We start from the raw sequence: 112,528 nt of genomic DNA on the forward strand, positions 1-112,528 counted from the left end.
GCTGGTCGGCGCCACCGTGGGCCGGTCGCTGGCCTTCGCCTGGAACGTGCCGGCGATTCCGGTACACCATATGGAAGGGCACCTGCTGGCGCCGATGCTGGAAGATAACCCGCCAGCGTTCCCGTTCGTCGCGCTGCTGGTCTCCGGCGGTCATACTCAGCTGATCAGCGTCACCGGCATCGGCCAGTACGAGCTGCTGGGCGAGTCGATTGACGATGCGGCGGGCGAAGCCTTTGATAAAACCGCGAAACTGCTGGGGCTGGATTATCCCGGCGGGCCGATGCTGTCGAAAATGGCGTCCCAGGGTACTGAAGGCCGCTTCGTCTTCCCGCGTCCGATGACCGACCGTCCGGGGCTGGACTTCAGCTTCTCCGGTCTGAAAACCTTCGCCGCCAATACCATTCGCAGCAACGGCGACGATGAGCAAACCCGCGCCGACATCGCCCGCGCGTTTGAGGATGCGGTCGTCGATACGCTAATGATTAAATGTCGCCGCGCGCTGGAGCAAACCGGCTTTAAGCGTCTGGTGATGGCGGGAGGCGTGAGCGCCAACCGCACCCTGCGGGCGAAGCTGGCGGAGATGATGCAAAAACGCGGCGGCGAGGTGTTCTACGCCCGCCCTGAGTTCTGTACCGATAACGGCGCGATGATCGCCTACGCCGGCATGGTGCGTCTGCAAACCGGCGCCAAAGCCGAGCTCGGCGTGACGGTCCGCCCGCGCTGGCCGCTGGCCGAGCTGCCTGCCGCCTAAAGCGTCCTGACACAGGCCGACGTCACGTCGGCCTGCCTTCCTGACTACTCCATACTTTTACACAGCGAGCAGATGGCGCCCTGATGCTTATGCGAGAGCATCACGTCCGGGCGCTCGTACTCTTCCTCACAGCTAACGCATTGATATACGGTGGTCGAGGCGTTCCCCGCCGCGTCATAGCGAGGTTCGGCGATCCCGTCATCTCTCTGCTTAATGTAGTAGCGCCCGCGGGTGAGGATCCCCATCAGCGGGGTCATGACAAAGGCGACGACCAGCGCAATCAGCGGCGAGAACGGCGCCAGCGTCGTCCCCAGCAGGCCGAAGAAGGCGCAGATCGACAGCCCGGCGGCCAGGCCAAAGGAGACTACGCCCACCGGGTTCACATTGTAGATCATGCCGCGACGATACTCCGGCTGCGCCGGCGCCAGCTTGAGCAAGCCTTTATTAAAGGTGATGTCGGTCGCCACCACCACGACCCAGGCGATGGCGAAGTTGGAGTAAAAGCCGAGGATCCACGACAGGGCGCTGAACATATCGCCTTCCATCAGCGCCAGGGCAATCGCCAGGTTGACCACCACAAAAATAATCCGCCCCGGATAGCGTTTGGTGGTGCGGGTCCAGGCGCTGGTCCACGCCAGCGAGCCGGAATAGGCATTGGTGACGTTAATTTTGATCTGCGAGATCACCACCAGCACCACCGCCAGCGTCAGAGCCAGCCAGCCGGGCACCAGGTTATCGAAGACGCTGACGAACTGCTGCACCGGTTCGGTATTGTGTACCGCCGGGAAACGGGTCAACAGATAGAAGCCGAGGAAAGCGCCGATAATCTGTTTGATCGCGCCTAGCACCACCCAGCCCGGGCCGGCGGAAAAGACCGCCAGCCACCAGGCTTTACGGTTCTCAGCGGTTTTAGGCGGCATAAAGCGCAGGTAATCAATTTGCTCGCCAATCTGCATGATCAGCGACAGGCATACCCCGGCGCCGAGCATGATGGCGGTGATATCCACCGTCGACGCGCTGTTTTTACCGGCGAAATGCAGGAAGCCGTCCACCAGCTGCGGATCCTTGACAATCAGCCACACCACCGGCACCACCATCAGCACCAGCCACAGCGGAGTGGTCCACACCTGCAGGCGGGTCAGGGCCTTCATGCCATAGACCACCAGCGGGAGCACCATCAGGGTGGCGATCAGATACCCCATCCACAGCGGGATCCCGAGGCCCACCAGCAGCCCCTGGGCCATGATCGAGCCTTCGAGGGCGAAGAAGATAAAGGTGAAGCCGGCAAAAATAATGCTGGTGATCACCGAGCCGAAATAGCCGAAGCCGGCGCTGCGGGTGATCAGGTCAAGGTCAATGTTGTAGCGCGCGGCGGTGATCGCCAACGGAATGCCGGTGAGGAAGATCACCAGCGCCGCCACCAGGATCGAATAGATGGCGTTGCTGGTGCCCCAGGCCATACCGATGCTGGCGCCGATGGAAAAGTCCGCCAGATAGGCGATGCCGCCCAGCGCCGTGACCGCGACGACGCCCGGTCCCCAGCGGCGGAAGCTCAGCGGGGCGTAACGTAAGGTGTAATCTTCTAAGGTTTCCCGGGAGCCGGAAGTCCGCGCGGTCGCGGGTAATTCAGGGTTGAGATCCAGTGATGACATAGTCATTCCTTAATGGTTAGGCATGACTTGAATTAGCAAACCTTATGCCATATTGCAGGGCAGGCGTGGCGGGGAGGGTGGTGCAGGGTGACAGAAGAGAGGGCATGAGCTGCACCATCCGGACGCGCTTGCGCCCGGCTGGTGCAAAAGGCCTATTTGCCGAGCATGCCTTTGTCTTCGAGGAAGGCAATAATGGTGCTCAGGCCGTCGCCACGCTTCAGGTTGGTGAAGGTCCATGGGCGATCGCCGCGCATACGCTGGGTATCGCTCGCCATCACCTCCAGTGAAGCGCCCACATAGGGGGCAAGGTCGGTTTTATTGATCACCAGAAAATCGGATTTGGTGATCCCCGGCCCGCCTTTGCGCGGGATCTTCTCCCCTTCGGCCACGTCGATAACATAGATGGTCAGATCCGCCAGCTCCGGGCTGAAGGTGGCGCTCAGGTTATCGCCGCCGCTTTCCACGAAGATAAGGTCGAGGTTACCGAACTTTTCACTCAGCGCTTCCACCGCGGCGAGGTTCATCGAGGCATCTTCACGGATCGCCGTGTGCGGGCAGCCGCCGGTTTCCACCCCGACAATGCGTTCAGGCGCCAGCGCGCCCGCTTCAGTGAGGATGCGCTGATCTTCTTTGGTGTAGATGTCGTTGGTGACCACCGCCAGCTGCCAGGTATCGCGCATCGCTTTGCACAGCGCTTCCAGCAGGGCGGTTTTACCGGAGCCGACCGGGCCGCCAACGCCGACGCGCAGCGGGTGTTTATAAGAATTCATGGCTTCTCCTAGGAACGGAATAATCGGGAGTATTGGGTTTCATGCCGGGCAGAGGCGATGGCGGCGAGCGGCGTGGCCGATCCGATATCGCCGTCCGGCGCGGCCAGCGCGCGGGGCATCGCCGCCGCGTAGTGGTCGCAAAGACGTAAAATCAGCTGTTGAGCGGCCTGCTGGCCGAAGGGCACCAGCTTAACGCCGGCCATCACGGCGCTCTCAATCCAGCTGTAGCCCAGGCTTAGGGCCATCTCGGGCAGCGCGATGCGCCAGCGCACGCCGAGCCAGGCCATCCCGGCGAGCTGGCTTTGCTGGCACAGCGTGCGCCACGGCGGTGGACAGTCCGGCTGCCAGTCGCCAAGCAGGCGGGCAAACGCCGCGCCGCGGTTGCGCTCTTCCTCCCGCAGTTCACGGGTCTCCCGGCAGGCCAGCAGATAAGCCGTCCAGCGCCGGGCCGCGGCGATATCGCCTTGTTCGCAGGCGCGGTACAGTCGGGCGAACAGCGGCAGGTCGACGGTAAAAAAGCCTTCCGTCATCTGCCGTCGCTGCCAGCGCTCAAAGGCCGCGACGTCCGGCACCCATCCGGCTTCCACAGCCCACTCCAGCCCCTGGGACCAGCTGTAACCCCCTACCGGCAGGTTGCTGCTGGCCAGCTGCATCAGCCGCAGGCGTTGTTCCGCTGTCGACATGCTAGTGGCTGTGAGCGTGGTGGTCATGATGAGCATGATGATGACCGTGGCTTTCGCTGGCGTAAGCGCCGGCTTCCGGCTCGAACGGCAGCTGGCCAAAGGTCACCGTCAGGCCGAACTGGCGCAGCATATCGTCCAGCACATGATCGTGATGGTAGCGCAGCTCGCCCGGCATGATCTGCAGCGGTACGTGACGATTGCCGAGGTGGTAGCAGGCCTTCGCCAGCATAAACGGATCGTCGCAGCGCACCACCGACACCCCTTCATCAGCGGCAATCACCTGCACAAATTCGGTGCCGTCTTCGTTGCTGAGCACATCGCCGCCGCGCAGCAGCAGCCCGCGGGGCAGCAGCAGGCCGGCTTCCCGGCCATCGTTGAGGGTGACTTTTACCCGGCTTTTGACGCGAACATCAATCGGCAGCGTAACGCTGGCGGTCGCGGCGGCGGGGGTCTCCAGACGTTGAGTTAAATAAAGCATCCGCTCTCCTTAAAACAGAAAATAACGTTGCGCCATCGGCAGAACCTCTGCCGGCTCGCTGGTGATGAGTTCGCCATCCACCCGCACCTCATAAGTCTGCGCGTCGACGGTGATGTTAGGCTGCAGGCTGTTGTGCACCATGTCGGCTTTCTGCACCGTACGGCAGCCTTTCACCACGGCGATCGCGCTGCGCAGGTTCAGCCGCTCGGCAACGCCGTTGTCCGCCGCCGCCTGCGACAGGAAGGTGAGGCGGCAGTGATGGCGGGCGCTGCCCAGCGCGCCAAACATCGGACGGTAGTGCACCGGCTGCGGGGTTGGAATTGAGGCATTGATATCGCCCATCGGCGCGATGGCGATCATGCCGCCTTTGATCACGGTGGCCGGTTTCACGCCGAAGAAGGCAGGCGACCAGACCACAAGGTCCGCCAGCTTACCCACCTCAATGGAGCCGACTTCGTGTGCGATGCCGTGGGTCAGCGCCGGGTTGATGGTGTATTTGGCGATGTAGCGCTTCACGCGGAAGTTGTCGTTATCCCCGGTCTCCTCCGCCAGCGCTCCGCGCTGCACCTTCATGCGGTGCGCCACCTGCCAGGTGCGGAGAACCACTTCCCCGACGCGGCCCATGGCCTGCGAATCCGAGGAGGTGAGCGAGAAGGCGCCAAGGTCGTGCAGCACGTCTTCCGCAGCGATGGTTTCCCGGCGAATGCGCGACTCGGCAAAGGCCACGTCCTCGGCGATGTCCGGGTCCAGATGGTGGCAGACCATCAGCATATCGAGATGTTCATCGATGGTGTTAAGGGTGTAGGGCAGCGTTGGGTTGGTGGAGGACGGCAAAATGTTCGGGTGGGCGCAGGCGGTGATGATATCCGGCGCATGGCCGCCGCCGGCCCCTTCGGTATGGAAGGTGTGAATGGTGCGCCCGCCGATGGCGGCGAGGGTATCTTCCACAAAACCGGACTCATTGAGCGTGTCGCTGTGCAGCGCAACCTGAATATCCATCTCATCGGCGACGGTTAACGCGCAGTCGATCGCCGCCGGGGTGGCGCCCCAGTCCTCATGGATCTTCAGGCCAATAACGCCCGCCGCCACCTGCTCGCGCAGAGCGTCCGGCTGAGAAACGTTGCCCTTGCCCAGCAGGCCGATATTGACCGGCAGGCTGTCGGCCGCCTGCAGCATGCGTGAGATATACCATGGCCCCGGGGTGCAGGTGGTGGCATGGGTACCCGCCGCCGGGCCGGTGCCGCCGCCGACCATGGTGGTCACGCCGGAGACCAGCGCCTCTTCCGCCTGCTGCGGACAGATCCAGTGAATATGGGTATCGATCCCGCCGGCGGTGACGATTTTTCCTTCGGCGGCAATCACTTCCGTCGCGGCGCCGATGGGGATGGTGACGTTGGGCTGAATGTCGGGGTTGCCGGCTTTGCCGATGGCGAAGATCCGACCGTCCTTCACGCCGATATCGGCCTTAACGATCCCCCAGTGATCGACGATCAGCGCATTGGTGAGCACCAGGTCGACACAGTCGGCGGCCAGCATCTGTCCCTGACCCATCCCGTCGCGGATCACTTTGCCGCCGCCGAATTTGACCTCTTCCCCGTAGGTGGTCAAATCGTCCTCCACCTCTATCCACAGCTCGGTATCGGCCAGGCGCACCTTGTCGCCGATGGTGGGGCCGAACATGTCGGCATAGGCCTGGCGTGAAATATTACTCATCGTTTGCCTCCAGAGGGCCCATGACCTCGCCGCGGAAGCCGAAAACGGCGCGGTGACCGGCGAAGGCCACCAGCTCAACCTCGCGTTTCTGGCCAGGTTCAAAGCGTACCGCCGTGCCGGCCGGGATATTCAGGCGATAGCCGGTGGCCTGCTGACGGTTGAACTTCAGCGCCGGGTTGACCTCGGCGAAATGGTAGTGCGAACCGACCTGAATCGGCCGATCGCCGTGGTTTTCAACGACCACGCGACAGGTCGCCCGGCCGGTGTTGAGGGCTATCTGGCCGGGCTTAACGTGATATTCACCGGGGATCATGGCGCTACCTCAGATAATCGGGTTGTGAACGGTGACCAGCTTCGAGCCGTCCGGGAAGGTGGCTTCGACCTGGATATCCGGGATCATTTCCGGGACGCCCTCCATCACCTGCTCGCGGGTCAGGACGTGACGGCCTTCCTCCATCAGCGAGGCCACGCTTTTGCCGTCGCGGGCGCCTTCCATAATAAAGGCGCTGATCAGGGCCACGGACTCCGGATAGTTGAGCTTCAGGCCGCGGGCCAGGCGGCGTTCCGCCACCAGCGCGGCGGTAAACAGCAACAGCTTGTCTTTTTCTCGGGGGGTCAGTTCCATAACGTTCTCTTAAGTCAGCCAGATTCGGGGAAGTACGGGGGATTTGCCGGTGAGATGAGGGCGCAGAAACTGCCAGACGTCGCGCATCACCTGCTGGCAAACCAGATTATCGTCACTGAGGAAGCGCACCGTCAGCAGGCGGTCGGTCAGGCTGGCGCCGGCGTAGAGGCCGAGCGGCGCCAGCGCGTCGCGCACCCCGTCGAGCAGGGCATCGGTTGCCGGATAGCACAGCAGCGTGCCGACCCAGGGGCGTCCGGCGACGCTGGACAGCTCTCCCTCCTGCAGGTGCAGGCGCTCGACCAGCAGCGGCTCATCGTCCACCCATACTTCCAGCCGGTTGCTGAGGGTGCCGTGGCTGAAGGTTTCGCCGATCACCGGGCGGCCAAGGCAGAGCAGATCCCAGGCCAGCAGCGTGCTGGAGACACAAAGGTGAAAGGTGGTGGACAGCCGGGCGTTCGCCCCGGGAAAGAAGATGGCATCCTGTGGGAGCCACTCCAGGGTCGCCTGCGGGGCGAGGGTCAACCGCTGGCGCAAAAGCGCTTGCGCGCCGCTGCTGCGGTAAAACTTGCTGGCGCCAGGCATGGTTATCAGGGTATGGCAGCCGGGATCAAGGTGGGCGCTAATCGTCAGCTCATCACCGCCGACGATGCCGCCGGGGGGATGAAGCAGATAGAGATGACAGGTCTCTTCTTCCGGGTAAAACGGGCGCTGGACGGTCAGCGGGCCGACGTGTTGGGCGCTGGCGAGAACGGTCTTGCCGCCGGCCTGCTGAAAGCGCAGATCCAGCGTGGCCTGCCAGCCTTTTTTGAGTGGTGGTAACACGGTGCCGTGCAATGTTGCGCCCCTGCAAAATCAAGATAAAACAGCAGCAATGAGTATTGATCGGCGGGAGATTATCCCGGTCATACGAAACGCTTATGTCATCTGTTACCCGGAGCGTCGCATCGGGCGCGAGGGGAAAGCGGCATAACCGCTCCGGATTATTCACCCGGATAATCATTGCCGTCAATATCCTGAACCGTTGCCTGGCCGCGGCGGAAAAGGCGTCAGCGCGGTTCACGCCGCGCCGCCGGTCGCTGGCGGGAATTTTGCTGTGGGTCGCCACTAACGCATTGTTACAAAAGGGGGATGTGGCGATGATCGCCAATCATGATGACGTAAGGCGAAAGAGCGGGTGAGACCGCTAAATAGAATCGGGGATCCCTCCGGCTGGGGTGGCCGGGAGGGGAGATTACTTCTCTTCTGGCGTTTTTTTCTTCTTCACCCGCGTCCAGATTTTGCTCTCCTGGCGGCGCCACAGACGCTGAATGTTGTCGTGATGGCGCAGCAGGATCAGGCAGGAGAGCATCGACACCGGGAAGGTGTACTGTGGTTTGAACCACCAGACGTAGAACGGAGCGATCAGCGCGCTGACGATAGCGCCAAGGGAAGAGTAACCGCTGAGCAGGATGGTCAGCAGCCATGTCCCGGCCATCACGCCGGTCAGGTCGAGGCCGATGGGGGCGATAGCGCCGAAGGCCGTGGCGACGCCTTTACCGCCGCGGAAATGAAAGAAGACTGGCCAGATGTGGCCCACGCAGGCGGCAATCGCCACTAAACCCAGCCAGAACGGCGTCAGGCCCAGCGCCCAGGCGCCCCATACCGGCAACATGCCCTTCAGCACATCAAAAATAAGTACCGCTACGGCCGCCCCTTTTCCGCCGATTCGTAGTACGTTAGTGGCCCCGGGGTTGCCTGAGCCGCTGTCGCGTGGGTCGGGCAGGCCAGCAAGGCGACATACCAGAATGGCGCTGGAAATGGAGCCGCAGAGGTAGGCGAGGAGTACCAGTCCAGGCGCGATTGCACTCATAACGCTGTTCCGTTTTGAAAATGTCGTTGTATTCTCTGCATCTGTGGATAATACGCATAATTCGCCGGAAGTGGTATCCGGTTTAGCTAAAAAGCAGGCAGGGCGTGATGGATATTGTATTTATAGAGCAACTTTCGGTAATCACCACCATTGGTGTTTATGACTGGGAACAAACCATTGAACAGAAGCTGGTGTTCGATATCGAAATTGCATGGGATAACCGCAAGGCGGCCGCCAGCGATGATGTCAGCGATTGCCTTAGCTATGCTGATATCAGCGAGCGCGTCATCGCGCATGTTGAGGGGGGAAAATTCGCGTTAGTGGAGCGGGTGGCGGAAGAGGTGGCCGACCTGCTGCTGGAGACATTCCAGTCGCCATGGGTGCGCATTAAAGTCAGCAAACCTGGCGCCGTGGCTCGCGCGGCAAACGTCGGGGTGATTATTGAACGTGGCCTTAATCTGAAACAAAACTTTTCAGGTCATACTTGTTAAACAAATTGCGTTTATACCGGTCATAGCATCCGGTCATCAGGCAATTTTACTGGCGATCTCCTACCAGAACGGCAGGTGAATCCTTGTGTACGCCGTGTACGCTGCGGATTGCGCGCCCTCTGGCAGCCGGGTTATGCCTGTTGAACGATACCGTGTTCCTGGTTTTTTTCATTTTACTTTTTTAAAGGGTTTAATTGGATGAGCGATATACACTCGCTGCTGGTGGCGGCAATATTGGGTGTGGTTGAGGGGTTAACAGAATTTTTACCTGTTTCCAGTACCGGTCATATGATTATTGTTGGTCACCTGCTGGGGTTTGAAGGTGATACGGCAAATACCTTTGAAGTGGTTATTCAGCTAGGCTCGATACTCGCCGTGGTGGTGATGTTCTGGCGTCGCCTGTTCGGCCTGATCGGCATCCATTTCGGCAAGCCGCCGGCGCATGAAGGCAAGGGCAGCGGTCGCTTATCGCTTATCCATATCCTTCTCGGCATGATCCCCGCGGTGGTGATGGGGCTTATTTTCCACGACACCATTAAGTCCTTGTTTAACCCGGTAAACGTGATGTACGCCCTGATTGTCGGCGGTGTGCTGTTAATTGCGGCGGAAGTGCTGAAGCCGAAACAGCCGCGCGCGGTCGGGATTGACGATATGACCTATCGTCAGGCATTCGTTATCGGCTGCTTCCAGTGCCTGGCGCTGTGGCCGGGCTTCTCCCGCTCAGGGGCGACCATCTCCGGCGGCATGCTGATGGGCGTCAGCCGCTACGCGGCGTCGGAGTTCTCATTCCTGCTGGCGGTACCGATGATGATGGGCGCCACGGTGCTGGACGTCTACAAGAGCATCGGCTTCCTCAACATGGGCGATGTTCCGATGTTTGCCGTCGGCTTCGTGATGGCGTTTATCGTGGCGCTGATTGCGATTAAAACCTTCCTGCAGCTGATCAAACGGATCTCGTTCATTCCGTTCGCTATCTACCGCTTTATCGTCGCGGCAGCGGTGTACGTGGTCTTTTTCTAAGGCCATCGCCCTCAGCCTTGCGGCTGGGGGCAACGCTGTTCCTTCCACTGCGCCACCGCCGCAATTCTCCGCCGCGTCAGCTCTTCGCGAATTTCCGCCCCTTTAAAGCCCGCTGCTACCACCTCTTTGGTGGAGACCGACTGCGCCACTTCCCAGGCTTCCAGCAGCAGGCGCCCCTGCGGATAATCGCTGGCCTCAAAGCCGGTGCGCCCGCGGACGTCGGCTTCGCTGGTGAGGGCGATCTGTTGCACGCGCTGCGGTTTACGCCAGGCGTCAATGCTGTCGAAAAGTTTGACGAGGGTTTTTGGCTGCAGGATCGGCAGGGTGTGGATCAGATCATGGTACTCCGCCACCAGTTTCGCGAGATCGCGGATATCGTTCGGCACCCGCAGACGCGCGCAGAGCTGCTCCACCAGCTTGACTCCCGCCGGGCCATGGCCGTGGTGACGCGGCCAGAGCGCTTTCGGCGTCAGCCCTTTGCCGAGGTCATGGCACAGGGTGGCGAAGCGCACCTCGACGTCCGGCGATAGCATCGCGGCCATCGTGACGGTCATCAGGGTGTGCAGGCCGGTATCGATTTCCGGGTGCCATTTGGCCGGGGCCGGCACGCCGTACAGGGCGTCAATCTCCGGGAACAGCACCTTGAGGGCCTGGCAGTCGCGCAGCGTCTGGAAAAAGACCTGCGGGTTGCGGGTGGTCAACGCGCTTTCCGTCTCTTTCCACACCCGCTCCGGCGTTAAATGGGCCAGTTCGCCAGCCTCAACCATGGCGGCCATCAGGGTCTGGGTCTCTTCGGCGATGCGAAAACCGAGATGGGCATAGCGGGCGGCAAAGCGCGCCACGCGCAGCACGCGCAGCGGGTCTTCGCTAAAGGCGGGAGAGACATGGCGCAGCAGGCGCTGGCGGAGATCGTTTTGTCCGCCGTAGGGGTCGATAATCGTGCCGTCGGCATCCTGGGCGAGGGCGTTGACCGTCAGGTCGCGGCGCAGCAGATCCGCCTCAAGAGTGACGTCCGGGGCGGCATAGCAGGTAAAACCGGTATAGCCTGCGCCGGATTTGCGCTCGGTGCGGGCCAGGGCATACTCTTCCCGGCTTTGCGGATGAAGGAACACGGGAAAGTCGCGGCCTACCTGCTGATAGCCCGCGTCAAGCATCTGTTGCGGGGTGGCGCCCACCACCACCCAGTCTCGGTCTTTGACCGGCAGTCCTAACAGCGCGTCGCGCACCGCACCACCGACCAGATAACTCTTCACGCCTGATTCTCCCGTATCTGTTTTTCGCAAGATGATACGTAAGTCTGGCAGAGAAGACGAATTAGTTCATCCACCGGTCTTTACGTTTGCGGCTTGGCACCAGATGCGGCAGCACCAGACCCAGCAGCAAACCGACGCCCAGCACGCCGCCGCCGTACATAAACCACTGCATGATAATGGTGCGCTGTTTATCATCAAGCTGCAGATTCGCCGCATTCACCTTCTTCTGCGCGACAACCAGCTCGTTTTTCAACTTTTGGTTCTCGTCTTTCAACGCGTTGATCACGCTGTCGCTGCCGGCGACTTTCTTCTGCATATCCGCCGTGCGCTGGTTCCAGGTGGCGTCGATATTATTCAGCTTATCGGTCAGCGTTTTGACCTGGTTTTCCAGATCCGGGACGCGGGTGCGCAGGCTGGGCTCGTTGCTCAGCTCTTTCAGCGGGATCCAGGCGGTACGCCCATTCGCGTCGCGGATCTGCGCGTAACTGGTGCTGTCGTTGGTTTGCAGCACCGACACTTCTTCCCCGGCGTTGATGGTGCCGACCAGACGATAATTATCGCCCGGGCCGCTGCGAACCCAGGTGTTCAGCTCATCGGAAACGTAGCGCTTTTCTTCTGCGTGAACCGCCGTGGCGGCGCTAAGCGCGAGCAAAGTAAAAGTAATCAGGCGTAATTTTGGCATCAGGTCATCGTTTGGTCATAAAAAGTGGAACGATAGTAGAGGCATCGCCAGAGCGACGCAAAGTTTTCCACCACAATCGGAATCATCCAGGAGGTGGCCCGGCAAAAAGCGCGTTGCATGGCGATTCGCCGCAAAATACTATCTACTGACAAAAAATATCGTCGTAAGTTCGCCGCAATTTGTCGGCGCAGCACAGAAGCGGAAGAATTCAGTCATGGCTCAAGAAATCGAACTTAAGTTTATCGTCGCTCAGGATGGGGTAGAGACGCTGCGCGAGCAGCTCAATGCGCTCGAGGCGAAACATACGCCCGCGGGCCAGTTGCTGAACATTTACTATGAAACCGCCGATAACTGGCTGCGTCGTCACGACATGGGGCTGCGCATCCGCGGCGACCAGGGGCGTTATGAGATGACGCTGAAAATCGCCGGTCGGGTGGTGGGCGGCCTGCACCAGCGCCCGGAATACAATATTCCACTGGATAAAGCGGAGCTGGCGCTTGAGCGCCTGCCGGCGGAGGTCTGGCCGCAAGGGGAACTTCCAGCCGCGCTGGCGGAGCATGTGCAACCGCTGTTCAGCACCGACTTTGCCCGTGAGCGCTGGGTGATCCAGGAAGGAAAGAGTGAAATTGAGATTGCCCTCGATCGCGGCGAAGTGAAGGCGGGCGAGCATCAGGAGCCGATCTGCGAGCTGGAGCTGGAGCTGCTCGCCGGGGAGACCGCCGATCTGCTGCGCCTCGCGCAGCGTTTGCTGGAGAGCGGCGTCCTGCGTCAGGGGAGCCTGAGCAAAGCCGCGCGCGGGTATCATCTGGCGCAAGGCAACGACGAGCGCCCGGTAACCCGGCTGGCGGTGCTGCCGGTGGCGGCGAAGGCCAGCGTGGAGCAGGGGCTGGAGGCGGCGCTGGAGAGCGCCCTGGCGCACTGGCTGTATCACGATGAGGTCTGGCTGCGCGGCAACGCGAAAGCCAAAGCGGAAATCCTGCTGGCGATAGCCCGCGTGCGCCATGCGCTGGTGCTGTTCGGCGGCATCGTGCCGCGGAAGGCGACCACCCACCTCCGCGCGTTGCTGAACGACGCCGAAGCGGCGCTGCTGGCCGCGGACACCGCCGATGAGGCGTTATTCCGCACCGAGGTCGTCGCCGCCAAACTGGCGCTGACCGAATGGCTGGTCCAGCGCGGCTGGCGTCCGTTCCTCAACGAGGCGGGAGAGAAAAAAATAGCCGGATCGTTCAAACGGTTTGCCGATATTCACCTTTCCCGGGCGGCGGCTGAGCTGCGCGGCGCCGTGCAGCACCTGGCGGTGGAGGATGCCGCCGACCAGCTGCCGAAGCTGGCGCGCGACATCGACAGCGTCCAGTTGCTGGCGGGCGCCTATGGCGACGCCGTCGCGCCGTGGCTGGAGAACTGGCAGGAACTACAGCGTGCGATAGAGCATGACGACCGCAGCGTCTTTGAATATTTCCGTCGCCAGGCGCTGGCTGCCGAGCCGTTCTGGCTGCATAGTGGAAAACGATAATTACAGGCCAGGGAGCCCCTATGATGCCGCTTTCTTCGCAGTTACAGCAGCACTGGCAGACGGTCGCTGACCGCCTGCCAGCGGATTTCCCCGTCGCCGAACTGAGCCCGCAGGCCAGGTCGGTGATGGCGTTCAGTGATTTTGTCGAACAGAGTGTGATCGCCCAGCCAGGCTGGCTAAACGAGCTTGCCCAGTCTTCACCGGAGGCGGAAGAGTGGCGGCATTATGAGACCTGGCTGCAGGAACGCCTGCAGGCGGTGGCTGACGAAGCGGGGTTGATGCGAGAGCTGCGTCTTTTCCGCCGTCATATGATGGTCCGCATCGCCTGGGCGCAGGCGCTGTCGCTGGTAAGCGAAGAAGAGACGCTGCAGCAGTTGAGCGTCCTGGCGGAGACCCTGATTGTCGCCGCCCGCGACTGGCTGTACGCCGCCTGCTGTAAAGAGTGGGGAACGCCCTGCAATGCCGAGGGCCAGCCGCAGCCGCTGCTGATCCTCGGGATGGGAAAGCTGGGCGGCGGCGAGCTGAACTTCTCTTCCGATATCGATCTGATTTTTGCCTGGCCTGAGCATGGCGCCACCCGCGGCGGCCGCCGCGAGCTGGATAACGCCCAGTTCTTTACCCGCCTGGGGCAGCGGCTTATCAAGGCGCTCGACCAGCCGACGCAGGACGGCTTTGTTTATCGGGTGGACATGCGCCTGCGGCCGTTTGGCGACAGCGGGCCGCTGGTGCTCAGCTTTGCGGCGCTGGAGGATTATTACCAGGAGCAGGGCCGGGACTGGGAACGCTACGCGATGGTGAAAGCGCGGATCATGGGCGATAACGACGACGTCTACGCCAGCGAGCTGCGCGCGATGCTTCGCCCCTTCGTCTTCCGCCGCTATATCGACTTCAGCGTGATCCAGTCGCTGCGTAACATGAAAGGCATGATCGCTCGCGAAGTGCGGCGTCGCGGGCTGAAAGACAACATCAAGCTCGGCGCCGGCGGGATCCGTGAAATTGAGTTTATCGTGCAGGTCTTTCAGCTGATCCGCGGCGGTCGCGAACCTGCGCTGCAGCAGCGGGCGCTGCTGCCGACGCTGGCGGCGATTGATGAGCTGCATCTGCTGCCGGAAGGCGACGCGACGCTGCTGCGCGCGGCCTATCTGTTCCTGCGCCGGCTGGAAAATCTGCTGCAGAGCATCAACGATGAGCAGACTCAGACTCTGCCGCAGGATGAACTGAACCGCGCCAGGCTGGCGTGGGGGATGCATACCGACGACTGGGAGACGCTGAGCGCGCAGCTGGCGAGCCATATGGCCAGCGTGCGGCGGGTGTTTAATGAGCTGATCGGTGATGATGAGGCCCAGTCGCCGGATGAGCAGCTGGCGGAGTACTGGCGCGAACTGTGGCAGGATGCGCTGGAAGAAGATGACGCCAGCCCGGCGCTGGCGCATTTAAACGACGCCGACCGCCGCAGCGTGCTGGCGCTGATTGCTGATTTCCGTAAAGAGCTGGATCGGCGCACCATCGGCCCGCGAGGCCGCCAGGTGCTGGATCAACTGATGCCGCATCTGCTGAGCGAAATCTGCTCGCGCGCCGATGCGCCTCTGCCTCTGGCGCGGATCACGCCGCTGTTGACCGGGATCGTCACTCGCACCACCTATCTTGAGCTACTGAGCGAATTCCCCGGCGCGCTGAAGCACCTGATTAGGCTCTGCGCGGCGTCGCCGATGGTCGCCAGCCAGCTGGCGCGCCACCCGCTGCTGCTTGATGAACTGCTGGATCCCAACACCCTCTATCAGCCGACGGCGACCGATGCCTATCGCGACGAGCTGCGCCAGTATCTGCTGCGCGTGCCGGAAGAGGATGAAGAGCAGCAGCTGGAGGCATTGCGCCAGTTCAAGCAGGCGCAGCAGCTGCATATCGCCGCGGCGGATATCGCCGGCACGCTGCCGGTGATGAAGGTCAGCGATCACTTAACCTGGCTTGCCGAAGCGATCCTCGACGCGGTGGTGCAGCAGGCATGGGGACAGATGGTGGCCCGCTACGGCCAGCCGACCCACCTGCACGATCGCCAGGGGCGCGGCTTCGCCGTCGTCGGCTACGGCAAGCTCGGCGGCTGGGAGCTGGGCTACAGTTCCGATCTCGACCTGGTGTTCCTCCATGATTGCCCGGCGGAGGTGATGACCGACGGCGAGCGGGAGATCGACGGCCGTCAGTTCTACCTGCGGCTGGCTCAGCGGATCATGCATCTGTTCAGCACCCGCACCTCGTCCGGTATTCTCTACGAAGTTGACGCCCGGCTGCGCCCTTCCGGCGCGGCGGGGATGCTGGTCACCACCGCCGACGCGTTTGCCGACTATCAGCAGAACGAAGCCTGGACATGGGAGCATCAGGCGCTGGTGCGCGCTCGCGTGGTCTATGGCGACCCGGCGCTGCAGGCGCGATTTGACGCCATTCGTCGCGATATCCTGACCACCGAGCGGGATGGCGCGACCCTGCAGACCGAAGTTCGCGAGATGCGTGAGAAGATGCGCGCCCACCTCGGCAACAAACATGCCGATCGTTTTGATATCAAAGCCGATGCCGGTGGGATCACGGATATTGAATTTATTACCCAGTATCTGGTCCTACGCTATGCCAGCGACAAGCCGAAGTTGACCCGCTGGTCTGATAACGTGCGTATTCTCGAGCTGCTGGCGCAGAACGACATCATGGACGAGGAGGAAGCGCGAGCCTTAACGCACGCGTACACCACCTTGCGTGATGCGCTCCATCACCTGGCCCTGCAGGAGCTGCCGGGACACGTGGCGCCAGAGGCATTCAGCCGGGAGCGTGAGCAGGTCAGCGCCAGCTGGCAGAAGTGGCTGATGGCTTAACTATAAAATCGGGTGTGCTATTATCGCGCGCAAAGTTTGCGTCTCGCAGGAGAGAGTCATGAAAGTAACGCTGCCGGAGTTTGAACGTGCAGGAGTGTTGGTGGTGGGTGATGTGATGCTGGACCGCTACTGGTACGGCCCCACCAGTCGTATTTCCCCGGAAGCCCCGGTGCCGGTGGTGAAGGTGGAAAATATCGAAGAACGTCCCGGCGGCGCGGCAAACGTAGCGATGAACATCGCCTCCCTGGGGGCGACGTCGCGCCTGGTGGGATTGACCGGGATTGATGACGCCGCCCGCGCGCTGAGCCAGGCGCTGGCCAACGTCAATGTGAAGTGCGACTTTGTCTCCGTCCCGACACACCCGACCATCACCAAGCTGCGGGTGCTGTCGCGCAATCAGCAGCTGATCCGCCTCGACTTTGAAGAGGGCTTTTCCGGCGTTGATCCGCAGCCGATGCACGAGCGCATTCAACAGGCGCTGGGCTCGATTGGCGCGCTGGTTCTCTCGGACTACGCTAAAGGGGCGCTGACCAGCGTCCAGACGATGATCAAGCTCGCCCGAGAAGCAGGCGTGCCGGTGCTGATCGATCCGAAAGGTACCGATTTCGAACGCTATCGCGGCGCAACGCTGCTCACGCCGAACCTCTCTGAGTTTGAAGCGGTGGTGGGCAAGTGCCAGAATGAAGCGGAGATCGTTGAGCGCGGCATGAAGCTCATCGCCGAATTCGAACTGTCAGCGCTGCTGGTGACGCGCTCTGAGCAGGGGATGACGCTGCTACAGCCGGGGCGTCCGCCGCTGCATATGCCGACCCAGGCCCAGGAAGTGTACGATGTCACCGGCGCCGGCGACACGGTGATTGGCGTGCTGGCGGCGACCCTGGCCTCCGGCAATACCCTGGAAGAGGCCTGCTATTTCGCCAACGCCGCGGCGGGTGTGGTGGTTGGCAAGCTGGGGACCTCCACCGTTTCTCCTGTCGAGCTGGAAAATGCGGTTCGCGGCCGGGCTGAGACTGGCTTCGGCGTGATGAGCGAAGAGGAACTCAAACAGGCGGTTGCGGCAGCGCGCAAGCGCGGCGAGAAAGTGGTTATGACCAACGGCGTCTTCGATATTCTGCACGCCGGCCATGTCTCCTATCTGGCGAATGCGCGCAAACTGGGCGACCGTCTGATCGTGGCGGTCAACAGCGATGCCTCCACCAAACGTCTGAAAGGCGAAACCCGCCCGGTTAACCCGCTGGAGCAGCGGATGATCGTGCTGGGGGCGCTGGAGGCGGTCGACTGGGTGGTCTCCTTCGAAGAAGATACACCGCAGCGCCTGATTGCCGGGATCCTGCCGGATCTGCTGGTCAAAGGCGGCGACTACAAACCGGAACAGATCGCCGGCAGTGAAGAGGTCTGGGCGAACGGTGGCGAAGTGCTGGTGCTCAACTTTGAAGATGGGTGCTCAACCACCAACATTATTAAGAAAATACAGAAAGATAGCGAAAAATAACCGTTTCGCTATTCACCCACCAGAACGGTGCGGCATCACGGCCTGCGATAGCGATATCGCGGGCCGTTTTTATTTAATGATGTGGAAAATGATTTGGCGCAATAAATAATCACATTAAGCGCATTTTTCGTACAAATGGCGTTAAGGTAAGCGTAAATACTGAAGTGAGTAAAAGGCATATGACTGATCAGAACATCCACCGCTGAAGGAGTATGCGCATGAACCATAACGATATGTATTCAATGAAGAATTTTGATTTTTTGGCGCGGAGTTTCGCCAGAATGCACGCCCAGGGCCAGCCAGTTGATCTTCAGGCCATCGTCGGCAATATGGATGAAGAACATCGTGAATGGTTTTGCCAGCGCTATGAACTGTACTGTCGTCAGGTGAACAGCCCGGCGGAAGCCGCACACTAAGCCAACGCAAACGGGCCCCTGAGGGCCCGTTTTTTTACTGCTGCTCTTCGCTGCCAGGCGTCGTCGCCGGGCGGTTTTCAAGGTCATTCAGGCGCTGTTCCAGCAGCGCCAGTTTTTCGCGGGTCCGCAGCAGAACCTGAGTCTGCACGTCAAACTCTTCGCGGCTAACCAGATCCAGGCGGGTCAGCTGCGACTGCAGCGCCTGGCGGATTTTCTTCTCAACATCCTCACCCAGATCGCGAAGTCCTTTTGGCATCGACTCATGGACCTGGCGGGCGATTTGTTCAATTTTTTTCGGGTCAATCATGGTGGTTTCCTGCTCGGGTCGGATGATTGATCATTGTAGTGCGAACCAGGCCGCCTATAAACCAGAAATGTTTGAAGCTTATGCATTGCCGAGGATAGTCAATAGCGTTATAGTTATCTCGCTTATTCTCAGGGCGGGGCGAAATTCCCCACCGGCGGTAAATCAACCATGGCGTTGAAAGCCCGCGAGCGCTTCCCGTGACTACGGGAAGGTCAGCAGATCCGGTGTAATTCCGGGGCCGACGGTTAAAGTCCGGATGGGAGAGAGTAACGGCACAGTCGGGCCCAGGCCCGCTCGCGTTGACTTTTGCCGCTAAACCGGCGCTCCTAAGACTGCCCTGATTCTGGTAACCATAATTTTAATGAGGTTTTTTTACCATGAATCAGACGCTCCTTTCTTCTTTTGGTACCGCTTTTGAACGTGTGCAACACGCTTTAAACGCCCTGCGCGAAGGCCGCGGCGTGATGGTGCTTGACGATGAAGACCGTGAAAACGAAGGCGATATGATTTTCGCCGCCGAAACCATGACCGTAGAGCAGATGGCGCTGACCATTCGTCACGGCAGCGGCATTGTGTGCCTGTGCCTGACCGAAGATCGCCGTAAACAGCTGGATCTGCCGATGATGGTGGAGAACAACACCAGCGCCTACGGCACCGGCTTTACCGTCACCATCGAAGCGGCCGAAGGCGTGACCACCGGCGTTTCCGCTGCCGACCGCGTGACCACCGTCCGCGCGGCGATTGCCGACGGCGCGAAACCTTCCGATCTCAACCGTCCTGGCCACGTTTTCCCGCTGCGGGCGCAGCCGGGCGGCGTACTGACCCGCGGCGGCCACACCGAAGCCACTATCGACCTCGTGACCCTCGCCGGCTTCAAACCGGCAGGCGTGCTGTGCGAGCTGACCAATGACGATGGCACTATGGCCCGCGCGCCGGAGTGCATCAAGTTCGCTCAGCAGCACAATATGGCAGTGGTCACGATTGAAGATCTGGTGGCCTATCGTCGCGAACATGAGCGTAAAGCCAGCTAATCAGCGGCTGACAACGCCAGTGAAAACAGCCCACTTTTTAGTGGGCTGTATTGTTTCTGTGCCTTAACCGATGCCCATCGTCTGGAGCACCACCAGGCTCAGCCCCATCACCGACATCCCGCACAGGACGCCATAGCTCGGGTTGCTTTGCGGATCGATCTCTTTTGCCAGCGGCATCAGTTCATCGACCGACAGCGCCACCATAATCCCGGCGACGGCGGCCATGATCGCGCCCATGACCAGCGGCGAGACCAGGCTGCCCAGAATCAGCCACGCCAGCACGCCGCCTAAAATCTCCGCCATGCCGGAAAGACCGGCCCAGAGCACCGCCTTGCTGCGCGATCCGGTAGCGGCATATACCGGCCCGGCAACCGCCAGACCTTCAGGAATATTGTGCAGGGCGACGGCAAGCGCCACTCCCATGCCAAGCTCGAGGTTGTTGCTGGCCGTGACATAGGTGGCGATGCCTTCCGGAAAATTATGCAGGCTGATACCCAGCGTCAGCAAAATGGCGGTGCGGCGTAAATTGCGCGGCCGCGGCGCGGCGGGGGTCATCAGATCCTGCGGATGGGCGTGCGGCAGCAGGCGATCGAGACCAAAGTAGCCCAGCAGGCCGACAACAAACATTCCGTAGCCGAGCAGCGGCGACATGCCCTCGGCGGCCAGCGCGGCAGGCAGCATTTCCATCAACGAAATCAACAGCATGATCCCGGCGGCAAAGCCGAGGGAGAAGCCAAGCAGGCGGTTAGAGGGTTTCTGGCCAATCACGCCGAATATGGCGCCAATAAAGGTTGCGCTACCGGCTAACAGCGTCAATATTAAGGGTGATGACATCGCTTCTCTCCCTGCGAAAATAAGTGCATACGAGTATATTGCCTGAGGATGCGCGTACGGGACAGCTCCCTTTACCGCGAATTACATTCAAATTTTCTGACGATCATCATCATGGTTATCTGAGTTTATCCTGGCGCAAAAGCGCGTAATGTGAGTACATCAGATTGACACCCTAAGGATATCATCATGTCCCGTACCCGAATGCCCGCGTTGTTCCTCGGCCATGGCAGCCCAATGAACGTGCTGGAAGACAATCGCTATACCCGCGCCTGGGCTCACCTGGGCGAAACCCTGCCGCGTCCGAAAGCGATCGTGGTGGTCTCTGCGCACTGGTTCACGCGCGGTACGGGCGTGACGGCGATGGAGGCCCCGAAGACCATTCACGACTTCGGCGGCTTCCCGCAGGCGCTGTATGACACTCATTACCCGGCTCCGGGTTCCCCGGCGCTGGCGCAACGACTGGTGGAGTTGCTCTCGCCGGTGCCGGTTACCCTCGATAAAGAAGCCTGGGGATTTGACCATGGTTCATGGGGCGTGCTGATTAAGATGTATCCGCAGGCGGATATCCCGATGGTTCAGCTGAGCATCGACAGCACCAAACCGCCGGCCTGGCATCTCGAAATGGGGCGGAAGCTGGCCTCGCTGCGTGATGAAGGCATTATGCTGGTGGCCAGCGGCAACGTGGTGCATAACCTGCGTACCGCCCGCTGGCATGGCGAGAACACGCCGTATCCGTGGGCGGAGTCCTTCAACAACTACGTGAAGGCGAATCTGCAGTGGCAGGGCCCGGACGATCAGCACCCGCTGGTTAACTACCTGGCACATGAAGGGGGTTCGCTCTCCAACCCAACGGCGGAGCATTTCCTGCCGCTGTTATACGTCCTGGGGGCGTGGGATGGCGTTGAGGCGATTTCGACCCCGGTCGATGGCATCGAGATGGGCTCGTTGAGTATGCTGTCGGTGGTGGTTGGCGCCTGATAGATTGTGCTCCGGCGGCGGTATCGTCGCCGGAGCGCGACATTATTCGACGAAAATGTGCGGATAGAAGCGCGACAGATCCTGGGTAATCAGCGCCCGGTCTTCACGAATGCCGATCCCGGCGGGCTGATCGTTGATGAGCCAGCTGCCAATCAGCGTGTAGCTGTCACCAAACTTCGGCAGCGGGTAAAATTCCTGCACGATTGTGCCTTCTTCTCCGTACGGGCCTTCCACGGCTTCCAAAACTTTGCCATTCTCAACGATCGACACGTTGGCGCCTTCGCGGGAGAAGATTGGCTTAATGACGTACTTCTCCATCTCCGGATGGGCATCTTCGCTGAAGTAAGCCGCCAGCAGATTCGGATGATTAGGGAACATTTCCCACAGCATCGGCAGCAGCGCTTTGTTGGAGATGATGCTCTTCCACGCAGGCTCCAGCCAGCGGACGCCGGCGTCTTCCAGCTTGGTGGAAAACATCTCCCGCAGCATAAACTCCCACGGATAGAGCTTGAACAGGTTGCCAATCACCTGATCCTGGAGATCGGTAAACTGGCCTTTTTCACCCAGACCAATATCTTCGATGTAGAGGAATTCCGTCGCCAGCCCCGCCTCGGCGGCGCAGTCCTGCAGATATTGCACGGTGCCGCGATCTTCAACGGTATCGCGGCAGCAGGCCATATGCAGCAGCTGGAAGCCAAACTGCTCGCGCAGCTCACCGAAGCGATCGATTAGCTTTTCCTGCAGGCTGTTGAACTGATCGCTGCCCGCCGGCAGCTTGCCGGCGTTGAGCTGGTCTTCCAGCCAGATCCACTGGAAAAATGCCGCTTCATACAGCGAGGTCGGCGTGTCGGCATTGTTCTCCAGCAGCTTCGGCTCGCCGACGCCATCCCAGGCCAGGTCGAGACGCGAGTAGAGCGACGGCTGGTTGGTTTTCCACGACTGGCGCACAAAGCCCCAGGTGTGTTTAGGGATGCGGAATTTGGCCATCAGCTCATCGCTGGCGATCACTTTTTCCACCACCTGAAGACACATCTGATGCAGCTCGGCGGTGACCTCCTCCAGCTTTTCCACCTGGGCGAGGGTCAGCTTGTAATAAGCCTCTTCGCTCCAGTAGGGCTCGCCGTACATGGTGTGGAAGTTGAAGCCGTATTCGGTCGCTTTCTCGCGCCAGTCCGGGCGCTCGGTAATGCTGACTCTTTCCATGTTGCTTAGCCGCCCATTGAGCGAGAAGAGGAGGTGGAGCCTGCGGCGCTACGCTGCATGGTCGACTGCTTCGCCACCGACTCGCCGAAGCCCCCGCGGGTGACGGTGGTGGTGGTCGCTGGCTTCGGCGCCATCGCGGTTTTCGGCACGTTCATGGTGCGGCCCGGCTGGGCGGCGCCATAGCTCTTGCCGCTGGCGTCAGTGTACTGACCGTAGGCCGGGCTGGCCGGGTTTTTGGAGCTGAACAGCGGCTGCTGTTGCGCCATGCCGCCGCCCATCAGGCGGCCCATCATGTAGCCGGCCATCAGCGGCATCCAGAAGCTGCCGCTGCTTTGCGCCTGCGCCTGGTTTTCCGGGGCGACGCCCGCCTGGGCAGGCGTTTGCTGGCACTGGCCTTCGCCAAACTCGGCGACGCAGTCTTCGCGGGTGGCATATTTCGGCGCGGTGCGCTCTGCCTCTTTTACCGCGTTGGTGTAGGCCGTGGTGCATTCGGCTGCTTTGCCCGGGTTGGCGGCGGAGCAGTCATCGGCGTTCTGGTACAGCGAGACCGTTTCGTCGCTTTTTTCACAACCGGCAAGCATAAAGACCGCGGTGACGGCCAGGGCGACCGGCGTCAGGTGGCGTGCGCTCCAGCTTTTGCGGAACGACGAATGATTAATATTTTTTGTCCGTTTCATATTTGTCTTCCAGGACCCAGTGGTATGGCGTGTGTTAACGCTCAGGATAGAGGATGAGTGGTGGAAAATGAAGCGAAGAGGGGCGCTAAGCGGGGGATCTTTACGTTGCCTTACGTTTAACGCATCGCCTGTCCGGCGGACAGGCGATGCGCGTCACAGTATGAGAATTACTGACGGAACGGATTGCTGCCGCTGCTTTGGGTCGTCGTCCGTGCAGACGCCGGCTTCACGGCCGCGGTCGTGTTGCCGTAACCGTCGGCAGTGGCATCCTGCTGCGGATTTTCCGGCGCGACGCTGTCCGCGGAGGTGGAGATCGGTTTGCCCAGGGTGTTGTTCAGGGCGACCAGATCCTGCTCGTTCAGCGTACCTAACGCCGACTTGATGTTCAGCTCGTTGATCAGGTAGTTGTAGCGCGCATTCGAGAGCTGCTGTTTGGCGTTGTACAGCGTGGTGGTGGCGTCGAGGACGTCAACGATAGTACGGGTACCCACCGAGTAGCCAGCTTCCATCGCATCCAGGGAACTTTGCGCAGAGACCACCGCCTGTTTGTAGGCGTTGATGCTGCTGATAGAGGCATTCACGTTGTTAAACGAAGAACGCACGGTCTGGACCACGCTGCGGTGAGCGCTTTCCAGCTGCTCGCTGGCGCCGACGAAGTTGTACTGCGCCTGTTTAACCTGCGAGTTAACCATCCCGCCCTGATACAGCGGCATGGAGAAGCTCAGGCCGATTTTGTTCTGACCGATATCAGCATCTTGCGCGATGCTGTTTGAGCCGCTGTAGCGGTTGTTGGAAACGCCCGACGAGGCGTTCAAATCCAGGGTCGGCAAATGGCCGTCCTGCGCCTGGCGAATCTGCTCGCGGGCCAGATCCTGGCTCAGACGCGCCTGCAGCAGCGACAGGTTGCGGTTCTCCGCTTCCTTCAGCAGGGCGTTCACCGCCTGCGGTTTGCTGGTTTTGAAGCCGTCTACGTTCAGGGAGGCCAGCTCCGGGTAGTAGTTGCCGGTAACCTGGCGCAGCTCTTCCACGGCGTTGTCGAGATCGTTACGCGCGGTCACTTCGTTCGCCAGCACGGCGTCGTATTGTGAACGGGCGTTCTGCACGTCGGTGATCGCCACCAGACCGACGTTAAAGCGCTGGGTGGTTTGATCCAACTGGCGGTAAATTGCCTGTTTCTGCGCTTCGGTATAAGAGAGCGTGTCGATGGCGGCCAGCACTTTGAAGTAGGCCGTCGCGGTATTCAGAATCAGCGTTTGCTGATCGGTCTGATACGTGACATCCTGAATGCCTGCCGTTTTTTCCTGCAGCGTCAGGGCGCGCCATTTCGACATATCAAACAGAACCTGCGTTAACTGCAGCGAGCCGCTGGTGACGTTAGAATTCTGGTCTTTATAATCACGGAAGCCGCTGGTATAGGTATAATCCGCTCCCAGCCCGAGCTGAGGCAGTAATGGACTGCGCGCTTCGTTGATCTTTTCGAACGCGGCGTCACGATCGGCTGCCGATTTACGCAGATCGGGGTTGCTGATGCGCGCCTGCTGGTAAACCTGAAGCAGGTTTTCCGCCTGGCTCATGGCGCTGAACCCGGTCAGGCTCAGGCCGATAAGAATGGGGAGCAATTTCTTCATTTGCATTCCTTGTTGTGAAGCATTTAGCGCTGGTCTAATTCTAAGAAAAATTCCGCTGATTGTATCGATTCTGCCGCCGTAAAAAGTTGGCGTTACGTGCCATCCGGCGGTAATTTGCACCAATCTAACATACGGACCGTAAAACGGTAGCCAAACGGTCTGGAAATCCCTCATTTCGGATTAGCAGGACATGACAATGAGCAAACCCATTCACCAGGGAATTACCTTCTCCAAAAATGATGTAGAAATTATTGCACGCGAAACGCTGTATCGTGGTTTTTTTTCGCTCGATTTATACCGTTTTCGCCACCGTCTGTTTAACGGCGGCATGAGCGGCGAAGTCACCCGTGAAATTTTTGAGCGCGGGCATGCCGCCGTCTTGCTACCCTTTGACCCGGTGCGGGACGAAGTGGTGCTGGTCGAACAAATCCGTATCGCCGCCTATGATACCAGCGAGAGCCCTTGGCTGCTGGAAATGGTCGCCGGCATGATCGAGGCGGGTGAGACGGTAGAAGATGTCGCCCGTCGGGAAGCGCTGGAGGAGGCCGGCCTTGAAGTTGGGCGGACGAAACCAATATTAAGCTATCTGGCCAGTCCTGGCGGCACCAGCGAACGGTTATCGATCCTGGTGGGCGAAGTTGATGCATCGACGGCAAAAGGCATTCACGGCCTGGCCGAGGAGAATGAGGATATTCGGGTGCATGTGGTGAGCCGGGAGCAGGCTTACCAGTGGGTAGAAGAGGGGAAAATCGACAACGCAGCCTCTGTCATCGCCTTGCAATGGCTGCAATTGCATTATCACAATTTACGAAACGAGTGGACAAAATGAAGCGTTATACACCTGACTTCCCTGAGATGATGCGCCTGTGCGAGACCAATTTCGCCCAGTTGCGCCGCCTGTTGCCGCGAACGGATGCAGCGGGTGAGAAGGTGAGCTATCAGGTGGGAAGCGCGCAATATCGGTTAACGATAACGGAATCAACCCGCTACACTACTCTGGTGGCGATAGAGCAGACTCTGCCAGCGGTGAGCTACTGGAGTCTGCCGTCGATGACCGTTCGCCTCTACCATGACGCCATGGTGGCCGAAGTGTGTTCGAGTCAGCAGATCTTTCGCTTCAAAGCGCGATATGATTATCCTAATAAAAAGTTGCATCAACGCGACGAAAAGCATCAAATTAACCAGTTTCTGGCCGACTGGCTGCGTTACTGTTTAGCACATGGAGCGATGGCGATTCCGGTTTGTTAGCGTCGTTAAACCTAAGGACACCATTTGGAAAGCCTGTTAAACCTACCTCTGGCTGGTGAGGCCAGAGTCAGGATCTTACAAATTACTGATACTCACCTGTTTGCTGAAAAACATGAAACGTTGTTAGGCATCAATACCTGGGAAAGCTATCAGGCCGTACTGTCGGCCATTCATGCCTCACAGCGTCCATGCGATTTGATTGTCGCAACAGGCGATTTGGCGCAGGATCACTCCTCCGCGGCCTACCAGCATTTTGCTGAGGGCATCGCGAGTTTCGCTGCACCCTGCGTCTGGCTACCGGGCAACCATGATTTCCAGCCGGCGATGTACAGCACCCTGCAGGAGTCGGGCATTTCCCCCGCCAAGCGCGTGTTTCTCGGCGACCACTGGCAGATCCTGCTGCTGGACAGCCAGGTGTTTGGCGTTCCCCATGGCGAGCTGAGCGACTTCCAGCTGGAATGGCTCGAACATAAGCTGGCGGAGGCGCCGGAGCGTTATACCTTACTCCTGCTGCATCATCATCCGCTGCCGGCCGGCTGCAGCTGGCTGGATCAACACAGTCTGCGCAACGCCGGCGCGCTGGACAGCGCGCTGAGCGCCTGGCCGCGGGTGAAGCATCTGCTGTGCGGCCATATTCATCAGGAGCTGGATCTCGACTGGAATGGCCGACGTATGATGGCGACGCCGTCGACCTGCGTTCAGTTCAAACCGCACTGCGCCAATTTCACCCTAGATACGGTGTCGCCGGGCTGGCGCTGGCTGGAGCTTCACCCTGACGGAACACTGACCACCGAAGTGTGCCGCCTGGAAGGCGCGGCGTTTCATCCGGATATTGCTTCAGAAGGCTACTGATGGCGACGCTCCTTTATCTGCACGGCTTTAACAGTTCTCCGCGCTCGGCGAAGGCGACGGCGTTAAAGACCTGGCTGGCGCAGCACTATCCTGAGATCGCCATGGTGGTGCCGGAGCTGCCGCCTTACCCGGCGGAAACGGCGGAGCTGCTGGAGTCCATCGTGCTGGAGCACGGCGGCGAGCCGCTGGGGGTCGTAGGGTCGTCGCTGGGCGGCTACTACGCGACCTGGCTGTCGCAGTGCTTTATGCTGCCAGCGGTAGTGGTTAACCCGGCGGTGCGGCCGTTTGAGCTGCTGAACAATTTTCTCGGCCACAATGAGAATCCATACACCGGGCAGCAATATGTGCTAGAGTCTCGCCATATTTACGATCTCAAAGTCATGCAAATCGACCCGCTCGAAGCGCCGGATTTACTCTGGCTGCTGCAGCAGACCGGGGATGAAGTGCTTGATTACCGCCAGGCCGTTCATTACTACGCCTCCTGCCGGCAGACGGTGGAGGAGGGCGGTAATCACGCATTTGTCGGCTTTGACGATCATTTCACTCAGATTATCGAATTTCTCGGCCTGCGCTAAACGGCCCTGAACGACCTACGAATACACACCATGACGCAATCTTCATATAACGCTGATGCCATTGAGGTACTCACCGGGCTAGAGCCGGTGCGCCGCCGTCCGGGCATGTATACCGACACCACCCGTCCTAACCATCTTGGTCAGGAAGTGATTGATAACAGTGTGGACGAAGCGCTGGCAGGCCATGCCAAACGCGTGGAAGTGATCCTGCACGCCGACCAGTCCCTTGAGGTGATTGACGACGGGCGCGGGATGCCGGTCGACATTCACCCGGAAGAGGGGGTGCCGGCGGTTGAACTGATCCTCTGCCGGCTGCACGCGGGCGGTAAGTTTTCCAACAAAAATTACCAGTTTTCCGGCGGTCTGCACGGGGTGGGGATTTCGGTGGTCAACGCCCTGTCAAAACGCGTGGAGGTCAACGTGCGTCGCGACGGTCAGGTCTACAGCATCGCCTTTGAGAATGGTGAGAAAGTAGAGGACCTGCACGTCACCGGCACCTGCGGTAAACGCAACACCGGGACCAGCGTCCATTTCTGGCCGGACGAAAGCTTCTTCGATAGCCCGCGCTTCTCCGTTTCGCGTTTGACCCACTTGTTAAAAGCGAAAGCGGTGCTGTGCCCGGGCGTGGAAATTGTTTTCCGCGACCAGGTCAACAACAGCGAGCAGAGCTGGTGCTATGCCGATGGCCTTAACGACTACCTGAGCGAAGCGGTGAACGGCCTGCCGCTGCTGCCGGAAAAACCCTTCGTCGGCACCTTCTCCGGCGAGACGGAGGCGGTGGACTGGGCGCTGCTGTGGCTGCCGGAAGGCGGCGAGCTGCTGACCGAGAGCTACGTCAACCTGATCCCGACCATGCAGGGCGGGACGCACGTCAACGGCCTGCGTCAGGGGCTGCTGGACGCGATGCGTGAGTTCTGCGAGTACCGTAATATCCTGCCGCGCGGGGTGAAACTGTCGGCGGAAGATATCTGGGATCGCTGCGCCTACGTGCTGTCGGTGAAGATGCAGGATCCGCAGTTCGCCGGGCAAACCAAAGAGCGCCTGTCGTCGCGCCAGTGCGCGGCGTTCGTCTCCGGCGTGGTGAAAGACGCCTTCAGCCTGTGGCTGAACCAGAACGTGCAGGCCGCGGAGCTGCTGGCGGAGATGGCCATTTCCAGCGCCCAGCGCCGTCTGCGCGCCGCCAAGAAAGTGGTGCGCAAAAAGCTGACCAGCGGTCCGGCGCTGCCGGGTAAGCTGGCCGACTGCACCGCCCAGGATCTGAACCGTACCGAGCTGTTCCTCGTCGAAGGGGATTCGGCGGGCGGTTCAGCCAAGCAGGCGCGCGATCGTGAATATCAGGCGATCATGCCGCTGAAAGGCAAGATCCTGAATACCTGGGAAGTCTCTTCCGATGAAGTGTTAGCTTCGCAAGAAGTACACGACATTTCGGTGGCGATTGGGATTGACCCGGATAGCGATGATTTAAGCCAGCTGCGCTACGGCAAAATTTGTATTCTGGCGGATGCGGACTCCGATGGTCTGCACATCGCCACGCTGCTGTGCGCGCTGTTTGTGAGACATTTCCGTACTCTGGTGAAAGAGGGGCACGTCTACGTGGCGCTGCCGCCGCTGTACCGTATCGACCTCGGCAAAGAGGTCTACTACGCGCTGACGGAAGAAGAAAAAACCGGCGTGCTGGAGCAGCTGAAGCGTAAGAAGGGCAAGCCAAACGTCCAGCGCTTTAAAGGTCTCGGCGAGATGAACCCGATGCAGTTGCGGGAAACCACCCTCGACCCGAATACCCGCCGCCTGGTGCAGCTGGTGATCAGCGATGAGGATGAGCAGCAGACCACGGCGATGATGGATATGCTGCTGGCCAAGAAGCGTTCCGAAGATCGTCGCAACTGGCTGCAGGAGAAGGGCGATATGGCGGACCTGGAAGTGTAAGACCGCGCGCTGCGCCAGACGTAAAAGGGAGCCTCAGGCTCCCTTTTCTTATTTCGTTTCTGCGTCAGCGGGCTTAGACGCCGGCCTGCAGGATACGGATGTTGGTCTCCAGCACATCGCCTTTGACCGCTTCCGACCAGGCTTTCATGTGCGGGGTCTGCAGGTGCGCTTCAAGATGCGCGACGCTTTCCCACTGCTCCACCATGACGATAGAGTCAGGAGCGGTGGTCTGGAAGCTGACGCCAGCGGCATGATCCACCATGGGCGCATAGCCGTGGCAGCCGGCTTCCTGCAAAACGGTCGGAATAATTTTCGCGAACTGATCGAGAACCGCCTGGCGGTGGTGCTGGCCCGGGCGGGTACGGATTTCTGCAATCACTGTTAACATGGTTAACTCAACTCCTTCTGTGTGGATCTTGTCATACTCCAGGTTCGAATAACTCGAAATATGTAGAGCATAGACCCCTAGTTAACCAAAAATTTCCGCCAGATGCTTGCGATATTCTGCGATACACCGTGGGACATCAGGCATTTTAATCACGTCGTTGGCGATAAAGGTTGGCAGCGCCTCCATACCCAGGAACTGGTTGGCTTTATGGAACGGCAGGTAAACGCCGTCCACGCCGACGCCGTGGAAGAACTGTTCTTCGTCGGTGAAGGCTTCCATCGGCGCGTTCCAGGTCAGGGAGAGCATATATTTTTTCCCTTGCACCAGGCCGCCGGAGCCATATTTTTTGCTGGCGTCGGAGCGGGTACGGCCGTCGCTGGCGTACAGTGAGCCGTGGCCTTCGGTAAAGACGTCATCCATATATTTTTTCACCGTCCACGGGGCGCCCATCCACCAGCCCGGCATCTGCCAGATCACCACATCGGCCCAGAGGAAATTCTGCACTTCGGCTTTTACGTCGTACTCGCTGTCGGCGCGAACGCTTTTAACATCGTGTCCGGCGTCGCGCAGATAACTCTCCGCGACCTCGGTCAGGGTGTCGTTCAGCTGGCCATTCGAGTGCGCGAATTTTTTTGCGCCATTGATAATCAGGATGTTGCTCATCATTTGTCCTCAATCTTGAAAATTTGCCGACGATCTTACCCCGCGAAGCGGGGCAGTAAAATGAGCAAAATGTGCAAAGTCTTTTGCTAAATGAGCAATAATATCGCTACCAGTCAACGCGGGCTTCGAAGCCGCCGTCGCGGGCATTGGCAAACTCGACGCGCATGCCGTGCAGCGAGGCGATGCGCCGGACGATCGACAAGCCCAGGCCGCTGCCCGTAGCATCCTGACCCGGCGGGCGGTAGAAACGCTCGCCGATGCGCGCCAGCGCCTGCGGGCTGATGCCGGGGCCGTTATCGCGTACCCGAAACTCGCGGGCGTTGAGGGTGATATCGACCTGGCTGCCGCGCGGGCTGTAGCGCACCGCGTTATCCAGCAGATTGCGCACCAGCAGGCTAAGGAGCAGCGGCTGGCCGGTGCGGGAGATGCCAGAGACATTAAGATGCAGGCGCAGCTCAATCCCGGCCTGCTGCGCCGGGTGGTACATCTCCATTACCGCCGACTGCAGCAGATCGTCGATGGCGACCGGCTGCACGTCGTCCAGCTGAGCGAGCGAGTCCAGCCGCGACAGCGTCAGCAGCTGATCCACCAGACGGGTGGCGCGATCGATCCCCTGATGGAGCTGAGCCAGGGCTTTCTCACGCCCTTGTGGATCGTCCAGAGAGAGCTGGGCGACTTCAGTCTGCACCTTCAGCGCCGCCAGCGGGCTGCGCAGCTCGTGGGCGGCATCAGAGGTAAACCGACGCTCGCGCAGCATGACGTCGTGGGTGCGCTGGAACAGCTGATTCAGCGACTCGACCAGTGGGCGGACTTCAGTGGGGATCTTCTCCACGCTGAGCGATTCCGCCGAGTCCGGCGCGCGCAGGCGCAGCATGCGCGCCAGATGTTTCAACGGCGCCAGTTCGCGGCTTAACAGCACGATGAGCAGCACGAACATCAGCGGCAGGGCGATCATCCACGGCGTTAGCTGCGAGGTAACAATGTCCATCGCCATTTCGCGGCGATAATCCCACTCCTGGCCGACGGCGATACGGTGGCGGCCATCGGCGGTGGTTAACCACAGGAAGCGCCACTCGTCATCATCGCCGCGCAGGTAGCCATCACTGAAGCCCTCGCGCTGCGAGTGCCATTGAATATCCTCCCCGTTTTCGCCGTCGTTAAGCACCATTTTGCCGTCGCGGGTGAAGATGGCGAACGCCAGCGCATCGTCGTCGATATGCCCGTGGCGCACCTTTTTCTTTTCCCCGAGCGATGTCGGCGGGGCGCGGAGCTCTTCGAAATTCATGACGCTCAGGCGGCGGGCGAACAGCAGCTGCTGGGTATCAAACAGCTTATCCAGCTTTTTACTGGTCTGCTGCCAGGCGATCACGCTGGCCACCCCCCAGGCGGCGGCGGTCAGCACGGCAAACAGCAGCGTCAGACGCAGGCGCAGGCTCAGGCGGGCAAGTCGTTTCATGCGTCACCCAGGGTATAGCCGATGCCGTGGACGGTGCGGATAAATTCACTGCCGAGTTTGCGGCGCAAATGATGGACGTGAACTTCCACGGCGTTGCTGGAGACCTCGTCGTCCCAGGTGTAGAGCTTTTCTTCAATAAGCTTACGCGGCAGTACGCGCCCGGCGTTACGCAGCAGCAGTTCCAGCAGGGCGAACTCCTTCGGCTTCAGCGTCAGGCTTTCGCCGTCGAGGCTGGCGGTTAAGCGGTTCGGGTCAAGGCTCACCTTGCCGTGGCGCAGCTCGCTGCTGCTCTGGCCGTGGGCGCGGCGGATCAATGCTTCGAGGCGGGCCGCTACCTCAATCAGGGCGAAAGGTTTGCACAGATAATCATCGGCGCCCAGGCGCAGTCCCTCCACCCGCTGGCTGAGCGCATCGCGGGCGGTGAGGATCAGCACCGGCTCATGGCGGCCTTTGCCGCGCCACTCGCGCAGAATATCGAGGCCATCGATGCCGGGAAGGGTGAGATCAAGAATTGCCGCGTCGTAGGGGGCGCTGTATAAGGCGTTTTTGCCCTCCAGCCCGGCGGTAAACCAGTCGATGCTGAAGCCCATTTTGCTCAGCCCGGCCTTGACGCCATCGCCGATTAACTTGTCATCTTCCACCAATAATATGCGCATTTTCCCTCCTGCCAACCCGGCTGCTCTGCGCAGTAAACCGCGTTGCGACCGGGGTTGTACAGCATTAAAATTTCTTTTTTCCCCTTAAGAAGTCGTTAAGTTTTGTCGGGCGTAATAGGAGCCATATCAACACGAAGGGAGAACACATCATGAAGAAAATTGCTGCGATGACCGCGATCGTTGCCCTGGTTTCCATGCCGGTGCTGGCTGCCGGACAGGGCGGGTATACCGGTCCTTCTGCGACCTCGCCGGCAAGTTCGACCACCCAGGGCGGCGGATTTACCGGCCCGAGCGGCGCGGTCACCACCGTCACCAATGTCAAATCGCTGCGGGACGATACCTGGGTGACCCTGCGGGGCAAAATTACCGAGCGCGTGTCCGACGATCTGTATAAGTTCCAGGATGCTACCGGGGTGATCAATGTCGATATCGACCACAAACGCTGGAACGGCGTCACCGTCGGCCCGCAGGACACGGTAGAAATTCAGGGGGAAGTCGATAAGGACTGGAACTCGGTGGAGATCGACGTTAAACAGATCCGTAAAATCACGCCATAAGTCTCCGGCGGATAAGCGCAAGATCGGTCAGGAATCGCTATCCTCGCTCTGTCAGAGTATGTCGCGAGGAGGAGACGATGAACGATATTAAGGCCAGCCCGGCGTATGCCGGGCGCTTCCAGCGCGTCTGTAGATACATTGCGCGTCATCTTGATGAGCCGCTGTCGCTGGAGGCGCTGAGCGCGATAGCGCACAGTTCGCCTTACCATTTTCACCGGCAATTTAGCGCGTATACCGGCATTCCCTTGTACCGGTATATTCAGTGGTTACGTCTGCGACGCGCCTGTTGGCGCCTGGCGTTCAACCCCCGCGATAAAATCATCGACATTGCCCTTGATGCCGGATTTCAGAATGCGGAGTCGTTCAGCCGTGCCTTCCGTACCGCGTTTGACCAAAGCCCGACCCAGTTCCGTCAGCAACCGGACTGGGCCGAGTGGCATCGACGCGTACCGAAACATACGCTACAGGAGCAAACGTCGATGGACGTCAATATCATTTCGTTCCCCACCACCCGGGTAGCCGTCCTGCAACATCGTGGCAGCCCGGACCTTGTCAACGCCACCGCCGCGCGTTTTATCACCTGGCGTAAGACGAGCGGATTATCGCCCGTTGCCACCAGCGAAACCTGGGGGATCGCCTGGGACGATCCGCAGACTACCCCGCAGGAGGCGTTTCGTTTTGATCTCTGCGGTACGGTCGAACGGCCGGTTGGTGAAAACCCCTTTGGCGTGATTAACGGCGAAATCCCCGGCGGACGCTGCGCCGTCGTGCGCCATCACGGCTCGCTGGACACCCTGGCGAACAGCGTTTGGTATCTCTATCGCGACTGGTTACCCGCTTCAGGCGAGACGTTACGGGATTTTCCGGTCTACTTCCGTTACCACAATTTTGTCCACCAGGTGGCTGAGCATGAGCTGCAAACCGATATTTATCTGCCGCTGGCCTGATTAAGGTGACGGAATCCTCAACCGATCTCACGGCCTGTGACTCAGGGCGTGAGATCGGGTATTATCGCGGGTAGTTTTGCCGTCCGAACGGTCGGTACCCAGATTGAGGATCCACGATTAATGAGCGATATGGCAGAGCGCCTTGCGCTGCATGAATTTACGGAAAATGCTTACCTGAACTACTCCATGTACGTGATCATGGACAGAGCATTACCGTTTATTGGCGATGGCTTAAAACCGGTCCAGCGTCGCATCGTCTATGCGATGTCCGAACTGGGGCTGAACGCCAGCGCCAAATTCAAAAAGTCCGCCCGCACCGTCGGCGACGTGCTGGGTAAATATCACCCACACGGCGACAGCGCCTGCTATGAAGCGATGGTGCTGATGGCGCAACCCTTCTCCTATCGCTATCCGCTGGTGGATGGCCAGGGGAACTGGGGGGCGCCGGACGATCCGAAATCCTTCGCCGCCATGCGTTACACCGAATCCCGCCTGTCGAAGTATGCCGAGCTGCTGCTCAGCGAGCTGGGGCAGGGGACGGTCGACTGGGTGCCGAACTTTGACGGTACGCTGCAGGAGCCGAAAATGCTGCCGGCGCGCCTGCCAAACATCCTGCTCAACGGCACCACCGGCATCGCGGTGGGCATGGCGACCGATATTCCGCCTCACAACCTGCGTGAAGTGGCGAAAGCGGCGATTACGCTGATTGAGCAGCCGAAAACGACCCTCGACGAACTGCTGGATATCGTGCAGGGACCGGATTTCCCGACCGAGGCGGAGATCATCACTTCGCGGGCGGAAATTCGCAAAATCTACCAGAACGGACGCGGCTCAGTGCGCATGCGCGCGGTATGGAGCAAAGAGGACGGCGCGGCAGTGATCAGCGCGCTGCCGCACCAGGTCTCCGGCGCCAAAGTACTGGAGCAGATTGCCGCGCAGATGCGCAATAAAAAGCTGCCGATGGTGGACGACCTGCGCGACGAATCGGACCACGAAAATCCGACCCGTCTGGTGATCGTCCCGCGCTCCAACCGGGTGGATATGGAGCAGGTGATGAACCACCTGTTCGCCACCACCGATCTGGAGAAGAGCTACCGCATCAACCTCAATATGATCGGTCTCGACGGCCGCCCGGCGGTAAAAAACCTGCTGGAGATCCTCAGCGAATGGCTGGCGTTCCGTCGCGATACCGTACGTCGCCGTCTGAACCACCGGTTAGAGAAGGTCCTTAAGCGCCTGCATATCCTTGAAGGTTTGCTGGTGGCGTTCCTCAATATTGATGAAGTCATCGAGATCATCCGCACGGAAGATGAGCCGAAGCCAGCCCTGATGTCGCGCTTTGCCATCAGCGAAACCCAGGCGGAAGCGATTCTGGAACTGAAACTGCGCCATCTCGCCAAACTGGAAGAGATGAAGATCCGCGGCGAGCAGAACGAGCTGGAAAAAGAGCGCGATCAGCTGCAGGCGATTCTGGCCTCAGAACGTAAGATGAACAACCTGCTGAAGAAAGAGCTGCAGGCCGATGCCGATGCTTTCGGCGACGATCGCCGCTCGCCGCTTCACGAGCGTGAAGAAGCGAAAGCGATGAGCGAGCATGATATGCTGCCGTCTGAGCCGGTCACCATCGTTCTGTCGCAGATGGGCTGGGTGCGCAGCGCCAAAGGGCACGACATCGACGCCCAGGGGCTGAGCTATAAAGCGGGCGACAGCTGGAAAGCCTCGGCGAAGGGCAAGAGCAACCAGCCGGTGGTGTTTATCGATACCACCGGGCGCAGCTATGCCATCGATCCGATTACCCTGCCCTCGGCGCGTGGCCAGGGTGAGCCGCTGACTGGCAAGCTGACGCTGCCGCCGGGCGCGACCGTAGAACATATGCTGATGGAAGGAGACGATCAGAAACTGCTGATGGCCTCCGACGCCGGCTACGGTTTTGTCTGCACCTTCAACGATCTGGTGGCGCGCAACCGCGCCGGCAAAGCGTTGATCACCCTGCCTGACAACGCGCATGTGATGCCGCCGCTGGTCATTGAGGACGAGTCCGATATGCTGCTGGCCATCACCGCCGCCGGGCGGATGCTGATGTTCCCGGTCAGCGATCTGCCGCAGCTGTCGAAAGGCAAGGGTAACAAAATCATCAACATTCCTGCGGCGGAAGCCGCCGCCGGCCAGGACGGTCTCGCACATCTGTTTGTCCTGCCGCCGCAGAGTACGCTGACCATTCATGTCGGCAAACGGAAGATCAAACTGCGTCCGGAAGAGCTGCAAAAAGTCACCGGCGAGCGCGGCCGCCGCGGTTCGCTGATGCGCGGTCTGCAGAAGATTGACCGTGTTGAAATTGACTCGCCGCGCCGCGCCGCGGCAGGCGATAGCGAAGAGTAAGCGCTTCTCCTCCCGTCTTTGACGGGAGGAGGCGAAAAAAAGCCGCAAAATCGTTGTTTATTCAGGCGTTGCGATTAACAATGTCCATCATCAGGGGCCCAGGAAGAACGGTCCCGGCCTGCGCAGAACTTGTGAGCCTGCCTTCTGCCAGCAGCGAATAATTCTAAGCGGTTTGGGTTTTAGAGGTAGCTATGCTATTCATTTTTCGAGTAATTTTCGTGGTCATTTATTGCATCGTAGTGTGCATACTTGGCTGTCTGTACTGCTTGTTCAGCCCGCGTAATCCAAAACACGTTGCCACTTTCGGCCATCTGTTTGGCCGCTTATCCCCGGTGTTTGGTCTGAAGGTGGAGCTGCGCAAACCTGCCGATGCGGAAAGCTATGGCAACGCGATCTACATCGCTAACCACCAAAACAACTATGATATGGTGACGGCATCTAACATCGTGCAGGCCCCGACGGTCACCGTGGGGAAAAAGAGCCTGTTGTGGATCCCGTTCTTTGGCCAGCTGTACTGGCTGACCGGTAATCTGCTGATTGACCGCAATAACCGAACCAAAGCGCACGGCACCATTGCCGAGGTCGTCAACGCCTTTAAAAAGCGTAAAATTTCGTTCTGGATGTTCCCGGAAGGGACCCGCAGCCGCGGTCGCGGTCTGCTGCCGTTTAAAACCGGCGCCTTCCACGCGGCTATTGCCGCCGGCGTGCCGATTATTCCGGTGTGTGTCTCGAATACATCGAATAAAATAAAGCTCAATCGCTGGAACAACGGTCTGGTGATTGTGGAAATGCTGCCGCCGGTGGATACCAGCCAGTTCGGTAAAGACAACGTGCGCGCGCTGGCGACGCATTGCCGCGAGCTGATGGCCGCCAAAATCGCTGAGCTGGACAACGAAGTGGCCGAGCGCGAAGCGGCCGGTAAGCAATAAGACAGGAAACGCCGCCAACGCGCGCGTATTGCTGGCGGGAAACGAATTCCCTTTTTCATTTGTCAGTATGTCATGGAGTTAATATGTCACTCAGTCGGCGTCAGTTTATTAAGGCTTCCGGCGTAGCGCTGTGCGCTGGCGCCGCGCCGCTGAAGGCCCATGCCGCCGGCCAGCAGCCTGCGCTGCCGGTTCCGCCGCTGCTGGAGTCCCGTCGCGGTCAGCCGCTGTTTCTGACGCTGCAGCGTTCGCACTGGTCGTTTACGCCAGGCACCCGCGCCCCCGTCTGGGGGATCAATGGCCGCTATATGGGGCCGACGATCCGCGTCTGGAGCGGGGACGACGTCAAGCTTATCTACAGCAACCGTCTGACGGAGAACGTCGCGATGACCATCCGCGGCCTGCAGGTGCCTGGCCCGCTAATCGGCGGCGCGGCGCGCATGATGTCGCCGAACGCCGACTGGGCGCCGGTGCTGCCGATCCGGCAGAGTGCGGCGACGCTGTGGTACCAGGCCAATACGCCGAACCGGATGGCGAAGCAGGTCTATAACGGTCTGGCCGGCATGTGGCTGGTGGAGGATGAGGTGAGCAAGAACCTGCCGATCCCTAACCACTATGGCGTCGATGACTTCCCGGTGATAATTCAGGACAAACGGCTGGATAACTTCGGCACGCCGGAATATAGCGAACCGGGCAGCGGCGGCTTCGTCGGCGATACGCTGCTGGTCAATGGCGTGCAGAGCCCCTATGTCGAAGTGTCCCGCGGCTGGGTGCGTCTGCGCCTGCTGAACGCTTCCAACTCCCGGCGCTATCAGCTACAGATGAGCGATGGCCGACTGCTGCATGTCATTTCCGGCGACCAGGGGTTCCTGCCGGCGCCGGTTTCGCTCAAGCAGCTGTCGCTGGCGCCGGGGGAACGGCGTGAAATTCTGGTCGATATGACCAACGGCGATGAAGTGTCCATTACCTGCGGCGAAGCGGCGAGCATCGTCGACCGTATCCGCGGCTTTTTTGAACCGTCCAGCATTCTGGTCTCCACGCTGGTGCTGACCCTGCGCCCGACCGGGCTGCTGCCGCTGGTCACCGACAGCCTGCCGGCGCGTCTGCTGCCGACGGAGCTGCTTTCCGGCACGCCGATCCGCAGCCGGGATATCACGCTCGGCGACGATCCGGGGATTAACGGCCAGCTGTGGGATCCGCAGCGTATCGATATCACGGCGCAGCAGGGGACCTGGGAGCGCTGGACGGTGCGCGCCGACCGCCCGCAGTCGTTCCATATTGAAGGGGTAATGTTCCAGATCCGTAACGTCAACGGCTCGACCCCTTTCCCGGAAGACCGCGGCTGGAAGGACACCGTGTGGGTCGACGGGCAGGTCGAACTGCTGGTCTACTACGCCCAGCCGTCGTGGCCGCACTTCCCGTTCCAGTATCTGAGCCAGACGCTGGAGCTGGCCGACCGCGGTTCGATTGGCCAGATGCTGGTGAATCCCGCACCGTAAACTGTTCGACCCTGGCCGGCATACGGTCAGGGTTTGAGAAAATCCTCCTTCATTTCCACTATCATTCCGGCTTATAATCCACGCCCTTTTGGTTATTTTTTTATCATTTCCCCGGAAGCAATATGAGCGCAATATCCCTGATCCAACCGGATCGTGACCTTTTTTCCTGGCCGCAATACTGGGCTGCCTGTTTTGGCCCTGCGCCATTTTTACCGATGTCGCGTGAAGAGATGGATCAACTTGGCTGGGATAGCTGCGACATTATTCTGGTAACCGGCGACGCCTACGTCGACCACCCGAGCTTCGGGATGGCTATCTGCGGCCGCATGCTGGAAGCGCAGGGGTTCCGCGTGGGGATCATCTCCCAACCGGACTGGAACACCAAAGACGACTTCATGCGTCTGGGCAAACCGAACCTGTTCTTCGGGGTGACCGCCGGCAACATGGACTCGATGATCAACCGCTACACCGCCGACCGTAAGCTGCGCCATGACGACGCTTACACCGCCGGCAACGTGGCGGGCAAGCGCCCGGACCGCGCCACCCTGGTGTATACCCAGCGCTGTAAAGAGGCGTGGAAAGATGTGCCCGTGATCCTCGGCGGTATCGAGGCCAGCCTGCGCCGTACCGCGCATTATGATTATTGGTCCGATACCGTGCGCCGCTCGGTGCTGGTGGACTCCAAGGCCGATATGCTGATGTTCGGCAACGGCGAGCGTCCGCTGGTGGAAGTGGCTCATCGCCTGGCGATGGGCGAAACCATCGACCAGATCCGCGATGTGCGCAATACCGCCATCATGGTGAAAGAGGCTCTCCCGGGCTGGAGCGGCGTAGACTCCACCCGTCTGGATACCCCGGGCAAAATCGACCCCATCCCGCACCCGTATGGTGAAGATCTGCCGTGCGCCGATAACAAACCGGTCGCGCCGAAGAAACAGGAAGCGAAAAGCATCACTGTGCAGCCGCCGCGGCCAAAACCGTGGGAAAAAACCTATGTGCTGCTGCCTTCTTTCGAGAAGGTGAAAGGCGATAAGGTCCTGTATGCTCACGCCTCGCGCATTCTGCACCATGAAACCAACCCCGGCTGCGCCCGGGCGCTGATGCAAAAGCACGGCGAGCGCTACATCTGGATCAACCCGCCGGCAATCCCGCTCTCCACTGAAGAAATGGACAGCGTCTTCGCCCTGCCTTACAAGCGCGTGCCGCATCCTTCCTATGGCGATGCGCGCATCCCGGCGTATGAGATGATCCGTTTCTCGATCAACATCATGCGCGGCTGCTTCGGCGGGTGTTCGTTCTGCTCGATCACCGAGCACGAAGGACGCATTATCCAGAGCCGTTCAGAGGATTCGATCATCAATGAGATCGAAGCCATTCGCGACACGGTGCCGGGCTTTACCGGCGTGATCTCCGATCTCGGCGGACCCACCGCCAACATGTATATGCTGCGCTGCAAATCGCCACGCGCCGAGCAGACCTGCCGCCGACTCTCCTGCGTCTACCCGGATATCTGCCCGCACATGGATACCAACCATGAGCCGACGATCAACCTTTACCGTCGCGCCCGCGAGCTGAAGGGCATCAAGAAGATCCTTATCGCCTCCGGGGTACGCTATGACATCGCGGTCGAAGATCCGCGCTATATCAAAGAGCTGGCGACCCACCACGTCGGCGGCTATCTGAAGATCGCGCCGGAGCATACCGAAGAGGGCCCGCTGTCGAAGATGATGAAGCCGGGAATGGGCAGCTACGACCGCTTTAAAGAGCTGTTCGACACCTATTCGAAGCAGGCGGGTAAAGAGCAGTATCTGATCCCGTACTTTATCTCCGCCCACCCGGGGACCCGTGATGAAGACATGGTGAACCTGGCGCTGTGGCTGAAGAAGCACCGCTTCCGTCTCGACCAGGTGCAGAACTTCTATCCGTCGCCGCTGGCGAACTCGACCACCATGTATTACACCGGCAAAAACCCGCTGGGCAAGATCGGCTATAAGAGTGAAGAGGTGGTGGTGCCGAAGGGCGATAAACAGCGCCGTCTGCACAAAGCGCTGCTGCGCTATCACGATCCGGCCAACTGGCCGCTGATCCGTCAGGCGCTGGAGGCGATGGGCAAGAAACACCTGATTGGCTCACGTCGCGACTGTCTGGTGCCGGCGCCGACTCTCGATGAGATGCGCGAAGCGCGTCGCCAGAACCGTCATACCCGCCCGGCGCTGACCAAGCACACGCCGATTGTGCATCAGCGTTCTAACGGTGGCGCAACGGCGAAAAAGCCCGTTAAACGGGGTAAAGTCGCCGGGCGTTAAGCCTGACTTTGCGCCCGGCAGCGTTTCGCTGGCCGGGCGGTTTCTCAAGCCGGACACGCGTCAGCGCTGCCCGGCTTTTTTACCTGTTATCCGCCGAACTGATCCGGGTCGGGCCCCAGACGCTTGCCCTGATCCAGTTTGGCAATCTCTCCCAATTCTTCTTTATCCAGGCGGAAATCCCAGACGTTAAAGTTTTCGGCGATGCGCGACGGCGTGACGGATTTGGGGATCACCACCAGACCGCTGTCGAGATGCCAGCGGATGACAATCTGCGCCGGCGTTTTGCCATATTTATCAGCCAGCTGATGGATAACTTTCTGATCGAAGACGCCCTTACCGCCCTGGGCCAGCGGGCTCCAGGATTCGGTCTGGATCTTGTGGGTGGCGTTCCAGGCGTGCAGCTGCCGCTGCTGCAGCAGCGGATGCAGCTCTATCTGGTTGATCACCGGCGCGACGCCGGTTTCATCAATCAGCTTCTGCAGATGCGGCACCTGGAAATTACACACGCCGATGCTCTTCGCCAGCCCCTGCTGCTGCAGCTCAATCAGCGCCTGCCAGGCCTCGACGTAATGGCCGATAGCCGGCACCGGCCAGTGGATTAAATAGAGATCCACATAGTCCAGCTTCAGCTTGCTGAGACTCTCTTTCAGCGCCTCGTGCGGCCGTTTTTGATCGTCGTTCCACAGCTTGGTGGTGATGAATAGCTCATCGCGATTGACGCCAGCGCTTTGCAGGGCGTTGCCGACGCCAGCCTCATTTTGGTACGCGGCGGCGGTGTCAAAAGAGCGATAACCGACTTCCAGCGCCTTATGAATGGCGGAGACGACTTCCTCGTTGCCAGCTTTCCACACGCCGAGACCCAGCTGCGGCATCAGGTTGCCGTCGTGTAGTTTTATAACGGTTGGATGTGTCATGCCTTCCTCCTGTTAATGAACTCGGCGAAGCAGGATCCGCCGAGGGGTAGCATTAAGTCTGGACGAAATAGCTAAAAACGGTAGTAAAAACACCTCTCCCCGACGTTTGTTTAACGTAAGGGGAGGTGAATCAGGCGGGGTAACTTAGCGGGCAGCCTCGTAGATACGACGGCTGACGTCCAGGGTGATATCCTGGTGCTCGCCCAGCTTGGTCATGCCGTGCTCTTCCAGTTTCGCCAGCAGCGCCGGGATGGAGCTACCGTCGAGACCGTAATCGGAGAGGCGGGTCGGCACGCCCATCTGCTCGAAGAACTGGCGCGTCGCGGCGATGGCGGCATCGATGCGCTGGTCGTCTGAGCCCTCGGTGATATGCCACACGCGCTCCGCATATTGCAGCAGCTTCTCGCGCTTGGTATCACGCTTCTCATTCCACAGCGCCGGCAGAACGATAGCCAGCGTCTGGGCGTGATCGAGACCATGCATCGCCGTCAGTTCGTGACCAAGCATATGCGTTGCCCAGTCCTGCGGCACGCCTGCGCCGATCAGGCCGTTCAGCGCCTGGGTCGCGGCCCACATAATGTTGGCGCGCACGTTATAGTTTTCCGGCTCCTGCAGCGCTTCCGGGCCATCCTCGATCAGGGTCAGGAGAATGCCTTCGGCGAAGCGGTCCTGAATTTTACCGTCAACCGGGTAGGTGACGTACTGTTCGACGGTATGGACGAAGGCGTCAACCACGCCGTTGGCGACCTGGCGCGGCGGCAGGGTATAGGTGTAGACCGGATCGAGGATCGCGAACTGCGGCTGAACATGGGAAGACATAAACGCGCGTTTGTCGCCGGTAGTTTTCCGCGAAATCACCGCCCCTTTGTTTGATTCAGAACCGGTCGCCGGCAGGGTGAGAACCGAGCCCATTGGAATGGCGCTGGCGATCTTACTGCCATAGGTTTCCAGAATTTCCCACGGATCGATGTTGGCGTCATAGTGGGCTGCTGCCGCGATAAATTTGGTGCCATCCAGCACCGAACCGCCCCCGACCGCCAGCAGGAAGGTGACCTTCTCTTCACGGGCGAGCTTCACCGCGTTCATCAGGGTTTCGTAAGACGGGTTCGGCTCGATGCCGCCAAATTCAAGGACGTCCAGGCCATTCAGGGCGGTCAGTACCTGATCCAGGACGCCCGTTTTTTTCACGCTGCCGCCGCCGTAGGTGATCAGTACGCGAGCTTCCGCCGGGATCTGTTCACGCAGTTTTTCAATCGCGCCTTTGCCAAACAGAATGCGGGTTGGGGTATGCAGGTCAAAATTATTCATTGCTTGAGTCCTCAAAAGAGTAAAACCGCCGACAGGGACGATACCGCTGCCCGATGACGGTTATTGTGGTCCTGGCGCCGTTGCCCCTCAATGCACATTTCTGCCTATGTCTTGCCTATTTCTCCATATGGCTGGAGAATTCGCGGCGGCCTGCGCACAATGTACGGGTGAAGAAACATCGGGAGAGACGGTGGTAATGCAACACGCAGAGATATGTCAGACACTGACAGAGAAGGTTAACCAGCTGAAAGATAAGCACGAAATGTTAAGTTCGCTGCTACCCGACGTCCGCCTGCTGTACGGGACGCAGCCGGGACCGCGGATGCCGGTGATGTACCAGCCGGGGATCGTTTTTCTCTTTTCTGGCCATAAAATTGGTTATATCAATGAGCGGACGTTTCGCTACGATACAAACGAATATCTGCTGCTGACCGTACCGCTGCCTTTCGAATGCGAAACCTTTGCCACCCCGGAGGTGCCCCTGGCCGGCATGCGCCTGAACGTCGATATCCTGCAGCTGCAGGAGCTGCTGATGGATATTGGCGAGGATCCGCTGTTTCAGCCCGCCGTCGCCTCCAGCGGGATAAACTCCGCAGTGCTCTCGGAGGATATCTTGTGCGCTGCTGAACGGCTGCTCGACGTGATGGAGCGGCCGCTGGACGCGCGGATCCTTGGCAAGCAGATCGTCCGCGAAATTCTCTACTATGTGCTGACGGGACCCTGCGGCGGCGCGCTGCTGGCGCTGGTCAGCCGGCAGACCCACTTCAGCCTGATTAGCCGCGTACTCAAGCATATCGAGAGTCAATACACCGAAAACCTCAGCGTCGATCGGCTGGCGGCGGAAGCGAATATGAGCGTATCGGCGTTTCACCATAATTTTAAATCGGTGACCAGTACTTCGCCGCTGCAGTATCTGAAAACCTACCGTCTGCACAAGGCGCGCATGCTGATGATCCATGACGGGATGAAGGCCAGCGCGGCGGCGATACAGGTGGGCTATGAAAGCCCTTCCCAGTTCAGTCGCGAGTTTAAGCGCTACTTCGGGATGACGCCCGGGGAAGACGCCGCGCGTATTCGTACGATGCAGGGAATGTAATACCGGGGAGGGAGCAGGCCGGGCGGGCGCAGCCCCCCGGCAGTCGACATCAGGCGCTGCAGTATTTCTTTTTGATCACCACGAACAGCGTGCCGAGCAGGCCAGCCAGCAGCAGGGCAATCGGCAGGATCATCAGGCAGGTCATCACCTGATCTTCATGACGCTTCACGAATGGGATCATGCTCAGCGCATAGCCGAGGCCCGTGACCACGCCGACCCACAGCAGGGCGCTCAGCCAGTTGAAGAACTGGAAGCGGCGGTTCGGCAGACCGGAAATCCCCGCCATGGTTGGCAGCAGGGTACGGACAAATGCCAGAAAGCGGCCCGCGAGCAGCGCCAGCAGACCGTGGCGGTCAAACATGCAGGTAGCGCGCTGATGGTATTTATGCGGCAGGTGCGCCAGCCAGCCTTTCACCGTTTGCGTATTGCCCAGCCAGCGCCCCTGTACATAGCTCAACCAGCAGCCGAGGCTGGCGGCGGCGGTCAGAATGGCGATAGTGGGCACAAAGTCCATGACGCCTTTAGCAATCAGCGCGCCGGCGAGCAGCAGCAGGCTGTCTCCAGGTAAAAAGGAGGCAGGCAGCAGCCCGTTTTCCAGAAACAGGGTCGCGAACATAACCAGATATACAACGCCCACAACATGAGGGTTCGCCAGTGCGGCAAAATCATGTTGCCACAGCGCGGCGACAATCTCTTGAATGACAACCATGGACTTTCCTAAGTGGTACCGTATTGTTGACTAGTGTACTCCTGAAGAGACCCGAGCACCTTGATCCCGGGCGCAACAAAAGCGGCCGCTCCGATAAAAAGCGTCCGCTATTGTTGCCACTGACTGTCACTTTACACGATACGCGCGAAGCCCGCTGCTAAATCCGCCTGCAGATCGTCAACATTTTCGAGTCCAATGTGCAAACGGATCAGCGTACCGCTGAAGTCGACTTCCGCATCCGGTCGGATGTGAGCGATTTGCTCCGGCTGATTGGCCAGAATCAGCGACTCAAAGCCGCCCCACGAGTAGGCCATGCTGAACAGGCTGAAGTTGTCGAGATACGCTGCCAGCTCAGCGTCGTTGAGACGCTTGTTGAGCACAAAAGAGAACAGCCCGCTGCTGCCGGTAAAATCGCGCTTCCAGAACTCATGGCCTTTACTGCCGGGCAGAGCGGGGTGGTTGACCCGCGCCACCTGCGGATGCTGCGCCAGCCACTCGGCGATGCGCAGGCTGCTTTCATGATGCTGACGCAGGCGGACGCCCAGCGTGCGCAGGCCGCGGCTGGTCATATAGGCGGTATCGGCGTCCAGCATTTGCCCCATCAGATAGGCATTCTCACGCAACTGCGGCCAGCAGCGCGCGTTCGCCACCGCGGTGCCGACCATGGCGTCGGAGTGGCCGATCAGGTATTTGGTGCCTGCCTGAATAGAAATATCAATGCCAAAATCCAGCGCTTTGAACAGGATCCCCGCCGCCCAGGTGTTATCGATCATGATAATCGCTTCCGGGGCGACCTGACGCACGGCGGCGACAATCGCCGGCACATCGTGCACTTCCATGGTGATGGAGCCGGGCGATTCCAGGAACACCACGCGGGTCTCAGGGCGAACCAGACGGGCAATATCGGCGCCGATTAAGGGATCGAACCAGCTGGTGGTCACGCCGAGTTTGGCGAGAATTTTGGTACAAAAATCCTGGCTTGGCTCATAGGCGGTATTGGTCATCAGCACATGGTCGCCCTGCTCGACAAACGCCAGGATAGTGTTGGCCACCGCGGCGGCGCCGCAGGGGAAGAGGGCGCAGCCGGCGCCGCCCTCCAGCTCGCACATCGCTTCCTGCAGCGAGAAGTGGGTCAGGGTGCCGCGACGCCCGTAGAACAGCTCGCCGTTGGCCCGATTGCGGGTGGCGTGCTTTTTGGCCTCTACGGTGTCGAAAACCAGCGATGACGCGCGCTGGATCACGCTGTTCACTGAGCCCTGGGTATATTTTTTGCTCCGCCCGGCGTTGACCAGCGCGGTATCAAGATGTTTATCAGCCATGTTGATGAACCTGTTTTTATACGTCTGGACGTCTAAACTAGCATGAATCTTCTTTTCTGTACCAGCGCGCTGCCGATACAGGCGAAAATTTTACCAGGCCCGCGGTTAGCCACTTTTTTACTGCGTAAGCGCAAGGAAAATAAACGTGATTTGCTGCACAGTGTAAATACTAATGAGAACCACTATCAATTCGATGTCGTTTTGATATTATTGTGGGCAGATTTTGTGATTATCGTCGTGGAGATAGAGCGTGGGTAATAATTTGATGCAGGCGGATCTCTCCGTTTGGGGTATGTATCATCATGCCGATATTGTCGTTAAGGTGGTGATGATAGGCCTGATTCTGGCGTCGGTCGTCACCTGGGCCATCTTCTTCGGTAAAGGGGCGGAAATCCTCGCCAGCAAGCGTCGCCTCAAACGTGAACAGCAGCAGCTGGCGGAAGCCCGCTCTCTCGATCAGGCCAGCGATATCGCCAGCGCCTTTGAGGCGAAAAGCCTCACCACCCAGCTTATCAATGAAGCGCAGAACGAACTCGAACTCTCCGCCGGTGCCGAAGACAATGAAGGCATCAAGGAGCGAACCGGTTTCCGCCTTGAGCGCCGCGTCGCGGCCGTCGGTCGCCATATGGGGCGCGGCAACGGCTATCTGGCCACCATCGGCGCCATTTCGCCGTTCGTGGGCCTGTTCGGGACCGTCTGGGGCATCATGAACAGCTTTATCGGCATCGCCCAGACCCAGACCACCAACCTTGCGGTGGTGGCGCCGGGCATCGCGGAAGCGCTGCTGGCGACAGCTATCGGTCTGTTCGCCGCCATCCCGGCGGTGGTCATCTATAACATCTTCGCCCGCATGATCGGCAGCTATAAGGCCTCGCTTGGCGACGTCGCCGCTCAGGTCCTCCTGCTGCAAAGCCGCGACCTGGACCTCAGCGCCAGCGGCGTGAAGCCGGTGCGCAGCGCGCAGAAATTACGGGTAGGTTGATCGGCTATGGCGATGCGTCTTAATGAAAATCTGGACGATAACGGCGAAATGCATGAGATCAACGTGACGCCGTTTATCGACGTCATGCTGGTTCTGCTGATTATCTTCATGGTAGCCGCGCCGCTGGCGACGGTCGACGTGAAGGTGAATCTGCCGGCCTCCTCCAGCCAGCCGCAACCGCGACCGGAAAAACCTATCTACCTGTCGGTGAAGGCGGATAAGAGCATGTTCCTCGGCAACGACCCGGTGACCGAAGCGAATATGATTAACGCCCTGGATAGCCTGACCGCCGGCAAAAAAGATACCACCGTCTTCTTCCGCGCGGATAAAACCGTCGATTACGAGACGATGATGAAAGTGATGGATACCCTGCATCAGGCGGGCTATCTCAAGATCGGGCTGGTGGGCGAAGAGACCGTCAAAGCCAAATAACCCGATGCTTTTCCTGAAAAGGCTGGCCGCGCGCCGGCCTTTTTTATTGTCCTCTGCCAGCGAAGTGTTGGCCTGGCGTTGCCATCACGTTATCTGTCTGAGATATAATGTCGCTTCTTTTTGTTAACTGACAGGATCTTATGGAACGCTTTCTGGAAAATGCTATGTACGCCTCGCGCTGGCTGCTGGCGCCGGTTTATTTTGGCCTCTCGCTCGGTCTGATTGCGCTGACCATCAAATTTTTTCAGGAGATCTTCCACATACTGCCGCATATTTTTAGCGTCAGTGAGTCGGATATGATTCTGACCCTGCTGTCGCTGGTGGATATGACCCTGGTGGGCGGTTTGCTGGTGATGGTGATGTTCTCCGGGTATGAAAATTTTGTCTCGCAGCTGGATATTAACGAGGGTAAAGAAAAACTCAGCTGGTTGGGCAAAATGGACGCGACGTCGCTGAAAAATAAGGTTGCCGCCTCCATCGTGGCGATCTCCTCTATTCACCTGCTGCGGGTGTTTATGGATGCGAAAAACGTTCCGGACAATAAGCTGATGTGGTACGTCATCATCCACCTGACCTTTGTGCTGTCGGCCTTTGTGATGGGCTACCTCGATCGTCTGACCAAAGTGAAACACTGATCCCTTCTCTCCCGGCGGCGTTAGCCGCTGGGCTGTTTCTCCCCGTTTCTGCTGTTCTGCGCTGGCGTATGTCCGGGCTTCTGCTTTGCTTAAAGGGCGCTTAACAACGGAGGCAGGGTGATGACGCGATTAACGGCCAAAGATTTCCCGCAGCAGCTGCTCGAGTATTATGACTACTATGCCCACGGTAAAATCAGCAAACGCGAGTTTCTCCAGCTGGCGGGGAAATATACCGTCGGCGGGATGACCGCGCTGGCGCTATTTAATCTGCTGAAGCCCGACTATGCCCTGGCAGAGCAGGTACCGTTCACCGACCCGGATATCCGCCCGGAGTATATTCATTATCCCTCTCCTGACGGCCACGGCGAAGTGCGGGCTTACCTGGTGACGCCGACGAAAATAGCCGACAAAGCGCCCGCCGTGGTGGTGGTGCATGAGAACCGCGGCCTGAATCCCTATATTGAAGACGTCGCCCGGCGGGTGGCGAAAGCGGGGTATATCGCGCTGGCGCCGGATGGCCTGAGCTCCGTCGGCGGCTATCCGGGGAATGATGATGAAGGCCGCGCGCTGCAGCAGAAAGTCGATCCCGTGAAGCTGATGAATGACTTTTTTGCCGCGGTCGCGTTTATGGCGAAGCATCCGCAGGCGACGGGGAAGGTTGGTATCACCGGTTTTTGTTACGGCGGCGGCGTCAGCAACGCGGCGGCGGTCGCCATTCCGGAGCTGGCCTGCGCGGTGCCGTTTTACGGCCGCCAGCCGCCGCTGAAGGAGGTCGATAAAATTAAAGCGCCGCTGCTGCTGCATTACGCCGGACTCGATAGCGGCATTAATGAAGGCTGGCCCGCCTATGAACAGGCGTTGAAGGAACACCATAAAGTCTATGAGGCCTATCTCTATCAGGGCGTGAATCACGGCTTTCATAATGATTCCACGCCGCGCTACGATCGGGCTGCGGCGGACCTGGCCTGGCAACGCACGCTGGCATGGTTTGAGAAGTATTTACGCTAGCGCAAACGTCATAAATAGCGCTACCGCTCGCTTATGGCAGGCTATCGGCTGGAAAGCTAAAAACCGGAGGCGGGCGCCTCCGGTGGGTCAGCGCGCTACGCCTGGCGCTTATCTTCCGTTTGGGTGTCAAAGTCGCGGGCGTCGTGGCGCTCATGCAGCTGCTCATTGAGCGGGCCGTTGGTGCGGTTAACGATGCGTCCACGCTTGACGGCGGGACGGTTGCCGACATCCTGCGCCCAGCGCAGCACGTTGGTGTAGCTCCCGGCGTCGAGGAACTCCGCCGCGTTATAGACATTGCCCAGCACCACGTTGCCATACCATGGCCAGACCGCCATATCGGCGATGGTATACTCCTCGCCGGCCACATAGCGACCGCGGGCGAGCTGTTTGTCCAGCACGTCGAGCTGGCGTTTGGCTTCCATGGTAAAGCGATCGATCGCGTACTCGATCTTCACCGGCGCATAGTTATAGAAGTGGCCGAAGCCGCCGCCGAGGAAGGGTGCGGCGCCCTGCAGCCAGAACAGCCAGTTAAGGGTTTCAGTGCGGCCAGCGGGATCCTTCGGCAGGAAGAAGCCAAATTTTTCCGCCAGATAGAGAAGAATGTTGCCGGATTCGAATACTCGGGTAGGCGGTGTGGTGGAGTGATCGCTCAGCGCCGGGATCTTCGAGTTCGGGTTGATGTCGACAAAGCCGCTGGAAAACTGATCGCCTTCGCCAATGCGTATCAGCCAGGCGTCGTACTCCGCGCCGCTGACGCCCAGCGCCAGCAGCTCCTCCAGCATGATCGTCACCTTCTGGCCGTTGGGCGTGCCAAGTGAGTATAGCTGGAGCGGATGGGTTCCCACCGGCAGGACGCGTTCATGAGTCGCGCCGGAAACGGGACGGTTGATGTTGGCGAACGCGCCGCCGCTGTTTTGCTTCCATTCCCACACTTTTGGTGGCTGGTAGTTTTGCTCTGACATGCTGGTTTGCCTTTTTCGTGGATGTACAAAAAGTGTAGCAGGTGACCTCAGGCCATAATCCGCGCGGCCCACACGCTGACATCATCGCCGCTGCCCAGATCCGGCTGCACCAGACCATTGACCATAAAGGTCGGCGAGACATGGATGCCGTTCTGGCGGGCATATTTGCTGTGCCACTTGATCACGTCCTGCAGCTCCGGGCGGGCAAAGGCGGCCCCCAGCAGGACGTGACTGTAGCGCTCAATGCGTTCAATGATTTGCTGCGGCGTGGCGTTCATGTTCGGCCCGCTGCAGTGATCGGTAAATTCAAACTCTTCCCGATGGTCTGCCACGGCCTGCATCACCTTATGCGCCTGCTCTCTGCCATGCGGCAGGGTGGACGCGGCGAGGATGCAGCGGACAATCACCCCGGAGAACAGATGCCACGGCTGCGACTGCAGCCGTATCTTGATGGTTACGTTATCGGCGCCGACCTCATCGAGCAGATCGTCGAGTTTATTAAACGCGCGGACAGAGTAGGGGCAGGTGGGCTCAAGGAACACCTCAAACGTCCGCGGGCCGTGTCCCCAGACCAGCGGTTGGGCATTCAGATGCGAGGGTGTGCTCATTGTCGACTCCTGATGTTGCGTTGTTTTTTTGTTATATCACCGATAACGATATCACTTCTGCTTTCGGCTGCAGGGTTATTTTCCTTAACGGCACGATTAGCGAAACGAATGAGTGGTATCATCGTTACACCTCTGTCTGGTAAGTGCCTGCGGCAGGATAAGAAGAGGGAGTTTTGTTTCGCCAACTGCCCGGGCTGCATTTATTTGAGGTCAGGCTAAATGAGCAAAGGATCGACAAGCAGTGACGCCCCGTTTGGGACATTGTTAGGCTACGCGCCCGGCGGCGTGGCAATTTATTCATCGAATTACAGTAGCTTAAATCCGCAGGACTATCCGGATGACGCGACGTTTCGCAGCTACATCGGCAATGAGTATATGGGGCATAAATGGCAGTGCGTTGAATTTGCGCGCCGCTTTCTGTTCCTGACCTACGGGTTTGTCTTTACCGATGTGGGGATGGCCTATGAAATCTTCTCCCTGCGCTTTCTGCGCGAAGTGGTCAATGACAATATTCTCCCGCTGCAGGCCTTCGCCAACGGCGCCCGTCGTCCGCCGATCGCCGGTTCGCTGCTGATCTGGCAGAAGGGCGGCGAGTTCAAGCACACCGGCCACGTCGCGGTGATCACCCAGCTTGTCGGCAATAAGGTGCGTATCGCCGAGCAGAACGTCATTCACTCGCCGCTGCCGCAGGGCCAGCAGTGGACCCGCGAGCTGACCCTCGAGGTCAACGCCGGCCGGTACACCATCAAAGATACCTTTGCCGATACCGAAATTTTAGGCTGGATGATCCAGACCGCCGATACCGAACACAGCCTGCCGCAGCCGGTGCTGCCGGGCGAGGCGATGGCGATCAAGGGCGCGCGGCTGCCGAACAACGGCCAGTTCCGCGGCAAATGGCTGAACGAGAAAGATCCGCTGCAGAAAGCCTACGTGGCGGCCAACGGCCATTTTATCAATCAGGATCCCTATCAGTATTTCACCATCAGCGAAAGCGCCGAACAGGAGCTGATTAAAGCCACCAACGAGCTGCACCTGATGTATCTGCACGCCACCGATAAGGTAATGAAGGATGATAACCTGCTGGCGCTGTTTGATATCCCGAAAATCCTCTGGCCGCGTCTGCGTCTCTCGTGGCAGCGCCGGCGTCATCATATGATCACCGGGCGCATGGATTTTTGCATGGACGAGCGCGGGCTGAAGGTGTACGAGTACAATGCCGACTCCGCCTCCTGCCATACCGAAGGCGGGCTGATCCTCGAGCAGTGGCTGAAGCAGGGCTACTACGGCACGGGTCACAATCCGGCTGAAGGTCTGCTCGATGAGCTGGCGGGGGCGTGGAAACACAGCCGGGCGCGGCCTTTCGTGCACATCATGCAGGACAAGGATCTGGAAGAGAATTACCACGCGAAGTTTATCCAGCGTTCGCTGACCCAGGCCGGTTTTGAGAGCAAAATTCTCTTTGGCCTCGATGAACTGCGCTGGGATGCCGCCGGCCAGCTGATCGACGCCGACGGGCGGCTGGTCAACTGCGTCTGGAAAACCTGGGCATGGGAAACCGCCATTGAGCAGGTGCGCGAAGTCAGTGCCGATGAGTACGCGGCGGTGCCGATTCGTACCGGACATCCGCAGAATGAGGTGCGACTGATTGACGTCCTGCTGCGTCCTGAAGTATTGGTATTCGAACCCCTGTGGACGGTGATCCCGGGCAACAAAGCGATCCTGCCGGTGCTGTGGTCGTTGTTCCCGCATCATCGCTATCTGCTGGATACCGATTTCGTGGTTAACGACGAGCTGGCGAAAACCGGTTATGCCGTGAAGCCCATTTCCGGACGCTGCGGGAACAATATCGATCTGATCGGGCCGCAGGATGAGGTTCTGGATCAGACCAGCGGCCAGTTTGTCGATCGTAAGAATATCTACCAGCAGCTGTGGTGCCTGCCGAAAGTGGATGGCAAGTATATCCAGGTGTGCACCTTTACCGTCGGCGGTAACTACGGCGGTACCTGCCTGCGCGGCGATTCGTCGCTGGTGGTGAAAAAAGAGAGCGACATAGAGCCGCTGATCGTATTGAAAGATAAAGCGTGATGTGCTGACCCCGGATAGCGGCTCGCGCCCTGTCCGGGGAGAGCGCAGAGACACGAACCAGGATAGCCCGGTCTGGTAAGCGCCGCCGGGGAACACCTGCAACAAAGCCAAGATAATTAACACAACAACAAGACAGAAAAGGAAAATAGTATGCACGATCGGCGTCTCGCCGCCCGCGCGGGTGAACTCAAGCCCTCCGCCGTCCGCGAACTTCTCAAGCACAGTAAACTGCCGGGCGTGATCTCGCTTGGCGGCGGCATTCCGGCCCCGGAACTGTTTGATACCGAAGGCCTGGAGCTGGCGGTGCAGAAGGTGATGAGCGAGCGTTTTCATGACGCATTTCAGTACGGTCTGACCGAAGGCTACCCGCCGCTGCGTCAGGCGGTGAGTGAAATCTGCCACTCCCGTGGCGTGACCTGTTCAGCCGCTCAGGTCTATATTACCTCCGGCTCCCAGCAATCGCTGGATATCGTTGCCCGCACGCTGCTCGATCCAGGCGATACTATCGTCGTTGAGCGACCCACCTATCTGGCGGCGCTGCAGGTGTTTCAGCTGGCGCAGGCCAATATCCTCAGCGTCGATACCGATGATGACGGGATGCTGGTGGAGCAACTGGCCGACCTGCTGGAGACCACCCGCGTCAAAGCCGTCTACCTGGTGCCGACGTTCGGCAACCCCGGCGGTAAAACGCTGAGCGAGGCGCGTCGTCGCCGGCTGGTCGAGCTGGCGAAAAAATATGACTTCGTCATTCTGGAAGACGATCCCTACGGTGAAATTAGCTTTACTGACGCCGTGCGACGTCCGCTCTATCAGCACGCCGTTGAGCTGGGCTGTGAAGATCAGGTGGTTTACACCTCGACGTTTTCAAAGATCCTCGCGCCGGGGATGCGTATCGGCTGGATCGTCATGCCGGACTGGCTGGCGCAGCAGACGGTGATCGTTAAGCAGGCGGCGGATCTGCATACCAATATGCTGTCGCAGGTGATCACCGCGGAATACCTCAGCCTGAACCGGCTGCAAAATCAGATTGCGTTGATTCGCGAAGACTATCGCAAGAAGTGCGTGGCGCTGGCCGACGCGCTGGAGAGTCGCCTTGGCGAGCATCTGGAATTCAGCCGCCCACAGGGTGGGATGTTCCTGTGGGCGCGTTTCCGCTATCCATTCGATACCATGGCATGGATGAAGAAAACCCTGGAAAACGGCGTTGTGTACGTCCCGGGGGAAGCGTTCTATCACGATAATCCGGATACCCGTACCCTGCGCCTTTCCTACTCCACGGTGTCGGAAGCGGGGCTGCTGACCGCCGTTGAGCGGCTGGCGGCCTCCCTGTAACGACCCTGCAGTGCGCCGCTTAGCGGCGGCGCACCCTCTTCGCCTCAGTAGCGAGAGGGGGTGACGCTAGCGTTCAGCGCTGGGGTCACTCCGTATCGGCGATGCGATCATCCAGCCAGACCAACATCAGCGCTGCGAGAAAAGCCACCGCAAAGGTACCAATAAACAACCACATAGATGTCCCTCACGGGTTAATTATTTTGCTGATTTTACCGGAGAGCGATCGTTTCGGTCGGAGATGGAGATTTTTGTCCCAGCCGAATGGCTGGCGAGAGAGAAAAAGTCATCGGCATCAATATCGAAGTTAAGAATAATTTCCCTGTATTCCCCACCGTTAATTAACGCTTTGGCTTCTTTAACACTACTGGCAATAATGACAGGCATCAGTTTTATCTCATTTTGAAAACTGAGAAGCAAAATAAGAGTTAGTTCGTACCAGATCAACTACTTTTTATCGTATGCGACCGCAGAAAAAAACGACATCCCGTGGCTCGGCGATAGAGGAGGATTTTGTGACAGCGATCGGCTCATCAACAGCGGGATCTTATCGGACGCTGGGACGGGCTGCTGTTTCGCCAGCCCGCCGGGATTATTCACCCTGCTGTTTTGCCCGTAATATCTCGCCGCAGCGCTGCCGGTCCTGACGCAGCGTCTGCTGTTCCTGCGGGCTGAGCTGATGCCAGGTGTCCAGCATCCGCTGCCCCAGCGCCGGCAGGTAATGCGCTTTATGCAGCGCGTAGTCTGAATTCCCCCCCTCGACGATGTTTTGCATATCGTCGAGGAACTGGCGGCTGTCGTCATGATCGATCACGCAAAATACCGCCCGGTAGTAAGCTTCGTCTTCCTCGGTGTAATGCGGGGTGAACCACCAGACCAGCAGCGCGGTAAGCGCCAGCAGCGGGATAATAAAGGGTAATTTTTTCAACATCAGTTTTTCGGCCGGAGACAATCAGCCGTCAGTGTACCTGCAACGACGTCAGGATGTAAGCGCCGGCCCCGGCGGGCCGGCACGGGCTAGTAGCCGACCGGGTAGATGCGGCCGGTCTGCACCCCTTCAATGCTGCGGCGATAGGCCTGCGCCACGGCGGCGGCGGGGACGCTGGCAAAGCCCGGGAAAAAGTCGCCGTAGGCCGCCAGCGACTCGCTGAGCACGGTGGGACTGATGAGATTAATGCGGATCCCGCGCGGTAGTTCGCAGGCGGCGGCGCGCACAAAGCCTTCCAGACCGGCGTTAACCGTCGTGGCATTAACGCCCTGAGCAATCGGCTCCTGCGCGACAATGCCGCTGACCAGAGTAATCGACCCGCCGTCGCGCAGGAAATGCTGGCCGATCAGCGCCAGGCGAATTTGCCCCAGCAGCTTGTCCTGCAGACCGAGGTTGAACTGGCTATCGGTCATGGTGCTTAACGGCCCAAAGTGCAGATTGCCGGTGGTGGAGACGATGGCGTCTACTTCGCCGGTCTGCGCAAACAGCGCCTCGACGCTCCCCTGGGAGGTAATATCCACCTGATAATCCCCCCGGGTGCGGCCGACGCGGATAACGTCATGTCTCTGGCCCAGTTCTTCGCTGACCGCGCGACCAATGGTGCCGCTGGCACCGATAACGATAATTTTCATGGCTGACTCCTCGTGAGGTGAAAGCCTATTCTTTAATAAAACGGATATCGGATAAACTGGCTAAAAGTTAGAACATTACTAACCAGAGGTTAGCAATATGGATAAGCTGCGAGGGATGGAGACGTTTATTGCCGTGGTGGAGTGCGGCAGCTTTACCGGGGCGGCGTCGCGCCTGGGGCTGTCGGCGGTAATGGTCGGGAAATACATCGCCCAGCTGGAAACCCAACTGGCGACGCGTCTGCTGGAACGTAACACCCGACGCCAGAGCCTCACCGACGCCGGGCGGGTCTATTTTGACGAAGCGAAACGGGTGATGGAGCAGGTCTCCATCGCCGAAAGCGCCGTTGAGCGGCTGCGGCTGGCGCCCGCCGGCACCCTGCGGGTGAGCGCGCCCACCTCGTTCGGCGCCAGCGTGATCGCGCCCCTGACCGCCACCTTTCTGCAGGCCTGGCCAGCGGTCCGGGTGGAACTGGATCTGACCAACCGGATGGTCGATCTGGTGGATGAAGGTTTCGATCTGGCGATCCGCATTGGCGAGATCCATCAGGAGGATCTGGTGGCCCGCTATCTGGCGCCCTATCGGATGGTGATCTGCGCCGCGCCGGCTTATCTGGCGCGTTACGGAACGCCAGGGACGCCGGAAGATCTCGCCGATCATCTCTGCCTGTCCCATACGGTCTGGACCGCGCGCAACGAGTGGCGGCTGCCGGGCATGGAGGGGGAAGTGCGCTGGAAGCGCGATGCGGTTTTGCGCTGCAACGATGGCTATGCGCTGCGCCAGGCGGCGATCGCCGGGGCCGGGCTGCTGATGCAGCCGGAGGTGCTGCTGGCCGATGCGCTGGCCAGCGGCAGCCTGATGCGGGTGCTGGAGGCGTGGACCCCACAGCCGAGGCCTGTGCATCTGCTCTGGCGCCAGGATCGCCGGCCCCTTCCGAAGCTGACGCAGTTTATCGCCCACCTTCAGCAGGGAATGGCCGACGCGCTGGCGACGACCCGCGTGTCGGAATAATCACTCCTCCCGTAGCGCCTGCTGCCAGTCGGCAATCAGATCGTGAGGATCTTCAATCCCGACCGACAGGCGGATCAGCTGCGGCGTGATGCCGTTCGCCAGGCGCTTCTCCAGCGGGATCGAGGCATGGGTCATGCTGAAGGGCTGGCTCACCAGGCTCTCCACGCCGCCCAGACTCTCCGCAAGGGTGAACCAGCGCAACTTGCTGATAATGCGTTCGGCGTAACCGTCATCGCCCTTCACCACGACGGAAATCATGCCGCCGGGCAGGGCCATTTGCTGGCGCGCCAGCTGATGGTGCGGGTGCGAGGCCAGCCAGGGGAACCAGACTCGCTCCACCTCCGGCTGCTGTTCCAGCCATTCGGCGAGCTGCAGCGCGTTCGCGCTGTGTCGCTCCATCCGCAGCGCCAGGGTGCGGATGCCGCGTAGCGTCAGGAAGCTGCTGAACGGGTCGAGTACACCGCCTACCGCATTCTGCAGGTAGCCAAGCTTTTCCGCGAGCTCAGCGTTATCGCCAACCACCGCCAGGCCGGCGACGACATCGGAATGGCCGTTGAGGTACTTGGTCGCGGAGTGGATCACAATATCAAACCCATGCTCCAGCGGGCGATGGATCGCCGGCGAGGCGAAAGTGTTATCGGCGACGCTGATCAGGTTATGGCGGCGCGCGATGGCGGCGATGGCGCTGAGATCCGCCAGCTTCAGCAGCGGGTTGGTGGGCGTCTCCACCCATATCATGCGCGTATCGGGGCGGATCGCCGCTTCAATCCCCGCCAGGTCGTCGGGTTTCACCCAGCTCACCTGCAGACCAGCGCTACGGCGGCGAACGTTTTCCAGCAGGCGGTAAGTGCCGCCATACACATCATCGACCGCCACCAGGTGGCTGTCCTTATCCAGCAGCTCCAGCACGGTGGAGATGGCGGCCAGCCCGGAGGCGAACGCGTAGCCGCGCGTGCCGTTTTCCAGGTCGGCGATCGCCGTCTCCAGCGCGTGGCGGGTAGGGTTCCCGCTACGGGAATATTCATAGCCGGTATGCTGCCCCGGCGCCGGCTGAGCAAAAGTGGAGGTGGCGTAAATCGGCGGCATCACTGCGCCGTGGCTGTCGGTGAAGGTTCCGCTATGTACGCTCAGGGTGTGGATAGATGACATAAAAAATTCCTTATTGTGCGACTCGGTTACGCCAGGCGGTCAGTACATCGCTGCGGGTGACCAGGCCAAGAAAACGCGCGTTGTCAGCGATCACCGCCACCAGACCGCGATCGAGAATGGCCTGCAGTTCGCTCTCTGGCGCACGCTTATCGAGAGTTTCAACATGGCGGCTCATCGCTTCGCTGACCGGCAGAGAGAAGCGTTGGCGATCGCCCCTTACGTGGCGGATCAAATCCCACTCATCGACGATGCCGACCACGCGGCCATCCTCCAGCACCGGCAGTTGGGAGATGTCATACAGCCGCATGCGGGTAAAGACTGCGGCCAGGGTGTCGTCCGGCGCGGCCGTGACGGTGGCGCCTTCGTCATGGCGCAGGGCGATAAAATCACTGAGATCGCCCTGTTCGGGGCGGGCGATCAGCCCCTGCTGGCGCATCCAGTCGTCGTTGAACATTTTTGACAGGTATTTATTGCCGCTGTCGCAGGCGAAGGTCACCACCCGCTTCGGACGGCTTTGCGCCCGGCAGTAGCGCAGCGCGGCGCTGAGCAGGGTACCGGTGGAGGAGCCGGCCAGCACCCCCTCGACCTGCAGCAGCTGGCGCGCGGTGAGGAACGCTTCGCGGTCGCTGACGCGATAGGCGGTATGCACCCCTTCCAGCCTGGCCAGCGGCGGGATGAAATCTTCTCCAATGCCTTCGACCAGCCAGGATCCCGTTTCGCCGTAGCGTCCGGTATCAACCTGATCGGCAAGGATCGAGCCCGCCGGATCGGCGAGGATAAATTCCGTTTTCGGCGAATGTTCTGCAAACCAGGCCTGAAGCCCGCCCAGCGTGCCGCCGGAGCCAACGCCGACGACGATGGCGTCTATGTCGCCCTCCAGCTGCTGGAAAAGTTCCGGCGCGGTGGAGGTAGCGTGCGCCAGCGGATTAGCGTCGTTGTTAAACTGGTCGATGTAAAAAGCCCCCGGCGTTTCATCGGCAAGGCGGCGGGCATAATCCTGGTAGTAGGCCGGGTGGCCTTTATTGACGTCGGAGCGGGTGAGCAGCACCGTCGCGCCCAGCGCCCGCAGGTGAAAGATTTTCTCGCGGCTCATTTTGTCCGGCACCACCAGGATCAGGCGGTAATTTTTCTGCGCCGCAATCAGCGCCAGGCCGAGGCCGGTATTGCCGGCGGTGGCTTCGATAATTGTCCCGCCGGGCGCCAGTTTTCCCTGGCGCTCGGCTTCGTTAATCATCGACAGCGCAACCCGATCTTTAATTGAGCCGCCCGGGTTCTGATTTTCCAGTTTTAAAAACAGACTGCAGGGGCCGGTATCCAGTTTGTGCAACTGGAGCAGGGGAGTATGACCGATCAGGTCGCTCACGGAATGAAACAGTGACATAACCATTTACCCACTCGTTTAAGATATTTTTGCATGGTAGGTCTGTGAAATCGGTTATTTAAAGAATATTTCTCTGTCATTTAGCGCAAAATGGAATATAAGATGCTGTTCAGCCATCCGGAGGGAAAGCAGGGTAGCCGCCTGGGCGGATCGATTGCCAGAAAAGGGCGTTTTTAGCCGCTTTTGGCGACAAAAAGACGATTTTAATCAGCGTGTTATCTGATATCTGGCAATGTATTTGCGAAAAGATTCTATGGGGAACAGGCCTGCGCTTGCCGTTAAGTGGCAGCGGGCTGGCCAGGAGAAAAGCGCAGCAGGGAAATCACGGGTTTACGCAGTTCGATGGAGAGTCCGGATGTAGAAAAGCAAAAACCCGCCTTTTGGGCGGGTTCTTTAAATAGTGGTGCCCGGACTCGGACTAACGCCGCAGGCGTTGAACAGCGCGCGTGTCGCGCTGGCCCCGAAGGGGTGAGCCGCTGTGCGGCGAATAATCGAACGGAGTTCGATGGAGAGTCCGGATGCAGAAAAGCAAAAACCCAGCCATAGGCTGGGTTCTTTAAATAGTGGTGCCCGGACTCGGAATCGAACCAAGGACACGGGGATTTTCAATCCCCTGCTCTACCGACTGAGCTATCCGGGCAACGGGGCGCATTAAACCGTAATCGCCGCGCCTCGTCAACGAAATTTATCTGTTTTGCAGCAGACTGAACAATCTATCACCACATTGCGCTAAAAGCACGCGTCTTCAGGCAAAAAACAGCGTCCAGGCCGCTGAAATCGGCATCGCCAGCACCAGCGCAGGCAGCATATTCACCACGGCAAACATTTTTATTCCGCAGATGCGCAGCCCGGTGGCCACCAGCAGCATACCGCCGACGGCGCTGAAATCCGCCAGCATCATCGGCGTGGTGAGCGGCATAATGATCGCCGCGCAGGCCGCGAGAGTCAGCTGGATAAGTAGCATCGGTACGCTGATGGCGGCGACGGCAATGCCCAGGGTACAAGCGAAAATGGTGGCGGTGAAAAAATCAAGAAACGCTTTGGCAATCAGAATGCTGGCGTCGCCGGTCATCCCTTCGCGCATGGCGCCGAAGACGCCGGTGCCGCTGGCGCAGAACAGGACGATAATCGCCACATAGCTCTGAATATAGGAGTCATGCGCCGAGGCCTTTTTCTTACCCTTCGATGACAGCAACTGCTGAAGCTGACTGACCAGCGTATTTATGCCTTTTTCCATATTGCATATTTCGCCGAGCAGCGTTCCCACCAGGGTCGACAGCACCATCACCGGCAGATTGGCGCATTTAATCACCAGTAAAATACCGATGCCTAATGACGCCAGGCCAAAAATTGAGGTCATGGATGTGCGGATCCGTTCCGGCAACCGCTGGCTGAGTAAGGCGCCTAACACGCCGCCGACCAGCACCGCGCTGGCATTAATAAAAGGTCCTGTAACCACGCTGACTCCTGTTAAATATCCCTGATAACCGATTGATTATGACGTTAACCCGCCGTGAAAGCTTGTGTATCCGTGATATAAGTGCATACGGTTTTCATCTTGCGCCTGCCAGGGAAAGGTGCCATGATTGCGCGAATTTTCTCCTCCCTGATATGAGGCCGCCGATGACGACACTGCCATTACCTCGCCAGCGACGCCGCGCACAGATGCGTGGGCTGCCTCATCTTGCTACGCTTACCCCTTCGTTCACCATGCGGTGAAGGACACGTATGCTCACTGTAGGGCAACAGTAAGATCGGACGCGTCTGCTTTTACTGATGTCCGGCGGTCGGAGCTGAATCCGTCAGACCCGGACACATCGTTGGGCAAGGTTTCCCTTGTCTGAGATTTTTACACTCCCGATACGGGCATTTGCGCTTATGAAATCCATGCACATTGCCGCCAGCTGCGAGCTGGTCACCCGCTTGTCCACCCACCGTCGCGTTGTGGCGCTGGACAGTACCGATTTTACCGATGTGGCGGCAGTCGTCATCACCGCGGCGGACAGTCGCAGCGGTATCCTTGCCCTCCTCAGGCGTAGCGGATTTAACCTGCCGGTCTACCTGCTGAGCGAGACGGCGGTCGATAAGCCGGAGGGGGTACAGGCGGTGATCGCCGGTAAAGATCAGGAGTGGCTCGAGCTGGAAGCGGCGGCCTGCGATTATGAAGCGCGTCTGCTGCCGCCGTTTTTCAATACGCTGACCCAGTACGTCGAAATGGATAACAGCACTTTTGCCTGTCCGGGACACCAGCACGGGGCCTTTTTCAAAAAGCATCCCGCAGGCCGTCAGTTCTATGACTTTTTTGGCGAAAACGTCTTTCGCGCCGATATGTGTAACGCCGATGTAAAATTAGGCGATCTGCTGATCCACGAAGGGTCGGCCAAGCATGCGCAGAAGTTCGCCGCGAAGGTCTTTAATGCGGATAAAACCTACTTCGTCCTTAACGGCACCTCGGCGGCCAACAAAGTTGTGACCAACGCGCTGTTGACCCGCGGCGATCTGGTGCTGTTCGATCGCAATAACCACAAGTCAAACCATCACGGGGCGCTGATTCAGGCGGGGGCGACGCCTGTCTATCTTGAAGCCGCGCGCAATCCGTTCGGCTTTATCGGCGGCATTGACGAGCGTTGCTTTGATGAGCGCTACCTGCGGGATCTCATCCGCGAAGCGGCGCCAGAGAAAGCCACGGCCGCTCGCCCGTTTCGCCTGGCGGTGATCCAGCTCGGGACCTATGACGGCACGGTCTATAACGCCCGCCAGGTGGTCGATAAAATCGGCCACCTCTGCGATTATATCCTGTTCGACTCGGCGTGGGTGGGCTATGAGCAGTTTATCCCGATGATGGCCGACTGTTCGCCGCTACTGCTGGAGCTGACGCCGGACGATCCGGGCATTTTTGTCACCCAGTCCGTACACAAGCAGCAGGCCGGTTTCTCGCAGACGTCGCAGATCCATAAAAAGGATAACCATCTGCGCGGCCAGGCGCGCTTCTGTCCGCACAAGCGGCTGAATAACGCCTTTATGCTGCATGCCTCCACCAGCCCGTTTTATCCGCTGTTCGCCGCGCTGGACGTCAACGCCAAAATTCACGAAGGCGAGAGCGGCCGCCGCCTGTGGGCCGAATGCGTGGCGCTGGGCATCGAGGCGCGCAAAGCGATCATCGCCAACTGTAAGATGATTCAGCCCTTTATTCCGCCGATGGTGGCGGGGCGCCCTTGGCAGGATCACCCGACCGAAGCGATCGCCCGGGAGCGTCGTTTCTTCAGCTTCGAACCGGGCGCGCGCTGGCATGGTTTCGAGGGCTATGCCGACGACCAGTATTTTGTCGACCCGTGCAAGCTGTTGTTGACCACCCCTGGCATCGACGCGGAGAGCGGGGAGTACAGTGAGTTCGGCATCCCGGCGACCATTCTGGCGCATTACCTGCGGGAAAACGGCATCGTGCCGGAGAAGTGCGATCTCAACTCGATTCTGTTCCTGCTGACGCCGGCGGAAAGCGCCGAAAAAATGGCGCAGCTGGTGGCGATGCTGGGGCAGTTTGAACAGCATATTGAAGCGGATACGCCGCTGGCCGATGTGTTGCCGACCATCTACAACAAATATCCGGTGCGCTATCGCGACTATACCCTGCGCGAGTTGTGCCAGGAGATGCACGATCTGTACGTCAGCTTTGACGTGAAGAGCCTGCAAAAAGAGATGTTCCGTAAACGGAGCTTCCCGCGGGTGGTGATGAATCCCCAGGATGCCAACCGCGAATTTATCCGCGGCGACGTGGAGCTGGTGCGTCTGAGCGAGGCGGAGGGCCGCGTCGCGGCGGAAGGGGCGCTGCCGTATCCGCCGGGGGTATTATGCGTGGTGCCCGGTGAGGTCTGGGGGGGCGCAGTGCTGCGCTATTTCCTCGCGCTGGAGGAGGGGGTCAATATGCTGCCGGGCTTCTCGCCGGAGCTGCAGGGAGTCTATAGCGAGACGGATCCGGACGGCATTAAGCGGCTGTACGGCTACGTGTTGAAGGGATAAAAAAACGCCCCGCCGAACAGGCGGGGCGTTTTACTTTTGCCGATCACGCGCTCTGCTGCGCGGCGGTCGGCTGTCTGACGTGTTTGTATTTGAACAGCGCCACGAAGGCAAAAGCCAGCGCCAGCGAATAGCCGGCGAAAATCAGCCACACGCTCTGCCAGTTAGTGATCCCTTCGACGGTAAAGTGCTCCACCACTTTGCCGCTCACCATGCCACCGAGAATACAGCCGAAGCCGTTGGTCATCATCAGGAACATCCCCTGGGCGCTGGCGCGGATTTCCGGGCGCACCTCTTTCTCAACGAACACTGAACCGGAGATGTTGAAGAAGTCGAAGGCGCAACCGTAGACGATCATCGACAGTACCAGCAGCACGGTGCCGAACGGCGTCGGGTCGCCAAAGGCGAACAGGCCGAAGCGCAGCATCCACGCCACGATACTCATCAGCATGACGTTCTTAATGCCGTAGCGGCTGAGGAAGAACGGGATGGTCAGGATAAACAGGGTCTCGGAGATCTGCGAGATCGACATCAGCACCGAGGCGTGTTCGACGATAAAGCTGCCGGCAAACAGCGGATCTTTATCGAAGCTGTGCAGGAAGGTATTACCGAACATGTTGGTGATTTGCAGCTCGGCGCCGAGCATCATTGAGAAGATAAAGAAGATGGCCATGCGCTTGTTTTTAAACAGCGCGAAAGCGTTAAGCCCCAGCATCTCCGTCCAGCTTTGATTACGCTGGGCGTTAGCCACCGGGATCGTCGGCAGCGTCAGGGTGAACAGCGCCAGCAATACCGACAGCGTCGCACCGATGTACAACTGCATATGGCTCAGCTCAAAGCCGGAGAAGCTGACGCCCCACATAGCGAAGATAAAGCCGATAGTGCCCCAGATACGGATCGGCGGAAAATCGGTAACGATATCCAGCCCCGCCGACTGCAGGCGATAGTAAGAGATGGTGTTAATCAGCCCCAGCGTCGGCATATAGGCCAGCGAGTTAAGCAGGATCACGAGGAACATTTCGCCCGGCGTGGTGACCTGCGCCGCCAGATACAGCGTCAGCGCACCCACCAGGTGACAAACGGCATACACCCATTTGGCGCTAATCCACTTGTCAGCGACGATGCCGAGCAGCGTCGGCATCAGCACCGCGGCGATACCGAGCGAGCTATAAACCGCGCCGATTGCTGCGCCGTCAAACTTCAGGGTGACAAACATGTATGAGCCAAGCGTGGTAAGCCAGCTCCCCCAAAGACAGAACTGCAGGAACGACAGTATTTTGAGCTGCAGCTTAAGATTCATGTAGTTATCCTCACGAATGTGGGCTTGTTATGTTTTTAAAATAACATTAAACCCGTTATTTTGATGCGATTCTATCATTCGCCAACCGAAGGCTTCTGTTAACTGCCGCAGAAAACCGAAAGATATTGCACCATATGGCGCATAAAAAACGCGGCCTCAGCGCGGGGCTGAGGCCGGTGTCAGGAGGGGGGTTATTTACGGCGGTAGCTTTTCTGCGCCGTGTTAACTTTATACAGATAGCGGCGCGATTCCGCCGAAGGATGGCGGGTAGTCAGGGTCTGGTAGACGTCCCCTGGCGCCATGCTGTTGATGATATTGGCCGCCTGGACTTTATCGCTGGAGAAGACCCGCAGCACGCTGCCGGCGCCGCCGTTATAGGCGGTGATCACCGCGTAGCGACGCGAGGTGGGGTTATCGATGCCGGCGAGGTAGACATTGTTCAGCATCGCCAGGTAGGCGGTACCGGTGTCAATGTTATTCGCCGGGTCGAACAGATAGCTGCGGCTTGGCAGGCCCGATTTACCCTGGGAACGGAAGACGTCTCTGCCGGCGCTGTGCTGGACCACCTGCATCAGCCCCATGGCGTCGGCATGGCTGACCGCATAAGGGTTAAAGGAGGATTCGGTCTGCATAATCGCGAGGATCAGCGACTCATCAACCCCATACTTACGCGAGGCCTGACGCACCATGCCGAGGTATTTATGCGCACGTTTGTCGAGGTGGTTCGGCACCAGGTTGATGGTGATGCTGTAGACCACGCGCAGGCCGTTGTTGCGGCTCTTCAGGCGGGTTTGCAGCAGATAGTCGGCAAAGCGCGCGGCGCGCCACTCCCAGCGAATCGATGCCCCGGTGTTATCCACCACCTGGCCATAGAGGAACGGCTCTTTGGAGATCTGAATGTCATCGACATCGGAATAGAGGTCGATGGAGTTGGGGTCATCGCCCATCAGCAGGGTTTTGACGATCGCCTGGCGCAGTCGTCCGCGCGGATCGGTGCCGGCGATGGTCTCGACGGTGATCGTCCCTTCATCGAAGTTGATGTGGCTGCGGGTTTGATACTGGTCGGTGTATTTGACGTAGTCCTTCGGCCCGGCGAGCAGGACTTCGTTGTACCCCCAAATGTTCTCGATGTTGTGGGCAAACTGGCCCATCAGGATATCAAAACCGTTGGTATCCTTGACCCAGGCCTCGTTGTATTCGGCGCCTTTTTTATTGGAGCTGGAACACGAAACGAGCAACGGCGCAATCAGCGCGAGCGCTAAGTATTTTTTCATCATTCCGGGCGTGCGTGTTGTGTTTGTTTTTTAAAGGCCGCAGGGCCCTTACTGTTTTTCCGGCGGCGTATAGCCTTCGATGTGCACGTCTTTCCCTTCAAACAGGAACTGCACCATCTCCTGCTCCAGCAGCTTGCGGTGCTCCGGGTTCATCATGCTGAGCTTTTTCTCGTTGATCAGCATGGTCTGCTTGTGCTGCCACTGCGCCCAGGCTTCTTTGGAGATTTCGTTGTAAATGCGCTTCCCGAGTTCACCCGGATACAGCTGAAAATCCTGGCCGTCCGCTTCACGCTGCAGGAAGGTACAAAAAATGGTTCTGCTCATAATCAATCCTCTTTGATAGCCGAAAATTTATACCGGCGTTCCGGCTTTTAACTGTTGCAACAAGCGCTCCACGGGGGCCGCCAGACCGACGGACGGCGGCTGCGCTAAGTTATACCAGAGTGCGTTGCCTTCATCCATGCATGCGCCAGATGAGTGCACTGTAAGCCACATCGGCACAATATCCAGATGGAAATGGCTGAAAGTGTGGCGAAAAGCGGTGAGCTGCGTCAGATTATCGGCCTTAATCTGGCGCTGTGCCAGCCACTCGCGCAGGCCCGCTTCGTCGGCAAACTGCGGAAAACAGAACAATCCGCCCCACAGGCCCACCGGCGGACGCTGGGCGAGAAACACCTCGTCGCCGTGCTGCATCAGCAGGAAATAGCCGGTGCGTTCCGGAATGGTCTGCTTCGGTTTTTTGCCCGGATATTCTGCCCATGAATGATTGGCGTAGGCCACGCAGCCGTTGCTCAGCGGGCACAGTTCGCACTTCGGCTTCGAGCGGGTGCAGACCATCGCCCCGAGGTCCATCATCGCCTGGTTAAAGCGCTCCACGCCCTTCGCCGGCGTGACCGCTTCGCTGATCTCCCACAGCCGTTTTTCCACCTCTTTTTTCCCCGGCCAGCCGCTGACAGCATAGCAGCGGGCGAGCACGCGCTTCACGTTGCCGTCGAGAATCGGATAATGCTGACCGAGCGAAAGGGATAAAATGGCCCCCGCCGTTGAGCGCCCGACGCCGGGAAGCGCCGCCACTTCGTCAAAGGTCTGCGGGAATTCGCCGCCGTGCTGCGCCGCCACCTGCTGCGCCGCTTTGTGTAAGTTGCGCGCCCGCGCGTAGTAACCCAGTCCGGTCCACAGGTGCAGCACCTCATCCAGCGGCGCGTTGGCGAGATCGACCACCGTGGGGAAACGCGCCATAAAGCGTTCAAAATACGGGATAACCGTGGTCACCTGGGTTTGTTGCAACATCACTTCGGAGAGCCATACTTTGTAGGGCGTCTTGGCGATTTGCCAGGGCAGGGTTTTACGCCCGTATTTGTCGTACCAGTCCAGGACCTGGGCTGAAAATTGCGTGGCGAGAAAAGTCAAAGCTACGGCTCCGGGATCGCGATTACAGGGTGGCAGATTGCAGCACAAGGCCGAGTGGCTGTAAACCCTTGCATCCGCCGGGTAACTTTGGATAATGCCCGTTTTCCGAACACTTTCACTAGCAGACCTAACTTTTATGAAAAACGACGTCATCTCTCCGGAATTTGATGAAAACGGCCGTCCGCTGCGCCGTATTCGTAGCTTCGTCCGTCGCCAGGGCCGCCTGACGAAAGGGCAGCAGCATGCGCTGGATAACATTTGGCCGGTGATGGGCGTTGAATTCAACGATGCGCCGCTCGATTTCGCCGCCCTGTTTGGCCGCGAAGCGCCGGTCACCCTCGAAATTGGCTTCGGGATGGGCGCCTCGCTGGTGGCGATGGCAAAAGCCAAACCGGAACAGAATTTCCTCGGCATCGAAGTGCACTCCCCGGGCGTCGGCGCCTGTCTGGCCTCGGCCGAAGAAGAAGGTGTGCAAAACCTGCGCGTGATGTGTCACGATGCGGTGGAAGTGCTGCACACTATGATTCCGGATAACTCGCTGAATATGGTGCAGCTGTTTTTCCCTGACCCGTGGCACAAAGCGCGCCATAATAAACGTCGTATCGTGCAGCCGCCTTTCGCCGAGCTGGTGAAAAGTAAACTGAAGCTCGGCGGCGTCTTCCATATGGCGACCGACTGGGAAGCCTATGCCGTCCATATGCTGGAAGTGATGTCCTCGCTGGAAGGATACCGTAACCAGTCGGCAAGCAACGATTACGTACCGCGCCCGGAATCGCGCCCGGTAACCAAATTTGAACAGCGTGGCCATCGTCTCGGCCACGGCGTATGGGACTTAATGTTCGAGAGGGTGAAATAATGGCCAAGAATCGTAGCCGTCGTCTGCGGAAAAAAATGCATATCGACGAGTTTCAGGAGTTAGGCTTCTCCGTCGCCTGGCGTTTCCCGGAAGGGACCAGCGAAGAGCAGATCGACCAGACGGTCAACGATCTGATCGAAGAGGTGATTGAGCCGAACAAGCTGGCCTTTGACGGCAGCGGCTATCTCTCCTGGGAGGGGCTGATCTGCATGCAGGAGATCGGTAAATGTACCGAAGAGCATCAGGCTATCGTGCGCAAATGGCTGGAAGCGCGTAAGTTAGAGGATGTGCGCACCAGCGAACTTTTTGACGTCTGGTGGGACTAAGTTTGACAAGGGTCGGCAACTGCCGGCCCGTTTTGTCTTAAGGGAGTTTTATGATGCGTAAAACGCTGCTGGCGGTGGCGCTCTCCGTCACCGCTTTGTCTGCCCATGCAGACTACCAGTGTAGCGTCACGCCGCGTGACGATGTGATCCTCACCCCGCAGCAGGTCCAGGTGAAAGGGGAAAATGGCAATCTGGTGATCAAACCGGACGGTAACCTGACCTTTAACGGCAAGGCCTATGCCCTCAGCGCCGCCCAGCGCGAGCAGGCCCAGGATTATCAGGCCGGTCTGCGCAGCAGCCTGCCGTGGATTGACGAAGGCGCGCGTTCGCGAGTCGAAAAAGGCCGCAAGGCGCTGGATAAAATCATTACCGAACAGGTCGGCGCCGACAGCAGTATGCACGGTCGTCTGACTAAGCTGGACGCGCAGCTGAAAGAACAGATGAACCGCATCATTGAGCGCCGCAGCGATGGCCTGACCTTCCACTATAAAGCCATCGACCAGGTGCGCGCCGACGGCCAGCAGCTGGTGAATCAGGCGATGGGCGGCATTCTGCAGGACAGCATTAACGAGATGGGGGCGAAAGCGGTGCTCAAAGGCGGCGGCAACCCGCTGCAGGGCATTCTCGGCAGCCTCGGTGGTCTGCAAACCGCGATTCAGGACGAGTGGAAAAACCAGGAGGCCGATTTCCAGCAGTTTGGTAAAGACGTCTGCAGCCGAGTGGTCTCCCTTGAGGACAGCCGCAAAGCGCTGGTGGGCTCGTTAAAGTAAGTTACATCCCGCTACCTGCGTCCGCAGGTAGCAAAATCAGATTTCATTTATCCTGCCTGCTGTGGCGAACGCCTTATGATGCCTGCTGTATTCATAAAAGGAATTTGCTGATGAAAGAGGCATGGAAAACGCTCACCGTCCTGATGATCGCTTCCCCTTGTTACGTGCTGGCGGATGCCAACACGCCAACAGACGACGTGGTGAAAAAGCAGTTTGCTGAACAGACTGGCGGGATTATGCGCTTGCAAAGTGTGACGCTAAAGCAGCTCGACGCCAGGGGAAATCAGGCGACCTATATGCTGGAAGGCGATATGGCCGCCGCGGAAGATCTCTATATTTGCGTCGGCGTCGCAGGAGATTACTTTTTTTATGAGCGAGTCTGGACCAGGGGGCGGCCGGTAAAGTTCTCCGCCATGATGACCGCGGTAGGGACCAAAGACTCCGGCTGGCAGACCGAATTCTTTTCGCTGCAAATGGCGGCGAAGAGGGGCGGGAGAACCTTGAAGGAAATCGGAGGGGATGAAAGTAAAAACCTGATCGTTAATGACCACAAATTTATGGCGCAATTTGCCAAAATTAACGCCAGCTTTGCCGCCAGCAAAGCCACGATGAAGACGTTGCAAGGGCAACAGGATGCGCTGAAAACCGAGATCGCCGCGTTAGAGGAGCAGATTAACCGTTCATGGGGTACGGATGCGAACGGCAAGCCGCTCGATCGCAGCGACGTGCAGCAGGCGATGCTGGAAAAAATGTATGAAGTAGATCGGCAAAACGATCCGCTGAAATTCGAGAATCATTACTACAAAACTATCTATGAACCCGCCCTGACCGCCTGTCAGAAAAAAGCGGTTTGCGATGCCGGGCCGCTGCGCGCCGAGCGCGATGCTGTGCTGAATGAGCAGAAGCGTAACTATTATCGCCAGCATAAAGAGATGAGTGAAAATATCAAAGCGGAGATGGCCGCGCGCGATAAAAAGATAGCGCCTCTGCAGAAGCAAAAAGGCGAACTGAGCGCTCAGCTGATGGCGCTGGAGATACGCTATCGGGATTTGGCTCGCGACGAAAAATACTGGCAGGAGGGGCTGGAGAAGATGCGCCGCGACGGGGTCCTTAAGTAGCCGAATCAGGTTCGGAATGGCCCGGCTGCGCCTGGCGGGTATAGGCTTGTCGGATGACACAATGTTCTGATATTGAAGATTTTTGCCTGACGGGCAGGGCGCTAAGCGCCGCCCGGGCAGAAGCGTTAGCACGGGGGCTAACGCTCGTTTTTCCTCAGGGAGGAGAGCCCCTTCTCCTGGGCAAAACCCTACATCAGCCCCAGCAGCTGTGGAATAAACAGCGAGATCGGCGGGATATAAACAATCATCATCAGCGCGATCAGCAGGGCGGCGTAGAACGGCAGCAACGGTTTGATGAGCTGCTGAATTTTCACCCCTGAAATGGAGCAGCCGACAAACAGCGCGCTGCCTACCGGCGGGGTCAGCAGGCCGATGCACAGGTTAGCGACCATCATGATGCCGAAATGAACCGGGTTCATGCCCAAATCCTCAGCAATGGGCAGAAATATCGGCGTGAAAATCAGCACCGCAGGGGTCATATCCATAAAAATGCCGACGATTAGCAGCACGATATTTATCAACATCAGGATCACCACCGGGTTTTCCGACACCCCCATTAGCGCATCGCTTATCATGTAGGGAATGTCGGCGTTGGTCATCGCCCACGACATGCCCACCGAAAAGCCAATCAGCAGCAGCACAATAGAGGTCATGACTACCGATTCCAGAATCAGCTTCGGCAGATCGCGCCACTTCACTTCCCGATAGATCAGTACCGACAGGATAAAGGTGTAGACCACGGCGATGGCAGAGGCTTCCGTCGCGGTAAAAATGCCGCCAAGGATCCCGCCCATCACAATGATGACCAGCAGCAGGCTGGGCAGAGCATCGAAAAAGGCCTTTGCCGCCTGGGCGCAGGTCGGCCGTTCGGAAACCGGATAGCCGCGGCGTTTAGCGATGCAGCCGCAGACCAGCATGATGGACAGACCCATCAGAATGCCCGGCAGATAACCGGCCATAAACAGCGAGGCCACCGAGACGCCGCCGGCTGTCAGGGAAAAGACGATCAGGACGTTTGACGGCGGAATAAGCAGACCCGTGATGCAGGATGAGACGTTTACCGCTGTGGAAAAGGTCGGATCGTAGCCTTTCTGCGTCTGAATGGGATTCAGCGTCCCGCCTACCGCCGCGGCGGCGGCGACGGCTGAACCGGAAATCGAGCCGAACATCATATTGGCCAGCACGTTGACGTGGCCCAGAGAGCCCGGCACGCGTCCGACCATCACCTGCGCCAGATTGATTAAACGTATGGCAATCCCGCCGCTGTTCATCAGGGTTCCGGCAAAGATAAAAAAGGGGATGGCCAGCAGCGCGAAGTTATCAAGCCCGTTCGCCAGGCGTTGAGACACGGTAATCACCGCGATATCCCAGGGAAACATCAGCAGCATCGAACCAACGGTAGCGATACCGATGGCGAAGGAGATGGGAACGCCAATAAAAACCAGAATAAAGAAAGCGCCAAACAGCGTCAGTGCAATATAGCTATCCATGAGTTGCTCCTTATTCTGCATGTTTGATGTTTTTCAGGCCGTTTCTGATAAAACACAATGCGTAAAACATCATCATGATCCCGGTGAGCGGCAGGATCAGATACACGTAGCCCATAGGGATCTGCATCGCGGCTGAGACCTGGGCGGTCGACAGCGTTTTTGCAATCAGTTTTACGCCGCCGGTCACAATCACTGCGCCGGCAAACAGCAGGATCAGCAGGTTAATGATGACGCTGAAAAGCGCCTGCCTGCGGGGAGAGAGCGTCATGGTGAGTAAATCAATCGCCAGGTGACGCTGGGCGCCGACCGTATAGGCCGCGCCCAGTAGCCCGACCCAGATCATTAAGAAGCGCGCCAGCTCGTCGGTCAGGGTGCTTGGCTGGTTGAGCACGTAGCGGCTGAATACCTGCCAGACGACGCAGACAACCAGCGCAATCATTACAGCGACAGAGAAGGCGGCGATGGTGCGGTCCACCGCCAGCTTAATGCGGTTAAGTATCATCGTTGATTTCCTGGTGCAAACGGGCCAGCGGCCGGCCCGTTAAAGGTTATTCCGCGGCAGCTTCAAATTTGGCCAGCAGGGCGGCCTGGCTGGGATCTTTTTTAAAGTCATCGTATAGCGGCTGCACGGCGGCGCGGAACGGCGCTTTATCTACTTTGACTATTTCTCCGCCCAGGGCTTTGGCCTGCGCGCGGGTATCGGCATCGATCTTCCGCCACAGCTGTTGCTGATAAATCTCTGAGGCTTTCGCCGCTTTGATCAGAATGTGCTGCTGATCCGGCGTCAGCTTGTCCCAGGTTTTGCTGGATATAACGAGGAAGTCAGGGATGGAGGCGTGCTCATCTTCAGAGAATACTTTCGCGATTTCGATATGGCGCGTCTGCACCCAGGAGGGAACGTTATTTTCCGCGCCGTCAACCACCCCCTGCTGCATGGCGGTATAAACTTCACCAAAGGAGATGGGGGTCGGGGAACCGCCCATTAATTCGACCATTTTTAACGTTGTCGGACTGGCCTGGACGCGGATCTTCAGTCCTTTTAAATCTTCCGGTTTAGTAATGGGCTTTTTGGCATAAAAGCTTCGCGTCCCGGCGACATAAGCGGAAAGGGCAAAGAATCCTTTCTCTTTCGTCGAGTTCATTATTTCCTTGCCCACCTCGCCGAAGACGACTTTATTGAAGTGATTCTGGTCGTTAAACAGGAAGGGTAAATTATAAATGGCGTAAATATTATCGAAGGACTCCAGATCGCTGGCGGAACCTTTGGTCATATCCAGCGCGCCGTTTTGTAATAACTCCATGGTCTCGCGCGCGCTGCCCATCTGACTACTGGGGTAAATACGAATCTTCATCTTACCGTCAGAAAGCTGGTTTACCTCTCTGGACATCTCCTCCAGCGCCTGATGCACCACATGGCTGCGCTCAAGGTTATGTGCCAGTTTTAACGTGACTTTTTCAGCCGCGACGGCCCCTGCGGAGAGTAGGGCCAGTAAAGCTATACCTACCAGAGAACGATAAAAAGGGTATTTTTTCATGAGTTGGCTCCATGCACTTGGGATAATTGGTCAATATCTTTAGCATCATGCTTTATTTCTGTATGACATATTATCTTTGTTGTCGTACATCTTTAAGCTACCTGACTCACACTTTCTGGCAATGAGGTAAGGAAATAACCGAACTTATTGCTGGATTGATATTTGGCTTGTATTAATTAATGCAAATTAATTTAAGGGTGGAATATTTAATAAGAATGAATCGGATATAATAAGGTATATATGGCGGAGGTATCGAGTTATTCCCATTCCCGCACTCTGCCTGGCGGGAATGGGATAACGATATTTATTCGCTAAGGAATAGTTCGAGAAGAGAATTTAAAAACAGCTTTCCATGCTCGGTGATCTGCCAGTTCTGCTCGTCTTCCTGCAGATAGCCCTGAGCTATCGCCGCGTCCAGCTGCGGACGGATCGCCGCTTCATCAAGACCGGTATAACGGCGGAATTCCGCGCGCGGCGCGGCCTCCAGCAGGCGAAAACGGTTCATAAAGAACTCAAACGGTTTATCCGCCTCTTCCACATCATGCTGACGTTCGAGGTAGCGGCCTTCCATATAGCCGCGCGGGTGGCGGGTTTTGGCGGTACGCAGAATGCGCCCGTCCGGGAAGGTTATCTTGCCGTGCGCGCCGCAGCCGATGCCAAGGTAGTCGCCAAAGCGCCAGTAGTTGAGATTATGCTGACACTGATAGCCCGGTTTGGCGTAAGCGGAAGTCTCGTACTGCTGGTAGCCGGCGGCGCTCAGCAGCTGATGCCCCTGCTCGAAAATATCCCATAGCGCGTCGTCATCCGGCAGCACCGGCGGCCGGGAGCCGAACAAGGTGTTCGGCTCAATGGTCAGCTGGTACCACGAGAGATGCGGCGGGTTGAGAGCAATGGCCTGACGCAGATCGTCCAGCGCCTCCTCCAGAGACTGGTCCGGCAAACCGTGCATCAGGTCGAGATTGAAACTGCGCAGGCCCAGGCCGCTGGCGAGGCGTGCCGCGCGTTTGGCCTCTTCCGGGCCGTGGATCCGCCCCAGCCGCTGCAGCTTCGGTTCGCTAAAGCTTTGTACGCCGATGGAGATGCGATTCACCCCGGCGCGCTGGTAATCAACGAAGCGATCGGCCTCCACGGTGCCCGGGTTGGCTTCCATGGTGATTTCCGCCCCGGCGGCCAGCGGCAGGCAGGCGCGGACGCCATCGAGCAGGGTTTGCATGGCCGGGCCGGACAGCAGGCTCGGCGTACCGCCGCCGATAAAAATGGTGCCTATTTCCCGTCCCTGGGCATACTGCGCATCGGCCCGCAGATCGTTCAGCAGATGCTGGACGTAGTCATCGTGCGGCACTTCGCCTTTCAGCGCATGCGAATTAAAGTCGCAGTACGGGCATTTCTGCACGCACCAGGGAATATGGATATAGAGACTCAGCGGCGGCAAATTAGCCATTACGTAATGCTTCCAGTAACAATTTCAGCGCCTGCCCGCGATGGGAAATAGCGCTCTTTTCTTCACGGCTCAGTTCGGCCGCAGTTTTTCCTTCTGACGGGACGAAGAAGATCGGATCGTAGCCGAAACCGCCCTGACCCGCGGCTTTCCGGGCGATCACCCCAGGCCAGCTGCCGTGGCACACCAGCGGCGTGGGATCCTCGGCATGGCGCAGATAGACCAGTACGCAGTGGAATTGCGCCTGGCGCTGGTCGTCCGGCACGTCCTGCAGGGCGTCGAGCAGTTTCTCAAGGTTCTGCTGGTCGCTGGCGTCGACGCCGGCATAGCGGGCGGAGTAGATGCCCGGCGCGCCGCCCAGGGCATCGACGGCCAGACCGGAATCGTCGGCGATAGCCGGCAGGCCGGTGATCTGCGCCGCATGACGCGCCTTCAGAATCGCGTTTTCAATAAAGGTCAGGCCGGTCTCTTCCGCAGACTCGACGCCCAGCTCGGTCTGAGCGACGATATCGAGACCAAAATCTTCCAGCAGCGAGGCCAGTTCGCGCACTTTACCGGCGTTGCCAGTAGCGAGGACGACTTTTTGCATGATGAATCCTGTTTATTCAGTTAGCGCCGCGACCGCAGTCGGGATCTGTTGTGGGGCGATGATTTTAACTTGCTTATGGCGGCCCAGCTCGCCTTTTTCAATCAGTACCTGGCTTTTGGCGACGCGGAACTGTTTGGCGAGAAATTTCACCAGATGGGCATTGGCCTGGCCATCAACGGGCGGGGCGGTAATGGCGACTTTGAGCTCGTCGCCATGCACGCCCACGATGCTGTCGCGGCTGGCCTTCGGCTGAATATACAGCCTCAGCACCAGCCCGTCAGCGCAGCTTTCAACGGCACTCATAGCGCCATCCACAGCCCCGGCAGCAGTACGTTACCGGTGGCCTGCAGCACCTCGGCGATACCCATATTGATCACGTACAGCAGCAGCACCAGCACCATCGGTGAGAAATCGATACCGCCCATCGACGGCAGCAGGTTGCGGATAGGGCGCAGCAGCGGGTCCGCCAGCTGCATCAGCACATATTCCACCGGGCTGCGTCCCTGGCTGACCCAGCTCATGATCGCCATCAGCAGGAGCACCCAGAAGATCAGCGAGCCGATGGTTTTCAGCAGAATAAGCAGAGCGGAGATCCAGATGATCGGCTGGAAGGTGATCACCATAAACAGTACGATCGCTTTGATGACGCAGAGGATGAATGCCACCAGCAGCGAGGCGCTGTCAATCGGCCCCATTGCCGGGATAATCCGGCGCAGCGGCCCGACAATCGGCTGCGTGGCCTTTACCACAAACTGCGAAAACGGGTTGTAAAAGTCGCAGCGCGCCCACTGCATCCAGACGCGTAACAACACGACCATCGTGTAAAGCTCAATGACCGTTGAAAGCAGGAAAGTCAACGTCTTCATGGCGTTCCTCAGATTCCTTATTATTTGCTGTAGTCGCGCGCACCAAAAATGGCCGTGCCGATGCGCACCATTGTGCTTCCCGCCGCGATAGCGGCTTCCATATCGTCCGACATTCCCAGAGACAACGTATCGACCGTGGGGTACCGCGTTTTTAACCGCGCAAATGCTACCGCCATTTGCTGGGCGACGGCAAACTGCCTTACATATTCTGACTCAGGCGCGGGGATCGCCATCAGGCCGCGCAGCTCCAGATGAGGTAACTCAGCGATCTCCGCCGCTAAAGCATCGAGCGCTTCCAGCGGGATGCCGGATTTACTCTGCTCATCGCTAATGTTGATTTGAATCAGTACCTTCAGCGGCGGCAAATGCGCCGGGCGCTGCTCGTTCAGGCGGGTGGCGATTTTCAACCGATCGACGGTGTGGCACCAGTCAAAATGTTCGGCCACCAGCCGGCTTTTGTTGGACTGCAGGGGGCCAATAAAGTGCCACTGCAGACCGCTGACGCCTGCCTGCTGGAAATGGTTAATCTTCTCCACGCCCTCCTGGACGTAGTTTTCACCAAATGCCCGCTGGCCTGCCGCGATGGCTTCTTCGATCGCGCTCGCAGGTTTCGTTTTACTCACTGCAAGCAATGTCACTTCTTCTGGCGCACGCCCGCAACGGGCGGCGGCACCGGAGATTTTGTCCCGGACCTGTGCCAGGTTATGCGCAATATCGTTCATATTCCGAGGATGAGTTATGAAGCTGGAAGAAATCGTAGCCCTTAGTGTAAAGCATAATGTCTCCGATCTACACCTGTGCAATTCCGCCGCACCGCGCTGGCGGCGGCAGGGCAAGCTGGAGGCCGCTCCCTTTCCCGCGCCGGATATCGCGGATTTACTCAACGACTGGCTCGATGCCGCACAGTTCCAGCACTGGCAGGAGCACGGCCAGATTGACTTTGCGCTGACTCTGGCCTGCGGTTCGCGGCTACGCGCCAGCGCTTTCGCCCATACGCGCGGAATATCGCTGGTGCTGCGTCTGCTGCCCGTTCAGTGCCCGCGTCTGGAGACGCTGGGCGCGCCGCCTGCGCTAAGCGAGCTGCTGGCGGAAGAGAGTGGCTTGCTGCTGGTCACCGGGGCGACGGGCAGCGGCAAGTCGACTACCCTGGCGGCGATGGTCGGGCATCTCAACCAGCATCTTGATGGCCATATTCTGACGCTGGAGGATCCGGTGGAGTTTATTCATCACAGCGAGCGCTGCCTGATCCAGCAGCGGGAGATTGGCCGTCACTGTCCTTCGTTCTCCGCGGCGCTTCGGGTGGCGCTGCGCCAGGATCCGGATGTGATCCTGCTTGGGGAGTTACGCGACAGCGAAACCATCCGTCTGGCGTTGACGGCTGCGGAAACCGGGCATCTGGTGATGGCGACATTACACACCCGCGGCGCGGCGCCGGCGGTGGAGAGATTGATCGATGTCTTTCCGGCAGAGGAGAAAGATCAGGTTCGGAGTCAGCTGGCCGGAAGCCTGTGCGCGGTGCTGGCGCAAAAATTATTACCCGCACGTCAGGGCGGCAGAGTTGCGCTATACGAGCTTCTGGTCAATACGCCGGCGGTGGCGAATTTGATCCGCGAAGGAAAAGTGCACCAGCTGCCCGGTGTAATGCAGACCGGGATGCAGGCCGGAATGCTGACATTTACCCAGAGTTTTCAGCAACGTGTGGCCACAGGCCAGCTGTAAGGGGGGCGTGAAGCGGGTTGGGTGGTTAAAATGATGTGTTAACTGAATGTTTAAATACTGTTTTTGGATATTATTTGATAATACAAATAATCTTTCTGAATAAATTCAAATAAGACATTCAGCTGGGATATTTCGACAGTGAATACGCATTTCCAGGAAAAAAGTTTGATTACCTTTTGACAGCTTTGCGGTATTCGATTTATGCTGTTTACGGGAATAGGATGATTCTCATGGAATAACGTTTCAATTTGTAAATTGCTAAGGCTATTTATAAATTCATGACTGATTGTATATTTTTTTATTCATTTAACCACCATGACGGTGGATAGCAGCTAAGGAGAGTTTTAAGTGATTAATTTAAATGGAAATTCATCATCTTCTCGTCAGGTTACATTTATTACCCACCCGTCAATCCAGAGTAAAGCCTTTGCCAGCTATCTCAGTGAAACCCTGATGGCACCGGTAGTTTTACAAAATATTAATAAACCGCTGGCGCAGCGACTGGCGAAAGACTCTGTAATATTATTTGATATCGCCGTTTCAAATAAGAAATTAAACGGGGTGTGGCGAGATATTATTCGGCTTCAGTCAGATAATCCCCGCTTGCTGATTATCAACAGCGCGCAAAAGTATGAGTTATACGAAATGGCGCAGTGGCCGGCTTTATATGGCGTGTTCCGCCATGACGATGATGAATCGCGCTTAATTGAGGGCGTCAAGGCCGTGCTGAACGGCGAACAGACGGCTGAATTGAGCGTGATGCACCCGGCGATGTACGCTGCGGACCATACATCGGCGCCGGTTGAAAACTCGCCGCTGACCGAACGAGAATGCGAGATCCTCAACGAACTGCGCTGCGGCGCGACCAACCTGGATATTGCCCGCGCGCTGTTTATCAGCGAGAACACGGTGCGGACGCACCTGTATAACGTGTTCCGTAAGCTGAGCGTTAAGAATCGCACCCAGGCGGTGAGCTGGGCTAACGAACATCTGCGCCACTAGGCGGGAGGATGTGCGCCGTTAGCGGTTCGCCGGCGGCGCAGAAGACAGAGCTTAAAAGCTCTGCTCGAAGTAGCTTTCCAGAATGACCACCGCAGAGGCCGAATCGACGCTGCCTTTATTTAGCGCCCGATAGCCGCCGTGTTCGAACAGGCCCGCCCGGGCCTCAACCGTACTCAGACGTTCATCGTGGAGAAGGATCGCGACGCCAAAGCGGCCATGAATTTTATTGGCGAAATTACGTGCGCGCGCCGTCAGCGGTTGCTCGGTGCCGTCCATATTCAGCGGCAGGCCGACGATCACCGCCTCAGGCTGCCACTCCTTAAGCAGTTTTTCGATGATATTCCAGTCCGGTTTGCCGTCCTGCGCCTTCAGCGCCGGCAGTGGCCGGGCGGTGGCGGTGATGCGTTGCCCCACCGCCACACCGATGCTTTTCGTCCCGAAATCAAAGCCGAGAAAGGTTCCGCTCATCATGCATGCCCCGCGACGCCTGGCATCGTCACGATGTCGATGCCAATCAGTTTAGCCGCCTCGCGCCAGCGATCGGCGATGGGCGTACGGAAAAGAATATTCTGGTCCGCCGGGGCGGTGAGCCAGGCATTATCTAAAATCTCCTGCTCCAGCTGCCCTTTCTCCCACGAGGAGTAGCCCAGCGCAACCAGCACGTTGCCCGGCTGCCGGTCGGTGCCTAAGGTTTCGAGGACATCCCGCGAGGTGGTGATCACCGTGTTATCCGAGATACGGATGCTTGAGGAAAAGTCAGAGGGCGGGGTATGTAAAATAAAGCCGCGGTCTTCCGCCAGCGGGCCGCCCAGCATCACCGGTTTATCCAGGCGGATCTCCGGATTACGCGGCTCCGGGACAATTTTGAGCTTCTCAAGGATCCCTTCCACCTGCAGATTTTCCAGCGGCTTATTGATAATAATGCCCATGGCACCCTCGTCGTTATACTCGCAGATATAGACCACGGAGCGGCGGAAAATGGGGTCCTGAAGCGCAGGCATGGCAATCAGAAAGTGATGCTGTAAATTCATTGTCAGAGGTTCTGTTCCTGGTTCAAAAAGCAACACCCAGTATGCGGGCAAAGTAGAATGGTGTCGATGCACTTTATCTGGCAGGCGCCTGAGCGGCGCCTGGCTGGAAGGGTTTCACCAGCGCGGCGATCCGCGCTCGCTGTGCCCTGAGCGGACGTTCGTCCGCGTAGTGCTTATCGGGCGAGACGTCTTTCGATAGCGTCCATCAGCATGCCGGTGATCGAAATATCCGGGAAGGCGGCTTCGATCTCACGTACGCAGGTGGGGCTGGTGACGTTAATCTCCGTCAGACGGTCGCCGATGATATCCAGGCCGACGAAGATAAGACCTTTGGCCTTCAGCGTCGGGCCGACGCGGCGGGCGATGTCCCAGTCGCTTTCGGTTAGCGGGCGAGCTTCGCCGCGGCCGCCGGCGGCCAGATTGCCGCGGGTCTCGCCGCCCTGCGGAATGCGCGCCAGGCAGTAAGGCACCGGCTCGCCATCCACCACCAGCACGCGCTTGTCGCCATCTTTAATGGCTGGCAGATAGTTCTGCGCCATGCAGTAGCGGCTGCCCAGCTCGGTCAGCGTCTCGGCGATCACCCCAAGGTTCGGATCGCCGGCTTTGACGCGGAAAATAGAGGCGCCGCCCATGCCGTCGAGCGGCTTCATGATGATATCGCCGTGCTTTTCCCAGAAGGCTTTCAGCTGGGCTTTATTGCGGGTGACCAGCGTTTCCGGGGTCAGCTCGGAGAACCAGGCGGTGAACAGCTTCTCGTTACAGTCGCGCAGGCTCTGCGGCTTGTTGACGATAAGCGTGCCTTTCTCTTCCGCTCGCTCCAGAATATAGGTCGCATAAATAAATTCGGTATCAAACGGCGGATCCTTACGCATCAGAATGACGTCAAGATCCGCCAGCGGCAGGTCCTGTTCGCCGGTGAAGTCATACCATTTGTCGTAGTTCTGTTCGACGCTCAGCGTGCGCGTCCGGGCGCGGGCTTCGCCGTTGATCAAATAGAGGTCGTTCATCTCCATATAATGGAGTTCATAGCCGCGACGCTGCGCCTCCAGCAACATAGCGAAGCTGGTGTCTTTCTTGATGTTGATGGTTGCGATGGGATCCATCACGATGCCGAGCTTGATCATGGTTCTTCTCCGTTAACGCCTCAACCTAAGTCGCCAAAACGCACCTGCAGGGCGGTGATGGCGGTGAGCGCAGTAGTCTCTGTACGCAGAACGCGCGGTCCCAACAGGATATCAGTAAACTGGTATTTCGCGGTCATCGCTATCTCTTCAGCCGACAGCCCGCCTTCCGGGCCAATCAGCAGACGGACGCGTTCAACCGGCAGCGGCAGCGTGTTAATGCTGGCGCTGGCGCGCGGGTGCAGGTTGAGCTTCAGCCCGCTGTCCTGCTCGGCGCACCACTCCTCCAGCTGCATCGCCGGACGAATTTCCGGTACCACATTACGACCGCTCTGTTCGCAGGCGGCAATAGCGATTTTCTGCCACTGCTGGATCTTTTTCTGCAAACGTTCGGCGTCCAGTTTAACGCCGCAGCGCTCGGAAAACAGTGGCGTTATGAGGCTTACCCCGAGTTCGATCGATTTCTGGATGGTGAATTCCATTTTTTCGCCGCGGGACATCACCTGGCCTAAATGGATATGCAGCGGCGATTCCCGATCGTCGGGTTCGCCACTGAGGACTTCAACTGCGACGTTTTTCTTACCGGCCTCGGTGATGACGGCGTCAAACACCTGGTTACTGCCGTCGAAGAGCTGAAGGTGCTGACCAGCGGTCATGCGCAGGACGCGGCCGACGTGGTTGGCCGCGTCATCGCTCAACGCGATCAGGCTGCCGACAATGAGGCGTTCTGGATGATGGATGCGAGGAATGCGCATGCTTGATATTCCGTTCTTTGCGCAGATGCCAGCTTCCCGCCATTGGGCGGGAAGCACAGGGCTGCAAATTAACAATTGCCGCTAGTGTAGGTTAGCTCTTTTGCGCCTGGCAAGCCTGCAGGACATACGGATTATGGTTGCCCTGTACTTTCGCGATGCGTTCATCGCGTTCACACTCCCAGGCGGTGACCGGGTACTGTTTATTCCAGGCGGTAAACAGCTGAGTTTGCTGGCGGGAAAGATTCAGCTGGTAGCGGTCGCGCATATAGAAGTAGGTGCGGGCGATGGCGCCGCGTGCGCGGGCAGGGGGCTCGGCGATTTTATCTTTAAAATCGACCTTCATGGTGCACTGGCCGTACTGGCCTTCACCGCCGTTCCACTGGCTGTACATAAAGTTGCCGCGATCGCCATTCACTTCTCCCACCGCCGGCTGCAGATTGTGCATGTCGCTTTCCATCTTGCGGTACTCCGGATCTTTGGCGCAGTTTTTACGTCCACCCTCCTGCCAGCACTGGCGCTGATGGCCGAACTGCCACGCCGGCACCACGTGTTCCCACTCAACCCGGCTGGCGCGGTTCTCATTTTTACGCACTTTATAGCCGCAAGATTCCAGATCGATAACGCCTTTTTTACCCTGCCAGTCAATTTTACAGCCGCAGTAAAAGTCGCCGGGAACGTCGGCGTTTACTTTGACGCCTGCGGCCTTGGCCTGGGAAAAGCTGGTAATTTCGGCGGCCGCAAGCGGGCCACTCACTGCCGTGCACAATACTGCAACGGCTAAAACATGCATACGGGACATCGTTCACTCCGTGTCAAAACGAGCCCGCAACGTAGCGAATGAGGGTGCCGGATGCAATCAGTCAGATCAGAAAGTTTCTAATTAATTCCAATGGTTATTTTTCAGCCACCAGCAGATCGCCGCAGCGCACGCAGCGGTAAGTGGCTTCGCCGCGCACCACCCGGTTATGGCGACGAACGGTGAGCTGATGCTGCTGGCAGCGGCAGCGGTAGGGGAAGGTATTCTGGCGGACCGAATCAAGTTCAAAACGGTGGGTGCGACGCGCGGGAACGCCCAGGACGCTCTCCATCATCCATTTCCACTCTTTGCCGTGCGGGGCTACCCGGCCAAAGTGTTGCCACACCAGCAGGTGCGCCAGCTCATGGGGCACCACTTCATCGATAAACTCCTGCTGATTCTCCAGCAGCAGCACCGGGTTTAAACGAATTTCGTTTTTCTCCAGCCAGGCGGTGCCGGCGGAGGTACCGCGCTGCTGGTAGACCAGCGTCGGCTCCGCGTAGCGGCGTTCCAGCTTGAGGTTCGCTTTGGCGAGATGCTCCCGCAGGCTGCGCATCACGGCCTGCTGAATAGCGATGGGAATACGGGGTGTTTTCATAGCGCCAGAGGATAGTGCGGCGGAGGGGGGAGAGCAAGAGGAAGCTTCCTCCCGTGAGGGGAGGAAGCTCAGGCGGGTTAATCGCGGGCGCCGATCTCGCGCAGCGGACGACCCTGCATCAGGTTGCGTTCGATATGTTCCAGCGAGACGTTTTTGGTTTCCGGGATCAGCCACAGCGTCAGCAGGATAAACAGCACGTTCAGACCGCCGTACACCCAGAAGGTGTTGGCGCTGCCCAGCGAATTGAGCATGGTCAGGAAGGTGGCCCCGACAATCATGTTGGCAATCCAGTTGGTCGCCGTGGAGCAGGTGATACCGAAGTCGCGGCCTTTCAGCGGCTGGATTTCGGAACACAGTACCCAAATCAGCGGGCCGGCGCTCATGGCGAAACCGACGATAAACATCAGCAGCATCAGGACGGCGATGTACTGGGCGGTTGAGGAGTGAATGCCGATGTGCATCATGCTGCCCAGCACGCCCATCCCCGCGGCCATGACGATAAAGCCAAGGATCAGCGTCGGTTTACGGCCCCAGCGGTCGACCAGACCGATGGCGATAAAGGTAGCCAGCACGTTAGTCAGGCCGACGATCACCGTCCCCCACATCTGCTCGGTGGTGTTGGCATAGCCCGCCAGCTCAAAGATCTTCGGCGCGTAGTACATGATGACGTTCATCCCGGTGAACTGCTGCATCACCTGCAGCAGAATGCCGAGGAACACCGCGCGGCGGAAGTTGCTGTTGTCTTTAAACAGCGACCAGCCGGACTGTTTTACCTTCAGGCTTTCGCGGATCTCGTCGAGCTCGCGTTTCGCTTCGGCGCTGGTATCGCGCAGGCGCAGCAGCACGCGCTCGGCATCGACAAAGCGACGTTTAGCGGCGAACCAGCGCGGGCTGTCCGGCAGGAAGATAACGCCGATCAGCAGCAATACCGCCGGAATAATGATTACGCCGAGCATCCAGCGCCATGCGCCGCTGTAGCTGAAAGCGGTGTCGGAGAGGTAGGCGCCAAGAATACCGATGGTGATCATCAGCTGGTACATGGAAATCATACTGCCGCGAATTTTCTCCGGAGCGATTTCCGACAGATACAGCGGTGCGGTGTAGGAGGCGACGCCCACCGCCAGGCCCAGCAGCACGCGGGAAACCAGCAGGATCTCGACGTTTGGCGCGGCGGCGGAGAACAGAGAGCCGGCGACGAAGAGGATGGCGCCGATCATCAGGCTCTTTTTACGGCCCAGTTTGAAGGAGAGCCAGCCGCTGCCGACCGCACCGACGGCGGCGCCGAACATCATGGAGCTGACCACCCACTCCTGAGTGTGAGCGGAAATCTGGAACTCATTGGCAATAAAGGGTAAGGCACCCGCAATAACACCGATATCAAGGCCGAACAGCAGGCCAGCCAGCGCGGCGAGGAAACAGACGAAGAACGTCATGGTCTTGTTTGAACGCCCTTGTTTTTTGTTGTCAGGCATAACGCCCTCCAGTTGAGTTATTGATTCTGTCGATGGTTAGCGTAGGACACTCGTCGGTAAAAAAACGTGATTATAGTCACGGCTGTGTAATCGTTTCCACAAAGGTAAAGATACGTAATTCATTAAATTCTTTTTAAATCAGCAATATAAATAAGGATAGACGACAATTTTAAAAACGGTAATCAGAGTTAACCGAAACAATATGTAACATTGTGAAAAATGCACGCATGAGAAGGCGCTTGCAGGCAGCAATCGACCATTGTCATGATGTAATCGCTTTCATTGCATCGCCGCGGTTCGCTGAAGCAGGGCATGGGAGGGTGGGTAACGGACATAAAAAGGCCAGCGCGAGGCTGGCCTTGAAGAGTGGAAGCGGGGAGATTATTTCAGACCAGCCGCTTCGCGCAGCAGGGCCGCTTTGTCGGTTTTTTCCCATGGGAAATGTTCGCGACCAAAGTGACCGTAGGCAGCGGTTTCTTTGTAGATCGGGTGCAGCAGATCCAGCATCTGAATCAGGCCGTACGGACGCAGGTCGAAGAACTCGCGCACCAGCAGGGTCAGCTGTTCAGAAGGCACTTTTTCTGTACCAAAGGTTTCCACCATGATGGAAGTCGGCTCTGCAACGCCGATGGCGTAGGAAACCTGAATTTCGCAACGGTCAGCCAGGCCTGCGGCAACGATGTTTTTCGCCACATAGCGCGCCGCATAGGCTGCGGAACGGTCAACTTTAGACGGATCCTTACCGGAGAAGGCGCCGCCGCCGTGACGAGCCATGCCGCCGTAGGTATCGACGATGATCTTACGACCGGTCAGACCGCAGTCGCCCATCGGGCCGCCGATAACGAAACGGCCGGTTGGGTTGATGAAGAATTTAGTGGACGCGCTCAGCCATTCGGTTGGCAGAATCGGTTTGATGATCTCTTCCATCACCGCTTCCTGCAGCGATTTCTGGTCGATATCTTCCGCGTGCTGCGTGGACAGCACCACCGCGTCGATGCCGACGATTTTGCCGTCGTCATACTGGAAGGTCACCTGGCTTTTCGCATCCGGACGCAGCCACGGCAGGGTGCCGTTTTTACGTACTTCAGCCTGGCGCTGCACCAGACGGTGAGCGTAGGTCACCGGCGCCGGCATCAGCACGTCGGTTTCGTTGGTGGCGTAGCCAAACATCAGCCCCTGGTCGCCTGCGCCCTGTTCCAGCGGATCGGCACGGTCAACGCCCTGGTTGATGTCCGGAGACTGTTTACCAATGGCGCTCAGTACGGCACAGGAGTTGGCGTCAAAGCCCATATCGGAATGCACGTAGCCAATTTCGCGGACGGTGTTGCGGGTGATCTCTTCGATGTCAACCCATGCGCTGGTGGTGATTTCGCCGCCTACCAGCACCATGCCAGTTTTGACATAGGTTTCACATGCGACACGCGCTTTCGGATCCTGCTCGAGGATCGCATCCAGCACGGCATCAGAGATTTGGTCAGCAATTTTGTCAGGATGCCCTTCTGATACGGACTCAGACGTAAAAAGGTGTTTTGCCATATTTTATTTCACCTGTGGACGATTCGGATAGCTCATACTGTTGTGTAATGTGGCTTTGGTGGATAATCAGCGCAAAGCCGCGCAGGTAGCGACACGAGCAGTCTGAGTGTTAATCAGTATAGACGGATTAACTTCTGGACGGCTATTTTAGGTCAAATCTTAAGCCCATTTCCAGCCTTTTTTGATGGCGGTCGCATTTATCGGAAAACTCGCCTGGCAAATTTTCCTGACAACCGCGCAAACCTGCACATTTTTATTTTGCTTTTTACCCCGCTTCTCGGTATAAAACGCCGCGCGCGGCTCATTAAAAAAGCGCACGGGGATCTCCCCGTGGTGCCACTTCCAGCCGGGTTAAGCAGTCTGTATTTACAGAATCTCGCAACGGCATAGCGCCTGTTGCCCGGTATGTATAGCTTTGGCTTGTCGCCGACCCTGACCCAGGGCGGTGTGGAGGTGATACCAGATAATGAACCAACGTTTTTCGCTTGATTCGTCGCGTCGTTCTGTCGCGCGTCAGCACTCCGCAACCTGCATCTCTCTCATGCAAACCAGCCGATGTTCACCCCATCTCGGCGCTTCTCAGGATTCCAGGGCCGGTCGGTCGTCAGAAAACTGAACAAGGGCGCTCTTGCCTGGCAAGAGTTTTCTCGTGGTTTCTCCGGACTGTCATACTCTGTTCGGCTACGTGTTTTACGATGATATGAATAAGAAACCGGTCGCGCAGTCGCAAAACCAGCAGATAGTGCTGGGCTTTAGGACTGTTCATGGGTTGTTATCGCATCTTTGGACTGCGATAGTAGTTAACTGTCTTACACTTATTATTAAAAATTGAGGTTCGCTATGTCTGACGACATGTCTATGGTTTCGCCTTCGTCAGCAGGCGAACACGGTGTACTACGTTCCATGCAGGAGGTAGCGATGAGCTCCCAGGAAGCCAGCAAGATGCTGCGTACTTATAATATTGCCTGGTGGGGCAATAACTATTATGACGTCAACGAACTGGGCCACATCAGCGTTTGCCCGGATCCGGACGTCCCGGAAGCGCGCGTTGACCTCGCTGAATTAGTCAAAGCGCGCGAAGCGCAAGGGCAACGCTTGCCGGCGCTGTTCTGCTTCCCGCAGATCCTGCAGCACCGCCTGCGCTCAATCAACGCCGCATTCAAGCGCGCGCGCGAATCCTACGGCTATAACGGCGATTACTTCCTGGTCTACCCGATCAAGGTGAACCAGCATCGTCGCGTCATCGAATCGTTGATCCATTCCGGCGAGCCGCTGGGTCTGGAAGCCGGTTCGAAAGCGGAACTGATGGCCGTGCTGGCGCACGCCGGGATGACCCGCAGCGTCATCGTCTGTAACGGCTATAAAGACCGCGAATACATCCGCCTGGCGCTGGTGGGCGAGAAGATGGGCCACAAGGTCTATCTGGTCATCGAGAAGATGTCGGAGATCGCCATCGTGCTGGAAGAGGCCGAGCGCCTGAACGTGGTGCCGCGCCTTGGCGTGCGTGCGCGTCTGGCCTCGCAGGGGTCCGGTAAATGGCAGTCTTCCGGCGGCGAGAAGTCCAAGTTCGGCCTCGCGGCGACCCAGGTTCTGCAGCTGGTGGAGATCCTGCGTGCCGCAGGACACCTCGACAGCCTGCAGCTGCTGCACTTCCACCTCGGCTCGCAAATGGCTAACATTCGCGATATCGCCACCGGCGTGCGTGAATCGGCGCGTTTCTACGTCGAGTTGCATAAGCTGGGCGTCAATATCCAGTGCTTCGACGTCGGCGGCGGCTTGGGCGTGGATTACGAAGGCACCCGCTCGCAGTCTGACTGCTCGGTGAACTACGGCCTGAACGAATACGCTAACAATATCATTTGGGCCATCGGCGACGCCTGCGAAGAGAACGGCCTGCCGCACCCGACGGTGATCACCGAGTCCGGCCGCGCGGTGACCGCGCACCACACCGTGCTGGTTTCCAACATCATCGGCGTGGAGCGCAACGAATACACCGAGGCGACCCCGCCGGCGGAAGACGCCGCGCGCCCGCTGCAGAGCATGTGGGAAACCTGGCTGGAGATGCACGAAACCGGCAATCGCCGCTCGCTGCGCGAATGGCTGCACGACAGCCAGATGGACCTGCACGATATCCATATCGGCTACTCCTCCGGCACTTTCAACCTGCAGGAGCGCGCCTGGGCAGAACAGCTGTATCTGAACATGTGTCATGAAGTGCAGAAGCAACTCGACCCGAGCAACCGCGCCCATCGCCCGATTATTGATGAGCTGCAGGAGCGCATGGCGGATAAAATCTACGTCAACTTCTCGCTGTTCCAGTCGATGCCGGATGCGTGGGGGATCGATCAGCTGTTCCCGGTGATGCCGCTGGAAGGGCTGAACAAGTCGCCGGAGCGCCGCGCGGTGCTGCTGGACATCACCTGCGACTCGGATGGCGCCATCGATCACTACGTGGACGGCGACGGGATCGCCACCACTATGCCGATGCCGGAATATGACCCGGAGAACCCGCCGATGCTGGGCTTCTTTATGGTCGGCGCCTATCAGGAAATCCTTGGCAACATGCACAACCTGTTCGGCGATACCGAGGCGGTAGACGTGTTCGTCTTCCCTGACGGCAGCGTTGAGGTTGAGCTGTCCGACGAGGGCGATACCGTGGCGGATATGCTGCAGTACGTGCAGCTGGATCCCAACACGCTGCTGACCCAGTTCCGCGATCAGGTGAAAAACACCGGCCTGGACGACGCGCTGCAGCAGCAGTTCCTCGAAGAGTTCGAGGCGGGTCTGTACGGGTACACTTATCTGGAAGACGAGTAACCGCTGATGCCCGGTGGCGTTGCGCTTACCGGGCCTGCGTATGGCGGCCGCCTAAGGCGAAGCCGTCATCCGGCAGAAGGCGATACTCACTTGAACCCGTATGCATTACCGGCGATAATTCACGCCAATAAGCGATTTATCTATCAAACCCTTCCTCGTCGGGCCTAACGACGCGGAGGGGTTTTTTTATACTTATTTTTTACGTTCCACGACTGTGAAAAGAGGTCATATCCATGAGCACTTTAGGTCATCAATACGATAACTCCCTGGTATCCAATGCCTTTGGCTTCCTGCGTCTACCGATGAATTTCATGCCCTACGACAGCGATGCTGACTGGGTGATCACCGGCGTCCCGTTCGATATGGCGACCTCCGGGCGCGCGGGCGGCCGTCATGGCCCGGCGGCGATCCGTCAGGTTTCCACCAATCTCGCCTGGGAGCACAACCGTTTTCCGTGGAACTTCGACATGCGCGAACGCCTGAACGTGGTTGACTGCGGGGATCTGGTGTACGCCTTCGGCGACGCGCGCGAAATGAGCGAGAAGCTGCAGGCCCACGCCGAGAAGCTGCTGGCGGCCGGCAAGCGCATGCTCTCCTTTGGCGGCGACCACTTCGTTACGCTGCCGCTGCTGCGCGCCCACGCCAAGCACTTCGGTAAAATGGCGCTGGTGCACTTCGATGCCCACACCGACACTTACGCCAACGGCTGCGAGTTCGACCACGGCACCATGTTCTACACCGCGCCGAACGAAGGGCTCATCGATCCGAACCACTCCGTACAGATCGGTATTCGCACCGAATTCGATAAAGATAACGGTTTCACCGTGCTTGATGCGGGCCAGGTTAACGACCGCAGCGTCGATGACGTGATTGCCCAGGTGAAGCAGATCGTTGGCGATATGCCGGTGTACCTGACCTTTGATATCGACTGCCTGGATCCAGCGTTTGCGCCAGGAACCGGTACCCCGGTTATCGGTGGGCTCACCTCTGACCGCGCGATCAAGCTGGTGCGCGGTCTGAAGGATCTGAACATCGTCGGGATGGACGTGGTGGAGGTCGCCCCGGCCTACGATCAGTCCGAAATCACCGCCCTGGCGGCGGCGACCCTCGCGCTGGAGATGCTGTACATCCAGGCGGCGAAGAAGGGCGAATAACCCGAGGTCACCCCAACCCTCTCCCTTCCGGGGAGAGGGTACCGCACGGCACAGGGGGTTAATCAAGGCGCCGGACGGTTGCTCCTGCGGGCCGGGAGAGGGCCGACCCGCAGGAGAGGGTTCATCACGTGCTTAAAACACGTTAAATGGATATTCGACGTAGAACCGCACTTCATTACCGCTGACGTTATAGTCGCTGGCGTTGCTGGAAACCCGCAGTACCGAATAGCGAAGCCTGAATTTCAAATCTTTCGCCGCCCCGTTTTGCACCTGGTATTGAACCTGGTTGAACCATTCATGTTCTTTGCCGTTGCTGGTCTCTGACGTTTTAATGTTATCCCCGCGCACGTAGGCGGTGGTCCAGGTCAGCCCCGGTAGCCCCAGCCCGGCAAAATCCAGTCCATACGATGCCTGCCAGGAGCGTTCATCTTCCCCGTTAAAATCAGACCAGTAGGAGTTGGCCAGCCAGATGGTGTTCCCGCCATCGCCGACGCCGCCCTGGTTCTGGTAGCCGCCGTAGTGGTAGCCGGTGCTGCCGCTGCTTTGCTGGTAAGCGACCTTAAAGGTATGGATATCCCAGATGTAGCTGGCGGCCAGGCTCCAGATACTGTTGCTGCGTCCGGTGTCATTGGCATCGGCATATTGCTGATCCAGGCGTGAGTGATAGCCGTTGAAGTCGAGAACCAGTTGTTGGTTGGCGGCGAACGGCTGCTGATAGTTCAGGCCGAGATACTGTTTGTTCAGCACATCTTCGACATGCGACGCGTACAGCGCGCCGCTGAGCTGGTCGTTGAACCGGTAGCTGGCGCCGCCGAAGGACAGGCTTTTCAGACCGCTGTTATGGCTGTCGTCGCTTTTACGCTGCTGATCGGTCAGGTAGCCGGCGTTAATTTCCAGACCGTCGATTTCGCGTGAGGTCAGCATGGTGCCGGTATAGCTCTCGTAGAGCAGGCGCGAGTCGTCGGCGTAGACAATAGGCAACATCGGGCGCTGACTGCCGTAGCTGAGCACGGTATTCGAAAAGCGCATTTTGCCGGTGGCGCCGAATTTCGCGAGGTCGGATTTTGCCCGGCCGTCGTCATCCTGGGCGAAAAAGTCGATCCCGCCCGCGCCGCTGCGGCCGCGGCCGCCGTCGAGGCGCACGGCGTACTGGGCGATGCCGTCCACGCCGAAGCCGACCGGTCCCTCGGTAAAGCCGGATTCGAAGGTGGCGATAATTCCCTGGCCCCATTCGGCTTTATCCGGCAGCCCATCGCGATAATCGCGTTTGATATACGCGTTACGTAAAAAGAGATCCAGATGGCTGTCTTCAATAAAGCCCTGGCTGGTAGATTGTTGGCTGGCGAAAGCCGGCGCGGCGGCAATAATGCCAAGAGCGATGAATGATAATTCTTTTTTCACTGAGGGCACTTCTCTGTCTGTCGATATATTCAAGGGAATCACTGCAATCGCGATATTCTCCTGAAATAATGTCAAAAGCAATCATTGTGTGAGCAATGGTATCGGCAGGAAACAAGCGGTGTGGCGCATGCTGGCCAGGTTTGGCGAAGAGGGGTGGACTATTTAATATTTGGTCTAACCCGGTTCTGAAAGGCGGATTGTGTACGCCGTTTTTCATTTGCCAAATAATATTTTGCTGAGTGACAGCATATAAAATAATTGGCTGCGACGAGGTGAAATAATAATTAACGGTTTGTGCGCTTAAGTTATCAATTGATGCGGCTAAATATTTTTACTGGCAGATATAAAAGGGAGGCAGTCATGCCTCCCGCTGGCGATTATTTAATCCCGTCGGCCTTCATGCGATCGCGAATATGCTGGGCGCGCGCTTCTGAGGCCGGGTGATCGTCAAACATCGAGCTCTGACGGCCGGCTTCCAGCTTGGCCAGTTTCTCGAAGCTGGTGGCCAGTCCCGACGGATTGATGCCGCGCTTACGCAGCAGGTCGTAAGAGTAGTCATCCGCTTCCGATTCCTGGCGCTGGGAGAACTGCGAGTTCACCAGTTTTTCACCCAGATCGCCGAGCTGCGACTGGGACAAGCTGCCGACGATGCCGCCGGCGGAGGCCGCTGCCGCGCGCACGGCGTTGGTGCCCAGGGCGACTTGCATGCCTTTCTTCACATGGCCCAGCGCGACGTGGCCCATTTCATGGCCGATCACCGCCTCGACTTCATTATCGTTCATCAGATCCATCAGCCCGCTGTAAACGCGGATGCAGCCGTTAGCCATGGCGAAGGCGTTGACATCCTTGGTCTCATAGACCTTGTAGTTCACGGGCTGACCATTGATGTTATCGCCCAGCGCGGCCGCGATTTTGTTCAGCCGCTGGCTGTATTCACTGCTGGCTGGGGCGATTTTCGCTTTGGCGTCCATCTCTTTACAGGCCTGGTCGCTTAAGGTTTTCACCTGCGCGTCGCTGAGGGAGTATGCCTGGAAGGCTTCGGCCCCTGAGCTGAGCAGACCGTTGGAGTCCATGTTCTGACATCCGGTGAGCGTTGCTGCGATCCCAAGAGCAAGTACGGTTGAGCGAATTTTCATTTTTTATCTTCCACAATCTTATGGTTGTTTATCCGACAATACGGCGACGGCAGGGAACCGTATTCTGCGTAAATTATAAAGAGTATCGCAGGATGCGGGCGAGCGGATTCCGGCGTAGCACAACCTGTTCCAGAGATTTCTTAAAGGGCAAAAGGATGCTCCATGTACATGACTTGTCGCTTGGGTTACATTGTTCACACTTTTTTCCGGCGTAGCCCAAAACGCGCTCTCGTCAAGTCGTTAAGGGCATGGCCTTCAACAGTCCGAACTGGAGTCAAAATGTCCTCACGTAAAGAGCTTGCTAACGCTATTCGTGCGCTGAGCATGGACGCTGTACAGAAAGCCAAATCCGGCCACCCGGGTGCCCCGATGGGTATGGCTGACATTGCCGAAGTGCTGTGGCGTGATTTCCTGAACCATAACCCGAACAATCCGGCCTGGGCTGACCGTGACCGTTTTGTACTGTCCAATGGCCATGGTTCGATGCTGATTTACAGCCTGCTGCACCTCACTGGCTACGATCTGCCGATTGAAGAGCTGAAAAACTTCCGCCAGCTGCACTCCAAAACGCCGGGCCACCCGGAAGTCGGCTACACCGCGGGCGTGGAAACCACCACCGGTCCGCTGGGCCAGGGTATCGCTAACGCGGTCGGGATGGCTATCGCCGAGAAAACCCTGGCGGCGCAGTTCAACCGTCCGGGCCACGACATCGTCGACCACTACACCTACGCCTTCATGGGCGACGGCTGCATGATGGAAGGCATTTCTCACGAAGTGTGCTCCCTGGCCGGTACCCTGAAGCTGGGCAAACTGGTGGCCTTCTATGATGACAACGGCATCTCCATCGACGGCCACGTTGAAGGCTGGTTCACCGACGATACCGCCAAACGCTTTGAAGCCTACGGCTGGCACGTGGTGCGCGGCGTTGACGGTCACGACGCTGACGCCATCAAACGCGCAGTAGAAGAAGCGCGCGCGGTCACCGACAAACCGTCCCTGCTGATGTGCAAAACCATCATCGGCTTCGGTTCGCCGAACAAAGCCGGTACCCACGACTCCCACGGCGCGCCGCTGGGCGACGCCGAAATCGCCCTGACCCGCGAAGCGCTGGGCTGGAACCACGCGCCGTTTGACATCCCGTCTGACATCTATGCGCAGTGGGATGCCAAAGAAGCCGGTCAGGCGAAAGAAGCGGCATGGAATGAGAAGTTCGCTGCCTACGCCAAAGCCTTCCCGCAGGAAGCAGCCGAATTCACCCGTCGTATGAAAGGCGAGATGCCGTCTGACTTCGACGCGAAAGCCAACGAGTTCATCGCGAAGCTGCAGGCCAACCCGGCGAAAATCGCCAGCCGTAAAGCCTCTCAGAACGCCATCGAAGCTTTCGGTCCGCTGCTGCCGGAATTCCTCGGCGGTTCCGCTGACCTGGCGCCGTCCAACCTGACCCTGTGGTCTGGTTCTAAGCCGATCAACGAAGACACCGCGGGTAACTACATTCACTACGGCGTGCGTGAGTTCGGTATGACCGCTATCGCCAATGGTATCGCGCTGCACGGCGGCTTCCTGCCGTACACCTCCACCTTCCTGATGTTCGTGGAATACGCGCGTAATGCGGTACGTATGGCCGCGCTGATGAAACAGCGTCAGGTGATGGTCTACACCCACGACTCCATCGGTCTGGGCGAAGATGGCCCGACTCACCAGCCGGTAGAGCAGGTGGCTTCTCTGCGCGTAACGCCGAACATGTCCACCTGGCGTCCGTGTGACCAGGTTGAATCCGCGATTGCATGGAAATATGGCGTCGAGCGTCAGGACGGCCCGACAGCGCTGATCCTCTCCCGCCAGAACCTGGCGCAGCAGGAGCGTACCGAAGAGCAGCTGGCGAACGTGGCCCGCGGCGGTTACGTGCTGAAAGATTGCGCCGGCCAGCCGGAGCTGATCTTCATCGCCACCGGTTCCGAAGTGGAGCTGGCGGTGGCCGCGTGGGACAAACTGACCGCCGAAGGCGTGAAGGCGCGCGTGGTCTCCATGCCGTCCACCGACGCGTTCGACAAGCAGGATGCGGCCTACCGTGAATCCGTACTGCCGAAAGCCGTGACCGCGCGCGTTGCCGTGGAAGCGGGTATTGCTGATTACTGGTTCAAATACGTTGGCCTGAACGGGGCGATCGTTGGCATGACCACCTTCGGTGAGTCTGCGCCAGCTGAGCAGCTGTTCGAAGAGTTCGGCTTCACCGTCGACAACGTGGTCGCTAAAGCGAAAGCGCTGCTGTAATTGCGGTTACGGTGCGGGCTGATGCCCTCACCCCAACCCTCTCCCACAGGAGAGGGGGCAAACGCCAAAAAACGGTAACCCCTGGGTTACCGTTTTGCTTTTACCTCGCCACCCGGCTTTTTTGTATCTGCTATTCCTGAACCATGTAATACGGTTGTAAATTATTCCAGCGAAAATGTGATGTGAGTCATATAGCTGGTTTATTGCGCTGGACAAACATTCCTTTTATTCCTCGTTTGGCTTATTCTAGCTGAAGCGTTTCAGTCGTTTAAATGTTCGACAATTAATCAATCAGTCGCAGTTTGCAGCTGGTAAGGTTTCCCTCAGAGCGTAGCTGGATTACTCTGTCAGCCACCTCATAACAGGGACAGCCTTGCAGGAGATCTATGACCATTCGCATCGCGATTAATGGCTTCGGTCGTATTGGACGCAACGTGGTTCGTGCGCTATATGAATCCGGGCGCCGTGCGGAAGTCACCGTGGTGGCTATCAATGAGCTGGCGGATGCTGCGGGCATCGCGCATTTGTTGAAATATGACACCAGCCATGGCCGTTTCGCCTGGGATGTTCGTCAGGAGCGCGAGCAGCTGTTTGTTGGCGATGATGCCATCCGTCTGCTGCACGAGCCGACCATTGCGGCGCTGCCCTGGCGCGAGCTGGCGGTAGACGTGGTGCTCGACTGCACCGGCGTTTACGGGAGCCGTGAACACGGTGAGGCGCACCTGCAGTCTGGGGCGAAGAAAGTGCTCTTCTCGCATCCCGGCGGCAACGACCTCGACGCGACGGTGGTGTACGGCGTCAATCAGGATGAACTCCGCGCCGAGCATCGCATTGTCTCCAACGCCTCCTGCACCACCAACTGCATTATTCCGATCATTAAACTGTTAGATGATGCCTATGGCATCGAGTCCGGCACCGTCACCACCATTCACTCGGCGATGCATGACCAGCAGGTGATTGACGCCTACCATCCGGATCTCCGGCGTACCCGCGCGGCCAGCCAGTCGATCATTCCGGTGGATACCAAACTGGCGGCAGGGATCACCCGTATTTTCCCGCAGTTTAATGACCGTTTTGAAGCGATTGCCGTGCGGGTGCCGACGATAAACGTGACGGCAATTGACCTGAGCGTGACGGTCAAAAAACCGGTAAAAGCATGTGAAGTCAACCAGTTGCTGCAAAAAGCAGCACAAGGTGCATTTCATGGTATAGTTGACTATACGGAATTACCGTTGGTCTCAACAGATTTTAACCACGATCCGCACAGCGCCATCGTCGATGGCACGCAAACCCGGGTCAGTGGCGCGCATCTGATCAAAACGCTGGTCTGGTGCGATAACGAATGGGGCTTTGCTAACCGAATGCTCGACACGACGTTAGCGATGGCGGCTATTGGTTTCAGGTTCGACGCGTAAACGTCGACAAAACTTTATGAATCAACGAGAGGATTCACCATGTCTGTAATTAAGATGACCGATCTGGATCTGGCTGGTAAACGCGTTTTTATCCGTGCGGATCTGAACGTACCAGTTAAAGACGGGAAAGTAACCAGCGACGCACGTATCCGTGCCTCTCTGCCGACCATTGAACTGGCGCTGAAGCAGGGCGCGAAAGTCATGGTTACTTCTCACCTGGGTCGTCCGACCGAAGGCGAGTACAACGAAGAATTCTCTCTGCTGCCGGTTGTTAATTACCTGAAAGACAAACTGTCCAGCCCGGTACGTCTGGTTAAAGACTACCTGGACGGCGTGGAAGTCGCTGCCGGCGAGCTGGTGGTGCTGGAAAACGTTCGCTTCAACAAAGGCGAGAAAAAAGACGACGAAGCGCTGTCCAAAAAATACGCCGCGCTGTGCGACGTGTTCGTAATGGACGCTTTCGGTACCGCGCACCGCGCGCAGGCTTCCACCCACGGTATCGGCAAATTTGCTGACGTGGCGTGCGCAGGCCCGCTGCTGGCCGCTGAACTGGACGCGCTGGGTAAAGCGCTGAAAGAGCCGGCTCGTCCGATGGTCGCTATCGTCGGTGGTTCTAAAGTATCCACCAAACTGACCGTGCTGGATTCCCTGTCTAAAATCGCTGACCAGCTGATCGTCGGCGGCGGTATCGCCAACACCTTCGTTGCCGCTCAGGGCCACAACGTCGGTAAATCCCTGTACGAAGCGGATCTGGTTGATGAAGCCAAGCGCCTGCTGAGCACCTGCGATATCCCGGTTCCGACTGACGTTCGCGTCGCGACCGAGTTTTCCGAAACCGCAACGGCGACTCTGAAATCTGTTAACGACATTAAAGATGACGAGCAGATTCTGGACCTCGGCGACGTTTCCGCACAGAAACTGGCTGACATCCTGAAAAACGCCAAAACCATCCTGTGGAACGGCCCGGTTGGCGTATTCGAATTCCCGAACTTCCGTAAAGGGACTGAAATCGTGGCTAACGCTATCGCGGACAGCGAAGGTTTCTCCATCGCCGGCGGCGGCGACACCCTGGCAGCGATCGACCTGTTCGGCATCGCTGACAAAATTTCCTACATCTCCACTGGCGGCGGCGCGTTCCTTGAATTCGTCGAAGGCAAAGTCCTGCCGGCAGTAGCGATGCTCGAAGAGCGCGCTAAGCAGTAATTCAGTTCAGGCGGGGAAACCCGCCTGTTTTTCAGCGCGCTTAAGGGCTCGCGAACCTTCTTCAACGGTCGAAGATACAGATACAGGACTAAGTAACATGTCTAAAATTTTTGATTTCGTAAAACCGGGCGTCATCACTGGCGACGACGTTCAGAAAGTGTTCCAGGTAGCGAAAGAAAACAACTTTGCACTGCCGGCGGTAAACTGCGTAGGTACTGACTCCATCAACGCCGTTCTGGAAGCTGCTGCGAAAGTTCGCTCTCCGGTTATCGTTCAGTTCTCTAACGGCGGCGCGGCGTTCATCGCAGGTAAAGGCGTGAAAACTGACGTTCCTCAGGGTGCTGCTATCCTCGGCGCTATCTCTGGCGCGCACCACGTGCACCAGATGGCTGAGCACTACGGCGTGCCGGTTATCCTGCACACTGACCACTGCGCGAAGAAACTGCTGCCGTGGATCGACGGCCTGCTGGACGCGGGTGAAAAACACTTCGCCGCTACCGGCAAACCGCTGTTCTCTTCTCACATGATCGACCTGTCTGAAGAGTCTCTGCACGAAAACATCGAAATCTGCTCTAAATACCTGGCGCGCATGGCCAAAATGGACATGACCCTGGAAATCGAACTGGGTTGCACCGGTGGCGAAGAAGACGGCGTGGACAACAGCCACATGGACGCTTCCGCCCTGTACACCCAGCCGGAAGACGTGGATTACGCGTACACCGAGCTGAGCAAAATCAGCCCGCGCTTCACCATCGCCGCTTCCTTCGGTAACGTACACGGCGTGTACAAACCGGGTAACGTCGTTCTGACCCCGACTATCCTGCGCGACTCTCAGGAATATGTTTCCAAGAAACACAACCTGCCGCACAACAGCCTGAACTTCGTCTTCCACGGCGGTTCCGGTTCTTCCGCTCAGGAAATCAAAGACTCCGTTAGCTACGGCGTAGTGAAAATGAACATCGATACCGACACCCAATGGGCAACCTGGGACGGTATCCTGCAGTACTACAAAACTAACGAAGCTTACCTGCAGGGCCAGCTGGGCAACCCGAAAGGCGAAGACCAGCCGAACAAGAAATACTACGATCCGCGCGTATGGCTGCGTGCTGCACAGACTTCCATGGTGACTCGTCTGGAGCAGGCATTTAAAGAGCTGAACGCGATCGACGTTCTGTAAGAAAAATCTGTTTCTTACCCTGAAGCCCGCAGCAATGCGGGCTTTTTTATTAGCTTAACAACAGGATAGCGCGGCAGAAAACTGTGATCCATTTGGCAAAACGTGCACTTATTGTTTACCCTATAACCTGACTGCCCTGTCGCAGGCTGAGTTATTTACTTCCCCCTGGGGGATTCATAAGGAATGTTAAATGGAAGATTTGAACGTTGTCGATAGCATCAACCACGCCGGGACGTGGCTGGCACGCAACCAGGAGCTGCTGCTGAGCTATGCCGTCAACATCGTCGCGGCTATCGCTATCCTGATCGTCGGGATGATCGTGGCGCGCGTCGTCTCTAACACCGTCAACCGCCTGATGCTGGCGCGTAAAATTGACGCCACCGTTGCCGATTTCCTCTCCGCGCTGGTGCGCTATGCGGTTATCGCCTTTACGCTGATTGCCGCCCTGGGCCGCGTGGGCGTGCAGACCGCCTCGGTCATTGCGGTGCTGGGCGCCGCGGGTTTAGCCGTCGGTCTGGCGCTGCAGGGGTCACTGTCTAACCTCGCGGCTGGCGTACTGCTGGTGATGTTCCGCCCGTTCCGCGCCGGTGAATATGTCGATCTCGGCGGCATTGCGGGTACCGTACAGAATGTGCAGATTTTCTCCACGACCCTGCGTACCGTCGATGGCAAAATCGTGGTGGTGCCGAACGGCAAAATTATCGCCGGCAACATCATTAACTTCTCCCGCGAACCGGCGCGCCGCAATGAGTTTATTATCGGCGTCTCTTACGATGCCGATATCGACAAGGTGAAGCAGCTCCTGACCTCGATTATCGAATCTGACGATCGTATTCTGCGCGATCGGGAAATGACGGTGCGCCTGAACGAACTCGGCGCCTCGTCGGTGAACTTCGTGGTGCGCGTGTGGAGCAAAAGCAGCGATCTGCAAAACGTCTACTGGGATATCCTCGAGCGCATCAAGCGTGAATTTGACGCAAATGGCATCAGCTTCCCTTATCCGCAGATGGATGTTCATGTGGTGCGCCTGCCGGAAAAAGCCGAGTAAACCACTACTCAGTGACTCAGGCCGGCCATGCCGGCCTTTTTTAATGGCTCATTATTAGCTTCGCTTATTAATGATTAATACTTTCAATTTCCGCTAATAATTTATTCGCGTTATAGTCAGCGCCACTCTCGAAGACAGCGGAAAAATCCTCATGTTTACCTATTACTTTCAGGGCCTTGCCCTGGGAGCGGCAATGATTTTGCCGCTTGGCCCACAAAATGCTTTCGTGATGAACCAGGGCATCCGTCGTCAGTATCACCTGATGATTGCCTTGCTGTGCGCCGTCAGCGACTTGCTGCTGATCTGCGCCGGCATTTTTGGCGGCAGCGCGCTGCTGATGCAGTCCCCCTGGCTACTGGCGCTCGTGACCTGGGGCGGCGTGGCCTTTTTACTGTGGTACGGCTTTGGCGCGCTGAAGACGGCGTTCAGTCCGAATCTTGAGCTCGCCAGCGCCGAGGCGATGCAGCAGGGGCGCTGGAAAATCATTATCACTATGCTGGCGGTCACCTGGCTGAATCCGCACGTTTATCTGGATACGTTTGTGGTGCTGGGCAGCCTGGGAGGCCAGCTGGCGGTGGAGCCGAAGCGCTGGTTTGCGCTGGGAACCATTAGCGCCTCTTTCCTGTGGTTCTTTGGTCTGGCGCTGTTGGCCGCCTGGCTGGCGCCGCGGCTGCGTACCGCCAGAGCCCAGCGGATCATCAACATTGTGGTCGGCGCCGTCATGTGGTTTATTGCGTTTCAGCTGGCAAAAGAGGGCGTCGTCCATATCCAGGCGTTGCTCAACTAAGCGTTGTCCGATGGACTTTCCTGCTGTACGCGCTAAGCTTGCTGGCATGCGTCCCGTAAGGGCGATTTAAGTAACATGGAGAAACGACAGTGAAGTTAAAAGTCTTAGCCCTGGCGGCAACACTCGGATTTAGCACGATGGCGGCACAGGCAAGCGAATTGCCGGACGGTCCGCACATTGTGACTTCAGGCACAGCAAGCGTTGCTGCGGTTCCGGATATCGCTACCCTGGCGATCGAAGTGAACGTGGCGGCAAAAGATGCCGCATCGGCAAAAAAACAGGCTGACGATCGCGTTGCGCAATACCTCTCTTTCCTCGAAAAGAGCGGCATTGCGAAAAAAGACATCAACTCGGCGAATCTGCGTACCCAACCTGATTACGACTATCAGAACGGGAAAAGCATTCTGAAAGGCTATCGCGCGGTGCGCACCGTCGAAGTGACCTTGCGCCAGCTGGATAAACTCAACGGTCTGCTGGATGGCGCCCTGAAAGCCGGTCTGAACGAAATTCGCTCCGTCTCGCTGGGCGTTGCGCAACCGGACGCCTACAAAGATAAAGCGCGTAAAGCGGCGATCGACGACGCCGTGCACCAGGCGCAGGAGCTGGCCGCAGGTTTCCACAGCAAGCTGGGGCCGGTGTACAGCGTGCGCTACCATGTCTCTAATTATCAGCCGAGCCCGATGGTTCGCATGATGAAGGCCGCTGACGCTGCGCCGGTTTCCGCCCAGGAAACCTACGAGCAGGCGACTATCCAGTTTGACGACCAGGTCGACGTCGTGTTTGAACTGCAGCCGGCGCAGGCCGCAGCACCGGCGAAACCGGCTGAAGCGCCGAAACCGGCCCAGTAAGCGATAGAAACAAAAAAGCCACTTCAGCGAAGTGGCTTTTTTTATGCCCGCGGTTTAATCCTGACGCAGCACTTTGTGACCGTAGTCGATGAGCGCATCGGTCACCCGCCGCATCATGCGGCTTTCCGGGGCAAAGCGGTGCCAGTAGAGCATACGGCGCTGAAACAGGCCTGGAGTGAGATCGATAAGCTCGCCGCTGTTGAGCTCTTTTTCGATCTGCAGATGCGGGATCATACAGCAGGTAGTGCCCTGGCGCGCCAGCTGGACGAAGGCTTCCGACGAGTTGACGATATGGCAGGGGACGCTGCCCGGCGGCAGGTCGAAGTTTTGCTGCAGAAAGGCCTGATGCATATCGTCCAGATGGTCGAAGGCGACGACCGGGGCTTTCAGCAGCGCCGAACGCGTTACGCCGTTCGGGAAGTAGCGTTGCGCAAACTCTTTTGAGGCGACAAACAGGTAATCGAGCGCGCCGAGCTGATCCACCAGGCAGCTTGGCAGCGCCTGCGGCTGGATACTTACCGCGCCGACCACTTCGCCACGGCGCAGGCGCTCCTGGGTGCGGGTTTCATCTTCCACCTGCAGGTTGAGACGAATAGGGGAGTCCGACAGCACATTAGCCAGCGCCGGCAGCAGCCAGGTCGCCAGACTGTCGGCGTTCACCGCCAGCGACAGCAACAGCGGCGTGGAGCCAGTCTGCTCGTCGCCCAGCCACTCCTCTTCCAGCAGTTCAACCTGGCGCAACAGAGCCAGCAATTTTTGTCCTTGCTCGGTTGGGCGCGGCGGCACGGTACGTACCAGCAGCGGCTGGCCGAACATATTTTCCAGCTGCTTAATTCGCTGTGAGACGGCGGACTGGGTAATACATAGCTTCTGCGCGGCGCGCTCAAATCCTCGTTCTCTAATCACCGCGTCCAGCGCTTGTAGTGTCCTGTAGTCCGGTCGTTTCATTATTCTGGCGTGCCCCCATAACTAATCGTTATCTCGCACTATGACATAAATTTTTATTTGATACAGACGAAATTGGTCTGCTCTGTTGTGTGATCTGCATCGCAGGGACATTTCCACTGTCGATGTTCTATAATGCGCCACAGGCATTCACATCTCGGACCATGATTATGACGCAGGATGAACTGAAAAAAGCGGTAGGTTGGGCAGCGCTGCAATACGTACAGCCAGGGACCATTGTGGGCGTTGGCACCGGCTCGACGGCGGCCCATTTTATTGACGCGCTGGGCACCATGAAAGGGCAGATCGAAGGGGCGGTCTCCAGCTCCGATGCCTCCACCGAGAAGCTGAAAAGCCTCGGGATCACCGTCTTCGATCTCAACAGCGTCGATCGCCTGGGGATCTACGTTGACGGCGCGGATGAGATCAACGGTCACATGCAGATGATCAAAGGCGGCGGCGCGGCGCTGACCCGTGAGAAGATCATCGCTTCGGTGGCCGATAAATTTATCTGCATCGCCGATGCTTCCAAGCAGGTCGATATTCTGGGCAAATTCCCGCTGCCGGTTGAAGTCATTCCGATGGCGCGCAGCGCCGTTGCACGCCAACTGGTCAAGCTGGGCGGTCGTCCGGAATACCGTCAGGGCGTGGTGACCGATAACGGCAACGTGATCCTTGACGTGCACGGCCTGGAAATTCTCGATGCTATCGCGCTGGAAAACGCGATTAACGGCATTCCTGGCGTCGTGACCGTAGGGCTGTTCGCCAATCGCGGCGCCGACGTGGCGCTGATCGGCACCGCTGACGGTGTGAAAACCATCGTAAAATAGTCTGTCCGCAGGGAGCCAACCGGCTCCCTCGCAAATATTTTTTCACCTGGTGCAATTTAGTGACTTCTGTCACATTTGTGCAACCATTCTGATTAACGCGCTACCGTTCATTATCTTTCTGGTGTTTTGTCCTGCCATTTCCTTCTGAATGACATTTCTTCAGGACGGCGACGCAAACGTTCATATTGCCGCGATAGTTTTTTTTGATATGTTGCTGAGACGAACTTTCGTTCAGCACGACATCAGTTAAGACAAAACAGGACGGGGAAATGGCTAAGGTATCACTGGAAAAAGACAAGATTAAATTTCTGCTGGTTGAAGGTGTGCATCAAAAGGCAATCGATAGCCTTCGCGCGGCAGGTTACACCAACATTGAATTTCATAAAGGCGCGCTGGATTCCGAACAGCTGAAAGCGTCGATCCGTGATGCCCATTTCATCGGCCTGCGTTCCCGTACCCATCTGACTGAAGAGATTTTCGCCGCGGCGGAAAAACTGGTTGCCGTCGGCTGCTTCTGCATCGGTACCAACCAGGTGGATCTGAACGCCGCCGCGAAGCGCGGTATTCCGGTGTTTAACGCGCCATTCTCTAATACCCGTTCGGTGGCCGAGCTGGTGATCGGTGAGCTGCTGCTGCTGCTGCGCGGCGTGCCGGAAGCCAACGCCAAGGCGCATCGCGGCGTATGGAATAAGCTGGCGGTGGGGAGCTTTGAAGCGCGCGGCAAGAAACTGGGGATTATCGGTTACGGCCACATCGGCACCCAGCTCGGCATTCTGGCGGAATCGCTGGGGATGCATGTCTTCTTCTATGATATTGAAAACAAACTGCCGCTCGGCAACGCCACTCAGGTACAGCATCTCTCCGACCTGCTGAACATGAGCGACGTGGTCAGCCTGCACGTGCCGGAAAACGCCTCTACCAAAAATATGATGGGCGCGGAAGAGCTGGCGCTGATGAAGCCGGGCGCGCTGCTGATCAACGCCTCCCGCGGTACCGTGGTGGATATTCCGGCGCTATGCGATGCGCTGGCGAGTAAGCATCTGGCCGGGGCGGCAATCGACGTCTTCCCGACCGAACCCGCGACCAACAGCGACCCCTTCACTTCGCCGCTGTGCGAATTTGATAACGTGATCCTGACTCCGCATATCGGTGGCTCCACTCAGGAAGCGCAGGAGAACATCGGTCTGGAAGTGGCCGGCAAGCTGGCGAAATACTCTGACAACGGGTCAACCCTGTCGGCGGTTAACTTCCCGGAAGTTTCTCTGCCGCTGCACGGCGGACGCCGTCTGCTGCACATCCATGAGAACCGGCCGGGCGTCCTGACCGCCATCAACCAGATCTTCGCCGCGCAGAGCATCAACATTGCCGCCCAGTATCTGCAAACGTCGCCGCAGATGGGCTACGTGGTTATTGATATCGAAGCGGAAGAAGACGTTGCCCAGCAGGCGCTGCAGGCAATGAAAGCGATCCCGGGAACTATCCGCGCCCGTCTGCTGTTCTAACCATTTTTGCCTCTCGGGCAGGTCGCGTACCTGCCCGTTTTTTTGTTAATACTTTCCAGGCTGAATTTCTCGTCCCCGCGTACCTACCAACACCAGGTTTTGCCCGGGGTGATCACCGCCGGCAGCGGGATATCCCACTCTTCGCTCGGCAGGGTGTCCACCTGCTGGCAGTCGTGCGCGTAGCCCACCGGCTGCAGGCGATACTGCTGCCAGTTTTGCAGCGTCCGGTCGTAAAAACCGCCACCCATCCCCAGCCGTTGGCCGCCGGCATCGAAGGCCACCAGCGGGGTGACCAGCACATCGAGTTCAGCGAGCGGCAGCACGTCGCGCACGTCGAGCTTCGGTTCGCGGATCTTCAGGCGATTCACTATCAGTTCGCTCTGCGGATGGTAATGTAAAAACAGCAGGTTACCGGGGCTAAACGGATGCAGCACCGGGAGATAGACTCGCTTACCGGCCCGCCAGAGCTGGTCGATCAGCGGTTGGGTGTCCAGCTCGCCGTCAAAGGAGAGAAACAGCGCCACGGTGTGGGCGAGAACCACCGGCGGCCAGGCCATCATCCGCTCTGCGGCCTGCAGGGCAAACTGCCGCTGTTGCTCAGGGCTGAGCGCGCGTCGACGCTCGCGGATCTGCTGGCGAATGTGCTGGCGGGAGAGCAGGGTATCGGGCTGTAGAGTCATGCAGGTCTCATGGCGAGCAGGCGAAACAATAGAAAACAGTGTAATACAGTGCGGCATCAGCCGAAAACAGGCGTGGGGAAATAATGCGAGGTAAGGAAGGGAATCTCCGAGATGCCGCCGCAGGCTGTAACCCTTGAACCCTTGGTTCAAGGTGAATGTGTCGTCACAGTTTTAAGGCTTCTCGGACGGACCGAGCATGCTCACCAACCGTGGAGCGCCACATTCTTGTGGTATGAAATATCGGCTCAGGGGACTGGCCCGCTTGCAAACATCTCAGAGAAATTTTGTTCCTGGAGTTACTCTAACACAGTTAACTGCAAAGTGTTATTCAAACTTCGACCCTGGTCTTTCGCTTATGCGACCTTGCTCAAGCAATGCTTGCTCGATGGTCTGCTGAAGCATGCGAATGCGCTGCTCCATACTGGAAGCGTAGTCGCGGGTCTTCGCTTTTTCCTGAGTCAACTCATAGCTGATGTTCAACGCGGCGATGAAGACCAGCTGCTCAGTATTTGTGACTCTAGTGCGTTCTTTTAAATCTTGCAACCGCTGATTAAGGTCTTCAGCTGCCTGATTCAGGGCATCCCTTTGTTCAGGCGGGCAATTCACTCGCAGTGAACGGCCGAAAATTTGGAGATCTACGGGTTGTGCAGACATGCCACCTTCCTGCTGATTGACTGCGCTGCCTTCACACCCTGACCCGGGTCTGCGAAGGGGCGACACTATAGCTACCCTGGTGCGAAGATACAAGCCCTATTCTGGTTCACCAGGGTCCAAAGTGGTAGCATACCATGAATATTCCTCCCAACGATGACGAATGCGCATGTCTATACAGAACGAAATGCCTGGTTACAACGATGTAGACCAGTTACTGAACCAACAAGGGGTAGGGCTTACCCCGGCCGAGATGCACGGTTTGATCAGCGGATTATTGTGCGGCGGCAACACGGACAGCAGCTGGCAGCCGCTGGTGCACGACCTGACCAACGAAGGTCTCGCCTTCGGCCATGAGCTGGCCCAGGCGCTGCGTAACATGCATTCCGCCATCAGCGACTCACTGGATGACGATGGCTTCCTCTTTCAACTGTATCTGCCGGAAGGCGATGCGGTGAGCGTCTTTGACCGCGCCGACGCCCTCGCCGGCTGGGTCAACCACTTCCTTCTCGGCCTTGGCGTTAGCCAGCCGAAGCTGGATAAAGTGAAAGACGAAACCGGGGAAGCGATTGACGATCTGCGTAATATTGCCCAACTGGGCTACGATGAAGACGAAGATCAGGAAGAGCTGGAGATGTCTCTGGAGGAGATTATCGAGTATGTCCGCGTTGCCGCACTGCTGTGCCACGACACCTTTGCGCGTCAGCAGCCAACCGCACCGGAAGTCCGCAAACCGACATTACACTAACTAAAATTCGTTCAGGGGGCGTCATGACTCAGCAGGAATTTCTCTCGCGTCGCCAGGCGCTGTTGGCGCAGATGCAGCCAGGCAGCGCGGCGCTGATTTTCGCCGCACCGGAAGCGGTGCGCAGTGCAGATTCGGAATATCCCTACCGGCAGAACAGCGATTTCTGGTACTTCACCGGCTTCAACGAACCGGAAGCGCTGCTGGTGTTGATTAAAAGCGATGAAACCCACAACCATAGCGTGCTGTTCAACCGGGTTCGCGATCTGACCGCTGAGATCTGGTTCGGTCGCCGTCTGGGCCAGGAGGCCGCGCCGGCGAAGCTGGGCGTTGACCGGGCGCTGGCGTTCAGCGAAATCAACCAGCAGCTGTATCAGCTGCTCAACGGTCTGGACGCTATCTATTTTGCCCAGGGCGAATATGCCTATGCCGATGAGATTGTGTTCAACGCCCTCGAAAAACTCCGCAAAGGCTCGCGGCAGAACCTGCAGGCGCCGAACTCGGTGATCGACTGGCGGCCCATTGTGCATGAGATGCGCCTGTTCAAATCCGCGGAAGAGCTGGCCGTGATGCGCCGCGCCGGGGAGATCAGCGCCCTGGCCCATACCCGGGCGATGGAAAAATGCCGCCCTGGCATGTTCGAGTATCAGCTGGAGGGCGAAATTCTCCATGAATTCAATCGCCACGGCGCGCGCTTCCCCTCCTATAACACCATCGTTGGCGGCGGCGAAAACGGCTGCATTCTGCACTACACCGAAAACGAATCTGAACTGCGCGACGGCGATTTAGTGCTGATTGACGCCGGCTGCGAGTATCGCGGCTATGCCGGCGACATTACCCGCACCTTCCCGGTGAACGGCAAATTCAGCCAGCCGCAGCGCGAAATCTACGATATCGTGCTGGAATCGCTGGAGACCGCGCTGGAACTCTATCGCCCGGGCACCTCAATCTGCCAGGTGAACCAGGAAGTGGTGCGCATTATGATCACCGGCCTGGTGCGGCTGGGGATCCTCAAAGGCGAGGTTGACGAGCTGATCGCCAACAATGCCCACCGCCCGTACTTTATGCACGGTCTGAGCCACTGGCTGGGGCTGGATGTACACGATGTCGGTCACTACGACACCGACCGTTCTCGCGTCCTGGAGCCGGGGATGGTGCTGACCGTCGAACCGGGGCTGTATATCGCCGCCGACGCCGACGTGCCGGCGCAGTACCGCGGCATCGGCATCCGTATTGAAGATGACATCGTCATTACCGAAGACGGCAACGAAAATCTCACCGCCGGCGTGGTGAAGAAGGCGGATGAGATCGAAGCGCTGATGGCGGCGGCGCGCCAGTCATGAGCGTGCTGATCGTCGGCGGCGGGATGACCGGGGCGACGCTCGCCCTGGCCATCTCCCGTTTGACCGGCGGCGCGCTGCCGGTCCATCTGATTGAGGCGCAGGATCCCCAGTCGGCTCGCCATCCCGGCTTCGACGACCGGGCGATCGCCCTGGCCGCCGGCACCTGCCAGCAGCTGGCGCGCATCGGTGTCTGGCAACGTCTCGCCGAGCGGGCGACGGCTATCCAGCGGGTACACGTCAGCGACCGCGGCCATGCCGGTTTTGTGAATCTGGCGGCGGCGGATTATCGCCTGCCGGCGCTGGGTCAGGTGGTTGAACTCCACGATGTCGGCCAGCGACTGTTTAGCCTGCTGCGCGAGGCGCCGGGCGTGACGCTGCATTGCCCGGCGAAGGTGGCAGCGGTCAGCCGTAGTCAGGAGAGCGTCAGCCTTACCCTTGACGGGGGCGAAACGATCAGCGGCAAGCTGCTGGTGGCGGCGGACGGTTCGCGTTCGTCGCTGGGCGCCCGCTGCGGCATCAGCTGGCAACAGCAGTCCTATGAGCAACTGGCGATTATCGCCAACGTAAGCACCGCGCTGCCCCACGAAGGCCGCGCTTTCGAACGTTTTACCGAGCATGGCCCGCTGGCGATGCTGCCGATGTCGCAAGGGCGCTGCTCGCTGGTGTGGTGTCATCCGCAGTCGCGCCGCGACGAGGTGCTGAGCTGGTCTGACGAACGCTTTTGTCAGGAGCTGCAGCAGGCGTTCGGCTGGCGTTTGGGGCGCATTACCCACGCCGGGAAGCGCAGCGTCTATCCGTTGGCCCTCACCACCGCCAGCCGCGCGGTGTCGCACCGCCTGGCGCTGGTCGGTAACGCGGCGCAGACGCTGCACCCGATTGCCGGGCAGGGCTTTAATCTCGGCCTGCGCGATGTGATGAGTCTGGCGGAGCTGCTCGCTGACGCCCATCTCAGCGGCGAAGATGTCGGCCATTATCCGCTGCTGTGTCGCTATCAGGCGCGCAGAACAGGGGATAAAGCCGCCACTATCGGCGTGACCGATGGGCTGGTGCATCTGTTTGCCAACCGTTGGGCGCCGCTGGTGGCGGGGCGCAATGTCGGTCTGATGGCCATGGAATTATTTACCCCGGCGCGCGATGCGCTGGCGCAGCGTACCCTCGGTTGGGTTCCCCGTTAAGGAGTAGAACGTGCAAAGTGTTGATGTTGCCATTGTTGGCGGTGGAATGGTGGGGCTGGCGGTAGCCTGCGGTTTACAGGGCAGCGGCCTGCGCGTCGCGGTGCTGGAGAAAGCGGAGCCACAGCCGCTGGCTGCCGATGCGCCGCCGGCGCTGCGCGTGTCGGCAATAAACGCCGCCAGCGAAAAGCTGCTGACGAAGCTGGACGTCTGGCGCGAGATCGTTGCCCGACGCGCCAGCTGCTATCACGGAATGGAGGTGTGGGACAAAGACAGCTTCGGCCGCATTAGCTTTGATGACCAGAGCATGGGCTTTAGCCATCTGGGCCATATTATTGAAAACGCCGTGGTGCATTATGCGCTGTGGCAGAAGGCGCAGCGCTGCGCCGACGTCACCCTGCTGGCGCCTGCGCAACTGCAGCAGGTGGCGTGGGGCGAAAATGAGGCCTTTCTCAGCCTGCAGGACGGCAGCATGCTCACCGCGCGTCTGGTGATCGGCGCAGATGGGGCGAATTCGTGGCTGCGCAATAAAGCCGATATTCCGCTGACCTTCTGGGATTACCATCATCACGCGCTGGTGGCGACTATCCGTACCGCTGAGCCGCATCAGGCGGTGGCGCGCCAGGTATTTCATGGCGACGGGATCCTCGCCTTCCTGCCGCTCTGCGATCCGCACCTGTGCTCGATCGTCTGGTCGCTGTCGCCGGCGGAGGCGCAGCGGATGCAGGAGGCTGATGAAGCCACCTTTAACCAGGCGTTGAATATCGCCTTCGATAATGGCCTTGGCCTCTGCCAGCTGGAAAGCGCACGTGAAGTCTTCCCGCTGACCGGCCGCTATGCCCGCCAGTTCGCCGCCCACCGCCTGGCGCTGGTCGGCGATGCCGCGCATACCATCCACCCGCTGGCCGGGCAGGGCGTCAACCTCGGCTTTATGGATGCGGCCGAGCTTATCGACGAACTGAAGCGTCTGCACGCCCAGGGCAAAGATATCGGCCAGCATCTTTATCTGCGCCGCTACGAGCGCAGCCGCAAGCACAGCGCCGCGCTGATGCTGGCGGGTATGCAGGGCTTCCGCGACATGTTTTCCGGTAGCCATCCGGCGAAGAAGTTCCTCCGCGACATGGGGCTGAAACTGGCCGATACGCTGCCGGGCGTGAAACCGCAGCTGATTCGCCAGGCGATGGGCCTCAACGATCTGCCTGCCTGGTTACGTTAACCGCGTCACACTTCTTTCACCCGGCCTGCGCGCCGGGTTTTCCCCCTCATTTGAAATATTCTAATTTCACCTCTTTTTTCGCATTAGTTTTATTAATGCGCCCTTTTTTTTGTTAAAGAAATTAGGGCTATAAAATCGCATAAAACACCATCATTACCTAATTTTAGCCGCGGTATTGTTAATTTTATGTGGCGTAAATCGCTTTTTTCCAGTCAATAACTCTGTAGGCTTTTCGGCGGATTTTAGTCATAAGCTAATGTGATGCCCTGAATGAGCTTATGGTTTAGCGCCGGGTTCGGTGGTAAGTTCAGGCAAAAGAGAACGTTTGCGTCGGTGTCCGTCAGCGATGCCGACGCCCCATTTCGTGGCGAAAAATCGCCGACAATCTCGTGGCTGGTTCCGTTTTATTCGATGAGGAAAAGATGGCTCAACAGACTCCGTTGTATGAACAACACACGCTGTGCGGCGCGCGCATGGTGGATTTCCATGGCTGGATGATGCCGCTGCATTACGGATCCCAGATTGATGAGCACCATGCGGTGCGCGGCGACGCAGGCATGTTCGATGTGTCGCATATGACCATCGTTGATTTCCACGGCAGCCGGACCAGAGAGTTCTTGCGCTATTTGCTGGCCAACGACGTGGCGAAGCTCACCACCCCGGGCAAAGCGCTCTACACCGGCATGCTGACCGCCTCCGCCGGCGTCATCGACGACCTGATTGTCTATTTCCTCTCTGAAGATTATTTCCGCCTTGTTGTTAACTCCGCCACCCGCGAAAAAGACCTCGCCTGGATTTCCGAACAAGCTGAACCTTACGGCCTTGAAATCATCGTTCGCGACGATCTGTCGCTGATCGCGGTTCAGGGTCCGCAGGCGAAAGCGAAGGCGGCGACGCTGTTCACCGACGCGCAGCGTCAGGCCGTGGAAGGTATGAAGCCGTTCTTCGGCGTGCAGGCCGGCGAGCTGTTTATCGCCACCACCGGCTATACCGGCGAAGCGGGTTATGAAATCGCCATGCCGAACGAGCAGGCGGCGGATTTCTGGCTCGGTCTGCTGGACGCTGGCGTTAAGCCGTGCGGTCTCGGCGCGCGCGATACCCTGCGCCTGGAGGCCGGGATGAACCTGTATGGCCAGGAGATGGACGAAGGCGTCTCTCCGCTGGCGGCGAATATGGGCTGGACTATTGCCTGGGAACCGGCGGATCGTAATTTTATCGGTCGCGAAGCGCTGGAGATGCAGCGTGAAAAGGGCACCGAACAGCTGGTTGGCCTGGTGATGACCGAGAAAGGCGTCCTGCGCGGCGGCCTGCCGGTACGTTTTACCGATAGCGACGGTAATCAA

111 protein-coding genes, 1 tRNA gene, 1 other RNA gene, 3 pseudogenes and 1 riboswitch (2 of these 117 running past the window's edge) are annotated in these 112,528 nt (G+C 58.4%); of the genes and pseudogenes, 54 read left to right on the forward strand and 62 right to left on the reverse strand.

Annotated features, from left to right (window positions below; translation table 11 throughout):
- On the forward strand, positions 1-751 hold the 3' portion of the coding sequence (gene tsaD / locus ACLH1U_RS06770) for a tRNA (adenosine(37)-N6)-threonylcarbamoyltransferase complex transferase subunit TsaD (RefSeq protein WP_002916879.1). 263 nt of this gene lie to the left of the window's left edge; the window shows 751 of its 1,014 coding nt (coding positions 264-1,014); its start codon lies beyond the left edge, outside the window; it ends in the stop codon at positions 749-751.
- A 44-nt stretch (positions 752-795) separates the two neighbouring features.
- On the opposite strand, the gene ACLH1U_RS06775 is transcribed toward tsaD, so the two are convergent.
- The 8 genes from ACLH1U_RS06775 to ACLH1U_RS06810 all read right to left on the reverse strand — a co-directional run bounded on the left by ACLH1U_RS06775 (position 796) and on the right by ACLH1U_RS06810 (position 7,506).
- Entirely contained in the window at positions 796-2,403 is a 1,608-nt protein-coding gene (locus tag ACLH1U_RS06775) for a purine-cytosine permease family protein (protein WP_102002599.1), read from the reverse strand.
- Between the two features lie 152 nt (positions 2,404-2,555).
- The gene (gene ureG / locus ACLH1U_RS06780) at positions 2,556-3,173 is read right to left on the reverse strand and encodes an urease accessory protein UreG (RefSeq protein WP_023291043.1); all 618 of its coding nucleotides are present in this window, start codon (positions 3,171-3,173) and stop codon (positions 2,556-2,558) included.
- Positions 3,174-3,181: 8 nt separating this feature from the next.
- Complete coding sequence (locus ACLH1U_RS06785; RefSeq protein WP_032428994.1) at positions 3,182-3,856, reverse strand: urease accessory protein UreF; 675 nt, start codon at positions 3,854-3,856, stop codon at positions 3,182-3,184.
- 1 nt (position 3,857) lies between these two features.
- Positions 3,858-4,334, reverse strand: coding sequence for an urease accessory protein UreE (ureE, locus tag ACLH1U_RS06790; RefSeq protein WP_017899736.1), 477 nt, complete (start codon positions 4,332-4,334; stop codon positions 3,858-3,860).
- Positions 4,335-4,343: 9 nt separating this feature from the next.
- Positions 4,344-6,047: an urease subunit alpha gene (gene ureC / locus ACLH1U_RS06795; RefSeq protein ID WP_023291041.1), complete on the reverse strand. Its 1,704-nt coding sequence runs from the start codon at positions 6,045-6,047 to the stop codon at positions 4,344-4,346.
- Complete coding sequence (locus ACLH1U_RS06800; RefSeq protein ID WP_023291040.1) at positions 6,040-6,360, reverse strand: urease subunit beta; 321 nt, start codon at positions 6,358-6,360, stop codon at positions 6,040-6,042. Before ACLH1U_RS06800 ends, ureC begins: the two co-directional genes overlap by 8 nt.
- Before the next feature lie 9 nt (positions 6,361-6,369).
- Positions 6,370-6,672, reverse strand: coding sequence for an urease subunit gamma (locus ACLH1U_RS06805; protein ID WP_002916871.1), 303 nt, complete (start codon positions 6,670-6,672; stop codon positions 6,370-6,372).
- A gap of 9 nt (positions 6,673-6,681) precedes the next feature.
- Positions 6,682-7,506, reverse strand: a complete 825-nt coding sequence (locus ACLH1U_RS06810; RefSeq protein ID WP_121936570.1) for an urease accessory protein UreD — start codon at positions 7,504-7,506, stop codon at positions 6,682-6,684.
- Between ACLH1U_RS06810 and ACLH1U_RS06815 the strand changes: the two genes are divergently transcribed.
- Positions 7,496-7,642: a hypothetical protein gene (locus tag ACLH1U_RS06815; RefSeq protein ID WP_032428993.1), complete on the forward strand. Its 147-nt coding sequence runs from the start codon at positions 7,496-7,498 to the stop codon at positions 7,640-7,642. The genes ACLH1U_RS06810 and ACLH1U_RS06815 overlap by 11 nt on opposite strands.
- A gap of 10 nt (positions 7,643-7,652) precedes the next feature.
- On the opposite strand, the pseudogene ACLH1U_RS06820 reads toward ACLH1U_RS06815, so the two are convergent.
- Together ACLH1U_RS06820 and plsY are read right to left on the reverse strand one after the other, a co-directional pair.
- Positions 7,653-7,754 (reverse strand): annotated as a pseudogene (locus ACLH1U_RS06820) (hypothetical protein); the annotation flags it as partial.
- A gap of 149 nt (positions 7,755-7,903) precedes the next feature.
- Positions 7,904-8,521: a glycerol-3-phosphate 1-O-acyltransferase PlsY gene (gene plsY, locus ACLH1U_RS06825; protein WP_004205257.1), complete on the reverse strand. Its 618-nt coding sequence runs from the start codon at positions 8,519-8,521 to the stop codon at positions 7,904-7,906.
- A 107-nt stretch (positions 8,522-8,628) separates the two neighbouring features.
- Between plsY and folB the strand changes: the two genes are divergently transcribed.
- Together folB and bacA are read left to right on the forward strand one after the other, a co-directional pair.
- Entirely contained in the window at positions 8,629-9,012 is a 384-nt protein-coding gene (gene folB / locus ACLH1U_RS06830; RefSeq protein WP_004150923.1) for a bifunctional dihydroneopterin aldolase/7,8-dihydroneopterin epimerase, read from the forward strand.
- A gap of 198 nt (positions 9,013-9,210) precedes the next feature.
- Positions 9,211-10,032, forward strand: coding sequence for an undecaprenyl-diphosphate phosphatase (bacA, locus tag ACLH1U_RS06835; RefSeq protein ID WP_023291038.1), 822 nt, complete (start codon positions 9,211-9,213; stop codon positions 10,030-10,032).
- 11 nt (positions 10,033-10,043) lie between these two features.
- Here the strand turns inward: bacA and ACLH1U_RS06840 are convergent, their stop codons facing one another.
- Together ACLH1U_RS06840 and ACLH1U_RS06845 are read right to left on the reverse strand one after the other, a co-directional pair.
- Positions 10,044-11,285 (reverse strand): multifunctional CCA addition/repair protein, encoded by a 1,242-nt coding sequence (locus tag ACLH1U_RS06840; protein ID WP_023291037.1) that lies wholly within the window; start codon positions 11,283-11,285, stop codon positions 10,044-10,046.
- A gap of 61 nt (positions 11,286-11,346) precedes the next feature.
- Positions 11,347-11,967, reverse strand: a complete 621-nt coding sequence (locus tag ACLH1U_RS06845) for a TIGR04211 family SH3 domain-containing protein (RefSeq protein ID WP_023291036.1) — start codon at positions 11,965-11,967, stop codon at positions 11,347-11,349.
- 214 nt (positions 11,968-12,181) lie between these two features.
- Between ACLH1U_RS06845 and ACLH1U_RS06850 the strand changes: the two genes are divergently transcribed.
- The 3 genes from ACLH1U_RS06850 to hldE are packed head-to-tail and all read left to right on the forward strand — an operon-like array spanning position 12,182 to position 17,830.
- A complete protein-coding gene (locus ACLH1U_RS06850) occupies positions 12,182-13,480 on the forward strand; it encodes an inorganic triphosphatase (protein WP_411299154.1) in 1,299 nt (432 codons plus the stop codon).
- A 20-nt stretch (positions 13,481-13,500) separates the two neighbouring features.
- Positions 13,501-16,338, forward strand: a complete 2,838-nt coding sequence (gene glnE / locus ACLH1U_RS06855) for a bifunctional [glutamate--ammonia ligase]-adenylyl-L-tyrosine phosphorylase/[glutamate--ammonia-ligase] adenylyltransferase (RefSeq protein WP_180812778.1) — start codon at positions 13,501-13,503, stop codon at positions 16,336-16,338.
- A 58-nt stretch (positions 16,339-16,396) separates the two neighbouring features.
- Entirely contained in the window at positions 16,397-17,830 is a 1,434-nt protein-coding gene (hldE, locus tag ACLH1U_RS06860; RefSeq protein WP_023291033.1) for a bifunctional D-glycero-beta-D-manno-heptose-7-phosphate kinase/D-glycero-beta-D-manno-heptose 1-phosphate adenylyltransferase HldE, read from the forward strand.
- An 80-nt stretch (positions 17,831-17,910) separates the two neighbouring features.
- On the opposite strand, the pseudogene ACLH1U_RS06865 reads toward hldE, so the two are convergent.
- Positions 17,911-18,057: pseudogene (locus tag ACLH1U_RS06865) on the reverse strand (hypothetical protein); the annotation flags it as partial.
- Between ACLH1U_RS06865 and glgS the strand changes: the two are divergent.
- Positions 18,049-18,246 (forward strand): cell surface composition regulator GlgS, encoded by a 198-nt coding sequence (gene glgS / locus ACLH1U_RS06870; protein ID WP_004205248.1) that lies wholly within the window; start codon positions 18,049-18,051, stop codon positions 18,244-18,246. The pseudogene ACLH1U_RS06865 and the gene glgS sit on opposite strands and share 9 nt — an antisense overlap.
- 34 nt (positions 18,247-18,280) lie before the next feature.
- On the opposite strand, the gene ubiK is transcribed toward glgS, so the two are convergent.
- Entirely contained in the window at positions 18,281-18,553 is a 273-nt protein-coding gene (gene ubiK, locus ACLH1U_RS06875) for a ubiquinone biosynthesis accessory factor UbiK (RefSeq protein WP_004174355.1), read from the reverse strand.
- A gap of 120 nt (positions 18,554-18,673) precedes the next feature.
- Positions 18,674-18,825, forward strand: a riboswitch (FMN riboswitch).
- Between the two features lie 105 nt (positions 18,826-18,930).
- On the opposite strand from ubiK, the gene ribB reads away from it, so the two are divergent.
- Complete coding sequence (gene ribB, locus ACLH1U_RS06880; protein WP_411299155.1) at positions 18,931-19,584, forward strand: 3,4-dihydroxy-2-butanone-4-phosphate synthase; 654 nt, start codon at positions 18,931-18,933, stop codon at positions 19,582-19,584.
- A 63-nt stretch (positions 19,585-19,647) separates the two neighbouring features.
- Here the strand turns inward: ribB and zupT are convergent, their stop codons facing one another.
- A complete protein-coding gene (gene zupT, locus ACLH1U_RS06885; protein ID WP_023291032.1) occupies positions 19,648-20,418 on the reverse strand; it encodes a zinc transporter ZupT in 771 nt (256 codons plus the stop codon).
- Positions 20,419-20,604: 186 nt separating this feature from the next.
- Between zupT and ygiD the strand changes: the two genes are divergently transcribed.
- Entirely contained in the window at positions 20,605-21,396 is a 792-nt protein-coding gene (ygiD, locus tag ACLH1U_RS06890; protein WP_004205244.1) for a 4,5-DOPA dioxygenase extradiol, read from the forward strand.
- 42 nt (positions 21,397-21,438) lie between these two features.
- On the opposite strand, the gene ACLH1U_RS06895 is transcribed toward ygiD, so the two are convergent.
- The 3 genes from ACLH1U_RS06895 to tolC all read right to left on the reverse strand — a co-directional run bounded on the left by ACLH1U_RS06895 (position 21,439) and on the right by tolC (position 24,904).
- Positions 21,439-22,599 (reverse strand): glutathionylspermidine synthase family protein, encoded by a 1,161-nt coding sequence (locus ACLH1U_RS06895; protein ID WP_023291031.1) that lies wholly within the window; start codon positions 22,597-22,599, stop codon positions 21,439-21,441.
- 5 nt (positions 22,600-22,604) lie between these two features.
- Entirely contained in the window at positions 22,605-23,276 is a 672-nt protein-coding gene (locus ACLH1U_RS06900) for a DUF1190 family protein (protein ID WP_002916849.1), read from the reverse strand.
- Between the two features lie 167 nt (positions 23,277-23,443).
- Positions 23,444-24,904: an outer membrane channel protein TolC gene (gene tolC / locus ACLH1U_RS06905; RefSeq protein WP_032454074.1), complete on the reverse strand. Its 1,461-nt coding sequence runs from the start codon at positions 24,902-24,904 to the stop codon at positions 23,444-23,446.
- 196 nt (positions 24,905-25,100) lie between these two features.
- Between tolC and nudF the strand changes: the two genes are divergently transcribed.
- From nudF to parE, 5 genes are read left to right on the forward strand one after another with little or no spacing between them, the layout of a single operon-like run.
- Entirely contained in the window at positions 25,101-25,733 is a 633-nt protein-coding gene (gene nudF, locus ACLH1U_RS06910; RefSeq protein ID WP_004205241.1) for an ADP-ribose diphosphatase, read from the forward strand.
- Positions 25,730-26,152 carry a DUF1249 family protein gene (locus tag ACLH1U_RS06915; RefSeq protein ID WP_004205239.1) on the forward strand — a complete coding sequence of 141 codons (423 nt, stop codon included), beginning with the start codon at positions 25,730-25,732 and terminating at the stop codon, positions 26,150-26,152. Before nudF ends, ACLH1U_RS06915 begins: the two co-directional genes overlap by 4 nt.
- Positions 26,153-26,176: 24 nt before the next feature.
- Positions 26,177-27,004: a 3',5'-cyclic-AMP phosphodiesterase gene (gene cpdA, locus ACLH1U_RS06920; protein ID WP_004205237.1), complete on the forward strand. Its 828-nt coding sequence runs from the start codon at positions 26,177-26,179 to the stop codon at positions 27,002-27,004.
- On the forward strand, positions 27,004-27,579 hold the full coding sequence (gene yqiA / locus ACLH1U_RS06925; RefSeq protein ID WP_004205236.1) for an esterase YqiA: 576 nt from the start codon (positions 27,004-27,006) through the stop codon (positions 27,577-27,579). The genes cpdA and yqiA overlap by 1 nt, the downstream gene beginning before the upstream one ends.
- A 30-nt stretch (positions 27,580-27,609) precedes the next feature.
- Positions 27,610-29,505 (forward strand): DNA topoisomerase IV subunit B, encoded by a 1,896-nt coding sequence (gene parE / locus ACLH1U_RS06930; protein ID WP_004205235.1) that lies wholly within the window; start codon positions 27,610-27,612, stop codon positions 29,503-29,505.
- Positions 29,506-29,578: 73 nt separating this feature from the next.
- Here the strand turns inward: parE and ACLH1U_RS06935 are convergent, their stop codons facing one another.
- The 4 genes from ACLH1U_RS06935 to qseB all read right to left on the reverse strand — a co-directional run bounded on the left by ACLH1U_RS06935 (position 29,579) and on the right by qseB (position 32,668).
- Entirely contained in the window at positions 29,579-29,893 is a 315-nt protein-coding gene (locus ACLH1U_RS06935; RefSeq protein ID WP_023291029.1) for a putative quinol monooxygenase, read from the reverse strand.
- Between the two features lie 81 nt (positions 29,894-29,974).
- Positions 29,975-30,556: an NAD(P)H-dependent oxidoreductase gene (locus ACLH1U_RS06940; RefSeq protein ID WP_255894521.1), complete on the reverse strand. Its 582-nt coding sequence runs from the start codon at positions 30,554-30,556 to the stop codon at positions 29,975-29,977.
- Positions 30,557-30,662: 106 nt separating this feature from the next.
- Positions 30,663-32,012, reverse strand: coding sequence for a quorum sensing histidine kinase QseC (gene qseC / locus ACLH1U_RS06945; RefSeq protein WP_050533735.1), 1,350 nt, complete (start codon positions 32,010-32,012; stop codon positions 30,663-30,665).
- A complete protein-coding gene (gene qseB / locus ACLH1U_RS06950; RefSeq protein ID WP_105490939.1) occupies positions 32,009-32,668 on the reverse strand; it encodes a quorum sensing response regulator transcription factor QseB in 660 nt (219 codons plus the stop codon). Before qseB ends, qseC begins: the two co-directional genes overlap by 4 nt.
- A gap of 149 nt (positions 32,669-32,817) precedes the next feature.
- Here qseB and ACLH1U_RS06955 point away from each other — a divergent pair, with 149 nt between their 5' ends.
- From ACLH1U_RS06955 to ACLH1U_RS06980, 6 genes and pseudogenes are all read left to right on the forward strand, one after another.
- On the forward strand, positions 32,818-33,225 hold the full coding sequence (locus ACLH1U_RS06955; RefSeq protein WP_032454071.1) for a YgiW/YdeI family stress tolerance OB fold protein: 408 nt from the start codon (positions 32,818-32,820) through the stop codon (positions 33,223-33,225).
- 77 nt (positions 33,226-33,302) lie between these two features.
- Positions 33,303-34,172: a GyrI-like domain-containing protein gene (locus tag ACLH1U_RS06960; protein WP_263083516.1), complete on the forward strand. Its 870-nt coding sequence runs from the start codon at positions 33,303-33,305 to the stop codon at positions 34,170-34,172.
- 120 nt (positions 34,173-34,292) lie between these two features.
- On the forward strand, positions 34,293-36,551 hold the full coding sequence (gene parC, locus ACLH1U_RS06965) for a DNA topoisomerase IV subunit A (RefSeq protein WP_411299157.1): 2,259 nt from the start codon (positions 34,293-34,295) through the stop codon (positions 36,549-36,551).
- 191 nt (positions 36,552-36,742) lie between these two features.
- Positions 36,743-37,480 carry a 1-acylglycerol-3-phosphate O-acyltransferase gene (gene plsC / locus ACLH1U_RS06970; protein WP_004205223.1) on the forward strand — a complete coding sequence of 246 codons (738 nt, stop codon included), beginning with the start codon at positions 36,743-36,745 and terminating at the stop codon, positions 37,478-37,480.
- Between the two features lie 83 nt (positions 37,481-37,563).
- Complete coding sequence (ftsP, locus tag ACLH1U_RS06975) at positions 37,564-38,976, forward strand: cell division protein FtsP (protein WP_023291023.1); 1,413 nt, start codon at positions 37,564-37,566, stop codon at positions 38,974-38,976.
- A 33-nt stretch (positions 38,977-39,009) separates the two neighbouring features.
- Positions 39,010-41,249: pseudogene (locus ACLH1U_RS06980) on the forward strand (YgiQ family radical SAM protein); the annotation flags it as partial.
- A gap of 119 nt (positions 41,250-41,368) precedes the next feature.
- Here the strand turns inward: ACLH1U_RS06980 and dkgA are convergent.
- Both dkgA and yqhD read right to left on the reverse strand, forming a co-directional pair.
- Complete coding sequence (gene dkgA, locus ACLH1U_RS06985) at positions 41,369-42,196, reverse strand: 2,5-didehydrogluconate reductase DkgA (protein ID WP_004205220.1); 828 nt, start codon at positions 42,194-42,196, stop codon at positions 41,369-41,371.
- A gap of 144 nt (positions 42,197-42,340) precedes the next feature.
- Complete coding sequence (gene yqhD, locus ACLH1U_RS06990) at positions 42,341-43,504, reverse strand: alcohol dehydrogenase (RefSeq protein WP_032454067.1); 1,164 nt, start codon at positions 43,502-43,504, stop codon at positions 42,341-42,343.
- A gap of 196 nt (positions 43,505-43,700) precedes the next feature.
- Between yqhD and ACLH1U_RS06995 the strand changes: the two genes are divergently transcribed.
- A complete protein-coding gene (locus ACLH1U_RS06995) occupies positions 43,701-44,600 on the forward strand; it encodes an AraC family transcriptional regulator (RefSeq protein WP_032454066.1) in 900 nt (299 codons plus the stop codon).
- 49 nt (positions 44,601-44,649) lie between these two features.
- On the opposite strand, the gene yghB is transcribed toward ACLH1U_RS06995, so the two are convergent.
- Positions 44,650-45,309, reverse strand: a complete 660-nt coding sequence (gene yghB / locus ACLH1U_RS07000; RefSeq protein WP_004205217.1) for a DedA family general envelope maintenance protein YghB — start codon at positions 45,307-45,309, stop codon at positions 44,650-44,652.
- A gap of 131 nt (positions 45,310-45,440) precedes the next feature.
- The gene (gene metC, locus ACLH1U_RS07005; protein ID WP_032454065.1) at positions 45,441-46,628 is read right to left on the reverse strand and encodes a cystathionine beta-lyase; all 1,188 of its coding nucleotides are present in this window, start codon (positions 46,626-46,628) and stop codon (positions 45,441-45,443) included.
- A gap of 250 nt (positions 46,629-46,878) precedes the next feature.
- On the opposite strand from metC, the gene exbB reads away from it, so the two are divergent.
- The 4 genes from exbB (at position 46,879) to yghX (ending at position 49,685) form a co-directional block, all read left to right on the forward strand.
- Entirely contained in the window at positions 46,879-47,610 is a 732-nt protein-coding gene (gene exbB, locus ACLH1U_RS07010) for a tol-pal system-associated acyl-CoA thioesterase (RefSeq protein WP_004174395.1), read from the forward strand.
- Positions 47,611-47,616: 6 nt separating this feature from the next.
- Positions 47,617-48,042, forward strand: a complete 426-nt coding sequence (exbD, locus tag ACLH1U_RS07015) for a TonB system transport protein ExbD (RefSeq protein ID WP_002916785.1) — start codon at positions 47,617-47,619, stop codon at positions 48,040-48,042.
- Between the two features lie 140 nt (positions 48,043-48,182).
- Entirely contained in the window at positions 48,183-48,677 is a 495-nt protein-coding gene (locus tag ACLH1U_RS07020) for a TIGR00645 family protein (RefSeq protein ID WP_004105804.1), read from the forward strand.
- Between the two features lie 120 nt (positions 48,678-48,797).
- Entirely contained in the window at positions 48,798-49,685 is an 888-nt protein-coding gene (gene yghX / locus ACLH1U_RS07025; protein ID WP_060590333.1) for a YghX family hydrolase, read from the forward strand.
- Between the two features lie 95 nt (positions 49,686-49,780).
- Here the strand turns inward: yghX and yghU are convergent, their stop codons facing one another.
- A complete protein-coding gene (yghU, locus tag ACLH1U_RS07030) occupies positions 49,781-50,647 on the reverse strand; it encodes a glutathione-dependent disulfide-bond oxidoreductase (protein ID WP_032454062.1) in 867 nt (288 codons plus the stop codon).
- Positions 50,648-50,694: 47 nt separating this feature from the next.
- Positions 50,695-51,255 carry a DsbA family protein gene (locus tag ACLH1U_RS07035; RefSeq protein ID WP_004150918.1) on the reverse strand — a complete coding sequence of 187 codons (561 nt, stop codon included), beginning with the start codon at positions 51,253-51,255 and terminating at the stop codon, positions 50,695-50,697.
- Positions 51,256-51,275: 20 nt separating this feature from the next.
- On the opposite strand from ACLH1U_RS07035, the gene ACLH1U_RS07040 reads away from it, so the two are divergent.
- The 3 genes from ACLH1U_RS07040 (at position 51,276) to ACLH1U_RS07050 (ending at position 54,672) form a co-directional block, all read left to right on the forward strand.
- Complete coding sequence (locus tag ACLH1U_RS07040; protein ID WP_032454061.1) at positions 51,276-51,398, forward strand: hypothetical protein; 123 nt, start codon at positions 51,276-51,278, stop codon at positions 51,396-51,398.
- 76 nt (positions 51,399-51,474) lie between these two features.
- Positions 51,475-53,340, forward strand: coding sequence for a bifunctional glutathionylspermidine amidase/synthase (gene gss / locus ACLH1U_RS07045; RefSeq protein ID WP_032454060.1), 1,866 nt, complete (start codon positions 51,475-51,477; stop codon positions 53,338-53,340).
- Between the two features lie 150 nt (positions 53,341-53,490).
- Positions 53,491-54,672 (forward strand): PLP-dependent aminotransferase family protein, encoded by a 1,182-nt coding sequence (locus tag ACLH1U_RS07050; RefSeq protein ID WP_032454059.1) that lies wholly within the window; start codon positions 53,491-53,493, stop codon positions 54,670-54,672.
- 195 nt (positions 54,673-54,867) lie between these two features.
- Here the strand turns inward: ACLH1U_RS07050 and ACLH1U_RS07055 are convergent, their stop codons facing one another.
- From ACLH1U_RS07055 to ACLH1U_RS07065, 3 genes are all read right to left on the reverse strand, one after another.
- Positions 54,868-55,056: a hypothetical protein gene (locus ACLH1U_RS07055; RefSeq protein WP_004205204.1), complete on the reverse strand. Its 189-nt coding sequence runs from the start codon at positions 55,054-55,056 to the stop codon at positions 54,868-54,870.
- 205 nt (positions 55,057-55,261) lie between these two features.
- Positions 55,262-55,600, reverse strand: a complete 339-nt coding sequence (locus ACLH1U_RS07060; RefSeq protein WP_023291012.1) for a hypothetical protein — start codon at positions 55,598-55,600, stop codon at positions 55,262-55,264.
- 86 nt (positions 55,601-55,686) lie between these two features.
- Positions 55,687-56,289 (reverse strand): short chain dehydrogenase, encoded by a 603-nt coding sequence (locus ACLH1U_RS07065; RefSeq protein WP_032454058.1) that lies wholly within the window; start codon positions 56,287-56,289, stop codon positions 55,687-55,689.
- Between the two features lie 97 nt (positions 56,290-56,386).
- Here ACLH1U_RS07065 and ACLH1U_RS07070 point away from each other — a divergent pair, with 97 nt between their 5' ends.
- Positions 56,387-57,298, forward strand: coding sequence for a LysR family transcriptional regulator (locus ACLH1U_RS07070; RefSeq protein ID WP_255894149.1), 912 nt, complete (start codon positions 56,387-56,389; stop codon positions 57,296-57,298).
- On the opposite strand, the gene ACLH1U_RS07075 is transcribed toward ACLH1U_RS07070, so the two are convergent.
- The 4 genes from ACLH1U_RS07075 to ACLH1U_RS07090 all read right to left on the reverse strand — a co-directional run bounded on the left by ACLH1U_RS07075 (position 57,299) and on the right by ACLH1U_RS07090 (position 61,287).
- Positions 57,299-58,447 carry a trans-sulfuration enzyme family protein gene (locus ACLH1U_RS07075; protein ID WP_255894151.1) on the reverse strand — a complete coding sequence of 383 codons (1,149 nt, stop codon included), beginning with the start codon at positions 58,445-58,447 and terminating at the stop codon, positions 57,299-57,301. It abuts the gene before it with no gap.
- Positions 58,448-58,457: 10 nt separating this feature from the next.
- Complete coding sequence (locus ACLH1U_RS07080; protein WP_075206860.1) at positions 58,458-59,834, reverse strand: pyridoxal-phosphate dependent enzyme; 1,377 nt, start codon at positions 59,832-59,834, stop codon at positions 58,458-58,460.
- Between the two features lie 558 nt (positions 59,835-60,392).
- Positions 60,393-60,468: transfer RNA gene (locus tag ACLH1U_RS07085), tRNA-Phe, on the reverse strand.
- Positions 60,469-60,573: 105 nt separating this feature from the next.
- A complete protein-coding gene (locus tag ACLH1U_RS07090) occupies positions 60,574-61,287 on the reverse strand; it encodes a DUF554 domain-containing protein (RefSeq protein WP_023291007.1) in 714 nt (237 codons plus the stop codon).
- A gap of 419 nt (positions 61,288-61,706) precedes the next feature.
- Here ACLH1U_RS07090 and ACLH1U_RS07095 point away from each other — a divergent pair, with 419 nt between their 5' ends.
- Positions 61,707-63,845, forward strand: coding sequence for an ornithine decarboxylase (locus ACLH1U_RS07095; RefSeq protein WP_023291006.1), 2,139 nt, complete (start codon positions 61,707-61,709; stop codon positions 63,843-63,845).
- Between the two features lie 43 nt (positions 63,846-63,888).
- Here the strand turns inward: ACLH1U_RS07095 and ACLH1U_RS07100 are convergent, their stop codons facing one another.
- The 4 genes from ACLH1U_RS07100 to mutY form a co-directional block, all read right to left on the reverse strand.
- Positions 63,889-65,142 (reverse strand): nucleoside permease, encoded by a 1,254-nt coding sequence (locus tag ACLH1U_RS07100; protein WP_023291005.1) that lies wholly within the window; start codon positions 65,140-65,142, stop codon positions 63,889-63,891.
- Between the two features lie 191 nt (positions 65,143-65,333).
- The gene (gene mltC / locus ACLH1U_RS07105; RefSeq protein WP_002916629.1) at positions 65,334-66,416 is read right to left on the reverse strand and encodes a membrane-bound lytic murein transglycosylase MltC; all 1,083 of its coding nucleotides are present in this window, start codon (positions 66,414-66,416) and stop codon (positions 65,334-65,336) included.
- 48 nt (positions 66,417-66,464) lie between these two features.
- A complete protein-coding gene (locus tag ACLH1U_RS07110; RefSeq protein ID WP_004105744.1) occupies positions 66,465-66,740 on the reverse strand; it encodes an oxidative damage protection protein in 276 nt (91 codons plus the stop codon).
- A 27-nt stretch (positions 66,741-66,767) separates the two neighbouring features.
- Positions 66,768-67,826, reverse strand: a complete 1,059-nt coding sequence (mutY, locus tag ACLH1U_RS07115) for an A/G-specific adenine glycosylase (protein WP_023291004.1) — start codon at positions 67,824-67,826, stop codon at positions 66,768-66,770.
- 136 nt (positions 67,827-67,962) lie between these two features.
- On the opposite strand from mutY, the gene trmB reads away from it, so the two are divergent.
- From trmB to ACLH1U_RS07135, 4 genes are all read left to right on the forward strand, one after another.
- On the forward strand, positions 67,963-68,682 hold the full coding sequence (gene trmB, locus ACLH1U_RS07120; protein WP_004205192.1) for a tRNA (guanosine(46)-N7)-methyltransferase TrmB: 720 nt from the start codon (positions 67,963-67,965) through the stop codon (positions 68,680-68,682).
- The gene (locus ACLH1U_RS07125) at positions 68,682-69,008 is read left to right on the forward strand and encodes a YggL family protein (protein WP_002916620.1); all 327 of its coding nucleotides are present in this window, start codon (positions 68,682-68,684) and stop codon (positions 69,006-69,008) included. Before trmB ends, ACLH1U_RS07125 begins: the two co-directional genes overlap by 1 nt.
- Before the next feature lie 50 nt (positions 69,009-69,058).
- A complete protein-coding gene (locus ACLH1U_RS07130) occupies positions 69,059-69,778 on the forward strand; it encodes a DUF2884 domain-containing protein (protein ID WP_032428990.1) in 720 nt (239 codons plus the stop codon).
- A gap of 110 nt (positions 69,779-69,888) precedes the next feature.
- Positions 69,889-70,896 (forward strand): DUF1202 family protein, encoded by a 1,008-nt coding sequence (locus ACLH1U_RS07135; protein WP_101997135.1) that lies wholly within the window; start codon positions 69,889-69,891, stop codon positions 70,894-70,896.
- Positions 70,897-71,084: 188 nt separating this feature from the next.
- On the opposite strand, the gene ACLH1U_RS07140 is transcribed toward ACLH1U_RS07135, so the two are convergent.
- From ACLH1U_RS07140 to ACLH1U_RS07175, 8 genes are all read right to left on the reverse strand, one after another.
- Positions 71,085-72,386 carry a TRAP transporter large permease gene (locus ACLH1U_RS07140; RefSeq protein WP_068815616.1) on the reverse strand — a complete coding sequence of 434 codons (1,302 nt, stop codon included), beginning with the start codon at positions 72,384-72,386 and terminating at the stop codon, positions 71,085-71,087.
- Positions 72,387-72,396: 10 nt separating this feature from the next.
- A complete protein-coding gene (locus ACLH1U_RS07145; RefSeq protein ID WP_105490954.1) occupies positions 72,397-72,888 on the reverse strand; it encodes a TRAP transporter small permease in 492 nt (163 codons plus the stop codon).
- A 46-nt stretch (positions 72,889-72,934) separates the two neighbouring features.
- A complete protein-coding gene (locus ACLH1U_RS07150) occupies positions 72,935-73,921 on the reverse strand; it encodes a TRAP transporter substrate-binding protein (RefSeq protein ID WP_101989448.1) in 987 nt (328 codons plus the stop codon).
- A 304-nt stretch (positions 73,922-74,225) separates the two neighbouring features.
- A complete protein-coding gene (gene hemW, locus ACLH1U_RS07155) occupies positions 74,226-75,362 on the reverse strand; it encodes a radical SAM family heme chaperone HemW (protein WP_023319135.1) in 1,137 nt (378 codons plus the stop codon).
- Complete coding sequence (locus ACLH1U_RS07160; RefSeq protein WP_023290995.1) at positions 75,355-75,948, reverse strand: XTP/dITP diphosphatase; 594 nt, start codon at positions 75,946-75,948, stop codon at positions 75,355-75,357. The genes hemW and ACLH1U_RS07160 overlap by 8 nt, the downstream gene beginning before the upstream one ends.
- 12 nt (positions 75,949-75,960) lie before the next feature.
- Positions 75,961-76,251 carry a DUF167 family protein YggU gene (gene yggU / locus ACLH1U_RS07165; protein WP_004205183.1) on the reverse strand — a complete coding sequence of 97 codons (291 nt, stop codon included), beginning with the start codon at positions 76,249-76,251 and terminating at the stop codon, positions 75,961-75,963.
- Positions 76,248-76,814 carry a YggT family protein gene (locus tag ACLH1U_RS07170; protein WP_002916613.1) on the reverse strand — a complete coding sequence of 189 codons (567 nt, stop codon included), beginning with the start codon at positions 76,812-76,814 and terminating at the stop codon, positions 76,248-76,250. The genes yggU and ACLH1U_RS07170 overlap by 4 nt, the downstream gene beginning before the upstream one ends.
- A 20-nt stretch (positions 76,815-76,834) precedes the next feature.
- A complete protein-coding gene (locus ACLH1U_RS07175; RefSeq protein ID WP_004205181.1) occupies positions 76,835-77,536 on the reverse strand; it encodes a YggS family pyridoxal phosphate-dependent enzyme in 702 nt (233 codons plus the stop codon).
- A 16-nt stretch (positions 77,537-77,552) separates the two neighbouring features.
- On the opposite strand from ACLH1U_RS07175, the gene ACLH1U_RS07180 reads away from it, so the two are divergent.
- Both ACLH1U_RS07180 and ACLH1U_RS07185 read left to right on the forward strand, forming a co-directional pair.
- Positions 77,553-78,533 carry a type IV pilus twitching motility protein PilT gene (locus ACLH1U_RS07180; protein WP_032454049.1) on the forward strand — a complete coding sequence of 327 codons (981 nt, stop codon included), beginning with the start codon at positions 77,553-77,555 and terminating at the stop codon, positions 78,531-78,533.
- Positions 78,534-78,881: 348 nt separating this feature from the next.
- Positions 78,882-79,535: a LuxR C-terminal-related transcriptional regulator gene (locus ACLH1U_RS07185; RefSeq protein ID WP_032454048.1), complete on the forward strand. Its 654-nt coding sequence runs from the start codon at positions 78,882-78,884 to the stop codon at positions 79,533-79,535.
- Positions 79,536-79,586: 51 nt separating this feature from the next.
- On the opposite strand, the gene ruvX is transcribed toward ACLH1U_RS07185, so the two are convergent.
- The 9 genes from ruvX to ACLH1U_RS07230 form a co-directional block, all read right to left on the reverse strand.
- Positions 79,587-80,003, reverse strand: coding sequence for a Holliday junction resolvase RuvX (gene ruvX, locus ACLH1U_RS07190; protein WP_004205178.1), 417 nt, complete (start codon positions 80,001-80,003; stop codon positions 79,587-79,589).
- Positions 80,003-80,566 (reverse strand): YqgE/AlgH family protein, encoded by a 564-nt coding sequence (locus tag ACLH1U_RS07195; protein WP_002916603.1) that lies wholly within the window; start codon positions 80,564-80,566, stop codon positions 80,003-80,005. The genes ruvX and ACLH1U_RS07195 overlap by 1 nt, the downstream gene beginning before the upstream one ends.
- 173 nt (positions 80,567-80,739) lie before the next feature.
- Positions 80,740-81,690: a glutathione synthase gene (gshB, locus tag ACLH1U_RS07200; protein ID WP_004205176.1), complete on the reverse strand. Its 951-nt coding sequence runs from the start codon at positions 81,688-81,690 to the stop codon at positions 80,740-80,742.
- Positions 81,691-81,710: 20 nt separating this feature from the next.
- Positions 81,711-82,442 (reverse strand): 16S rRNA (uracil(1498)-N(3))-methyltransferase, encoded by a 732-nt coding sequence (gene rsmE / locus ACLH1U_RS07205; protein ID WP_023290991.1) that lies wholly within the window; start codon positions 82,440-82,442, stop codon positions 81,711-81,713.
- A 91-nt stretch (positions 82,443-82,533) separates the two neighbouring features.
- A complete protein-coding gene (gene endA / locus ACLH1U_RS07210; RefSeq protein ID WP_032454045.1) occupies positions 82,534-83,241 on the reverse strand; it encodes a deoxyribonuclease I in 708 nt (235 codons plus the stop codon).
- A gap of 94 nt (positions 83,242-83,335) precedes the next feature.
- A complete protein-coding gene (locus ACLH1U_RS07215; protein ID WP_032428989.1) occupies positions 83,336-83,836 on the reverse strand; it encodes a SprT family zinc-dependent metalloprotease in 501 nt (166 codons plus the stop codon).
- A 77-nt stretch (positions 83,837-83,913) separates the two neighbouring features.
- Positions 83,914-85,308: a sugar porter family MFS transporter gene (locus ACLH1U_RS07220; protein WP_004205171.1), complete on the reverse strand. Its 1,395-nt coding sequence runs from the start codon at positions 85,306-85,308 to the stop codon at positions 83,914-83,916.
- Between the two features lie 381 nt (positions 85,309-85,689).
- Positions 85,690-86,844, reverse strand: a complete 1,155-nt coding sequence (gene metK / locus ACLH1U_RS07225) for a methionine adenosyltransferase (RefSeq protein ID WP_004205170.1) — start codon at positions 86,842-86,844, stop codon at positions 85,690-85,692.
- Positions 86,845-87,003: 159 nt separating this feature from the next.
- Positions 87,004-87,162, reverse strand: a complete 159-nt coding sequence (locus ACLH1U_RS07230; RefSeq protein ID WP_032428987.1) for a hypothetical protein — start codon at positions 87,160-87,162, stop codon at positions 87,004-87,006.
- A gap of 382 nt (positions 87,163-87,544) precedes the next feature.
- Here ACLH1U_RS07230 and yqgB point away from each other — a divergent pair, with 382 nt between their 5' ends.
- The 3 genes from yqgB (at position 87,545) to speB (ending at position 90,815) form a co-directional block, all read left to right on the forward strand.
- The gene (gene yqgB / locus ACLH1U_RS07235) at positions 87,545-87,676 is read left to right on the forward strand and encodes an acid stress response protein YqgB (protein ID WP_002916578.1); all 132 of its coding nucleotides are present in this window, start codon (positions 87,545-87,547) and stop codon (positions 87,674-87,676) included.
- Between the two features lie 8 nt (positions 87,677-87,684).
- Positions 87,685-89,661, forward strand: coding sequence for a biosynthetic arginine decarboxylase (gene speA, locus ACLH1U_RS07240; RefSeq protein WP_004205167.1), 1,977 nt, complete (start codon positions 87,685-87,687; stop codon positions 89,659-89,661).
- Positions 89,662-89,894: 233 nt separating this feature from the next.
- On the forward strand, positions 89,895-90,815 hold the full coding sequence (speB, locus tag ACLH1U_RS07245) for an agmatinase (protein WP_004205166.1): 921 nt from the start codon (positions 89,895-89,897) through the stop codon (positions 90,813-90,815).
- Between the two features lie 132 nt (positions 90,816-90,947).
- Here speB and ACLH1U_RS07250 read toward each other — a convergent pair whose 3' ends face one another.
- Entirely contained in the window at positions 90,948-92,216 is a 1,269-nt protein-coding gene (locus tag ACLH1U_RS07250; RefSeq protein WP_023290988.1) for an OprD family outer membrane porin, read from the reverse strand.
- Positions 92,217-92,593: 377 nt separating this feature from the next.
- Positions 92,594-93,352, reverse strand: coding sequence for a M48 family metallopeptidase (locus ACLH1U_RS07255; protein WP_017899781.1), 759 nt, complete (start codon positions 93,350-93,352; stop codon positions 92,594-92,596).
- A gap of 279 nt (positions 93,353-93,631) precedes the next feature.
- On the opposite strand from ACLH1U_RS07255, the gene tkt reads away from it, so the two are divergent.
- From tkt to ACLH1U_RS07290, 7 genes are all read left to right on the forward strand, one after another.
- Positions 93,632-95,623: a transketolase gene (tkt, locus tag ACLH1U_RS07260; RefSeq protein ID WP_023290987.1), complete on the forward strand. Its 1,992-nt coding sequence runs from the start codon at positions 93,632-93,634 to the stop codon at positions 95,621-95,623.
- 386 nt (positions 95,624-96,009) lie between these two features.
- Entirely contained in the window at positions 96,010-97,038 is a 1,029-nt protein-coding gene (gene epd / locus ACLH1U_RS07265; RefSeq protein WP_236947579.1) for an erythrose-4-phosphate dehydrogenase, read from the forward strand.
- Between the two features lie 39 nt (positions 97,039-97,077).
- Entirely contained in the window at positions 97,078-98,241 is a 1,164-nt protein-coding gene (gene pgk / locus ACLH1U_RS07270) for a phosphoglycerate kinase (RefSeq protein ID WP_023290986.1), read from the forward strand.
- A 97-nt stretch (positions 98,242-98,338) separates the two neighbouring features.
- Positions 98,339-99,418, forward strand: coding sequence for a class II fructose-bisphosphate aldolase (gene fbaA / locus ACLH1U_RS07275; RefSeq protein WP_008806452.1), 1,080 nt, complete (start codon positions 98,339-98,341; stop codon positions 99,416-99,418).
- Positions 99,419-99,608: 190 nt separating this feature from the next.
- The gene (locus ACLH1U_RS07280) at positions 99,609-100,466 is read left to right on the forward strand and encodes a small-conductance mechanosensitive channel MscS (RefSeq protein ID WP_023290985.1); all 858 of its coding nucleotides are present in this window, start codon (positions 99,609-99,611) and stop codon (positions 100,464-100,466) included.
- Between the two features lie 151 nt (positions 100,467-100,617).
- A complete protein-coding gene (argO, locus tag ACLH1U_RS07285; protein ID WP_049014206.1) occupies positions 100,618-101,253 on the forward strand; it encodes an arginine exporter ArgO in 636 nt (211 codons plus the stop codon).
- An 89-nt stretch (positions 101,254-101,342) separates the two neighbouring features.
- Positions 101,343-102,101 carry an oxidative stress defense protein gene (locus tag ACLH1U_RS07290; RefSeq protein ID WP_023290983.1) on the forward strand — a complete coding sequence of 253 codons (759 nt, stop codon included), beginning with the start codon at positions 101,343-101,345 and terminating at the stop codon, positions 102,099-102,101.
- Between the two features lie 54 nt (positions 102,102-102,155).
- Here the strand turns inward: ACLH1U_RS07290 and argP are convergent, their stop codons facing one another.
- On the reverse strand, positions 102,156-103,049 hold the full coding sequence (argP, locus tag ACLH1U_RS07295; RefSeq protein ID WP_002916497.1) for a DNA-binding transcriptional regulator ArgP: 894 nt from the start codon (positions 103,047-103,049) through the stop codon (positions 102,156-102,158).
- Positions 103,050-103,216: 167 nt separating this feature from the next.
- Between argP and rpiA the strand changes: the two genes are divergently transcribed.
- Both rpiA and serA read left to right on the forward strand, forming a co-directional pair.
- Entirely contained in the window at positions 103,217-103,876 is a 660-nt protein-coding gene (gene rpiA, locus ACLH1U_RS07300; protein WP_002916495.1) for a ribose-5-phosphate isomerase RpiA, read from the forward strand.
- A gap of 269 nt (positions 103,877-104,145) precedes the next feature.
- Positions 104,146-105,378, forward strand: a complete 1,233-nt coding sequence (gene serA, locus ACLH1U_RS07305; protein ID WP_008806446.1) for a phosphoglycerate dehydrogenase — start codon at positions 104,146-104,148, stop codon at positions 105,376-105,378.
- An 83-nt stretch (positions 105,379-105,461) separates the two neighbouring features.
- Here the strand turns inward: serA and ACLH1U_RS07310 are convergent, their stop codons facing one another.
- The 3 genes from ACLH1U_RS07310 to zapA all read right to left on the reverse strand — a co-directional run bounded on the left by ACLH1U_RS07310 (position 105,462) and on the right by zapA (position 106,712).
- On the reverse strand, positions 105,462-106,058 hold the full coding sequence (locus ACLH1U_RS07310) for a 5-formyltetrahydrofolate cyclo-ligase (RefSeq protein WP_072413555.1): 597 nt from the start codon (positions 106,056-106,058) through the stop codon (positions 105,462-105,464).
- 99 nt (positions 106,059-106,157) lie between these two features.
- A non-coding RNA gene (gene ssrS / locus ACLH1U_RS07315) (6S RNA) lies at positions 106,158-106,341 on the reverse strand.
- Positions 106,342-106,382: 41 nt separating this feature from the next.
- Positions 106,383-106,712 carry a cell division protein ZapA gene (gene zapA / locus ACLH1U_RS07320; RefSeq protein WP_004205298.1) on the reverse strand — a complete coding sequence of 110 codons (330 nt, stop codon included), beginning with the start codon at positions 106,710-106,712 and terminating at the stop codon, positions 106,383-106,385.
- 166 nt (positions 106,713-106,878) lie between these two features.
- Here zapA and ACLH1U_RS07325 point away from each other — a divergent pair, with 166 nt between their 5' ends.
- The 5 genes from ACLH1U_RS07325 to gcvT form a co-directional block, all read left to right on the forward strand.
- On the forward strand, positions 106,879-107,457 hold the full coding sequence (locus ACLH1U_RS07325) for a YecA family protein (protein WP_002916486.1): 579 nt from the start codon (positions 106,879-106,881) through the stop codon (positions 107,455-107,457).
- A gap of 23 nt (positions 107,458-107,480) precedes the next feature.
- Positions 107,481-108,797 (forward strand): Xaa-Pro aminopeptidase, encoded by a 1,317-nt coding sequence (gene pepP / locus ACLH1U_RS07330; RefSeq protein WP_004205299.1) that lies wholly within the window; start codon positions 107,481-107,483, stop codon positions 108,795-108,797.
- On the forward strand, positions 108,794-109,972 hold the full coding sequence (ubiH, locus tag ACLH1U_RS07335) for a 2-octaprenyl-6-methoxyphenyl hydroxylase (RefSeq protein WP_110211603.1): 1,179 nt from the start codon (positions 108,794-108,796) through the stop codon (positions 109,970-109,972). Before pepP ends, ubiH begins: the two co-directional genes overlap by 4 nt.
- Before the next feature lie 10 nt (positions 109,973-109,982).
- On the forward strand, positions 109,983-111,185 hold the full coding sequence (gene ubiI / locus ACLH1U_RS07340) for an FAD-dependent 2-octaprenylphenol hydroxylase (protein WP_032454040.1): 1,203 nt from the start codon (positions 109,983-109,985) through the stop codon (positions 111,183-111,185).
- A 422-nt stretch (positions 111,186-111,607) separates the two neighbouring features.
- Positions 111,608-112,528, forward strand: partial view of a glycine cleavage system aminomethyltransferase GcvT gene (gene gcvT, locus ACLH1U_RS07345; protein ID WP_169319587.1) — the 5' portion only. It continues 174 nt past the right edge of the window; 921 of the gene's 1,095 nt are visible here — the first part of the coding sequence; the start codon lies at positions 111,608-111,610; its stop codon lies off the right edge, out of view.

Source organism: Klebsiella sp. 1SOBk5mer (assembly GCF_046603115.1).
In the GTDB taxonomy this organism is placed as follows: domain Bacteria; phylum Pseudomonadota; class Gammaproteobacteria; order Enterobacterales; family Enterobacteriaceae; genus Klebsiella; species Klebsiella quasipneumoniae.

Bases quoted from the DNA above. Each gene is read 5' to 3' on its own strand.
- fbaA (WP_008806452.1), top strand. From the start codon at position 98,339: ATGTCTAAAATTTTTGATTTCGTAAAACCGGGCGTCATCACTGGCGAC.
- glgS (WP_004205248.1), top strand. From the start codon at position 18,049: ATGAACCATAACGATATGTATTCAATGAAGAATTTTGATTTTTTGGCG.
- ureG (WP_023291043.1), bottom strand. From the start codon at position 3,173: ATGAATTCTTATAAACACCCGCTGCGCGTCGGCGTTGGCGGCCCGGTC.
- tkt (WP_023290987.1), top strand. From the start codon at position 93,632: ATGTCCTCACGTAAAGAGCTTGCTAACGCTATTCGTGCGCTGAGCATG.
- ureC (WP_023291041.1), bottom strand. From the start codon at position 6,047: ATGAGTAATATTTCACGCCAGGCCTATGCCGACATGTTCGGCCCCACC.
- ACLH1U_RS07070 (WP_255894149.1), top strand. From the start codon at position 56,387: ATGGATAAGCTGCGAGGGATGGAGACGTTTATTGCCGTGGTGGAGTGC.
- ftsP (WP_023291023.1), top strand. From the start codon at position 37,564: ATGTCACTCAGTCGGCGTCAGTTTATTAAGGCTTCCGGCGTAGCGCTG.
- ACLH1U_RS07150 (WP_101989448.1), bottom strand. From the start codon at position 73,921: ATGAAAAAATACCCTTTTTATCGTTCTCTGGTAGGTATAGCTTTACTG.
- ACLH1U_RS07145 (WP_105490954.1), bottom strand. From the start codon at position 72,888: ATGATACTTAACCGCATTAAGCTGGCGGTGGACCGCACCATCGCCGCC.
- ACLH1U_RS06940 (WP_255894521.1), bottom strand. From the start codon at position 30,556: ATGAGCAACATCCTGATTATCAATGGCGCAAAAAAATTCGCGCACTCG.
- ACLH1U_RS07055 (WP_004205204.1), bottom strand. From the start codon at position 55,056: ATGCCTGTCATTATTGCCAGTAGTGTTAAAGAAGCCAAAGCGTTAATT.
- argP (WP_002916497.1), bottom strand. From the start codon at position 103,049: ATGAAACGACCGGACTACAGGACACTACAAGCGCTGGACGCGGTGATT.
- plsC (WP_004205223.1), top strand. From the start codon at position 36,743: ATGCTATTCATTTTTCGAGTAATTTTCGTGGTCATTTATTGCATCGTA.
- ACLH1U_RS07255 (WP_017899781.1), bottom strand. From the start codon at position 93,352: ATGAAAATTCGCTCAACCGTACTTGCTCTTGGGATCGCAGCAACGCTC.
- hldE (WP_023291033.1), top strand. From the start codon at position 16,397: ATGAAAGTAACGCTGCCGGAGTTTGAACGTGCAGGAGTGTTGGTGGTG.
- qseC (WP_050533735.1), bottom strand. From the start codon at position 32,012: ATGAAACGACTTGCCCGCCTGAGCCTGCGCCTGCGTCTGACGCTGCTG.
- ACLH1U_RS06850 (WP_411299154.1), top strand. From the start codon at position 12,182: ATGGCTCAAGAAATCGAACTTAAGTTTATCGTCGCTCAGGATGGGGTA.
- ACLH1U_RS07215 (WP_032428989.1), bottom strand. From the start codon at position 83,836: ATGAAAACACCCCGTATTCCCATCGCTATTCAGCAGGCCGTGATGCGC.
- metC (WP_032454065.1), bottom strand. From the start codon at position 46,628: ATGGCTGATAAACATCTTGATACCGCGCTGGTCAACGCCGGGCGGAGC.
- ACLH1U_RS06895 (WP_023291031.1), bottom strand. From the start codon at position 22,599: ATGGAAAGAGTCAGCATTACCGAGCGCCCGGACTGGCGCGAGAAAGCG.
- rpiA (WP_002916495.1), top strand. From the start codon at position 103,217: ATGACGCAGGATGAACTGAAAAAAGCGGTAGGTTGGGCAGCGCTGCAA.
- pgk (WP_023290986.1), top strand. From the start codon at position 97,078: ATGTCTGTAATTAAGATGACCGATCTGGATCTGGCTGGTAAACGCGTT.
- ACLH1U_RS06800 (WP_023291040.1), bottom strand. From the start codon at position 6,360: ATGATCCCCGGTGAATATCACGTTAAGCCCGGCCAGATAGCCCTCAAC.
- parE (WP_004205235.1), top strand. From the start codon at position 27,610: ATGACGCAATCTTCATATAACGCTGATGCCATTGAGGTACTCACCGGG.
- folB (WP_004150923.1), top strand. From the start codon at position 8,629: ATGGATATTGTATTTATAGAGCAACTTTCGGTAATCACCACCATTGGT.
- ACLH1U_RS07080 (WP_075206860.1), bottom strand. From the start codon at position 59,834: ATGGTTATGTCACTGTTTCATTCCGTGAGCGACCTGATCGGTCATACT.
- ACLH1U_RS07020 (WP_004105804.1), top strand. From the start codon at position 48,183: ATGGAACGCTTTCTGGAAAATGCTATGTACGCCTCGCGCTGGCTGCTG.
- serA (WP_008806446.1), top strand. From the start codon at position 104,146: ATGGCTAAGGTATCACTGGAAAAAGACAAGATTAAATTTCTGCTGGTT.
- zapA (WP_004205298.1), bottom strand. From the start codon at position 106,712: ATGTCTGCACAACCCGTAGATCTCCAAATTTTCGGCCGTTCACTGCGA.
- yqhD (WP_032454067.1), bottom strand. From the start codon at position 43,504: ATGAATAATTTTGACCTGCATACCCCAACCCGCATTCTGTTTGGCAAA.
- yqgB (WP_002916578.1), top strand. From the start codon at position 87,545: ATGAATAAGAAACCGGTCGCGCAGTCGCAAAACCAGCAGATAGTGCTG.
- ACLH1U_RS06845 (WP_023291036.1), bottom strand. From the start codon at position 11,967: ATGCCAAAATTACGCCTGATTACTTTTACTTTGCTCGCGCTTAGCGCC.
- ureE (WP_017899736.1), bottom strand. From the start codon at position 4,334: ATGCTTTATTTAACTCAACGTCTGGAGACCCCCGCCGCCGCGACCGCC.
- speB (WP_004205166.1), top strand. From the start codon at position 89,895: ATGAGCACTTTAGGTCATCAATACGATAACTCCCTGGTATCCAATGCC.
- ACLH1U_RS06900 (WP_002916849.1), bottom strand. From the start codon at position 23,276: ATGAAACGGACAAAAAATATTAATCATTCGTCGTTCCGCAAAAGCTGG.
- gshB (WP_004205176.1), bottom strand. From the start codon at position 81,690: ATGATCAAGCTCGGCATCGTGATGGATCCCATCGCAACCATCAACATC.
- ACLH1U_RS06960 (WP_263083516.1), top strand. From the start codon at position 33,303: ATGAACGATATTAAGGCCAGCCCGGCGTATGCCGGGCGCTTCCAGCGC.
- ACLH1U_RS07100 (WP_023291005.1), bottom strand. From the start codon at position 65,142: ATGAATCTTAAGCTGCAGCTCAAAATACTGTCGTTCCTGCAGTTCTGT.
- glnE (WP_180812778.1), top strand. From the start codon at position 13,501: ATGATGCCGCTTTCTTCGCAGTTACAGCAGCACTGGCAGACGGTCGCT.
- ACLH1U_RS07140 (WP_068815616.1), bottom strand. From the start codon at position 72,386: ATGGATAGCTATATTGCACTGACGCTGTTTGGCGCTTTCTTTATTCTG.
- ubiH (WP_110211603.1), top strand. From the start codon at position 108,794: ATGAGCGTGCTGATCGTCGGCGGCGGGATGACCGGGGCGACGCTCGCC.
- bacA (WP_023291038.1), top strand. From the start codon at position 9,211: ATGAGCGATATACACTCGCTGCTGGTGGCGGCAATATTGGGTGTGGTT.
- yghX (WP_060590333.1), top strand. From the start codon at position 48,798: ATGACGCGATTAACGGCCAAAGATTTCCCGCAGCAGCTGCTCGAGTAT.
- qseB (WP_105490939.1), bottom strand. From the start codon at position 32,668: ATGCGCATATTATTGGTGGAAGATGACAAGTTAATCGGCGATGGCGTC.
- plsY (WP_004205257.1), bottom strand. From the start codon at position 8,521: ATGAGTGCAATCGCGCCTGGACTGGTACTCCTCGCCTACCTCTGCGGC.
- ACLH1U_RS07125 (WP_002916620.1), top strand. From the start codon at position 68,682: ATGGCCAAGAATCGTAGCCGTCGTCTGCGGAAAAAAATGCATATCGAC.
- ACLH1U_RS07180 (WP_032454049.1), top strand. From the start codon at position 77,553: ATGAAGCTGGAAGAAATCGTAGCCCTTAGTGTAAAGCATAATGTCTCC.
- ACLH1U_RS07065 (WP_032454058.1), bottom strand. From the start codon at position 56,289: ATGAAAATTATCGTTATCGGTGCCAGCGGCACCATTGGTCGCGCGGTC.
- speA (WP_004205167.1), top strand. From the start codon at position 87,685: ATGTCTGACGACATGTCTATGGTTTCGCCTTCGTCAGCAGGCGAACAC.
- rsmE (WP_023290991.1), bottom strand. From the start codon at position 82,442: ATGCGCATTCCTCGCATCCATCATCCAGAACGCCTCATTGTCGGCAGC.
- ACLH1U_RS06915 (WP_004205239.1), top strand. From the start codon at position 25,730: ATGAAGCGTTATACACCTGACTTCCCTGAGATGATGCGCCTGTGCGAG.
- ACLH1U_RS06805 (WP_002916871.1), bottom strand. From the start codon at position 6,672: ATGGAACTGACCCCCCGAGAAAAAGACAAGCTGTTGCTGTTTACCGCC.
- nudF (WP_004205241.1), top strand. From the start codon at position 25,101: ATGAGCAAACCCATTCACCAGGGAATTACCTTCTCCAAAAATGATGTA.
- yghU (WP_032454062.1), bottom strand. From the start codon at position 50,647: ATGTCAGAGCAAAACTACCAGCCACCAAAAGTGTGGGAATGGAAGCAA.
- ACLH1U_RS07170 (WP_002916613.1), bottom strand. From the start codon at position 76,814: ATGAAGACGTTGACTTTCCTGCTTTCAACGGTCATTGAGCTTTACACG.
- ACLH1U_RS07095 (WP_023291006.1), top strand. From the start codon at position 61,707: ATGAAATCCATGCACATTGCCGCCAGCTGCGAGCTGGTCACCCGCTTG.
- ACLH1U_RS07060 (WP_023291012.1), bottom strand. From the start codon at position 55,600: ATGTTGAAAAAATTACCCTTTATTATCCCGCTGCTGGCGCTTACCGCG.
- ygiD (WP_004205244.1), top strand. From the start codon at position 20,605: ATGTCCCGTACCCGAATGCCCGCGTTGTTCCTCGGCCATGGCAGCCCA.
- endA (WP_032454045.1), bottom strand. From the start codon at position 83,241: ATGTCCCGTATGCATGTTTTAGCCGTTGCAGTATTGTGCACGGCAGTG.
- metK (WP_004205170.1), bottom strand. From the start codon at position 86,844: ATGGCAAAACACCTTTTTACGTCTGAGTCCGTATCAGAAGGGCATCCT.
- ACLH1U_RS07220 (WP_004205171.1), bottom strand. From the start codon at position 85,308: ATGCCTGACAACAAAAAACAAGGGCGTTCAAACAAGACCATGACGTTC.
- ACLH1U_RS07280 (WP_023290985.1), top strand. From the start codon at position 99,609: ATGGAAGATTTGAACGTTGTCGATAGCATCAACCACGCCGGGACGTGG.
- trmB (WP_004205192.1), top strand. From the start codon at position 67,963: ATGAAAAACGACGTCATCTCTCCGGAATTTGATGAAAACGGCCGTCCG.
- ACLH1U_RS06995 (WP_032454066.1), top strand. From the start codon at position 43,701: ATGCAACACGCAGAGATATGTCAGACACTGACAGAGAAGGTTAACCAG.
- yghB (WP_004205217.1), bottom strand. From the start codon at position 45,309: ATGGTTGTCATTCAAGAGATTGTCGCCGCGCTGTGGCAACATGATTTT.
- dkgA (WP_004205220.1), bottom strand. From the start codon at position 42,196: ATGACACATCCAACCGTTATAAAACTACACGACGGCAACCTGATGCCG.
- pepP (WP_004205299.1), top strand. From the start codon at position 107,481: ATGACTCAGCAGGAATTTCTCTCGCGTCGCCAGGCGCTGTTGGCGCAG.
- ACLH1U_RS07050 (WP_032454059.1), top strand. From the start codon at position 53,491: ATGCACGATCGGCGTCTCGCCGCCCGCGCGGGTGAACTCAAGCCCTCC.
- tolC (WP_032454074.1), bottom strand. From the start codon at position 24,904: ATGAAGAAATTGCTCCCCATTCTTATCGGCCTGAGCCTGACCGGGTTC.
- zupT (WP_023291032.1), bottom strand. From the start codon at position 20,418: ATGTCATCACCCTTAATATTGACGCTGTTAGCCGGTAGCGCAACCTTT.
- argO (WP_049014206.1), top strand. From the start codon at position 100,618: ATGTTTACCTATTACTTTCAGGGCCTTGCCCTGGGAGCGGCAATGATT.
- ACLH1U_RS07195 (WP_002916603.1), bottom strand. From the start codon at position 80,566: ATGAATTTACAGCATCACTTTCTGATTGCCATGCCTGCGCTTCAGGAC.
- mltC (WP_002916629.1), bottom strand. From the start codon at position 66,416: ATGAAAAAATACTTAGCGCTCGCGCTGATTGCGCCGTTGCTCGTTTCG.
- ACLH1U_RS06785 (WP_032428994.1), bottom strand. From the start codon at position 3,856: ATGTCGACAGCGGAACAACGCCTGCGGCTGATGCAGCTGGCCAGCAGC.
- ACLH1U_RS07135 (WP_101997135.1), top strand. From the start codon at position 69,889: ATGAAAGAGGCATGGAAAACGCTCACCGTCCTGATGATCGCTTCCCCT.
- ACLH1U_RS06955 (WP_032454071.1), top strand. From the start codon at position 32,818: ATGAAGAAAATTGCTGCGATGACCGCGATCGTTGCCCTGGTTTCCATG.
- epd (WP_236947579.1), top strand. From the start codon at position 96,010: ATGACCATTCGCATCGCGATTAATGGCTTCGGTCGTATTGGACGCAAC.
- ubiK (WP_004174355.1), bottom strand. From the start codon at position 18,553: ATGATTGACCCGAAAAAAATTGAACAAATCGCCCGCCAGGTCCATGAG.
- ACLH1U_RS07160 (WP_023290995.1), bottom strand. From the start codon at position 75,948: ATGCAAAAAGTCGTCCTCGCTACTGGCAACGCCGGTAAAGTGCGCGAA.
- yggU (WP_004205183.1), bottom strand. From the start codon at position 76,251: ATGAGTGCCGTTGAAAGCTGCGCTGACGGGCTGGTGCTGAGGCTGTAT.
- gss (WP_032454060.1), top strand. From the start codon at position 51,475: ATGAGCAAAGGATCGACAAGCAGTGACGCCCCGTTTGGGACATTGTTA.
- ACLH1U_RS06935 (WP_023291029.1), bottom strand. From the start codon at position 29,893: ATGTTAACAGTGATTGCAGAAATCCGTACCCGCCCGGGCCAGCACCAC.
- hemW (WP_023319135.1), bottom strand. From the start codon at position 75,362: ATGGCTAATTTGCCGCCGCTGAGTCTCTATATCCATATTCCCTGGTGC.
- ACLH1U_RS07110 (WP_004105744.1), bottom strand. From the start codon at position 66,740: ATGAGCAGAACCATTTTTTGTACCTTCCTGCAGCGTGAAGCGGACGGC.
- ACLH1U_RS07325 (WP_002916486.1), top strand. From the start codon at position 106,879: ATGTCTATACAGAACGAAATGCCTGGTTACAACGATGTAGACCAGTTA.
- ribB (WP_411299155.1), top strand. From the start codon at position 18,931: ATGAATCAGACGCTCCTTTCTTCTTTTGGTACCGCTTTTGAACGTGTG.
- ACLH1U_RS07175 (WP_004205181.1), bottom strand. From the start codon at position 77,536: ATGAACGATATTGCGCATAACCTGGCACAGGTCCGGGACAAAATCTCC.
- parC (WP_411299157.1), top strand. From the start codon at position 34,293: ATGAGCGATATGGCAGAGCGCCTTGCGCTGCATGAATTTACGGAAAAT.
- ACLH1U_RS07130 (WP_032428990.1), top strand. From the start codon at position 69,059: ATGATGCGTAAAACGCTGCTGGCGGTGGCGCTCTCCGTCACCGCTTTG.
- yqiA (WP_004205236.1), top strand. From the start codon at position 27,004: ATGGCGACGCTCCTTTATCTGCACGGCTTTAACAGTTCTCCGCGCTCG.
- ACLH1U_RS07035 (WP_004150918.1), bottom strand. From the start codon at position 51,255: ATGAGCACACCCTCGCATCTGAATGCCCAACCGCTGGTCTGGGGACAC.
- ACLH1U_RS07310 (WP_072413555.1), bottom strand. From the start codon at position 106,058: ATGACTCTACAGCCCGATACCCTGCTCTCCCGCCAGCACATTCGCCAG.
- ruvX (WP_004205178.1), bottom strand. From the start codon at position 80,003: ATGAGCGGAACCTTTCTCGGCTTTGATTTCGGGACGAAAAGCATCGGT.
- ACLH1U_RS06775 (WP_102002599.1), bottom strand. From the start codon at position 2,403: ATGTCATCACTGGATCTCAACCCTGAATTACCCGCGACCGCGCGGACT.
- ACLH1U_RS07075 (WP_255894151.1), bottom strand. From the start codon at position 58,447: ATGTCATCTATCCACACCCTGAGCGTACATAGCGGAACCTTCACCGAC.
- exbD (WP_002916785.1), top strand. From the start codon at position 47,617: ATGGCGATGCGTCTTAATGAAAATCTGGACGATAACGGCGAAATGCAT.